Annotated in this window: 91 protein-coding genes, 8 tRNA genes and 3 pseudogenes (1 of these 102 running past the window's edge); 37 read left to right on the top strand and 65 right to left on the bottom strand. The window is 72.1% G+C overall.

Annotated features, from left to right (window positions below; genetic code table 11):
- Both DQ392_RS03315 and DQ392_RS03310 read left to right on the top strand, forming a co-directional pair.
- Positions 1-644, top strand: partial view of a helix-turn-helix domain-containing protein gene (locus DQ392_RS03315; protein ID WP_245981136.1) — the 3' portion only. The gene continues 37 nt to the left of window position 1, outside the view; the window shows 644 of its 681 coding nt (coding positions 38-681); its start codon lies off the left edge, out of view; it ends in the stop codon at positions 642-644.
- Positions 641-2,197 carry a site-specific integrase gene (locus tag DQ392_RS03310; RefSeq protein ID WP_245981135.1) on the top strand — a complete coding sequence of 519 codons (1,557 nt, stop codon included), beginning with the start codon at positions 641-643 and terminating at the stop codon, positions 2,195-2,197. Before DQ392_RS03315 ends, DQ392_RS03310 begins: the two co-directional genes overlap by 4 nt.
- A gap of 164 nt (positions 2,198-2,361) precedes the next feature.
- On the opposite strand, the gene DQ392_RS03305 is transcribed toward DQ392_RS03310, so the two are convergent.
- The 4 genes from DQ392_RS03305 to DQ392_RS03290 all read right to left on the bottom strand — a co-directional run bounded on the left by DQ392_RS03305 (position 2,362) and on the right by DQ392_RS03290 (position 6,453).
- A tRNA-Lys gene (locus DQ392_RS03305) sits at positions 2,362-2,434 on the bottom strand.
- 112 nt (positions 2,435-2,546) lie between these two features.
- Complete coding sequence (locus tag DQ392_RS03300) at positions 2,547-4,730, bottom strand: DEAD/DEAH box helicase (protein WP_114013936.1); 2,184 nt, start codon at positions 4,728-4,730, stop codon at positions 2,547-2,549.
- 399 nt (positions 4,731-5,129) lie between these two features.
- Positions 5,130-5,816 carry a hypothetical protein gene (locus DQ392_RS03295; RefSeq protein WP_147266477.1) on the bottom strand — a complete coding sequence of 229 codons (687 nt, stop codon included), beginning with the start codon at positions 5,814-5,816 and terminating at the stop codon, positions 5,130-5,132.
- Between the two features lie 280 nt (positions 5,817-6,096).
- Positions 6,097-6,453, bottom strand: a complete 357-nt coding sequence (locus DQ392_RS03290; protein ID WP_114013996.1) for a metallopeptidase family protein — start codon at positions 6,451-6,453, stop codon at positions 6,097-6,099.
- A 234-nt stretch (positions 6,454-6,687) separates the two neighbouring features.
- Here DQ392_RS03290 and DQ392_RS03285 point away from each other — a divergent pair, with 234 nt between their 5' ends.
- The 4 genes from DQ392_RS03285 to DQ392_RS36130 all read left to right on the top strand — a co-directional run bounded on the left by DQ392_RS03285 (position 6,688) and on the right by DQ392_RS36130 (position 10,826).
- Positions 6,688-8,346 carry a metallophosphoesterase family protein gene (locus DQ392_RS03285; protein WP_114013934.1) on the top strand — a complete coding sequence of 553 codons (1,659 nt, stop codon included), beginning with the start codon at positions 6,688-6,690 and terminating at the stop codon, positions 8,344-8,346.
- 117 nt (positions 8,347-8,463) lie between these two features.
- Positions 8,464-8,539: transfer RNA gene (locus DQ392_RS03280), tRNA-Glu, on the top strand.
- Between the two features lie 314 nt (positions 8,540-8,853).
- On the top strand, positions 8,854-10,527 hold the full coding sequence (locus DQ392_RS03275; protein WP_181856248.1) for an SWIM zinc finger family protein: 1,674 nt from the start codon (positions 8,854-8,856) through the stop codon (positions 10,525-10,527).
- Between the two features lie 140 nt (positions 10,528-10,667).
- Positions 10,668-10,826 (top strand): type II toxin-antitoxin system Phd/YefM family antitoxin, encoded by a 159-nt coding sequence (locus tag DQ392_RS36130; RefSeq protein ID WP_425470472.1) that lies wholly within the window; start codon positions 10,668-10,670, stop codon positions 10,824-10,826.
- Between the two features lie 170 nt (positions 10,827-10,996).
- Here DQ392_RS36130 and DQ392_RS03265 read toward each other — a convergent pair whose 3' ends face one another.
- From DQ392_RS03265 to DQ392_RS03235, 7 genes are all read right to left on the bottom strand, one after another.
- Positions 10,997-12,682 (bottom strand): DUF885 domain-containing protein, encoded by a 1,686-nt coding sequence (locus tag DQ392_RS03265; protein WP_245981133.1) that lies wholly within the window; start codon positions 12,680-12,682, stop codon positions 10,997-10,999.
- Positions 12,683-12,715: 33 nt separating this feature from the next.
- Positions 12,716-14,431, bottom strand: coding sequence for an amino acid adenylation domain-containing protein (locus tag DQ392_RS03260; RefSeq protein WP_147266476.1), 1,716 nt, complete (start codon positions 14,429-14,431; stop codon positions 12,716-12,718).
- Positions 14,432-14,472: 41 nt separating this feature from the next.
- Complete coding sequence (locus tag DQ392_RS03255) at positions 14,473-18,297, bottom strand: non-ribosomal peptide synthetase (protein ID WP_114013931.1); 3,825 nt, start codon at positions 18,295-18,297, stop codon at positions 14,473-14,475.
- Positions 18,298-18,354: 57 nt separating this feature from the next.
- Positions 18,355-18,624 carry a phosphopantetheine-binding protein gene (locus DQ392_RS03250; protein ID WP_114013930.1) on the bottom strand — a complete coding sequence of 90 codons (270 nt, stop codon included), beginning with the start codon at positions 18,622-18,624 and terminating at the stop codon, positions 18,355-18,357.
- The gene (locus DQ392_RS03245; RefSeq protein WP_181856247.1) at positions 18,621-20,084 is read right to left on the bottom strand and encodes an NAD(P)/FAD-dependent oxidoreductase; all 1,464 of its coding nucleotides are present in this window, start codon (positions 20,082-20,084) and stop codon (positions 18,621-18,623) included. The genes DQ392_RS03250 and DQ392_RS03245 overlap by 4 nt, the downstream gene beginning before the upstream one ends.
- A gap of 718 nt (positions 20,085-20,802) precedes the next feature.
- A complete protein-coding gene (locus DQ392_RS03240; protein ID WP_114013928.1) occupies positions 20,803-22,146 on the bottom strand; it encodes an MFS transporter in 1,344 nt (447 codons plus the stop codon).
- Positions 22,143-23,354 (bottom strand): ATP-grasp domain-containing protein, encoded by a 1,212-nt coding sequence (locus tag DQ392_RS03235; RefSeq protein WP_281272948.1) that lies wholly within the window; start codon positions 23,352-23,354, stop codon positions 22,143-22,145. The genes DQ392_RS03240 and DQ392_RS03235 overlap by 4 nt, the downstream gene beginning before the upstream one ends.
- Before the next feature lie 783 nt (positions 23,355-24,137).
- On the opposite strand from DQ392_RS03235, the gene DQ392_RS03230 reads away from it, so the two are divergent.
- Positions 24,138-24,212, top strand: a tRNA-Asp gene (locus DQ392_RS03230).
- A gap of 60 nt (positions 24,213-24,272) precedes the next feature.
- Positions 24,273-24,346: transfer RNA gene (locus tag DQ392_RS03225), tRNA-Phe, on the top strand.
- Between the two features lie 90 nt (positions 24,347-24,436).
- On the opposite strand, the pseudogene DQ392_RS36370 reads toward DQ392_RS03225, so the two are convergent.
- The 6 genes and pseudogenes from DQ392_RS36370 to DQ392_RS03195 form a co-directional block, all read right to left on the bottom strand.
- Positions 24,437-25,635: pseudogene (locus tag DQ392_RS36370) on the bottom strand (site-specific integrase).
- Positions 25,635-25,831 (bottom strand): annotated as a pseudogene (locus tag DQ392_RS34995) (helix-turn-helix domain-containing protein). The pseudogenes DQ392_RS36370 and DQ392_RS34995 overlap by 1 nt, the downstream one beginning before the upstream one ends.
- Before the next feature lie 358 nt (positions 25,832-26,189).
- Positions 26,190-26,447: a hypothetical protein gene (locus DQ392_RS35955; protein ID WP_342774902.1), complete on the bottom strand. Its 258-nt coding sequence runs from the start codon at positions 26,445-26,447 to the stop codon at positions 26,190-26,192.
- A 751-nt stretch (positions 26,448-27,198) separates the two neighbouring features.
- A complete protein-coding gene (locus tag DQ392_RS03205; protein WP_114013926.1) occupies positions 27,199-27,933 on the bottom strand; it encodes a GntR family transcriptional regulator in 735 nt (244 codons plus the stop codon).
- A gap of 343 nt (positions 27,934-28,276) precedes the next feature.
- On the bottom strand, positions 28,277-29,467 hold the full coding sequence (locus tag DQ392_RS03200) for a helix-turn-helix domain-containing protein (RefSeq protein WP_245981127.1): 1,191 nt from the start codon (positions 29,465-29,467) through the stop codon (positions 28,277-28,279).
- 12 nt (positions 29,468-29,479) lie between these two features.
- A complete protein-coding gene (locus DQ392_RS03195) occupies positions 29,480-30,310 on the bottom strand; it encodes a hypothetical protein (RefSeq protein ID WP_114013925.1) in 831 nt (276 codons plus the stop codon).
- Positions 30,311-30,574: 264 nt separating this feature from the next.
- Here DQ392_RS03195 and DQ392_RS34750 point away from each other — a divergent pair, with 264 nt between their 5' ends.
- Positions 30,575-31,069, top strand: a complete 495-nt coding sequence (locus tag DQ392_RS34750; protein WP_220182586.1) for a hypothetical protein — start codon at positions 30,575-30,577, stop codon at positions 31,067-31,069.
- A 216-nt stretch (positions 31,070-31,285) separates the two neighbouring features.
- Here the strand turns inward: DQ392_RS34750 and DQ392_RS03185 are convergent, their stop codons facing one another.
- A complete protein-coding gene (locus DQ392_RS03185; protein ID WP_114013923.1) occupies positions 31,286-32,281 on the bottom strand; it encodes a helix-turn-helix transcriptional regulator in 996 nt (331 codons plus the stop codon).
- A gap of 102 nt (positions 32,282-32,383) precedes the next feature.
- Between DQ392_RS03185 and DQ392_RS03180 the strand changes: the two genes are divergently transcribed.
- Together DQ392_RS03180 and DQ392_RS03175 are read left to right on the top strand one after the other, a co-directional pair.
- Positions 32,384-32,851 carry a VOC family protein gene (locus tag DQ392_RS03180; protein WP_114013922.1) on the top strand — a complete coding sequence of 156 codons (468 nt, stop codon included), beginning with the start codon at positions 32,384-32,386 and terminating at the stop codon, positions 32,849-32,851.
- 242 nt (positions 32,852-33,093) lie between these two features.
- Positions 33,094-34,323, top strand: coding sequence for a winged helix DNA-binding domain-containing protein (locus DQ392_RS03175; protein ID WP_114013993.1), 1,230 nt, complete (start codon positions 33,094-33,096; stop codon positions 34,321-34,323).
- 103 nt (positions 34,324-34,426) lie between these two features.
- Here DQ392_RS03175 and DQ392_RS03170 read toward each other — a convergent pair whose 3' ends face one another.
- The 5 genes and pseudogenes from DQ392_RS03170 to DQ392_RS03150 form a co-directional block, all read right to left on the bottom strand.
- Entirely contained in the window at positions 34,427-35,539 is a 1,113-nt protein-coding gene (locus DQ392_RS03170; protein ID WP_114013921.1) for an ABC transporter permease, read from the bottom strand.
- Between the two features lie 458 nt (positions 35,540-35,997).
- Positions 35,998-36,822 (bottom strand): annotated as a pseudogene (locus DQ392_RS03165) (cytochrome c biogenesis CcdA family protein); the annotation flags it as partial.
- Positions 36,822-37,673, bottom strand: a complete 852-nt coding sequence (locus DQ392_RS03160) for a DsbA family protein (RefSeq protein ID WP_114013920.1) — start codon at positions 37,671-37,673, stop codon at positions 36,822-36,824. The pseudogene DQ392_RS03165 and the gene DQ392_RS03160, both read right to left, overlap by 1 nt.
- Positions 37,674-37,720: 47 nt before the next feature.
- Positions 37,721-38,263, bottom strand: a complete 543-nt coding sequence (locus DQ392_RS03155; RefSeq protein ID WP_114013919.1) for a hypothetical protein — start codon at positions 38,261-38,263, stop codon at positions 37,721-37,723.
- Between the two features lie 121 nt (positions 38,264-38,384).
- Positions 38,385-38,933 (bottom strand): hypothetical protein, encoded by a 549-nt coding sequence (locus DQ392_RS03150; RefSeq protein WP_114013918.1) that lies wholly within the window; start codon positions 38,931-38,933, stop codon positions 38,385-38,387.
- Between the two features lie 350 nt (positions 38,934-39,283).
- Here DQ392_RS03150 and hrpA point away from each other — a divergent pair, with 350 nt between their 5' ends.
- From hrpA to DQ392_RS34270, 3 genes are all read left to right on the top strand, one after another.
- Complete coding sequence (gene hrpA, locus DQ392_RS03145; RefSeq protein ID WP_245981157.1) at positions 39,284-43,342, top strand: ATP-dependent RNA helicase HrpA; 4,059 nt, start codon at positions 39,284-39,286, stop codon at positions 43,340-43,342.
- A 65-nt stretch (positions 43,343-43,407) separates the two neighbouring features.
- Positions 43,408-43,482, top strand: a tRNA-Asp gene (locus tag DQ392_RS03140).
- Between the two features lie 216 nt (positions 43,483-43,698).
- A complete protein-coding gene (locus DQ392_RS34270; protein ID WP_181856246.1) occupies positions 43,699-43,869 on the top strand; it encodes a DUF6274 family protein in 171 nt (56 codons plus the stop codon).
- Positions 43,870-44,317: 448 nt separating this feature from the next.
- On the opposite strand, the gene bldC is transcribed toward DQ392_RS34270, so the two are convergent.
- Together bldC and DQ392_RS03125 are read right to left on the bottom strand one after the other, a co-directional pair.
- Positions 44,318-44,524, bottom strand: coding sequence for a developmental transcriptional regulator BldC (gene bldC, locus DQ392_RS03130; RefSeq protein ID WP_003949541.1), 207 nt, complete (start codon positions 44,522-44,524; stop codon positions 44,318-44,320).
- Positions 44,525-45,056: 532 nt separating this feature from the next.
- Positions 45,057-45,932 (bottom strand): DUF8083 family protein, encoded by an 876-nt coding sequence (locus DQ392_RS03125; protein ID WP_114013916.1) that lies wholly within the window; start codon positions 45,930-45,932, stop codon positions 45,057-45,059.
- 218 nt (positions 45,933-46,150) lie between these two features.
- Here DQ392_RS03125 and DQ392_RS03120 point away from each other — a divergent pair, with 218 nt between their 5' ends.
- Entirely contained in the window at positions 46,151-47,275 is a 1,125-nt protein-coding gene (locus DQ392_RS03120; RefSeq protein ID WP_114013915.1) for a Leu/Phe/Val dehydrogenase, read from the top strand.
- Positions 47,276-47,579: 304 nt separating this feature from the next.
- Entirely contained in the window at positions 47,580-47,837 is a 258-nt protein-coding gene (locus DQ392_RS03115; RefSeq protein WP_114013914.1) for a DUF3073 domain-containing protein, read from the top strand.
- 78 nt (positions 47,838-47,915) lie between these two features.
- Here DQ392_RS03115 and purM read toward each other — a convergent pair whose 3' ends face one another.
- The 6 genes from purM to purS form a co-directional block, all read right to left on the bottom strand.
- Entirely contained in the window at positions 47,916-48,983 is a 1,068-nt protein-coding gene (gene purM / locus DQ392_RS03110) for a phosphoribosylformylglycinamidine cyclo-ligase (RefSeq protein WP_114013913.1), read from the bottom strand.
- A 206-nt stretch (positions 48,984-49,189) separates the two neighbouring features.
- Complete coding sequence (gene purF, locus DQ392_RS03105; protein ID WP_114013912.1) at positions 49,190-50,740, bottom strand: amidophosphoribosyltransferase; 1,551 nt, start codon at positions 50,738-50,740, stop codon at positions 49,190-49,192.
- A gap of 291 nt (positions 50,741-51,031) precedes the next feature.
- The gene (locus DQ392_RS03100) at positions 51,032-51,934 is read right to left on the bottom strand and encodes a sterol carrier family protein (RefSeq protein WP_114013911.1); all 903 of its coding nucleotides are present in this window, start codon (positions 51,932-51,934) and stop codon (positions 51,032-51,034) included.
- A gap of 154 nt (positions 51,935-52,088) precedes the next feature.
- On the bottom strand, positions 52,089-54,362 hold the full coding sequence (purL, locus tag DQ392_RS03095) for a phosphoribosylformylglycinamidine synthase subunit PurL (protein WP_114013910.1): 2,274 nt from the start codon (positions 54,360-54,362) through the stop codon (positions 52,089-52,091).
- Positions 54,359-55,036, bottom strand: coding sequence for a phosphoribosylformylglycinamidine synthase subunit PurQ (gene purQ / locus DQ392_RS03090; RefSeq protein ID WP_114013909.1), 678 nt, complete (start codon positions 55,034-55,036; stop codon positions 54,359-54,361). The genes purL and purQ overlap by 4 nt, the downstream gene beginning before the upstream one ends.
- Positions 55,033-55,338: a phosphoribosylformylglycinamidine synthase subunit PurS gene (gene purS / locus DQ392_RS03085; RefSeq protein ID WP_114013908.1), complete on the bottom strand. Its 306-nt coding sequence runs from the start codon at positions 55,336-55,338 to the stop codon at positions 55,033-55,035. Before purS ends, purQ begins: the two co-directional genes overlap by 4 nt.
- Positions 55,339-55,795: 457 nt before the next feature.
- Between purS and DQ392_RS03080 the strand changes: the two genes are divergently transcribed.
- The 8 genes from DQ392_RS03080 (at position 55,796) to DQ392_RS03045 (ending at position 62,294) form a co-directional block, all read left to right on the top strand.
- Complete coding sequence (locus tag DQ392_RS03080; protein WP_114013907.1) at positions 55,796-56,113, top strand: histone-like nucleoid-structuring protein Lsr2; 318 nt, start codon at positions 55,796-55,798, stop codon at positions 56,111-56,113.
- A gap of 1,281 nt (positions 56,114-57,394) precedes the next feature.
- Positions 57,395-57,466, top strand: a tRNA-Gly gene (locus tag DQ392_RS03075).
- A 78-nt stretch (positions 57,467-57,544) separates the two neighbouring features.
- A tRNA-Gly gene (locus tag DQ392_RS03070) sits at positions 57,545-57,617 on the top strand.
- A gap of 171 nt (positions 57,618-57,788) precedes the next feature.
- Complete coding sequence (locus DQ392_RS03065; RefSeq protein ID WP_114013906.1) at positions 57,789-58,778, top strand: ABC transporter ATP-binding protein; 990 nt, start codon at positions 57,789-57,791, stop codon at positions 58,776-58,778.
- Positions 58,775-59,599, top strand: coding sequence for an ABC transporter permease (locus DQ392_RS03060; protein ID WP_114013905.1), 825 nt, complete (start codon positions 58,775-58,777; stop codon positions 59,597-59,599). The genes DQ392_RS03065 and DQ392_RS03060 overlap by 4 nt, the downstream gene beginning before the upstream one ends.
- A gap of 158 nt (positions 59,600-59,757) precedes the next feature.
- The gene (locus tag DQ392_RS03055) at positions 59,758-61,491 is read left to right on the top strand and encodes a sensor histidine kinase (protein ID WP_245981125.1); all 1,734 of its coding nucleotides are present in this window, start codon (positions 59,758-59,760) and stop codon (positions 61,489-61,491) included.
- A complete protein-coding gene (locus tag DQ392_RS03050; RefSeq protein WP_114013904.1) occupies positions 61,484-62,125 on the top strand; it encodes a response regulator transcription factor in 642 nt (213 codons plus the stop codon). Before DQ392_RS03055 ends, DQ392_RS03050 begins: the two co-directional genes overlap by 8 nt.
- 96 nt (positions 62,126-62,221) lie before the next feature.
- Positions 62,222-62,294, top strand: a tRNA-Gly gene (locus DQ392_RS03045).
- Between the two features lie 102 nt (positions 62,295-62,396).
- On the opposite strand, the gene DQ392_RS03040 is transcribed toward DQ392_RS03045, so the two are convergent.
- The 4 genes from DQ392_RS03040 to purD form a co-directional block, all read right to left on the bottom strand.
- Complete coding sequence (locus tag DQ392_RS03040; RefSeq protein ID WP_114013903.1) at positions 62,397-63,314, bottom strand: phosphoribosylaminoimidazolesuccinocarboxamide synthase; 918 nt, start codon at positions 63,312-63,314, stop codon at positions 62,397-62,399.
- A gap of 158 nt (positions 63,315-63,472) precedes the next feature.
- A complete protein-coding gene (locus tag DQ392_RS03035; protein ID WP_245981123.1) occupies positions 63,473-65,080 on the bottom strand; it encodes a N,N-dimethylformamidase beta subunit family domain-containing protein in 1,608 nt (535 codons plus the stop codon).
- A 130-nt stretch (positions 65,081-65,210) separates the two neighbouring features.
- Positions 65,211-67,379 (bottom strand): hypothetical protein, encoded by a 2,169-nt coding sequence (locus DQ392_RS03030; protein ID WP_114013990.1) that lies wholly within the window; start codon positions 67,377-67,379, stop codon positions 65,211-65,213.
- Positions 67,380-67,744: 365 nt separating this feature from the next.
- On the bottom strand, positions 67,745-69,022 hold the full coding sequence (gene purD / locus DQ392_RS03025; RefSeq protein ID WP_114013902.1) for a phosphoribosylamine--glycine ligase: 1,278 nt from the start codon (positions 69,020-69,022) through the stop codon (positions 67,745-67,747).
- Between the two features lie 285 nt (positions 69,023-69,307).
- Between purD and DQ392_RS03020 the strand changes: the two genes are divergently transcribed.
- Complete coding sequence (locus DQ392_RS03020) at positions 69,308-70,003, top strand: SLATT domain-containing protein (RefSeq protein WP_114013901.1); 696 nt, start codon at positions 69,308-69,310, stop codon at positions 70,001-70,003.
- Between the two features lie 148 nt (positions 70,004-70,151).
- Here the strand turns inward: DQ392_RS03020 and DQ392_RS03015 are convergent, their stop codons facing one another.
- The 4 genes from DQ392_RS03015 to DQ392_RS34265 form a co-directional block, all read right to left on the bottom strand.
- The gene (locus DQ392_RS03015) at positions 70,152-70,811 is read right to left on the bottom strand and encodes a hypothetical protein (RefSeq protein ID WP_114013900.1); all 660 of its coding nucleotides are present in this window, start codon (positions 70,809-70,811) and stop codon (positions 70,152-70,154) included.
- Positions 70,812-70,942: 131 nt separating this feature from the next.
- A complete protein-coding gene (locus DQ392_RS03010; RefSeq protein ID WP_425470471.1) occupies positions 70,943-71,785 on the bottom strand; it encodes a GntR family transcriptional regulator in 843 nt (280 codons plus the stop codon).
- Entirely contained in the window at positions 71,782-73,209 is a 1,428-nt protein-coding gene (locus tag DQ392_RS03005; RefSeq protein WP_114013899.1) for an aspartate aminotransferase family protein, read from the bottom strand. Before DQ392_RS03005 ends, DQ392_RS03010 begins: the two co-directional genes overlap by 4 nt.
- A 110-nt stretch (positions 73,210-73,319) precedes the next feature.
- Positions 73,320-73,937, bottom strand: coding sequence for a hypothetical protein (locus DQ392_RS34265; RefSeq protein WP_181856245.1), 618 nt, complete (start codon positions 73,935-73,937; stop codon positions 73,320-73,322).
- Positions 73,938-74,067: 130 nt separating this feature from the next.
- Here DQ392_RS34265 and DQ392_RS02995 point away from each other — a divergent pair, with 130 nt between their 5' ends.
- Both DQ392_RS02995 and DQ392_RS02990 read left to right on the top strand, forming a co-directional pair.
- Complete coding sequence (locus tag DQ392_RS02995) at positions 74,068-74,862, top strand: response regulator transcription factor (RefSeq protein WP_245981120.1); 795 nt, start codon at positions 74,068-74,070, stop codon at positions 74,860-74,862.
- The gene (locus DQ392_RS02990) at positions 74,862-76,256 is read left to right on the top strand and encodes a sensor histidine kinase (protein ID WP_114013897.1); all 1,395 of its coding nucleotides are present in this window, start codon (positions 74,862-74,864) and stop codon (positions 76,254-76,256) included. The genes DQ392_RS02995 and DQ392_RS02990 overlap by 1 nt, the downstream gene beginning before the upstream one ends.
- Positions 76,257-76,314: 58 nt before the next feature.
- Here DQ392_RS02990 and DQ392_RS02985 read toward each other — a convergent pair whose 3' ends face one another.
- A complete protein-coding gene (locus DQ392_RS02985) occupies positions 76,315-76,959 on the bottom strand; it encodes a LysE family translocator (RefSeq protein ID WP_114013896.1) in 645 nt (214 codons plus the stop codon).
- A gap of 112 nt (positions 76,960-77,071) precedes the next feature.
- On the opposite strand from DQ392_RS02985, the gene DQ392_RS02980 reads away from it, so the two are divergent.
- Entirely contained in the window at positions 77,072-77,524 is a 453-nt protein-coding gene (locus tag DQ392_RS02980; protein ID WP_114013895.1) for an Lrp/AsnC family transcriptional regulator, read from the top strand.
- A gap of 20 nt (positions 77,525-77,544) precedes the next feature.
- On the opposite strand, the gene DQ392_RS02975 is transcribed toward DQ392_RS02980, so the two are convergent.
- Both DQ392_RS02975 and DQ392_RS02970 read right to left on the bottom strand, forming a co-directional pair.
- Positions 77,545-78,513 (bottom strand): VTC domain-containing protein, encoded by a 969-nt coding sequence (locus tag DQ392_RS02975; RefSeq protein WP_114013894.1) that lies wholly within the window; start codon positions 78,511-78,513, stop codon positions 77,545-77,547.
- A complete protein-coding gene (locus DQ392_RS02970) occupies positions 78,513-79,259 on the bottom strand; it encodes a DUF4956 domain-containing protein (protein WP_114013893.1) in 747 nt (248 codons plus the stop codon). Before DQ392_RS02970 ends, DQ392_RS02975 begins: the two co-directional genes overlap by 1 nt.
- 147 nt (positions 79,260-79,406) lie before the next feature.
- Here DQ392_RS02970 and DQ392_RS02965 point away from each other — a divergent pair, with 147 nt between their 5' ends.
- Both DQ392_RS02965 and DQ392_RS02960 read left to right on the top strand, forming a co-directional pair.
- Positions 79,407-79,991, top strand: coding sequence for a DJ-1/PfpI family protein (locus DQ392_RS02965; protein ID WP_114013892.1), 585 nt, complete (start codon positions 79,407-79,409; stop codon positions 79,989-79,991).
- Positions 79,992-80,271: 280 nt separating this feature from the next.
- Positions 80,272-82,308, top strand: a complete 2,037-nt coding sequence (locus DQ392_RS02960; RefSeq protein WP_114013891.1) for a serine/threonine-protein kinase — start codon at positions 80,272-80,274, stop codon at positions 82,306-82,308.
- A 71-nt stretch (positions 82,309-82,379) separates the two neighbouring features.
- On the opposite strand, the gene DQ392_RS02955 is transcribed toward DQ392_RS02960, so the two are convergent.
- Both DQ392_RS02955 and DQ392_RS02950 read right to left on the bottom strand, forming a co-directional pair.
- A complete protein-coding gene (locus DQ392_RS02955) occupies positions 82,380-84,101 on the bottom strand; it encodes an ABC transporter permease (RefSeq protein ID WP_114013890.1) in 1,722 nt (573 codons plus the stop codon).
- The gene (locus DQ392_RS02950; RefSeq protein ID WP_114013889.1) at positions 84,098-85,201 is read right to left on the bottom strand and encodes an ABC transporter ATP-binding protein; all 1,104 of its coding nucleotides are present in this window, start codon (positions 85,199-85,201) and stop codon (positions 84,098-84,100) included. Before DQ392_RS02950 ends, DQ392_RS02955 begins: the two co-directional genes overlap by 4 nt.
- A 220-nt stretch (positions 85,202-85,421) precedes the next feature.
- Between DQ392_RS02950 and DQ392_RS02945 the strand changes: the two genes are divergently transcribed.
- Entirely contained in the window at positions 85,422-85,886 is a 465-nt protein-coding gene (locus tag DQ392_RS02945) for a GbsR/MarR family transcriptional regulator (RefSeq protein WP_245981153.1), read from the top strand.
- A gap of 58 nt (positions 85,887-85,944) precedes the next feature.
- Here the strand turns inward: DQ392_RS02945 and DQ392_RS02940 are convergent, their stop codons facing one another.
- Positions 85,945-86,892, bottom strand: coding sequence for a diacylglycerol kinase catalytic domain-containing protein (locus tag DQ392_RS02940; protein WP_245981119.1), 948 nt, complete (start codon positions 86,890-86,892; stop codon positions 85,945-85,947).
- 592 nt (positions 86,893-87,484) lie between these two features.
- Here DQ392_RS02940 and DQ392_RS02935 point away from each other — a divergent pair.
- The 3 genes from DQ392_RS02935 (at position 87,485) to DQ392_RS02925 (ending at position 90,189) form a co-directional block, all read left to right on the top strand.
- A complete protein-coding gene (locus DQ392_RS02935) occupies positions 87,485-88,768 on the top strand; it encodes an adenylosuccinate synthase (protein WP_114013887.1) in 1,284 nt (427 codons plus the stop codon).
- A gap of 111 nt (positions 88,769-88,879) precedes the next feature.
- On the top strand, positions 88,880-89,491 hold the full coding sequence (locus DQ392_RS02930) for a Uma2 family endonuclease (protein WP_147266475.1): 612 nt from the start codon (positions 88,880-88,882) through the stop codon (positions 89,489-89,491).
- Between the two features lie 113 nt (positions 89,492-89,604).
- Positions 89,605-90,189, top strand: coding sequence for a Uma2 family endonuclease (locus tag DQ392_RS02925; protein ID WP_114013885.1), 585 nt, complete (start codon positions 89,605-89,607; stop codon positions 90,187-90,189).
- 1,260 nt (positions 90,190-91,449) lie between these two features.
- On the opposite strand, the gene DQ392_RS02915 is transcribed toward DQ392_RS02925, so the two are convergent.
- Complete coding sequence (locus DQ392_RS02915) at positions 91,450-91,992, bottom strand: HXXEE domain-containing protein (RefSeq protein ID WP_114013883.1); 543 nt, start codon at positions 91,990-91,992, stop codon at positions 91,450-91,452.
- Positions 91,993-92,198: 206 nt separating this feature from the next.
- On the opposite strand from DQ392_RS02915, the gene DQ392_RS02910 reads away from it, so the two are divergent.
- Positions 92,199-92,459 (top strand): hypothetical protein, encoded by a 261-nt coding sequence (locus DQ392_RS02910; RefSeq protein WP_114013882.1) that lies wholly within the window; start codon positions 92,199-92,201, stop codon positions 92,457-92,459.
- 321 nt (positions 92,460-92,780) lie between these two features.
- Here the strand turns inward: DQ392_RS02910 and DQ392_RS02905 are convergent, their stop codons facing one another.
- From DQ392_RS02905 to DQ392_RS02845, 13 genes are all read right to left on the bottom strand, one after another.
- On the bottom strand, positions 92,781-93,506 hold the full coding sequence (locus tag DQ392_RS02905; RefSeq protein WP_114013881.1) for an alpha/beta fold hydrolase: 726 nt from the start codon (positions 93,504-93,506) through the stop codon (positions 92,781-92,783).
- Positions 93,503-94,756: a kynureninase gene (gene kynU / locus DQ392_RS02900; RefSeq protein WP_114013880.1), complete on the bottom strand. Its 1,254-nt coding sequence runs from the start codon at positions 94,754-94,756 to the stop codon at positions 93,503-93,505. The genes DQ392_RS02905 and kynU overlap by 4 nt, the downstream gene beginning before the upstream one ends.
- Complete coding sequence (locus tag DQ392_RS02895) at positions 94,749-95,570, bottom strand: tryptophan 2,3-dioxygenase family protein (RefSeq protein ID WP_114013879.1); 822 nt, start codon at positions 95,568-95,570, stop codon at positions 94,749-94,751. The genes kynU and DQ392_RS02895 overlap by 8 nt, the downstream gene beginning before the upstream one ends.
- A gap of 200 nt (positions 95,571-95,770) precedes the next feature.
- Positions 95,771-96,184, bottom strand: coding sequence for a DUF3151 domain-containing protein (locus DQ392_RS02890; protein WP_114013878.1), 414 nt, complete (start codon positions 96,182-96,184; stop codon positions 95,771-95,773).
- Positions 96,185-96,253: 69 nt separating this feature from the next.
- Entirely contained in the window at positions 96,254-97,414 is a 1,161-nt protein-coding gene (locus tag DQ392_RS02885) for a MalY/PatB family protein (RefSeq protein ID WP_114013877.1), read from the bottom strand.
- Entirely contained in the window at positions 97,411-99,078 is a 1,668-nt protein-coding gene (malX, locus tag DQ392_RS02880) for a maltose/glucose-specific PTS transporter subunit IIBC (RefSeq protein ID WP_281272945.1), read from the bottom strand. Before malX ends, DQ392_RS02885 begins: the two co-directional genes overlap by 4 nt.
- A gap of 149 nt (positions 99,079-99,227) precedes the next feature.
- On the bottom strand, positions 99,228-100,259 hold the full coding sequence (gene fbaA, locus DQ392_RS02875; protein WP_114013876.1) for a class II fructose-bisphosphate aldolase: 1,032 nt from the start codon (positions 100,257-100,259) through the stop codon (positions 99,228-99,230).
- A gap of 207 nt (positions 100,260-100,466) precedes the next feature.
- Positions 100,467-101,006, bottom strand: a complete 540-nt coding sequence (locus tag DQ392_RS02870; protein ID WP_114013875.1) for an orotate phosphoribosyltransferase — start codon at positions 101,004-101,006, stop codon at positions 100,467-100,469.
- A gap of 332 nt (positions 101,007-101,338) precedes the next feature.
- On the bottom strand, positions 101,339-102,190 hold the full coding sequence (locus DQ392_RS02865) for an aldose epimerase family protein (protein ID WP_114013874.1): 852 nt from the start codon (positions 102,188-102,190) through the stop codon (positions 101,339-101,341).
- A 22-nt stretch (positions 102,191-102,212) separates the two neighbouring features.
- Positions 102,213-103,271, bottom strand: coding sequence for an SRPBCC family protein (locus tag DQ392_RS02860; protein WP_114013873.1), 1,059 nt, complete (start codon positions 103,269-103,271; stop codon positions 102,213-102,215).
- 126 nt (positions 103,272-103,397) lie between these two features.
- Positions 103,398-104,978: a polyamine aminopropyltransferase gene (locus DQ392_RS02855; RefSeq protein ID WP_114013872.1), complete on the bottom strand. Its 1,581-nt coding sequence runs from the start codon at positions 104,976-104,978 to the stop codon at positions 103,398-103,400.
- A 39-nt stretch (positions 104,979-105,017) separates the two neighbouring features.
- Positions 105,018-105,578 carry a DUF2617 family protein gene (locus DQ392_RS02850; RefSeq protein ID WP_114013871.1) on the bottom strand — a complete coding sequence of 187 codons (561 nt, stop codon included), beginning with the start codon at positions 105,576-105,578 and terminating at the stop codon, positions 105,018-105,020.
- 218 nt (positions 105,579-105,796) lie between these two features.
- The gene (locus tag DQ392_RS02845) at positions 105,797-106,165 is read right to left on the bottom strand and encodes a hypothetical protein (RefSeq protein WP_114013870.1); all 369 of its coding nucleotides are present in this window, start codon (positions 106,163-106,165) and stop codon (positions 105,797-105,799) included.
- Positions 106,166-106,288: 123 nt separating this feature from the next.
- On the opposite strand from DQ392_RS02845, the gene DQ392_RS02840 reads away from it, so the two are divergent.
- Positions 106,289-107,512 (top strand): pyridoxal phosphate-dependent aminotransferase, encoded by a 1,224-nt coding sequence (locus DQ392_RS02840; RefSeq protein ID WP_114013986.1) that lies wholly within the window; start codon positions 106,289-106,291, stop codon positions 107,510-107,512.
- 307 nt (positions 107,513-107,819) lie between these two features.
- On the opposite strand, the gene DQ392_RS02835 is transcribed toward DQ392_RS02840, so the two are convergent.
- On the bottom strand, positions 107,820-108,356 hold the full coding sequence (locus tag DQ392_RS02835) for a type III secretion system chaperone family protein (RefSeq protein WP_114013985.1): 537 nt from the start codon (positions 108,354-108,356) through the stop codon (positions 107,820-107,822).
- A gap of 193 nt (positions 108,357-108,549) precedes the next feature.
- Positions 108,550-111,168, bottom strand: a complete 2,619-nt coding sequence (gene clpB / locus DQ392_RS02830) for an ATP-dependent chaperone ClpB (RefSeq protein WP_114013869.1) — start codon at positions 111,166-111,168, stop codon at positions 108,550-108,552.
- Positions 111,169-111,357: 189 nt separating this feature from the next.
- On the opposite strand from clpB, the gene DQ392_RS02825 reads away from it, so the two are divergent.
- Entirely contained in the window at positions 111,358-112,302 is a 945-nt protein-coding gene (locus DQ392_RS02825) for a D-alanyl-D-alanine carboxypeptidase family protein (protein ID WP_114013868.1), read from the top strand.
- Between the two features lie 129 nt (positions 112,303-112,431).
- Here DQ392_RS02825 and DQ392_RS02820 read toward each other — a convergent pair whose 3' ends face one another.
- The 4 genes from DQ392_RS02820 to DQ392_RS02805 all read right to left on the bottom strand — a co-directional run.
- Positions 112,432-112,920, bottom strand: a complete 489-nt coding sequence (locus DQ392_RS02820; RefSeq protein ID WP_425470468.1) for a heat shock protein transcriptional repressor HspR — start codon at positions 112,918-112,920, stop codon at positions 112,432-112,434.
- 1 nt (position 112,921) lies between these two features.
- Positions 112,922-114,118 carry a molecular chaperone DnaJ gene (gene dnaJ, locus DQ392_RS02815; RefSeq protein WP_114013867.1) on the bottom strand — a complete coding sequence of 399 codons (1,197 nt, stop codon included), beginning with the start codon at positions 114,116-114,118 and terminating at the stop codon, positions 112,922-112,924.
- A 27-nt stretch (positions 114,119-114,145) separates the two neighbouring features.
- On the bottom strand, positions 114,146-114,892 hold the full coding sequence (grpE, locus tag DQ392_RS02810) for a nucleotide exchange factor GrpE (RefSeq protein ID WP_114013866.1): 747 nt from the start codon (positions 114,890-114,892) through the stop codon (positions 114,146-114,148).
- Positions 114,889-115,343: Hsp70 family protein (locus DQ392_RS02805; protein WP_147266474.1), on the bottom strand; the 455-nt coding region annotated here is incomplete at its 5' end. The genes DQ392_RS02805 and grpE, both read right to left, overlap by 4 nt.

The raw sequence follows: 115,343 nt of genomic DNA, 5'->3' as shown, positions 1-115,343 counted from the left end.
TCCCGGAGTGGGTGGACCGGGTCCAAGCCAACGTGGCCGGTGAAGTCCGGCGGAGAAGGAAGGAGATGGGATGGAGCGCGCAGGACCTGGCGGACCGGTGTGAGGAGCTTGGGCATCCCGTCCCACGCAACGTGATCGCCAACATGGAGTCCGGGCGGCGGGCCAGCCTCCCGCTCGTGGACGTCATGGTCCTGGCGGCGGCTCTGGAGACGTACCCGATCTGCCTGATCTTCCCGGTCGGATACGTCGAGGAGACCCAAGAACTCCCCTTCGAGGAACTCGTGCCCACCTGGGAGGCGCTGCGGCACTTCACCGGCGACCAAGAGGTGTTCGGCTACGACGCAGGACTGCTCTCCGAGTTCGAGCGCCATACCAGCCTCGTCCACACCGCCCTCGCCACGCTCGAAGAGGAAGGGCGGGCCGGGTTCGAGGCCAGGATCGCCACCAGCCGCGCCCGGCAGGAAGAGGCCGAGCGCAGGCGCAGCGAGTACGCAGACCAGGCCATCTCCGCCAAGTACAACCTCCGCCACCTCCGCCGGGAAATCTGCGAGGAAGGCGGCGTCCCACCCGATCTGCCACTCGGACTCGAAGACGTGGATCCACCCGAGTCCGCATCCGACCCCGCCCCGGAGGAACGCCTTTGAAGGGTTCTACGCACCGCCGCTGCTACTGCCGCGACGCCGAGACCGGCAAGCCGCTCGGCAAGAAGTGCCCCAAGCTCTCCAGCCGCAAGCATGGCTCGTACTCCGTACGGCAGGAACTCCCGCCCCACCCCGACGGCACCCGCCGCTCCTTCAGCCGCGCCGGCTACGAGAGCCTCAAGGCCGCCCAGGCCGCTCTCGACCACGTCCGCGCGCTCCTCGCCCTCGCCGACTCCGACGACCCCGAGAGCATCGAACTGGTCGCCGCCATGCTGGAGGAGGTCAGCCGGGAGAAGGTACCGCTGCCGAACGTCGAGGAGACCCGTCGGCGCCTCACGTCGGGCCTGAACCTCCGAGGCAGCCTCACGATTGGCGAGTGGCTGGAGAGCTGGCTGGCGGCGAAGAAGCGCCGCAGGACGACGCTCAACGGCTACGCCTCCCACATCCGCGCCCATCTGGGGCCCCACATCGGCCACGTACGACTCGACCGCCTCAACGTCGGCCACCTGGTGGCGATGTTCGACGCCATCGCGGACCAGAACGAGGTGATCGCGGCGGAGAACGAGGCACGCCGCGCCCAGGTCGCCCGCTGCAAGCCCAGCAAGCCGGGACGGCCCGTCGGCGCCGAGCGGGCGCGGCTGGCGGCGGAACGGGCGAAGCTCGCCGAGATGAAGCCGTTCCGCAAGCAGACGGGGCCGGCCACGCGTCAGGCGGTACGCCGTACTCTGCGGGCCGCGCTGAACTCGGCCATCGCCCAGCAGCTCATCACGTTCAACCCGGCCTCCCACGTCGAGCTGGAATCCGGCAAGCGCCCCAAGCCCCTCCTCTGGACGGACGAGCGCGTCCGGCGCTGGCGCGAGACGGCCGAGATCCCCGGCTCGGTCATGGTCTGGACGCCCGCCCAGTTCGGCGCCTTCCTCGACGCGGCCGAGGGCGACCGCCTGTACGCCCTCTTCCACCTGATGGGCACGCGGGGCCTGCGACGTGGCGAGGCGGTGGGCCAGGAGTGGCCGGACATCGACCTCGAAGCCCGCCTCATCACGCCCTCCAAGGAGATCGTGGTCGACGGCTGGGACCCGTACGAGTCCGAGCCCAAGACCGAGGGCAGCTCGAACACGATCGCCCTCGACAGCCTCAACGTGGCCGTCCTGCTGGCCGACATCGCTGCCTGGCTGGAGAATCCTTCCCAGGGCCCCGGCGGCTCCTTTATCGACGGGGAGCACCCATCCGACCCGACGATGGTGTTCACCGTCCTGATGGGCTGGCTCGTCGCGGCCCGCGAGGTGATCACCGAGGAAGACGCAGGCGAGACCGTCGATTGGGTTTCCGACTCTCTTGGAATCGCACACGACGATCTCTTGTACGCGGCAGGTCTCATCGGCCACCCCGACGCGAACCCCAGCGTGACCATCACCCAGTGCCTGGATCACTACGGCGAAGGCGAGAAGGGTGGGCTGGCCTTCGTGCTGTACATGCTGCTGCTGAGCGGAGGCTTGGTCGCCACTGTCGGGGACGGGGATCCCGAGTGGCTTCGCCAGTTCGACCTCAGGACATAGCGGCCGGCTCGTGATCACGCTGTGCACGAGCATCCGCGTGATCGGCTGACGTCCGCTCACGCATCGCTCACGCAGAGCGCCCCGAACATCGAAGTGCCCGGACCGATCATCCCGGTCCGGGCACTTCGTCGCAGGTCAGAGGGGGATTCCCTCCCTGCTGGCAGTAGGCCGTGTGGGACTCGAACCCACAACCAATGGATTAAAAGTCCACTGCTCTGCCAATTGAGCTAACGGCCCGCACCGAGCAGCATAGCCCGGCCGTCCGGCGCGGTTCGAAGGCATTCCCCGTAGCGTGCCCTCGGACCGCGCTCGAACGTGCGTGTGGCAGGCGTCAGCAGGCCACGAGCCGTCAGCTGTTGCGCTTCCAGCGGGGCTTGTCGGCGCGGCGGTCCGGGGTGCGGGGGCCGCCACGGCCCGGGCCGTGGGACGTGGAGCGGTTGTCGCCGCTGCGGCCGTGCGGCCGGCGCTCGTCGCGGCTGTCACGGCGGTAGGGGCGGTCGCCGCCCCGGAAGCCGTCACGGCGGAAGGTGCGGTCGCCGCCGTCACGGCGGTAGCCGCCGCGGGCGCCGCCGTCACGGCTGTCCCCGCCACCGTCCCTGCGGTCGCGGTCACGGTCACGGTTGCCGTACGGGCGCTCGTCGCGGCCCCTGTCGCGGTCGCGGTCGCGGCGGAAACCGCCCCGGTCGGTACCGCGGTCGGAGGAACGCCGGTCGCCGCGCTCGCGGTCGCCGTCGCGGCCGTAGGGACGGTCGCCACGGTCGCGGTTGCCGTACGAGCGGTCACCGCGGTCACGGTCGCGGTTCTTGCGGTCGTAGGACGGGCGGCCGCCGCGGTCACCGCGCTCGCGTTCGCGCTCGGCGCGCTCTCGCTCGCGGCGCTCCGCCTCGGCCTTCGCCTGGCGTGCGGCCTCCGCACGCGCCTCCTCGGCGGCCTGCTCGGCCTCCGCCTCCGTGGCGGCCGCGACAGCGGCGTCCGGGTCCTCACCGCGCTCGCGGGCGGCCCGCGCGATCAGCAGTGTGGCCTCCTCGCGCAGCTCGGCCGCGCGCTGCTGGAGCTTCTCCAGCTGGCGGTTGAGCTTCCTGGCCTCGCGCTCGGCCTGGCGGGCGGTGTTGACGGCCGACTCGGCCTGGACCTCGGTGAGGGAGCGGGCGCCGACGATGCGGGCCACTTCCTCGTCGAAGACGTCACCGCGGCCGATGAGGTGCCGGGAGGCGTCCACCCCGGCGTCCTCCATGAGCCGGAAGATCTGGCGGCGCTGGTGGGGCAGGGCCAGGGAGACGACGGTCCCGGACTCGCCGGCCCGCGCGGTACGGCCCGAGCGGTGCAGGTAGTCCTTGTGGTCGCCCGCCGGGTCGACGTTGAGGACGAGGTCGATGCCGTCGACGTGGATACCGCGGGCCGCGACGTCCGTGGCGACGAGCGTGTTGACCTTGCCGTCCTTGAAGTCCGCCAGCGTGCGGGTGCGGGCGCCCTGCGTCATGCCGCCGTGCAGCGCGTCGGCGCGCACCCCGGCCTCGCACAGCTGTTCGGCAACCCGGTCGGCGCCGAGCTGTGTGCGGACGAAGACGATCGTGCGGCCCTTGCGGCCGGCGATGGCGGCCGTCACCGGCGCCTTGTCGCGCGGCTTCACGATCAGCACGTGGTGCGTCATCGTCGTCACCGCGCCCTGCGCCGCGTCCACCTCGTGCGAGACGGGGTCGACGAGGTAGCGCCGCACCAGGGAGTCGATCTCCTTCTCCATGGTGGCGGAGAACAGCATCCGCTGGCCGCCCTCGGGGACGAGGTCGAGGATCTCGGTCACCTCGGGCAGGAAGCCCAGGTCGGCCATCTGGTCGGCCTCGTCGAGGATGGCCGTCTCGACGTCGTCCAAAGAGCAGGACCCGCGGTTGATCAGGTCACGCAGCCGGCCGGGCGTGGCGACGAGGATGTCGACGCCCCGCTCCAGCGCGGAGATCTGGTTGGCCATGGACGTGCCACCGCACACCACCTTCAGCCTGAGGCCGAGGGTGTCGCCGTACGGCTGGAGCGCGTCGGAGACCTGCATCGCCAGCTCGCGGGTCGGCGTGAGGATGACACCGCGGGGGCGCTTGCGCTCCGTACGGCCGCCCGTCAGGCGGGCCAGCAGCGGCAGCCCGAAGGACAGCGTCTTGCCCGAGCCGGTACGGCCCCGGCCCAGTACGTCCATGCCGGCGAGCGCGTCCGGAATGGTGGCGGCCTGGATCGGGAACGGCGCGGTCACACCGTTCTGGGCGAGCTTGCGGACGACGGCCTCGGGCAGCCCGAGGTCGGCGAACGTGGGAGTGGGCTCGGCGGCCGCCTCCTCCGCCTCCGCGGCGCCGGCCACCGCCGTCTCCGCTGTCGCGGTCGCCGCGTCCGCGGCCTCGGGCGCTGCGACGACGGTCCCGGCGGCCGTTTCCACGGTCTCGACCGTCTCTACGATCTCGACCGTCCCTACGGTCTCGACCGTCTCTACGCCTTCCGCCGCGTCATCCGCGCGGGCGGGCTCAACGGCGTCATGGGTGGTTACAGACATGCGAAATGAGAACCTTCCGGAGTCACTGGCACGCGCCCATAACTCCGTGAATTCGCAAGGAACCGCCTCGATGCGGTCAGCCACGGCAGGGAGAGAACGCGCCACACGGCGCGCTGCGAGATGGCGCCGGGCAAATGGGATCAAACGATCTACCAGCATACGCGGCCGATACGCCGCTGCGCAAACGGGGCCCGGCCGTCCGGCCGCACGGTGGCCGGCGCGGCCGTGGCCGGTACCGCCGTAGCGAGCACAGCCGTGGAGAGCACCGCCGTGGCCCGGCCTGCGCCACGGGGCCCGCCCCGAAGAGTGCACCGGGACCACCCGAAAGCCGGGATCACCCGAAAGCCGGGACCACCCGAAAGGGGCCGGGCCCGCCGACCCGCGCCTCGGCCGCAGGGCTCAGGCGAGGTGGGGCCCGATCTGGCGGGAGTAGGTGTCGGAGCCACTGGGGGAGGCCGTCGTCCGGGTCGGCGACGGGTCCGGGTCTGGCTTGCTCGGGGTGGGGCTGGGCGAGGTCGTCGGAGAGTCCGGATCGTCACCGCCCGGCCCGCCACCGGAGCCCCCCGAACCGCCCGCGCCGCCGGTCGGCTGGGGGCGGGGACGGTTGCGGTCACCGTCGGAGGAGCCGGAGTCGCCGCCGGAGGCGTCGTCGCCGCCCGCGTCACCGCTGTGCGCGCCGCCGGCGTCGGCGGAACGCCCGGCGCCGGCGCCCTTGTCGCGCTCGTCACCTTTTTCCCGCTTGCCGTGCCGACCGCCCGCGGACCGCCCGTGGTCCCCGTCCCGGCCACCGGAGTCGCGGCCGTCCCCGGTCACGCGGCCCTTGCGGTAGCCGGCGCCGTCGAGACCGCCCTCCGGTTCGGCCGCGCCACCGTGGTCGTCGGAGCGGCTTCCGACGGGCGTCGTGCCGCCCTCGCCCACGTCGTCGGCGCCCTGCACCGTCATGCAGCCGCTGAGCGTGGAGACCGCCGCGAGCATGAGCGCGCCGACCGTCGTGGAGCGGGCGGTGCGGCCTGTGGGGTGTGCACCGCCCGTACCCGTGGGGGAAGCGGTATGGCCGGTACGGGCAGCGGGACGGGATCGGCGCACGGTGGGACCTCCTGCGCAGGATTTCGGCGGGTGCCGTGCTCAACTCCCCGTCACCCCAACAGGTCACGCCCCACCGCGCACACGCCGAAGCGCACGCGGCGCGTCATCCGGCGCTCGCACGTCCCGCCCGGCGCCCGACAGGCCCGGGCGGCGCGCGTCACCCCGCCCCGCGCCCCCGGCGGACCAGTGCACCAGCGAGGCCCCGTAGGTCCAGGGAGACCCCGCAGGGCCCCAGACCCCGCGGGCCTTCAGGCCCCGCAGGCCCGCAGGCCCCACACCGTCACCCGTACCCCAGTGCGTGCAGCTTCTCGTCGTCGATGCCGAAGTGGTGGGCGATCTCGTGCACGACGGTGATCTCGACCTCCTCCACGACGCCCTCCCGGCCCCCTCCGCCCTCGCGTTCGACCATCCGCAGGGTGGGCCCCCGGTAGACCGTGATGCGGTCGGGCAGGACGCCCGCGTACCACTCGCCGCGCTCGGTCAGCGGCGTGCCCTCGTACAGCCCGAGCAATTCGGGGTCGTCCGCCGGGGGCTCGTCCTCGACGAACACGGCGACGTTGTCCATCAGCCGCGTCAGCTCGGGCGGTATCCGGTCGAGCGCCTCGGCGACCAGCTCTTCGAACTCCTCACGCGTCATCTCCAGCACACCCCCATTGTCGGCCAGCCGCCCCGCCGACGCCCTCCCCCGGGTGGACTTCCCCGCGCTCCCCGCAGGACGCGCGCGCCTCCCGCCCGAGGGACGCCCCCTCAGGTGGACGCGCGTGGCCCTCCCTCCGGTGGACGCGGGCGCCCCTCCCTCGGCGGGCACCCGCACGCGGCACCGGCGGGCGGAACGGCATACGCGCCCCCCACAAGGGGCATACCGGCCGACATGGCCAGCGTTGCCACCAAGCCGTTGCGCGCCGCGGCGGGCTTGTACAGACAGCTCGCCGCACGCCTGAACGCCCACCTCGCCCGTCGCCGCCCGTCCCCGCACACGCACCAGCACCCCCACCCGCGAACGCACCCGATCCCGCACGCGCGCACCCGCCCGTACCGGCGCGCCGCGGGTCTCGTCGTCGTGACGCTGCTCGGCGGCTGGCTCGGGCTCCTGGTCGTCGGAAACGTCCGCACGCCGGTCGGCCCCGTCGACACGACGATGACCCTGCGGCCCTCCCTCACCGGGGGCACCAAGGTGAACGTCTCACCACTGGGCGCACTGGAGCTGCGCAGCCACGCCGCGCCGCTGCGCCTGGACGTGGACGTCGACCAACTCGACCAGGAACGCTCCGCGGCCCTCGTCAACCATCCGGAGCGGATCGAGGGGCTGGACGACGAGATCGGCGAGGACGTGCAGGCGGGGGCGCTCGACCTCGGGCTGCGCTCGGCCGTCGCGGTGCTGACCGGCTCGTGCGCGCTCGCGCTGGCCGTCTACCGCCGTCCGGGCACCGCGCTGCGCGCGGGCGGACTCTCCCTCGCCCTGCTGGTGGCCTCGGCCGGGACGGCGGCGGCGACGTGGAACCCGAAGTCGGTGCTGGAGCCGCGGTTCTCCGGGCTGCTGGCGAGCGCGCCGCAGGTGGTGGGCAACGCGCGCAGCATCGCGACCGAGTTCGACGTCTACCAGAAGGAGTTGGCCCGTCTGGTGACGAACGTCACCAAGCTCTACGACGTGACGTCCACCCTGCCCGCGTACCAGCCCGACCCCTCGACGACGCGGGTGCTGCACGTCTCCGACATCCACCTCAACCCGGCCGCCTGGCACATCGTGCGTTCCCTGGTCGAGCAGTACGACATCGACGTGATCATCGACAGCGGCGACACCATGGACCACGGCACGACCGCCGAGAACGGTTTCCTCGACCCGATCACCGGCCTCGGAGCCCCCTACGTATGGGTACGCGGCAACCACGACTCCGCCGCCACGCAGAAGGCCATCGAGGCGCTGAACGGCGAGGACGGTGCACAGGTCCACGTGCTCGACTCGGGGAAGCCGGTGAACGTGGCGGGGCTGCGCCTCGCCGGCTGGGGCGATCCGCAGTTCACCCCGGACCGCTCCGTCGCACCCGAGGGCGACCCCGCCGAACGGGCCCGGGGCCGCGAGCTGGCCGCCTCGCTGCGGGCCCAGCGGGCGGCCGGCACCCCGGTCGACATCGCCGTCGGCCACAACCCGGTACTGGCCGAGCAGACCGACGGGCTCGTCCCGCTGGCGCTCGCCGGGCACACGCACCACCGGAAGACCCAGATGCTGCCGCACGACACCCGGCTGATGACCCAGGGCTCGACCGGCGGCAGCGGGCTGCGCGCCGTCGAGGGTGCCGAGCCGGACAAGGTGCAGGCGTCCGTCCTCTACCTGGACCGGGACACCGACCGGCTCCAGGCGTGGGACGCGATCACCCTGGGCGGTCTCGGCCTGTCCAGGGCCGAGGTCTCCCGTCACCTGCCGGAAGAGGTGAAGCCGGGCGCACCCCCGTCGCCCTCCCCCTCCCCCTCGCCGTCGTCACCGTCCCCGCCGTCCTCACCGACCGGCACCGGCACCGCGACCGGCCGCTGAGCGGCGGGACGACGGCGGCCCCTGTGCCGCTCGCCTATGTTTTGGCGAACCGTCCACGCATCCCATATGCTGCCGGAGCCTGCCATGGCGCTGTTCAGGCGCTTGGCGAAGCCACTCGCCCTCATCGTCTAGTGGCCCAGGACGCCGCCCTTTCAAGGCGGTAGCACGGGTTCGAATCCCGTTGGGGGCACCATCACACTCATAACCCCTCTGACCTGCAAGAACGCGGCCTGGGGGGTTTCTCGTGCTGACGCGTCAGCACGGCTGTGCTGACACGCCGCCTCTCCGGCCCCAGCTTTCCGGCGCAGGAGGAGATCCCGCGTCCCGTGATGATCCCGTTGCTGGAACGTGTGCAGCAGGTCCTGGCAGGGTCCTCGGGCCCAGGTGGTGCACCCGGGCACAGGTTGTCCATGAGCGCGCTTTCCGACGAATCGACGGACCGGGCTGAACTGAGGATCTAAGCTCACAGCCGGCACAGGCAGAAGTGGACTCGGTATGGAGCGACCCGTGCACGGACTCAGCGAGAAGAGTCTCAGGGCACTGGCTGGGGCGCGTTCCTTCGAGCGCGGGCTGAGCTATCTCGACGCGGTGTCCGGAGTCGAGGTCGGTGACGCCTGGGTAACCGCGACCGTGCACGGCACGGAGCGGTACGAGGTGAAGCTGGTCCTGGACGGCACGGAGAGTGTGGCCGGGGAGTGCGACTGCCCGTACGGCCTGGAAGGGAACTTCTGCAAGCATCTGGTTGCCCTCGGGCTGACCCTGCTCAGTCAACAGGAGGTCCTGCCGGAGCAACGGAAGGCAGCCCGGGACCGCGCACAGGACCTCGACGCCTGGCTGTCAAGCCTGTCCGAGGAGGACCTGCTCACCCTCGTGCGCGAGCAGATCACCGAGGACCGGCAGCTGCGCCGCCGCCTGGAGCTGCGGGCCGCGAGCGCCCGGGGGGACCTGGCCGGGGTCCGGGCCCGCATCCGTGAGCTGCTCGATATCAGCCCGTTCGCGCAGTACGGGTATGTCACGTATGCCGATGCCCGTGCCTACGCCGACCAGGCCGGGCAGACGGTATCCGCGATCACTGCCCTGACCGCGTCAGGCCGGGCCACCGATGCGGTCGCTCTGGCCAGAGAGGCGATGCGGCTGCTGGCCGACGCGGTGGAGAGCGTCGACGACTCCGACGGCTGGCTCGGGCAACTCGGCGCGGCCCTCGCTGACGCCCACCGCGATGCGTGCCTTGCGGCCCGTCCAGACCCCGTGGAACTCGCGCACTGGCTGGTCGGCCATGTGCTCGGTGACGCCGACGACCTCACCGACATCGATCCGCTCGACTACGAAGACGTGCTCGGCGAGCGGGGCATGGCCGTCCTGCGGGAGCTGGCGGTCGGGGCGTGGCGGGCCAACCGCACGGGCTGGGCCGAAAAATACCTCGTGGAACGCCTGGCCAGGGCGGGCGGCGACGTCGACGCAGTGGTCGCGGTGCACGCGGCCGACCTCGCGCCGAACGGCCGCACCCACCTGGTCATCGCCGGGGAACTGGACACCGCAGGACGCTCCGAGGAGGCCCTGAGCTGGGCGGAGCGCGCCCTGAGGGACGTGAGGGACCTCGCCGACGTCGACACCGCTCTCATCGACTATCTCTGTGACCGCTACACGCGCGCTGGCCGGAGCCGCGAAGTAGTTGTCCTGCGCCGGGACCACTTCGGTGCTCGCCGCACCCTGTTCGCCTACCAGCAACTGCGCGCCGCCGCGCGAGCCGCCCACTGCTGGCAGGACGAGCGTCCGGGGGCGCTGGCCCTGCTGCGCGCCGACGCCGAACGGCCGCAGGGTCGCCGGCACATCGGCCCCGTCCTGGTCGATGTCCTGCTCGACGACAGGGACACCGACACTGCCTGGCGCGCCGCAACGGAAACCGGCGCCGACGAGCGGCAGTGGCTCACCCTCGCCGACCAGGCCCGTGCCGACCGTCCCGCCGACGCGCTCGGCGTCTACCTGCGCCTAGCCGAGCCGCTCACCCGCCAGACCGGCAACACCGTCTACGAACAGCTCGTCAGCCTGCTGCTGAGCATGCGCGACTGCCATCGCCGTCTGGGCACACCGGACGAGTGCACCGCGTACGTCACCGCCTTGCGCACCGCCCACAAGCGCAAGCGCAACCTGATGCGGCTGATGGACGAACACGGCCTGTGAGCCCGTTCCGGGGCGCTGCTCGCACGTGCGCCCGGGTCGCCCCGTCAGACCTTGCCGACGGTGACGCGTTCCCCGCACAGCAGAGCGGGGTCTTTCCGCGTCTGATACGAGTACGGCCCGAGAGTAGGAACACGTACTACATGGAGACCACGGCCCGGGAGTTCAATCGAAAGTCGTCCCAGATCGTCGCAGCGGCGACCCAGGGTGAGACCATCACCGTCACCAAGAACGGTTTCCCGGTCGCTCGCGTGGTGCCCATCGCGGATGGCGTCCCCCCACCCCTCCGATCCCATGGGTGAGATCGACCTTCCCGACCTCGGCCTGCCCGATCTAGCAATGACGAGATCGAGGATGTACTGACGCTGCCTCTGCGGTCCCAGCTTTCCGCCGCCGCAGAAGGATGCCCTCTCCCGTGGCGGCGGCCGGGCTGGCCCCCGTGGCGACGGCCTGGCGCCGCCCGTCCGGGCCCTCACGAAGCGGTGAGGAGTTCCCGCAGGGTGTCCAGGCCGGCGGGACCGCTGCGCAGCGCGTGCATGTGGAACTCCTTGAGGTCGAACGCGCTGCCGCGCCTGGCTCTGAGGTCGTCGCGGATGGACAGCCACAGCCGCTCCCCGACCTTGTACGAGGGGGCCTGGCCCGGCCAGCCGAGGTAGCGGTCGATCTCGTCGAGCGCGCGGGCGCTGTCGAGGAGCACCCTTGTGCGCAGGAACTCCTGGCCCAGCTCCGGGGTCCAGCGCTGCCCCTCGTGGAATCCGGTGCCGGCCGGAATCTCCAGCTCCAGGTGCATGCCGATGTCGACGACCACCCGGGCCGCGCGGAAGAGGCTCTTGTTGAGCATGCCGAGCAGGTAGCCGTCGTCGAGAAAGCCGAACTCCCGCATCAGACGCTCGGCGTAGAGCGCCCAGCCCTCGCCGTGTCCGTCGATGAAGCACAGCAGCCGCTGGAAGCGGTTGAGCGTCGGCGTCGCCACCGCCGTGCCGATCTGGAGGTGATGGCCCGGCACGCCCTCGTGGTAGACGGTGCTGGCCTCGCGCCACGTCGGGATCTCGGCCTTGCCTGTGGGCAGGGACCACCACATGGTGCCCGGCCGGCTGAAGTCGTCGGCCGGGTTGGAGTAGTAGGCGCCCAGCCCGCCGCCTGGCGGGGCGATCCTGCACTCGAGCGTCATCAGTTCGTCCGGTATGTCGAAGTGCCTGCCGCGCAGGTCGGCCAGCGCGCGGTCGGACAGCTCCTGCATCCACGCCCGGAACTCGGCCTGGCTGCCGACGAGGTACCGGGCGTCGGCGTCGAGCGCCTTGGCGGCCCCGGCAGGGCCGGCGCCCGGCGCGATCCGGTCGGCGACCTCGACCAGCTCCGCCTCGGTCAGGGCGAATTCGTCCCACCCCCACTCGTAGACCTCGCGCAGGTCCAGTTCGGCGCCGGTGAACTTGCGCGACCACAGCCCGTAGTACTCCTCGCCGACCGCGTCCTGCTGAGTGGCCCTCGGTGCGAGCGTGTTGTGGAGGAAGGCGCCCAGTTCGGCGTAGCCGGCCGCGGCTGCCCGCGCACCGGCGTCGAGGTCGGCCCGCAGCGCGCCGTCGACGCCCGGCACCGAGTCGGCCGAGGCGGCGAGTGTGGCGAAGAACGAGCCGGCGCCTGACCAGGTCGCGCACTGCTCGCGGGCCCGCCGCACCTGACGGGCGGCCGGGAGGAGGCCGTTGTCCGCCGAGGCCAGCAGCGAGGCCCGGTACCCGGCGAGTGCCTCCGGCACCCGGGCCAGCCGCTTGGCGATCGCCGCCCAGTCGTCGGCGGTTGTGGTGGGCATGAGGTCGAAGACCCACCGGATGTCCTGCGCCGGGCTGGCGATCATGTTCAGCGACGCCGCCGGCAGACCGGCCTCGTGCATCTCGGCCTCGACGCCGATCCGCTCGCGGAAGACGGCCTTGGCGATGCGCCCGGCCTCGTCGGCCGGCTCCGCGCCGGCCATCCCGGCCAGCGCGCCGCGGGCGAGCTCGGCGCGCGCCTGGTGCCCCTCGGGGGACAGGTCGGGCAGCCGGTCGTCGTGGCCGCCTATACCGAACTCGGTCGCTGCCAGGGGATTCAGCCGAGCGTAGCTGTCGACGTACGCGTCGCACAGGGCGTGCACGCCGGTCGCTGCGCCTGAGGTGACGGACACTGTTGACCTCTCCTTCACGAGCGGGGGACCGGGTCACGAGCGGGGGACCGGGTCGGTGAGCGGCAGCACGGCCAGCGCCTTGCGGTCGACCTTGCCTGCGCGGTTGAGGGGTAGTTCGTCCAGCCACACGAAGAAGCGCGGCACCATGTGGCTCGGGATCAGGTCGCCGAGCCGGTCGGCGAGCTCCTTGTCCGGCGACCTTGCGCCGGTGAGGACGGCGACGAGCGCGGGGCCGCCCATGGCGTCGTCGCGGAGGAGCGCCGCGGCGTCCACGACGCCGGGGCACTCGCGCAGGGCGTGCTCGACCTCCCCGATCTCGACGCGGAAGCCCCTGATCTTGACCTGGTCGTCGATCCGGCCGAGGTAGACGTAGTCGCCGTCGGGCTCCAGGCGCACGCGGTCCCCGGTGGCGTACATCCGCGCGCCGGGGGTCTTGGCGAACGGGTCCGGCAGGAAGGCCGCCGCCGTACGGCCCGGCAGCCCCAGGTAGCCCCGGGCCAGGCCGACGCCCGCGAGGAACATCTGGCCCTCGGCCCCGACAGGTACGGGGCGTAACTCCTCGTCGAGCACGTACGTGCGCACACCGCGGACCGGCGTGCCGATCGGCACCCAGCTGGGCGTCTCGCCGGTGCACCGGTACCAGGTGGCGGCCACCGACGCCTCGGTCGGACCGTAGCCGTTGGCCACCACCAGCGGAGCGGCGTCCCCGAGCCCTTGCCCGTCGAGCTGGGAGCCGCCGGTGATGACGAGCCGCACACCCGCCTTCGCCAGCCTCGGCAGGAGCTGCCGTCCATAGGGCCCGAGCACGGCGGCGGGGATCTCCAGCGTCGTCACGCCGAGGTCGCGCACGGCGGCGAGTATCCGGCTCGCGGGCATGTCGTCGCCGTCGGCGATCGCCACGCAGGCACCCGCGCACAGCGGCATCAGGATGTCGTGCATCGAGCTGTCGACCGTGGGCGCGGTCGTCCACAGCGTGACATCGTCCTCCCTGACCAGGTCGAGGTCCTCGACGGAGGCGACGATCAGGTTGACGATCCCTTCGTGCGGCACACCGACGATCTTGGGCCGTCCCGTCGAGCCCGACGTCGTGATCGCGTACGCCAGGTCGAGCGGATGCGGTCGGGGCAGCGCGGAGGTGTCCTCGTCGGCTCGGCCCCGCTGATGGGGGCCGGACTCCTCGAGGCCCGGCTCGTCGATGAGCAGGGCCTCGGGGAACCACTCGGCGGGCGCCGTGGTGAGGAGCTGTGTGCATCCGGCGTCGGCGAGCACCTCCTGGTTGCGCCGGGGCGGGTCACCGGGGGCGAGCGGCAGGCACGCGGCGCCGGAGCGCAGCACGGCGACGAGACCGGTCAGTGCCGCGGCGCTGCGGGGGGCCAGCAGGCCCACGACGGTTCCGGAGCCCGCGCCCCCGCGTCGCAGGCGGCGCGCCAGCCTGGCCGTGGCGCGGTCGAACTCCGCGTACGTCCATACGCGCTCCCGCGTGCGGACGGCCGGGGCGTGCGGCCGGGCGCGGACCTGCTGAGCGAAGAGGTCGACCAAGGTCGGCCTTCCCCCGTCGTGCCGGCCGCGGAGGCCGAGCGGCCGCATGTCGGTCCATGTGCGGTCGATGTGGTCGAGGCACGCCTTACTGCGGCCGGTGAACCCCTCTTCGCGCCAGCCTGCCGGAAGCTCACGGTCGGCGGGCCAGATCGCGTGCTGTTCCTCGTGGTTGACCACGACGCTGAACTCGCACTGCTCGTCGTCGAACATGTCGTACGCCGTCCTCTCGCGCTCACGGTCCGTACCGCTGTTCAGCTCTCCGCGCCCGCGCCCAGGGCCCAGGAGAGCGCCCGCGGGAGCATCGCCTCCCACGCGGCGTAGGTGTGGCCGCCGTCTCCGTACGCGCACTCCACGGTGTGGCCTAGGGACGCCAGTGCCGCTCCCGTGCGCCTGGTGGCGTCCAGTTGGTCGATGCCGCCTTCGAGGATCGTCTCCGCCTCCTCGTGGCTCGCGGAGAGGAAGAACCGGGCGGGTGAGGGGTGGGCGGCGGCCGCGGGGGCGAGGACGTGGTCGGTCAGCGGGCCCGACAGGCCCACGGCCGTGTCGAAGCTCTCCGGGCGGCGCAGCGCGGCGCGCACCGCCGTGACCGCGCCCAGGCTCGCGCCGACCGCCGTGGCCCGTTCGCCCCGCCACCGCCCGCCGAGCCGCTCTCGCAGGTACGGCACCAACTCGTCCGCGAGCAGGTCGACGAACGCCGGGTCGAGCAGCTCCCGGTTGCGCACCGCCCACTCGGTGGGGCTGACGAACAGCGCGGCCGTCACCGGGATCCGGCCCTGAAGGGCGAGCCGTTCCAGGATCGCCGGCAGCCGCATGACGTCGACGAACTCGGAGCCGTCGAGCACGATCAGCGTCCGCTCGACGGCCTCCGTCTCCCCGGCGGGACAAAACAGGTCGAGTCTGCGGGAGCCGGTGAACCGTCGCCCGTGCCACTCCAGTCGACCGAGGCGGTCCTCGCGGTAGGCGGGGCCGTCCTGCGGGGCACTCTCCCGGAGGACGGCGGCGGCGTAGTCGGCGGGTGTGCGGTGCGCCATCATCAGCCGCAGCGGGACCTCGCGGCCGAGCAGCCGCCGGATCGCCGCGGTCGCGCGCGGCACGAGCAGGGAGTGGCCGCCCTGGGCGAAGAAGTCGGCGGTGGCGGGCACCGTCCGGCCGAGCACCTCGGACCATGCCTCGGCCACCCGCGCCTCCAGGCCGGTCGTCGGCGCGGCCTCCGGCTCGGCCGCGGCGACCGGCGGCAGCGCGGCGCGGTCCACCTTGTTGTGGGCCGTGAACGGGATGCGCTCCACCTCGACGACGTGGTCGGGGATCATGTAGGCGGGCAGCGTGGCGCCGAGCCTGCCGCGCAGCGCGGCCACGTCCACGGGCTCGGTCGACACCACGTACGCGACGAGGGCCGGGCCGGTGTCCAGCTCGGTCCGCAGGACGACGCACGAGGTGGTGCCGGGCTCGCGCAGCAGAGCGTGTTCGATCTCGCTCGTCTCGATGCGGAAGCCGCGGACCTTCACCTGCGTGTCGCCGCGGCCGAGGAAGTCGACGGCGCCGCCCGGCAGGTAACGCCCGAGGTCCCCGGTGCGGTACATCCGGGAGCCGGGCGGCCCGAACGGGTCGGGGACGAATTTCTCGGCCGTCGCACCGGGGCGCCCGTGGTAGCCGCGGGCCAGCCCGTCGCCCGCGAGGTAGATCTCGCCCCGCATGCCGACGGCCGCGGGCCGCAGGTTCCGGTCCAGCACGTAGACGCGCGTGTGGGGGATGGCGTATCCGAGGGGCACACGGCCGGCCCACGAGCCGGCGTGGAACACGGTGGCCAGCACCGTGCACTCGGTCGGCCCGTAGGAGGCGGTCACACGGCAGCCCGGCAGCCCCTCGCGGGCCGCGGCGAAGCTCTTCGGGTTGACCACGTCACCGCCGACCACCAGCTGACGCAGCCCGGCGAACGTGCCGATGCCGCGCTCCACGAGCAGGTCGAGCTGCGGAGAGACCAACTTGAGCGTGGTCACACCGTGTTCGCGCACCACCCGTTCCAGGCCGTCGAGCAGGGTCCCGGTGTCGGTGACCACCACGCAGCCACCGTGTGCCAGCGGAGTCCACTCCAGGACGGCGACGTCGAACGTGAGCGGCCCGCATTGCAGAAAGACCGCGCCGGGTCCGATGTCGAGGTAGCCGGGCGCGCCCGCCGTCAGCCTGCTCAGCGCCCGGTGCGGGACCGCCACCGCCTTGGGCGTCCCCGTCGACCCCGACGTCGAGATGAGATAGGCGAGGTTGTCGGGGCCCGCGGCGGGCGGCAGGTTCCCGGAGCCGTAGCCGCTCAGATCCGGCTCCCCGGCGCCGCCCCATACCAGCGTCGGCGCCGCTCCCTGCGGGAGCCGGTCGCGTAGCGCGGGGCTGACGACGGCGAGGACCGCGTCGGCGTCCGCCAGCAGATGGCGCAGCCGGCCGGTCGGGTGGTCCGGGTCGAGCGGGAGGTAGGCGGCGCCGGCCTTGGCGACGGCGAGCAGCACCACGAACCGCTCGACGGTCGTGTCCAGACAGACGGCGACGACCCGTTCGGGCCCTGCGCCGAGCGTGCGCAGGTGCCGGGCCAGCCGGTTCGCCCGCGCGTTGAGCTCCCCGTACGAGAGCACTCCTGTCGCGCCGGCCACGGCCGGGGCCGACGGGTGGGTCGCGGCCTGTGCCTGTACGCGCTCGACGATCGTGGCGTCCGGGGCCGGTGTCGTGTCGTTGCCGCCGTGCAGCAGCTTGCGCTCGCCCTCGTCCACCAGCGTCATCTCGTGCAGCGGGGTACGGGGGTTGGTCACGCCCTGTTCGAGCAGCCGGAGGTAGCCCGCCGCGAGCGCGGCGATCGGCTCCTGGTCGAACAGCGCCGAGCGGTACACGAACGTGGCGCGCAGGCGGCCGTCGACGACCTGCGTGGTGAGCGACAGGTCGAAGCGCGCGGTCACCGGCAGTTCGGGGTACCACCACGTCGGTGCGTTCTCCGACTCGGCGAGGCTCACCCGGTCGCCCGCGTGGTTCATCACGACGTCGAAGACCGGGTTGCGCCCGGCGTCGTGGCCGGTGCCGAGCTGTTCGAAGGGCACGTCCTGGTTGGCGTCGGCCGCCATCCAGGCGTCCCGTGTGCGGATCACGACGTCGCGGAAGGTCGGCGCCCCGGACAGGTCGACGCGCAGCGCCACGGTGTTGACGAAGAAGCCGACCAGATCCTGGAGATCGGGGTGCGGGCGGTCGGAGATGACCGCACCGATGACGACGTCGTCCTGGCCACTGAACGCACCCAGCGCCGCGACCAGTGCCGCCGTCATCACGACCGCCGGGGTCGCGCGGGCCCGCCAGGCCATCGCGGTCATCGCCGCGGTGGCCTCCTGAGACAGTTCCACGACGACGGTGCCGCCCGCCGCGTCGTGCGCCGCCGACCGGGGACGGTCCAGCGGGAGCTCCAGCCGTTCGCTCCCCCGTAGCGCCTGTGTGCCGCGCTCCAGCCGGGTTGTGAGCTCGCCGCTCTCCATCAAGCGGCGCTGCCAGCGCGCGTAGTCGCCGTACTGGACGGCGAGCTGGGGCAGCTGCGGCTCCCGGCCCGCCAGCGCGGCCTCGTACAGCGCGAGAAGATCCCTGGCGAACACGTCCATGGACCAGCGGTCCGTGACGATGTGGTGCATCGCGGTCCAGACGGCGGGTCCGCCGTCCGGCTCCGCCACGACGACCCGGAGCAGTGGCGGGCGCGCGAGGTCGAACGGTTCGAGAACCGCCCGGTCCACCGCGGCCCGCCAGTCCTTCCCCGCCCAGGTGACAGGGGTGTCGAGCTCGTCGGCCACTTCCTGCGCCGTCGTGCCGTCCGGGCGCAGGACGAACCTGGTGCGCAGGATCGCGTGCCTGCGCACCAGTCCAGCCACCGCGGTGGACAGCGCCGCGCGGTCCACCCCGTCCGGGAACCGCCAGCCGCCGGTGATGTGGTACTCGTGCGAGGCGTTCGACTGGTGCAGCCACCACAGGCGTTCCTGCCCCGCCGACAGCGGGGCCTCAGCGGCCGGACTGCGGACCAGTGGAAAGGGGTTCGTCGGGCGCGGCTCGGATGTCGGCATGACGAGCTGTGCATCCCTTCGGGCGGGGAAGGTGGAGCGAGGGCTCCGGGACTCTGGTCAGCTCGCGGCCGGCACGTCCTTCAGCGCCGCGTCGACGGCCGCGGTGATGGACTCGACCGTGCGGAACGTCGATTCCCTGAGGACCTCCTCCGGCAGCTCGACGTCGAAGGAGTCCTCGATGCTCAACATGAGCCCGAGGCACGTCAGCGACGTCATGCCCAGGTCCCACAGGTTGTCGTCGTCCTTCAGCTGGAGGCCGTGGGCCGCGAAGTTGAGCTGCTGGTCGATCAGCTTCCTGACGATGCTCGGGGTGGACGAGTCGGTCATCGCGCGTCACCGCTCCCGACCTGCACCGACTGCGGTTGTGGCGCGCTGTTTCCCCGGTGTTTGCGCAGGTAGCGTGAGACCCTGCGGGCGCCGCGCAGGCTGCCTTGGGCGTACCAGAGGATGTCCGGGCCGAGCGCGTAGTCGATGTTGAGCTGGTCGTACAGCTGGACGCACCTGGTGCGGTAGTACTCCGCGATCTGCGGAGTCGTCATCTGCGGGGCGGCCTCCGCCCCCGTCTCGAACCACGCGGCGAGGTTGTGCTCGACGTACTCACTGATCGACCACTCGACCGTGCGGGTGGCGATCGGCGCCCGCGTCGGCGAGAACATGGGGTCGATGATGCCCGGTTTGCCCTGCAACTCGTTCGCCACGTGCTCGGCGAGCAGCGGCGCACAGTGGAAGCCGTCGCGGTAGGTGCCGGTCATCAGGTAGAGCCCGGCGGGCGGCAGCCAGCCGATCATCGGGAAGCCGTCGAGGGTCACCGGGCGGTTCCCGGAGAGCCACTGCACGACCTCGTGGCTCGCGGCCCGCTCGTCGAGCTGCTGCATCGAGTACTGGGCGAGGAAGCGGACGTCCGCCATCCATGTGACGCCGGAGACGCTGTCCACGAGACGGTTGGTGGCGCCGTAGTACTCCAGCCCGCCGCCCTGCGGCACGACATGCAGCCCGCAGGCGAATCCGCGGTTCGGGGTCCTCACGACGCTGCGGAACGGGTCGCCGCCGGAGCGCCGTGCGATCATCGCGAAGCCGAGGCCGGGGAACGTGGGGACCAGGTCGATGTCCTCGGTCACGGTCCGCACCAGAGCCTCGCTCTGGATGCCGGCGGCCACGACGACGTTCCCGCCCTCGATGACGTGGCCGTCGTCCAGCTCGACCCCGGTGACGACGTTGTCGCTGCTCACCAGCTTGTTCACGGTCGCGTCCACGAAGTGCACACCTGCGGCGCGCAGCTTGCGCTCCAGCGCTTCCAGCACGCCCCGGGCGTCCACGGCGCCTTCGGCCGGCAGGTGTATGGCGCTGAGCGACCTGGTGTCGAGGCGGGGGTTGAACCCGGGGATGTCGTGCGGGTCCACCTCCTCCCACGGCTTCTCGTACTCGTCGAGCGCGGCGCGTATCGCCTGGTAGTTGACGGTGTCGAGCTCGGCACCGATCGAGTTGAGCACGACGTGGGTGTCGGGGGCGCTCAGCAGCGGCCGGCCCGTTAGCGAGAACTCCTCCAGGCCCTCGAGCACGGCAGGCCACCGGTCGTGCGCGGCGACGCCGAGTTCGAACCGCGTACGGGAGGCGTCGGTGCGTAACGACTCCGTTGTCGTCTCACCGAAACAGCCGAGCATCGCTCCGGCGGCCTGGCTGGCCCCCGTCTCACTGCTGCTCGGGCCGATGACGGCGACGGAGCCCGCACCCCGTTCTGTCAGCTCGTGGGCCAGGAAGAGGCCCAGTGCACCGTTTCCGACGATCACGAGATCGACTTGCTGTAGCCTTTCGGCACTTGCGGATATCATTGCGCGAGAAACCCCCCATTGGTTCGGGTGGCAGCCCGGATGTGCGCACGGCGGTAACGTGTCTACGCGCCCCGCAAAAGAATCCCCAGAAAATAGGGGCCGGACTGCGGAAAAGAAGCGCAATTCTCCTCGAGGTCACGCCAAGGTGATGGAGAAGCGCTGATGTTCCACATTGAGAGAAGTGGAACCTGTGATCGATCGCTGATTGAAACAGAGCCTGATCTTTACTTGTCCCCCCGCTTCGGATCGCAAAACTCGTCCGATGTTTCAGCGCGCGCAGGGAAGAGTGCACAAGGATACGATCCACCGCCCCCGCAACGGCGAGAATCGTACCCATCCGGCTCCGGGATTTGCAAGCAAGTAGGGCCAGGAATGCTTCAAGCGGATTCAACACGTCCACAACAGCGGTTATAGGAGGCCGATATTCCGCGATCATGCGGATCGTGGCGCAGGGTTTCGGCCATTCGTATTGATCGAATACTCCGCCGTGGTGGCCGAATATCGGCATCGCCATTCTCGCGATTTCATGATCTCGCAGTGAGGCGAAAGCGTGCGCCGCTGGTCATGAGCCTCGACCGCCCAACGCGGCATCGGCATACGGACGGCTGGTACTCGTGCCGAGCGCCAGCCGTCCGTGCCGTCCCTGCTGCCGTCCCTGCCGTCGCGAGAGAGTGCCCTACGGGGGGCCGGGGCGCGCCTCCTCGTCCGCCGTGCCGGCTGTGTCCGCCGCCTCGGAGGCCGAGGGCTTGGCAGCGCCCGCCGGGCCCTGGGGCTGCTTGGGCAGGGCCGGGGCGCGCCGGCTCGGCAGGCAGAGCTGCGCCGAGATCAGCCCGGCGACGCCCACGGTCGCCCACAGTGCCCACTCGTTGAAGGCGTAGACCGCGCCGCCCACGAGCGGGCCGACGCCGGTGCCGAACGTGAAGGCGGCGCCGTACAGCCCCTGGTAGCGGCCGACCATGTGGGGCGGGGACATTCCGCCGAGGTGGGCGTTGGCCACGGACGAATACATCATCTCACCGAGCGACCAGAGCACCACGGTGGCGCACAGCAGGACCATGTTCGTGGCGAAGCCGGTCAGCGCGAGGCCGATACCGGTGAACAGGTTGCCCACCGCCAGGACGTACACGGCCCTGCGCTTCACGACGAGGCCGGCGACGGGCAGCTCGAAAAGCAGCACGAGCGCGCCGTTGAGACCGATCAGCAGCCCGAGGTCGGACGCCGTCAGCCCGCTGGAGGTGACGTGCAGCGGCAGGCCGACCGTCGACTGGATGTAGACGAACTCGGCGATCACCGTCATGACCAGGAACCGGCGCAGTCTGCGGTCCGCGAGCGCCTGCCGGTAGCTCACTCCCTCCACCGGCGCGGCTGATCCGGCACTCTCCTCCCGGCCCTCGCCGGATCCGGCGGGCGGCACGTCGCGAAGGAGCAGCAGCCCGAGCACGCCGAAGAGCAGGCAGGCGGCGGCGTTGCCGAGGAACAGCTCCGTGTACGAGTTGGTCGCCAGCCAGCCGCCGACGAAGCCGCCGACGGCGGCACCGATGTTCATGGCGAACCGGAAGACCGCGAAGGCGGCCACCCGCTGTTGGTTGGTCGTCACGGCGTCCACCAGCAGGGCGGAGGCCGCCGGCCGGTAGATCTGCGACGCCACCCCCACGAGGCCGACCACCACGATGTTCAACAACAGCGTGCTCAGCGCCGGGACGAGGGCCGTCAGCACAGCGGAGGTGAGGCCCGAGAGCACGATGGTCCAGCGTCTGCCGAGCCTGTCGGCGAGGTATCCGCCGACGGCGTTGCCGAGCACGTTGCCCACCCCGGCGGCGCCGAGCACCAGCCCGGCGAGGCCCGGCGAGTAGCCCTGGCTGCTGGTCAGGTACAGGACGATGAAGACCGGCAGGAAGTTGCCGCATCGGTTGACGAGGATGCCGAGGCTGACGATCCACACCCGCGCCGGCAGCTCGCGCAGGGTGTGGTGGAACGGCGGGTCCTCGCCCTCCGGCTGCTCGGTGGCCGCGGTGCTCACGTGACCGGCTCCACATGGATCCGCACCGCCGCGAGCAGCCGCTCGCAGTGGGCGATCGCCTCCTCGGCGGTCCCGCCTTTGGCGATGACGTGACCGGCCCGGCTGTCGCTCCAAGAGAGCGGCGGAATCTCGTCCCCGGGCCGGACCGAGACGACCAGGTCGTACAGCGCGGGGTCGTCGGCCACTTCCTCGACGCCGGTCACTTCCGTCACCCGCCCCGGCGGCGGAGTGAGGAAGCGGATCGCCGAGCCCGCCACCGGGGCCGGGGAGCGGCGGAGCGGCTCGAGCAGGCCGAAGGGGGCGGCGAGCGCGTAGCGGTCCATGTCGATGCCGTAGGCGATCTCGGTCAGGTCGCTGATCCGGTCGCCTCCTACGCGGTTGTGCGACTCGATGATCGCCGGGCCCCGGCAGGTCAGCTTGACCTCGGTATGCGCAGGGCCGTGGCGCAGCCCCACCACGTCGAGGAACTCCACGACCAGCTCCTCCACCTCGCGCAGCAGCGGCTCCGGGTGACGGCTCGGCTGGGAGTGGCCGGTCTCGATGAAACCCGCCTCGGTGCTGACCTTGTCGGTCGTTGCGACGAGGACGTGACGCCCCTCGAAGCTCAGCGTCTCGACGCTGAGCTCGGGTCCTTCCAGGTACTCCTCCATCAGGAACCGGTCGAGATCCCCGGCCAGGTCCTTCGCGTCGAGCTGCTTGCCCAGAGCGTGGAAGCGCTCCACGACCGGCGCCACGTCCGACTCGTCGCGCACCGCGAAGACGCCGATGCTGCCGGCCTCGTCGATCGGCTTCACCACCACCGGCAGCCCGTTGGCCGCCACGAACGCCCGCAGATCCTCCTCGGTCCTGCCCACCTCGGCGGCGACCGGGCTGACGCCCCTGGCGTTGAGATGCCGGCGCATGCGCGACTTGTCCAGCAGCATCTCCACCGTCTCCAGCGAGTTCCCGCCGAGCCCGAGTTCGTTGTCGATCTTCGCTGCGGGCAGGAGTCCGAGTTCCCACAGCGAGATGACCGCCTGGAACGGAAAGCTCTGGTGCAGCGACCGCACCATCGGCAGGACGCGTTCGGTGTCGGCGTAGTCGACGAGCAGCGCCTGGTCGACATACGGCCAGTGGGCCCGGTCGTACTCGTCCGGGTTCTGGATGTACACCACGCTCAGCCCGAGCTCGTGCGCTTTCTGGGTAATCTTGGGCTTCCCCCCGACCACGGCGATTGTCGGTCGCCCGTCGGCCGGGCCCTGTTCTGCGGTCGGAGGTCCGGCAGGCTTGCAGTCAGGTAACACGTAGAACCCCTCTCACAATGCGGTGATGGTGCGGGGACGACAGCCGGGGGTGTCAGTGCAGGGGTGAGAGCCGAAGGTGATCACGGGGCCCAGGACAATGTCCGGGGAATCGTGGCGCCACCGCGATAACCGCCCTGTGGAATATGAGATTCCAGGTGTGCTGTGTGCCCACTGTCGACCGGGCACTTCACGGCCCCCCACACACACCGAATCCCCTCCCCGACTACGAATGTACTCCGACGCGGGTCGAGCGGGTAGGGCCAATCACCCGGGGGGTAGGGTATGAAAAAGGCCCCCGTGAAGCCATCAGGCGGGGCCCGCGAGAATCGATTGACGCCTTCCGGAAGGAAACCGTCAACCTTTCCGGTGTGCTTCCCGACGGCCTCTGACGACGTCCGGCCGCCATGAGGCAACGCGGACCGGCGTGGTGCCCGCCCCGCCCGCCACAAAGAGCCAGCGCGGAAGCCCCCATCGCGCCCCGCGAAGGTCTGGCGGGTCATGGCCCACGGAAGGACCGCTCAAGGTTGCTTGAGCAAACAACCCCGGGCTCCCCGATCCCCCAGGGACGGCGTTGGTACGGCGCGACCCCTCGGGTCTGTTACTCTTTTCCGGCGACGTCACCCCTGGTGGGAAGCGCCCGTGAAGCCGGGGAAAGCCGGTTGGGAGCACTCGTCGCACTGTGCGAGACTGGAACTCGCACGAACGCTTGGTCCTGTGGAGCAGTTTGGAGTGCTCGCCACCCTGTCAAGGTGGAGGCCGCGGGTTCAAATCCCGTCAGGACCGCTGTCTTCGGGCTGCACGTCGGCCTGAAGGCTCCCACCGGGGCTGCGCCCCCGGACCCTTGGCTGGGTAGCTCAGTTGGTACGAGCGTCCGCCTGAAAAGCGGAAGGTCGCCGGTTCGACCCCGGCCCCAGCCACCGCGGCCCTACCAGGGCAAAGACCCCCTCCGAGGTCCTTCGGAGGGGGTCTTTTCATGAACGCTTACGCCCACCGGTACGCCAACGGCGTCAGGACAGCGCCTCCCCGAGCTTGCCCAGGGCCTTCCGCTGTTCGTCCAGCGAGGCGTGGGCGTAGATCTTCATGGTCACACCGATGTCGCTGTGCCCGACGATCTGCCGGACGATGTGCGGCGGCACCCCCAGGTCGAGCAGCAGCGTGACGGCGGAGTACCGCAGGTCGTGGAAGCGGGTGTGCAGCCCGAGCCGCTCCCGGAGCGGGTGCCAGCTCCGGCGCAGGTTGTCCGGCTCCAGCGGCGTCCCGATGCGGGAGGCGAAGACCAGCTCGCGTTCCTTCCACTCCATGCGCCGCTTCCCGCTCCTGCGCCTGGCGCTCCCGGTGCGCTGTGAGCGCGGCCACAACGGCGGGCGGGAGCGGGACGGTGCGCACCGACGCGAGGGTCTTGGGCCGGACCAACGCCAGCTCGCCGCTCACCCGCTGAAGAGACCGCTCCACGGTGAGGGTCCGCCGGTCGAAGTCGATCGCGTCCCAGCGCAACCCGAGCAACTCCCCGCGGCGCATACCCATGACGAGCGCGAGCACGTACAGCGCGTGCAGCCGGTCGTCAGCGGACTCGCAGCAGCAGCCGGGCTGCGGCCACGCTGAGTCCCTTCCCGGTGTCGTACGCCGGGGTCGGGATCTGCACGAGGGTGGCGATGTTCCGCACGATCAGCTCCTCACGGACCGCGTTCTGGAGGGCGTTGCGCAGTACGGCGTGGATCGACTGGACCATGCGGCGGGACAGCACCGTTTGGCAGCACGCTTCCACCGCGCAGCACTGCGGCTCGCGACGCTGCCTGTCCCAACCGTGCTTGCAGCACTGGCACTCGGACGCGACGCGGCCGAGCCAGGTGCGAACCTCGGCTGTGCGAAGAGTGCGGATCTTCTTGCGCCCCAGGCCGGGCATGAGGTGGACGCGCACTACGCTCTCGTACCCCTGGTACGTCTTCGGACGACGGTTGACCTTGACGACCTTGGCCAGCCAGTACGCCAGGTACTCGTCCAGCTTCGTGTTCGTGTCGGGAACGGGCATGCCCTGGTTCTCCTGTGCCTGGAGCTGGGTGACCTTCTCGCGGACTTCGTCGCGCGTCTTGCCGTAGACGAAGACGCGCTTGCGGATGCCCAAGGTGGTCGTGACGTAGGCGCGGCCCTCGTACGTCCCGTTCGGACGCCGGGTGATGCTGCCGTCGCCGTTGGCGCGCTTCGCCATCAGGCGGCCTCCTCGATCTGGTTCTGGATGAAGGTGTGGAGCGCGTCGGCCAGCACGCGGCGGGACCGGCCGACGTGAAGCTCTTGAGCTGCTTGGTGCGGATCAGGTCGTAGACCTTGAAGCGGCTGAGGCGCAGGGCCCTCATGACCTCGGGAACGGTCAGGGCCTCGTGGGATGTGGGCAGGGTGAAGCTCATCGGGATGCCTCCTGGGCGTCGATGGCTCGGGCCTTCCGCAGAAGTCCGCTACATCCGCTACGTCAGCTATCGCGCAGGTCAGAGCCTGTTTCGCGTAGCAGAAGTGCGATGCAGCGGACCGGTGCCGCTACGCGGCGGGTGAGGGCGTAGCGGATTCGTCGGGTGTGTAGCGGATGGGCTGCTCCTCATCCGCTACCGGCGCGACCACGCTGAGCTGCTGCGTAGCGGATGTAGCGGACTTCTCAGGGGGCGGTAGGCAGTAGCGTGCACCTTCTCTCCAGTTGTCGAAGGAACGGGGAGACAGACCGGCCGCGATGTCTTGGCGAGAGGGCGGCCAGTCCGGTACGGAGAACGGTGGTCAGGCGAGGTGCGCCCCAGCCGCGTTCAGGAACTCGTCGTGCAGGGTCAGCGCCCTACGCCGCGCGGCCTGGAGGGCATCCGGGCTCTCCGCGAAGCGCAGGACGTACGTGGCTCCCGTGGCGTCCAGCGCGGCCCCGCGCACGGCCCCGTCAGAGATCAGCAACCGCAACCGAACGGCCGGGTCGGTGATCTCGCTGCGGGTGCGATGCGACTCGTCGCGCAGCTCGCGCATGCGCTCGTCGGCCTCGCGGGTCAACACGGCGTCCCCGGGCCATGTACATGGCCCGGCGATGGTCGCTGAGCGCGACGGCGAGCGCGGTGACCGCGTTGAGCCGGTCACGACGGAGCTGTTCGGATCGGGCGTCGGCGCGGTCGGTACGGGCCGCACGGTGCTGAAGGAGTCCGGAGACCAGCGCGCCGGCCAGGGTGCCGAGAACAGCGAGAAGGCTCGCCCACATGACAGTGTCTCCTGTCTGCTCAGCGCCCGCTCTTGGCCCGGGCGTTGTCCTCGCTGCGCTTGGTCGCCTCCGCGGCCTTCCGCGCCAGTTCGGCACGTTCGCCCTCTGTCAGACTGGTGATCACAGGTGACCTCCTACGTAGGTGCCTGTACGCGCCGTCCGGAGCTGCAACTCCGGACGGCGCACTTCGTGTTGACCCCTCGTCCGAGGAGCCACAGCCCCTGACACCGCTAAGCGGTGCCGGGGACTGTGTGCGCTCGGTACAGGGCGTCTCCTTCGGGAACACGGGCTCCCGTTTCAGGCATATGGAGACGTGGCCTTTCGGCCTAAGCCCTCCGGACTGCCAAGGGGTCCGGGTCCCTCGCCCCCGCGTCTGCGCACGGGGCCTCATGACCCCCCGAAGGGGCCCTCAAGGAGCTCCGTGAAGCTCCCTAGGGGTATTGAGACAGAGTTCCCTAGGGATGCCAACGAGGTCGGCACGACAGAGCTTTGAGCAGCAAAAAAGGGAGCCCACCGAGTGGTGGACTCCCTTGAGTGCGGCGGGACTTGCTAGCTGTCGAGGTGGTACCGCATGACGTACACCCCGGCGTTCAGCAGCATCTGGTTGACCTCGACAGGCCGGCCGTCAGCCGTGAAGGCGGTGCGGCAGATGTCGACCACGGGCGTACCCGCAGACACGGCGAGGAGGGTCGACTCCTCCTGGCTCGGCATGCGGGCCCGCAGCTCCTCCGTGAAGTGGACCGGCTCCAGCCCGAGATCCGCGAGCCGCCGGTAGATGCCGCCCTCGCCGGGGTCCGGCTGGGCGATGGGCGAGTCTCGCACATGCTTGGCGGGGAGATAGGAGATGGCCTGCTGAACGGGCTCACCCTCTACGACGTAGCGACGGCTCCGGACGATGACCAACTCGTCCTCGTTCAGCTCCAGCAGCCGGGCGATGTGCCGCGGGGCCCCGGACTCGTAGACCTCAAGGTCGGTCACGGTGAACTCCCGGTCACCCAGGTCGGCACCCCAGATGGACTTGCCGGCGCCCCAGCCCTCCTTGGCCAGCCGCTTGTTCGCCACGCGCGGGATCGGGCGGAACTCCCGTACGTACGTCCCGCTCCCCCGACGACGCACGGCCAGCCCCTCGTCCACGAGCAGCGTCAGCGCACGCCGGGCCGTCTCCTTGGCCACGCCGTAGTCCCTGACGAGCGCCGGTTCGCCGGGCAGGCGGTCACCCGGCATCAGGTCGTCGGAGATGCGCGCTCGCAGATCGTCGGCGATCTGCCTAGCCGTCTCTGCCATCGAAGATCCTCACTTCCCTAGGGTGGCACCCTCCAACAGTGACATAGACGGAACGGGAGTGGCGCACTCGGCCGCTGTGGAACCTTGCTGCTAACACCCGCGAGTGGCCGCGGCCCGCGGGGCAGGAAAGTAATCCTGCAATATCGCCCTGCGCGTGAGCGGTGCCCCAAGTGCACCGCCGCTCGACGTGATGGAAGGCGGTTACGAACGCATTCTCGGTTAGGTGATGTTTCGGCCCAGCTTCGCATGGGAAACCGCTGGCTCCCCTACGGGGAAAGGGGGATTCTTTTTAACGTTAGCCCGAATCCGTACGCCACATCCAGGAAATGATCAAGCCCGGAACCTAAGTCCCGGACTCAACAATTTTGCCTCGAAATAGAGGGATTACCCTGTCCAGGTTTTCCATTTCTCGCCGCTCAAGGAATAGATCCTCACCCATAGGATATCTGGCCGTCACTGTTCGAAAAATCCCTGGAGTCACCCTAGCTTCTTTAGCCAACGAGATTTCATCGATCCCTACACCCGAAAGAATTTCCACCGCCTTTGGGTATAGTGACGGTTGCTCCACGGCAGGCATCTCACCCGGCTCTCGGCGACGCCACCCCTTCGAGGACAAATAAGCAATTGCATTGCGATATGTTACGTCACTCATCACACTCAACGCCCTGGACCGGTACAACAGAGCCTGAAGGCTTACGCCGTAGCTTTCCTTCAGTCCCGCGAGAATTCTCCAGTCTGCCTTGCTGGGCAAAAGATCGCGCAACTCTTCTTCTGGAAGCAGGAGTTCGGCGGCAAATCGATGAGCCTGATTCTCGATCACCTTGCTTCCTGGTTCGGCATCCACATGCATTACGAGGTGGCCGATTTCATGGGCAACATCGAAACGCTGTCGGTAGTAATCCTCCTTGGCAGGATTCAAAACCACCGTTGGCCTATAACCGTTGTCAAAGGAATAGGCGTCCACCGCAGCGGTTTGCGTGGGGCTGAACACCACTACAACGCCGTGATTTTCTGCCAGCCTTACCAGGTGTCCGACCGGACCAGTGTCGATTTCCCAGTGCTTACGAAGGAGATTCGCCGCCTCTTCAGGGAGAGTACTAGACTCGTCTTCCACATCGACGCTTAGCCGAGGAAGGTTGGGTTCGGGGAACTCGACATGCCGTTCAAGAGCCGCGCCAACATCCCCGGAGATCACACCATAAGCAAAAGCTTGATCTCGCGCCAATTGCGTAGTCGAACGCAATGACCGAAAGTGAGGTACCGAATCCCTAGCTGTCGACTGATGAGGACCGGGGAGAAAAAAGCCCGGATCCACGCCAAGCGTCAAACACAGCTGAGCAACCGTTGCAGGAGCCGGGCGTTTCGTGTTGTTTTCGTACGCCGCGACAGCGGTTGGGCTTTTATTGATCTTCACCGCGAGGGCGTTCTTCCTCAGACCAACCAACTGCCGCGCAAGCGTCAAACGTTGTCCATCGAAAAGGCGAGAGGCGTCACCAACCTGCACATCTGTGCGGCGTGAGGAATTCATGACCATCCACTCGTTTCATTACTTGTCGTTCTCTCCCGACGCCTGGTGCTCTCCGCCTCCTTCCGACGATTGGCGACGAAGGCGGACGGGCGCGTCCTGGATGCTCGGCAATCCGGGTCGAGGGCCAGGCGAAGCGGGAATCGGTTCCATAGCGGGAGTTCCCAGACTGGTAGCAAGTAGATCATGCTTCCAGTACCAGGCATCGCCACCCCCACGGTTCAAACGAGAGCGCCCCAAGTAGAGTTCTCTGATGTTCAGCTCTCGTTCAATACTGTGGGCGATGATGAGCGTTGTGGCGTTGGGTTCTTCCTCCTCTTCTCTCAGCGCCTGAATGGCGGCAACGAGAGAATCGGGGTCGTTGTCGAACAGGGTGGGCTGAGGGTCCAGCCATCCCACAGGCTTTCCCTGAGACGCAACGCGCTGCTTGGTGGAACTCTTCTGTGGCCACGGGATGCGGTTGCTCTCTCCGTAGACGAACGAGGTGAGCAGAAAACGCCAATCCCCACACCTCCATCCCGGCGACTGGTTGAGGTCAGACCAGACGACCACACCCGGAGTGATGAGCGGCATCTTGCGGTGCTCGCCAGGAGCCAGCCCGGCTGCCACGAGGTCCAGGCCTGCGGATGCGGATTCCGGCGAATCCACACGGTGCCGGCCCGTGGAAAACGCTCGGTGCAGTCGGTCGACGAAGAGCCTGTGGGCAGTGGAGCCCACCCAGCCCTGATCATGCCCCGTGTCGGGGTCGTAGTCCTCCATGGTGCGTCGATAGGCCGACGCATTGGCCCATGCCAGGGCCGCGAGAACACCACTGGACTCAAGGTCCTCAAGCGCATCCTGCTGTTCGCTCATGCCACATGACTATACCCCATCCCAGTAAGCAATGCGTGAAAATAAACCAGGCGCAGGCACTGACGCACCCAAGTGGACCGAACATATGAGCTATTCCGAATTCGAACCTACCTCCTCGCCGGCTGACCTACCAGTACCTCGCCCCCGCTCGCGCTGACGCTCTGCCGGCGGACGGGCCTAGCCAAGGCTTCGGGGGACCCGTTGTCGCTTCTGGCACGCCTGGCGCCGAGCGTGGAGTGAGACTCGATGGGCACGATGCCCGTCATGGGAATGGATGACGATCGCGAGGCAGCGCAACGCCTCGCAAAACAGACCCCCGAGTTAGGGCGTGCCTACAAGCGCGAACCGTTGCGCAAGATGCTGCGTCGCCTCAGTGGAGGGCGCCTCGGTCAGAGCCGGGGCTGGCCTGATGCACCGCAGTTGAACACGCCTTGGCAAGACACGATTTCGCCTACCCGCCACGGGTGGCGGGAACGTGCCGCGAACCTGCACGGTGAGAACGTGTTCGGCGTCGATTACCAGGTATGCCGCCGGTGCAGAGTCGCCTGGGTTGAAGAACCACATACCGACCCGGAGTATCAGGGCTGCGGTCTCGCGAGAGCTGGGCTGGCCGCGCTGCGAGCCGAGTATCCCGACGTGTCGTGGCACACGCTCGGTGGTCACCTCAGCGACTCTGTCGCCTTCTGGAAAGCGGTGGCCGTCGGAGTGCCTGGAGGGTACGAGCAGCGCGACTTGTGCACACACGGCACTCAGTACTGAGGTAGGGGTGAAGTACGCCAACCCGTACGCCAACACCAGTGCACACCCCCGCACAGCACCCACCCCCAGCGGCCCGCCCCCAGCACCCCCACCCACCCCACCCCCGGCCTGAAAAGCGGAAGGTCGCCGGTTCGACCCCGGCCCCAGCCACCGCGGCCCTGAACAGGGCGAAAGGGCCCCGTCGAAGACCTTCGACGGGGCCCTTTCCCGTGTCGGTCACGAGGGCGGTGTGCCGGTTGCCGTCGCCGCGTTGCGGGCCGCGAGTGCGGCGAACGCTTCGGTGAGTTGCGGTGGGCCGACGACCGTGACGGCGGCGTCGAAGCGGTTGAGAGAGGCGGCCAGAGCGATCCAGGACCACGATCCGGCGGTGTAGCGGCATCGGTGGGGGCCGAGGTCGTCCACGAGGGCGTCGCCGGCGAACGGGAGGACGGCGCCCGCGGGCAGCTCCAGGATGACGGTGCCCATGCAGGGCCAGGCGTCGCCCCGGCCGGAGTCGGACCCTTTGAAGCGTGCCGAGACGTAGTCCTCGGCGCTGCCGCCCGGGATCTCCCGTGGCGCGAAGCGGGGCCCGGTCGGGGTGCGCGGGGAGATGCGGTCGGCGCGGAAGAGGCGCCAGTCGTCGTGCCCGAGGTCCCACGCCACCAGGTACCAGCGGCCGTGGGACGTCACCAGGTGGTGGGGTTCTACGCGACGCGGTGGCCCGGACCGGTCGCCGTCCGGCCGGTCGGAGGCGTAGTCGAAGCGGAGCACCTCGCGGGCGCGGACGGCGGCGGAGAGGGTGACGAGCACATCGGGGGAGACGGGGGCGGCGGGCCCGTCGCCGGGGCGGGGGACGGCGGTGAAGGCCAGCTGGTCGGCACGGTGACGCAGGCGGGCGGGCATGACCTGGCGGACGGTGGTCAGTGCCCGCAGGGCAGCGTCCTCGACACCCGCTCCGGTCACGGCGGCCGCTTGCAGAGCGACGGTGAGGGCGATCACCTGCTCGTCGTCGAACAGCAGAGGGGGCGCTTCCGTGCCGGCGTCGAGCCGGTAGCCGCCGCCCGGGCCCATGGTCGTCCGGATGCGGTAGCCCATCTCGCGCAGCCGGTCGATGTCCCGCCGCACCGTGCGGTGGCTGACGTCCAGCCGTTCGGCCAGCACGGTGCCCGGCCAGTCGCGCCTGGCTTGCAGCAGCGAGAGCAGACCGAGCAGCCGGGAAGTGGTGGTCGCCATTTTTCGACGGTAACCCGGGTCCAGGACAGGACCTGACCTCTACGGCTGCGAGGGTCTGCGGTGTCGGGGCAAGCCCGAACACCGTGTGCACAAGGAGTAGTTGTGAGCATCCAGACGACCCCCCACCTCAACTTCCGCGGCGAGGCCCGCGAGGCCCTGGAGTTCTACCGGAGCGTTTTCGGCGGAGAGGTCACCCTCGCCACGTACGGCGACCTCGGCATGGACAAGGACCTCCCGGGCGCTGACGGAGTGGTCTTCGGCCAGGTCGAGACCGCCGAGGGGTTCCGCGTCATGGCCTATGACATCCCCGGCCCCTTCAGCGGCCCGGCCGGCGAGCCGGGCTCGACCCGCCGGGAGAACGGCACCACGGTCACCACCCAGCCGTTCTTCGTCTCGGTGCGCGGGGAGACGTTCGAGGAGGTCGAGGCGTACTGGGAGAAGCTGTCCGCCGGCTCCTCGATCGTCGAGCCCCTGGCCGCCTCGGCCTGGAGCGCGGGCTTCGGCATGCTCACCGACCGCTTCGGCGTCACCTGGACCCTGGACGTCGCCGCCGCCCACCAGGCGCGGTAAGCCGCCTCACCGTCGTGGCGCGGGCCGGCGTCGGAGCCCGCGCCCGGGTCCCGGCCCGAGCCCGACTTCTGAGTCCGAGCCCGGGTCCTGTGCCCGGGGCCGGGGCCTGTGCCCCGGTCCTGGCCCGGGCCCGGGCCCGGGCGGCCTCCCGTCGCCGCCCGACGGGCGGGCCCCGTGCCAGGGCGCCCGCCCCGCGGAGCGCCGGCGCGCCGGCACCCGTGTCCGCAGCGAAGGAGAAGACCGTGCGCCACGTTCCCGACAGTGAGCGACGCGCGCGCCTGGCGATCCGGCACGCGCTCGCCCCGGAAACCCGGGCCCAGAGGCCCGAAGACGCCGCCCGCGCGGTGGTCGCCCTGCACGCCACCGACGCCCCCTCGGTCCACCTGTCCGCGTGGGCACGCACGGAGAGCACCACGCCCGCCGCCATCGACCGGGCGCTCTACGACGACCGCTCGCTCGTCAAACAGCTGGCGATGCGCCGCACCCTTTTCACCTTCCCCCGCGATCTGATCCCCGCCGTCATGTCCAGTGCCGCGGCGCGCACTGCTGCCATCGAGCGCACCCGGATGATCCGGGACGTCGAGCGCGCCGGCCTCGCCACCGACGGGGCGGCCTGGCTCGCGAAGGCACGGGACGACGTCGAAGCAGCGCTCGAGCGAAGCTTTGGAGCCCTGTCCGCGTCGCAGCTGCGCAAGGCAGTGGCACACATCGACACGGTCGTCCCCGGCACGTCCGGCGAGCAGTGGTCCGCGCCGCGCGTCCTCACCCTCCTGGGGGCTCAGGGCGTGATCGTGCGCGGCCCGTGCACGGGACGCTTCCCGACGGCACGTCCGCTGTGGACCCTGCCCTCTCGCTGGCTCGGGGGCCCCGTCCCCGCCATGGAGGCCGCTGACGGCTACCGCGAACTCGTCCGACGCTGGCTCCACGCCTTCGGCCCAGGAACCGAGGAGGACATCGTGTGGTGGCTGGGTGCCACCAAGAAGACCGTCCGCGCCGCCCTTGCCGAGCTCGGGGCCGTCGAAGTGTCGCTGGACGGCCCGGCCCCCGGGTGGCTGCTCCCCGACGACCTCGACGTCGTGCCCGCCCCCGGACCGTGGACCGCGCTTCTGCCGCCCCTGGACCCCACCGTCATGGGCTGGAAGCACCGCGGCTTCTACCTCGGCCCCCACCACCGGGCCCTCTTCGACGGGCGGGGCAACGCCGGGACGACCGCGTGGGCCGGTGGACGGGTCGTCGGCTGCTGGGTCCAGGACTCCGACGCGAGCGTGCGGGTGCACCTGCTCGAGCCGGTCTCCGGCGGACAGCGTGCCTCGCTGGACGCCCAGGCCGGCCTCCTCACCGCCTGGCTCGACGGTGCCCGCAGCCCCACCGGCTACCGGTCGCCGGCCATGCGCGGTCGTCCTGCCGCGGAGCGAAGCGCGGGCCAGGACGCGCCCGCGCCCGCACTGCCGCTCCCACCGCCCCGATCGTGAGCGCGCCCCGCGCCCCGCTGTCGACTCGGGGTCCGGCGGCACCGGCGAGCCCCCGCCGAGTCACCCCCGGCCCGCGAGTCGGAAGGTCGCTTGTCCAGCCGGTTCAGCCCGGGGCGGCGGCGTGGGCCGCGGTGCGGTCGCGGCCGCCGGGGTGGCGGTGGCGCCAAGTCCAGAAGACGGCGCAGGAGACCAGGGCCCAGACGGCGAGCACCAGGTACGGCTGGAGCAGCTGGTGGTCGGGGAAGTAGACGGCCGTGTGCTGGGCGTTCACGGAGGCGCCGGGCGGGAGCCAGCGGCCGATCTCGCCGAGCACGGAGGGCAGCAGCGGCCAGGAGACGGCACCGCCCGACGAGGGGTTGCCCAGCAGCACCATCACGCCCCAGGTGGGCAGCATGGCCCAGCGGCCGATGAGGGTGTTGAACATGGTGAAGACCATGCCGCTGGTGAACATCGTCAGGGCCAGGATCAGCCACGAGTGGACGAAGGGGAGCGCGAGCGCGCCGAGCCCCCAGTCGACGACGGCGGCGATGACGAAGCCGCCCAGGAGGGCGTAGGCGACGGTGTAGGCGATGCGTTCGGGAGGGTTGAGGCGGCGGGCGTGGACGCTGAGCTGGATGGCGCCGACGAAGCCGATGATCACGGCGGCCAGCGAGATGTAGAAGATCGCCAGGCCGCGCGGGTCGCCCTTGTTCAGCGGCTTGAGGTCACGCACCTGAACGGGGACGCCGATCTTCTTGCCGACCTTCGGCCCCGCCTGCTGGAACAGCTGTGCGACGGAGGCTCCCGACGCACTGGAGACGTCCAGCTCCACCCCCTCGGGCCGCTCCACCCGCATGACCGCGAACACCTTCTGCGCCTCGATGGCGTGGCGCGCGTTCTGCTGCGTACGGAAGTGCCGCAGCTCCAGCGAGGAGCCGAGCGCCTTCTCCATTCCGGCGGCGAACGCACTGCGGTCCTTCGCGCTTTCCGCTTTGCCGACGACGGCGACCGGCACATCGTGCGGAGTGGGGTTCGCCATCGCGTACGTGTACGAACCGGCGAAGAGGCCCGCGCCCGCGGCGAGGATCAGCACCAGGACGGTCGCCGGGAGGAACGGCGAGTCCTTGAAGTCCTGCCACAGGTCCCAGGGGCCGCGCCGGGTGCCGTGCCGGCCGTGGGCAGGGGACGGCGGTGTCGGGTCCGCGCGGTGCTCGGACCACTCGGGTTCCTCGCTCATACCTGTCAGACTATGCGGACATACGCCGCATAAGAGGCAGACAATCCGCGGCGACCCCCGCTCCGGCCGAGTCACGACGCCCGGACGACCCCCGCTCCGGCCGAGTTACGACGCCCGGACGACCGCCGCCCCGGCCGGATGCGACGCACCGGACGACCGCCGTCCGTCCCGGCCGGGTTCGACGCACCGAGGGACGAGCACCTGGGGGGCGGAGTCCGGGGTCAGGTGCCCGCGCGGGTGTCCGGGGTCACGTCCGCGTCGGCGGACGCGTCCGGAGGACCCACGCCGGGACCGGAACCGCACCCCGAAGCCGACCCCGAGCCTGGGCCAGAACCCGGCTCCGGGGCGGACCCCGAAGCCGGCCCCGGGGCGGACCCCGGCCCGGGCTTCGGATCCGGGGCTTGGGCCGGGGACCGGGCCGAAGCCGTGGTCGGGTCAGGGGCCGGGGTCCCGCGATCCCGGTTCTGTCGGCGTCCGCGCAGGACGCCGACGAGCGCGGCGGCGCACGCCCCCGCGGCCAGCACGGCGAGCAGCACCGCGTCCGGCACCGCGTCACCCACTCGCCGGGCCCAGTTCTCCGCCGCGAACGCGCCGTCCACGTCGGTCAGCCCGGGGAGCCCGGCCGCCCCGTCGAAGGCGAGGAAGAGGACGCCCAGCAGGATGAAGAAGAGGCCGGAGAGCAGCGAGGTGGTGTGCAGGCGGAACCGGCCGCCGAGGGCGATCTCCCGCCCGCGCAGCCACCGCCGCCGCCCCAACTCGAAGCGGTCCCACAGCAGCGCGAGGAGGAACAGGGGGACGGCCATGCCCAGCGCGTACACCGCCAGCAGCATCCCGCCGTAGACGGGGTTGCCGCTCACGGCGGCGACCGTCAGCACGCTGCCGAGGATCGGCCCGGCGCAGAATCCGGCCAGGCCGTAGACCGCGCCGAGGGCGTAGACGGACAGCGCGGTGGTGGGCCGGATGCGGCCCGAGGCTTCCGCGAGGCGGCGCGGGGCGAATCCGAGCCCCACGAGCTGGGCGACGCCGAGCGCGATGATCAGCCAGCCGCCCGTCGAGACCAGCAGGTCGCGGTGGCCGTAGAAGAGCCGTCCCGCGTACGAGCCCGCGGCGCCCAGTGGCACCAGCGTGGTGGCGAGGCCCAGGTAGAAGATGCCGGTGCGGGCGAGCAGCCTGCCCTTCGAGTCGATCGAGTAGGCGAAGAAAGCGGGCAGCAGCAGGGCGCTGCACGGGCTGAGCAGGGCGAGGAGGCCGCCGAGGAAGGCGGCCAGGTATCCGACGTCCATCAGTCCCGCTCCGCCTCCTTGCCCGCGCCGTCCTTCTTCGCCGCGGCCGCGGCGCGCTCGATGGCGTCGGTGAACACCTCGTCGGGCTGGGCGCCCGCGATGGGCTGTCCGTTGACGAGGAAGGCGGGGGTGGCGCTCGCGCCGAGCGAGTACGCCTCGGTGCGGTCCTTGTCGAGCAGCTTCTCGGCGGCCTCGCCGGCGCGGTCGCGGTCGAAGCGGTCGAGGTCCTCGACGCCCGCCTGCTCGGCGATCTCGTGCAGGTGCGCGTCGGTGAAGTCGTTCTTCTCGTTGCCCTTGTCGGCGTAGACGGCGTCGTAGAACTGCCAGAACCGGCCCTGCTCGCCCGCCGCGTAGCTCGCGAGGGCGGCCCGTTCGGAGCCCTTGCCGAAGACGGGGAAGTTGCGCCACTCGATGCGCAGCAGCCCCTTCTCGACGTACCTGTCCACCAGCTTCGGCTCGGTGTCGCGGGCGAACTTCCCGCAGAACGAGCAGCCGAAGTCGGCGTACTCGATCATCACGACGGGGGCGTCGGCGTCGCCGCGTGCGAAGGGGTCGTCGGCGTCCCGGCGCGCGAGCTTCATCAGTGCGGGGTCTCCGGCGGCCGTGTTGTCGGTCCTGCCTTTGTCGACGGCGGCGCTGCTCTTCTCGGAGCCGCCCCCGCCCGATCCCGCGGGTCCGTCGCCGGTCACGTACTGCGACAGCCACCCGGCCAGCAGCGCGGCGACGGCGACCAGGGCGCCGATGACGACGCCCTTGCGGGAACGGGCGGCGGAGGGGGCCGAAGAGCCCGAGGAGGAGGACTTGGCGGAGGGCTTGGGGGCGGGCTTGGACGGGGGCTTCGGGGAAGGCATACGGATCTCCTGGAGGGGAGGCTGAGGAAGGGGCGGAAGGGGGGCGCTCAGGCGGCGGGCGCGACCGGGCAGGCGGTCTCGCCCGCCAGCCGCCGTACCGTCGCCACGGCGAGCAGCGTCAACGACGCGAGGGCCAGCACCGGTTGCAGCGGCTGCCAGACGGTGAGCGCGCCGGAGGTCCCGAGCGCGAGCAGCACCAGCTTGTTGCAGACGGGGCAGCCGACGGCGAAGAAGCTCAGCGCCCCGCCGACCGTGCCGAGGCGGGTGGAGGACCGCCGGTCGGGGTCCTCCACAGCGGAGGACCCCGCTGTGGTGTTTGCGGAGGTCGAGGCCGTGGTGGGCCGGTCGTCGTCGTCCGCCGGGTCCGCCGCGCGGACGTACGTCGCCAGCAGCAGCCCCGCGAGCAGGGCGGTCAGCGCCAGCGTCGGCCAGGCCCACCACGGCGTGGCGACGGCGCGGCCGAACAGCGGGGTCGGGATGACGGCCGTGGGCACTCCCACGGCGAGCGCGGTCAGCGCGGCGGCGGCGGCCGCCACACCCCAGCGTCGCGCGGGCCAGGACGCGGCCGCGCGCAGAGCGAGCGGAACCATCGAAACGTCTCCTGTCGGTTACGCGGAGTGACACATGGAGTGGCACAGGGGCGCGTGCGGGCCGACGGAGCGCTCCTCGCGGAGGTGTCCGGGTACGGGCGCTCGGCGTCGGCCGGCGCCTCTACACGCGCAGGACGGAGAGTTCGACGGGGGTGGGAGGTGGTGCGGGAGCGGGACCGCGCACGGGGGGCCGCTCGTGCGCCGCCCCGATGGCGGCGTGCGACTCGGGGGTGGGGCAGACGGGGAGCGCGAGCGGAAGCGTCTGTTGCGCGGCCGCCGAGGGCGCGGCCGGAAGCCCGCCGCCCTCGCCCCGCGACTTGTGGCAGCGCGAGGAGCCCGCGTCGTCCGCGACGAGGTGCTCGTCGGGACCCGCGGCGCGGCGCGGGGGGTCGTGGTCGTAGGAGACCGGCCCGGAGCGCGGCGTCACAACGGAAGCGGAAGCCGGGGCCGAAGGCGGAGCCGGAACGGCGGATGCGGTCGAGCCCGGGATCGGGGTCGAGGGGGTCGAGGGGGTCGAGGACGACGCCGAAGCCGGCGTGGGCGCCGCACCGGTCGACGCGGAGGCGGGCCCGCACAGTCCGAGCAGCAGTCCGGCCATCAGCACGAGCAGTGGGCCGCCGAGCACGGCGGCGACCCGCCGCGCCCGTGCTGTCTGCCCGCCACCGCTCATGCCGCCACCCTAACGGTGCCGCTCCCCCGCGGGTCCGTACCGGCCCGGTGCGTCACCGGCGCGGTGCGTCACCGGCGCGGTGCGTCACCGGCGCGCGGCGCCTGCCGGGGCCCGCGCGCCGCTACCCGCCGTCCCCGCGCCCGTGCCGCGGGCAAACTGTTCGCCATACCGTCCCTGGGGGTGAGATCCTGGAGCACGGTATGTCGACTCCCACTCCCTCCCCGCACGAGCCGGCGGCACGGCAGCAGGCGGCACCGCAGCAGACGGCACGCCGGCCGGCGGCGTCGCGGCCAGCAGCACCGCAGCAGGCGGCGACGCCGGACGCGCTGACGGCTCGCCTCCCCGCTCTCATGCTCGGCGACCAGCACCGGCTGGCCCGCCGGCTGGCGGGTGCCCGGAAGATCCGCAAGGGGGAGGCCCGCGCGGCCGTCCTCGCGGAGATCTCCGCCGCGATGGACGCCTCCGAGCTGCGGGTGGCCGCCCGCCGCGAGGCGGTCCCGCGCATCACCTATCCCGAGCAGCTGCCGGTCAGCCAGAAGAAGGACGCGATCCTCGAGGCCGTCCGCGACCACCAGGTGGTGATCGTGGCGGGCGAGACGGGCTCGGGCAAGACGACGCAGATCCCGAAGATCTGCATGGAGCTGGGCCGCGGCATCCACGGGGTGATCGGTCATACGCAGCCGCGCCGGATCGCGGCGCGTACGGTCGCCGAGCGGGTGGCCGAGGAGCTGGGGTCGCAGCTGGGCGAGGCCGTCGGCTGGAAGGTGCGCTTCACCGACCAGGTGAGGGACCACACGCTGGTCAAGCTGATGACGGACGGCATCCTGCTGGCGGAGATCCAGCAGGACCGCGAGCTGCGCCAGTACGACACGATCATCATCGACGAGGCGCACGAGCGCTCGCTCAACATCGACTTCCTGCTGGGGTACCTGGCGCAGCTGCTGCCCAAGCGGCCCGATCTGAAGGTCGTCATCACGTCGGCGACGATCGATCCCGAGCGGTTTTCCCGGCACTTCGGGGACGCGCCGATCGTGGAGGTCAGCGGCCGTACGTATCCGGTGGAGGTGCGTTACCGGCCGCTTCTGGAGGAGGATTCCGAGGCCCCGGACCGCGACCAGGTCACCGCGATCTCGGACGCGGTGGACGAGCTGCACGCCGAGGGCCCTGGCGACATCCTGGTGTTCCTGTCGGGGGAGCGGGAGATCCGCGACACGGCGGACGCGCTGGAGAAGAAGTTCAGACGGGCCCAGGGCCATCAGCCGGGCCGCGCCGACGTGGAGATCCTGCCGCTGTACGCGCGGTTGTCGCACCAGGAGCAGCACCGGGTCTTCCAGACGCACTCCGGCCGCCGCGTGGTGCTGGCCACCAACGTGGCGGAGACGTCGCTGACGGTGCCCGGCATCAAGTACGTCATCGACCCGGGGACCGCCCGCATCTCGCGCTACAGCCACCGTACGAAGGTGCAGCGGCTGCCGATCGAGCCGGTCAGCCAGGCGAGCGCCAACCAGCGCAAGGGGCGTTCGGGCCGTACGTCCGAGGGCATCTGCATCCGGCTGTACTCGGAGGAGGACTTCGTCTCGCGGCCGGAGTTCACCGATCCGGAGATCCTGCGCACCAACCTGGCCTCGGTCATTCTCCAGATGACGGCCGCCGGGCTCGGGGACATCGAGAGGTTCCCCTTCATCGACCCTCCGGACCACCGCTCCATCAAGGCGGGCGTGCAGCTGCTGGAGGAGCTGGGCGCGCTGGAGGCCCGCCAGACGACGCAGCAGACACAGCAAGCGCAGCAGACACAGCAGTCGCAGGTGCGGAAGCTGACGTCGACGGGCCGCAGCCTCGCCCAGCTGCCCGTCGACCCGCGGCTGGCCCGCATGGTGCTGGAGGCCGACCGGAACGGCTGTGCGCACGAGGTCATGGTGATCGCGGCGGCGCTCTCCATCCAGGACCCGCGCGAACGCCCCGCCGACAAGCAGCAGCAGGCCGACCAGCAGCACGCCCGCTTCAAGGACGAGACGAGCGACTTCCTCGCGTATCTGAACCTGTGGCGCTATGTGCGGGAGCAGCAGCGGGAGCTGTCCTCGTCCGCCTTCCGCCGCCTTTGCAAGTCCGAGTTCCTCAACTACCTGCGCATACGCGAGTGGCAGGACATCTACAGTCAGCTGCGGCAGGTCGCGAGAACGATGAAGATCCGGCCGGCCGAGCCGGGCGGCCGCAGCGACTCGGGCGGCTCGGACGGCAGCGAGCCGTCGCCGGACGCCGTGCACCAGTCGCTGCTGGCCGGCCTGTTGTCGCACATCGGCCTCAAGGACACCGAGAAGAACGAATATCTGGGCGCACGCAGCGCCAAGTTCGCGGTCTTCCCCGGTTCCGCGCTGTTCAAGAAGCCGCCGCGCTGGGTGATGTCGGCCGAGCTGGTGGAGACGTCGCGGCTGTGGGCGCGGGTCAACGCGAGGATCGACCCCGAGTGGATCGAGCCGCTGGCCCAGCACCTGGTGAAGCGCACGTACAGCGAGCCGCACTGGGAGCAGAAGCAGGCGGCGGTGGTGGCCTACGAGCGGGTGACGCTGTACGGGGTGCCGGTCGTCGCACAGCGGAAGGTCAACTACGGCCGGATCGACCCGGAGACCTCGCGGGACCTGTTCTTGCGCAACGCGCTGGTGGAGGGCGACTGGCGCACCCACCACCAGTTCTTCCACGACAACCGCAAGCTGCTCGACGAGGTGGAGGAGCTGGAGCACCGGGCGCGGCGCCGGGGCATCCTCGTCGACGACGAGACGCTGTACGACTTCTACGACCAGCGTGTGCCCGAACACGTCGTCTCGGGCGCGCACTTCGACGCGTGGTGGAAGAAGAAGCGGCGCTCCGAGCCGGACCTGCTCAACTTCGAGAAGTCGATGCTCATCAGCGACCGCGCCGAGGAGATCTCCGCCTCCGACTACCCGGACGTGTGGCGGCAGGGCGGCCTGGCGCTCCCGGTGACGTACCAGTTCGAGCCGGGCGCGGACGCCGACGGTGTGACCGTCCACGTGCCGCTCCAGGTGCTCAACCAGGTCACCGCGGAGGGTTTCGACTGGCAGATCCCGGGGCTGCGCGAGGACCTGGTCACCGAGCTGATCCGGTCGCTGCCCAAGGCCGTCCGCCGCCACTACGTGCCCGCGCCGAACTTCGCCAAGGAGTTCCTGCGCCGGGCAGTGCCGGGGCAGGAGCCGCTCACGTACACGCTGGCGCGGGAGCTCAAGCGAATGGTCGGGGTGCCGGTCGCGGCCCAGGACTTCGACTGGTCGAAGGTCCCCGACCACCTGAAGATCACCTTCCGGGTGACGGACGAGCGGCGCCGCAAGCTGGCGGAGAGCAAGGACGTCGAACGGCTCCAGACCCAGCTCAGGGCGCAGACGCAGACAGCGATCTCCAAGGCGTTCGACTCCTCGGCGCGGGCGGCGCACAAGAAGGCCCGTAAGGCCGCTCAGGGCGCCGGGGGGACGCCGGAGGGCCCGGAGTCCGGCGCGGACGCGGCAGCCGCCGCACCGGCCCCCGCCTTCCAGCGCTCGGGGCTGACGAGTTGGACGGTCGGCAGCCTGCCGCGCACGTTCGAGACGCGGCGCGCGGGCCAGCCTGTCAAGGCGTATCCGGCGCTCGCGGACGAGGGCGCCTCGGTCGGGGTGCGGCTGTACGACACGGAGGCGGAGCAGCGGACCGCCATGTGGCGCGGCACCAGGCGCCTCATCCTGCTCAACCTCCCCTCCGATCCGGCGAAGTTCGCGCAGTCGAAGCTGGACAACCGGCAGAAGCTGGCGCTCTCCCGCTCCCCCCACGGCAGCGTGCAGGCCCTGTTCGAGGACTGTGTCGCGGCGACCGTCGACCAGCTGGTCGCCGGGCGCGGCGGCCCCGCCTGGGACGAGGAGTCCTTCCGCAAGCTGTTCGACGCCGTACGGGCCGACCTGGTCGACGCCACGCTGCGGACGGTCCGCCAGGTGCAGGAGGTGCTGGCGGCCTGGCACTCGTGCGAGGGGCGGCTGCGGGCGACGACCAGCCCGGTGCTGGCCGACTCGGTCGCCGACGTGCGCGGGCACCTCGCCGACCTGGTCAAACCCGGTTTCGTGACCGAGCACGGCGCCGGGCGGCTGCCGGATCTGATGCGCTACCTCGTCGCCGCCGACCGGCGCCTCCAGCAGCTTCCGCACCACGTCGAACGGGACCGCACCCGGATGGCCAAGGTGCACGAGATGCGGGACGAGTACCTGTGGCTGCTGGAGCAGTTCCCGCCGGGGCGCCCTGTGCCGCAGGCCGCGCGGGACATCCGCTGGATGCTCGAGGAGCTGCGCGTCAGCTACTTCGCCCACGCCCTCGGCACCGCCTATCCCGTCTCGGACAAGCGGATCGTGAAGGCGGTGGACGCCGCCGCTCCGTGAGCAGTTGTACGCAGTGAGTGAGTTCGCTTCGCGGCCCCGGCCTGCTGTAGAGTTCCATCTCGCGAGGTCCTGTGGAGCAGTTTGGAGTGCTCGCCACCCTGTCAAGGTGGAGGCCGCGGGTTCAAATCCCGTCAGGACCGCACTACTGGAGGGCCCGGGTAACGGTGGTTACCCGGGCCCTTTCTCATGCTCCGCGCCCCGCGCCCCGCCACCTCCTGCTCCGCGCCCGCCAGGAGGCCCGGTGGCGCCACCCGGTCAGGAGCCCGGGGGGCCATGGAATCGTCCGTAGCCGAACGAGTCATCCGTGTTGACGGCCACCTGCTCCGTGGGTACTCCTAGCCATGGAGGTGACGGTCATGACTGCGGGGTTCGGCGACGCGGTCCGGCGCGAGGCGCGCGCGCTCCTGCGGACACATCTGGCCGGTGCGCGGCGCCGGCGGCACGCGACCCGGCACTGCCCGCACTGCCACCGGCTGCTGCGCCTGGCGCTGACACCTCCGCGCACGGTCCACCGCGGTGGCAAGTGACGGCCCCCGCCCTCCTGTTGGCGCAATATCGCACCGGCACCGATCATCTCAAGACCCGCTCGATGTGGCGGGTGTCACTCAACTCGACCGTACTCGTCGGGAACATGAGGCACCCTCAGACGACCTCAATTTAATATGTGCAATTGCACCGTCTTCTCACCCGTGAGCGGTTCGCCGCCCCGGAAGCCCTCGCGGGCGGCCTCGCCGGCGCTCGCCCAGGTGGTCCCAAAACCGCTCAGCAGCGCGCATCAACCCCCAGCGGGAGCGCGTGCGGTGACACAAAAAAGATCGCGCTGGACCCGGCGGAGTCCAGCGCGATCGACGGCGAAGCGCTGTTGGGGCAGCGGCCTGGCCTGATGTGCCTGGTGGTGCTGATGGGCGCTGCTTCGGGGAGGGGGCCCCGAAAAATGCCCTTATTTGGTGCTGTCGCGCCTGGTCAGAAGCCTGATCAGGCCTCGCTGCGCTGCTGCGGGATACCCGCCAGCAGGGCGCGAACCTCCGCCTCGCGGTAGCGGCGGTGTCCTCCGAGCGTGCGGATGGACGTGAGCTTGCCCGCCTTTGCCCAGCGCGTGACCGTCTTGGGGTCCACGCGGAACATCGTGGCAACCTCAGCCGGGGTCAACAGCGGCTCGGCATCAGGGGTGCGAGCGGTCATGAGCGGCCTCCTCGGGAGAACCGAACCATCACGGTTCTTTCCTCTAAATTCTGCACCTTGACCCGCGTTGCCCGATATGGCGGACGCGAGCCGAGTCGGTTATAGGACGAACGGCTTGTCCTCGGCACTACAACTACACCATCTGTCCAGCCACGTCGGCCAAACCGATGGAATTGCCCTCTCAGGTGTTCAACCTCGGCGGAAGCCGATGGACCGTCCCATAGCGGACAGTCATCCCACCATGACATTCAGTCACAATGGGAGCAGGGGTCACCAGACCCACCAAGGAGCGCAATACCGATGTATCCACCCATAGTTGGGCGGAAGGAGTCCCGTGCGAACTCCTTGTCCTATTTTGACACGAGGGATAGCTCTGAGAGCAAGACCCGTTTAAGTGCAATCCATCACGCTTGAGGCAAAGACCCGGTTCGGGACGTAGGTCCCACTCCTCCCCGCCTGAGCGGGCCCCGGCCGGCGCCGGGAGAGCGCCCGCGGTGACAGCCCTCCCCCTGTACGGCGGGTGGGTGGTGCCTCAGTTCGCGTACTGGAGCTGCCGGACCGCCCTCCAGCGCTCCGTCAGCCGTTCGTACGCCGCGCTCGCCCGCTCGCCGTCGCCGGCGCGCAGTGCGGTCAGGCCCTCCGCGACGTCGGCGGCGGAGTGGTCTCCCGCGAGCTGCTCCTCGGGGATCGCGTGGGCCAGCCCGCCGTAGTCCAGTTCGACGAGGGACCGCGGATGGAACTCCTCCAGCCAGCGGCCCACGTCGATCAGTCCGTCGATGAGCGGCCCCTCCTCCAGCTCTTCGCGGAGCACCTTCAGGCCGCGGGCGAGGCGACGCCTCGCCTCCACCATGGGAGTGCGATAGCGGAGAACGAACTGCTGTCCGCTCTCCTGACCCGATTCCGGCTTCGCAAACTCCCTTTCTTCGTCGACGAAAAGAACGAACCACCGCACCGGCACGTGCCACAGCGCGGTGCGGATCCAGGGGCGGGCGTCCGGGTTGCCCTCCCGCCACTGTTCGTAGTCGGCCACGGCCTGCCGGCGCACGACCGGCGGCAGCGCCGCGTCCAGCACCGTCTGCGGCAGGTCGAGTTCGCGGTTGCCCGCGGCCTGGGTCAGGGCGCTGAGCGCCTGCCAGCCGCGCAGCCGGGTGCGCCAGGGGCACACACAGGTCACGCCGTCCACGTCCGTCACGAACGCCTCGGCGCTCTCCCGCACCGGCACCACGACGGGCGGCACCGGCACCAAGTCGGCCAGGGCGCGGCGGATTTCGTCCTGCGCGGTGGGAAAGCGCTCCTCCTTCGCATACGCGATCCAGTGCGAGCGCTCCGGCTCGGGAAAGGCTGCCAGCGGTTCATAGACCCGCAGGTACGCCGCGTACGGGACGATGACCGGGGCTTTCTCAGCCACGCACTGCCTCCAAGCTCTGGCGAACCGTCCGCCCCTGGTGAGCGGCCCGGATCCGTTGTGGGACGAACCTGGAAGACAGTTGACTACCCCGATCGTGCGACCGCAACGTGCCCGGGGCGCGGGGGTCGTACGCTGCTTGCGGACCGGCCCCGCAGGGCGCCCACCGCCACAAGCGGCCCCCGTGCGAGGGCTACGACGCGATTCCAGGAGTCACTACCGTGATCGAGGTATCACCTTCTGCAAGCGTTCCGGCCGGCCTCCCCGCGGGGAACCCGGTCACCGCCACCCTCTTCCACTCCGACCAGGGCGGCCACGAGCAGGTTCTGCTCTGCCAGGACCGCCCCAGCGGCCTCAAGGCCGTCATCGCGCTGCACTCCACCGCGCTCGGCCCCGCCCTGGGCGGCACCCGCTTCCACGCCTACGCGGCCTCGGCGGATCCCGAGCAGTCCGCGGTGCTCGACGCGCTCAACCTCGCGCGCGGCATGTCCTACAAGAACGCGCTGGCCGGGCTCGACCACGGCGGCGGCAAGGCCGTGATCATCGGCGACCCCGAGCAGCTCAAGAGCGAGGCGCTGCTGCGCGCCTACGGACGCTTCGTCGCCTCACTGGGCGGCCGCTACGTCACGGCGTGCGACGTGGGCACCTACGTGCAGGACATGGACGTGGTGGCCCAGGAGTGCCGCTGGACCACCGGACGCTCCCCGGAGAACGGGGGCGCGGGCGACTCCTCCGTCCTCACCGCTTTCGGCGTCTTCCAGGGGATGCGGGCCAGCGCCCAGCACCTGTGGGGCGCCCCCACGCTGCGCGGCAGGCTCGTCGGCGTCGCCGGCGTCGGCAAGGTCGGCAAACACCTGGTCGACCACCTGCTGCAGGACGGCGCCCGGGTCGTGGTCACGGACGTGCGCGAGGAGTCCGTGCGCGCGGTGCTGGCGGCCCACCCCGGTGCGCCTCTGACCGCCGTCGCGGACACCTGGACCCTGCTGCGCACCGAGGGTCTGGACCTGTATGCGCCCTGTGCCCTCGGCGGCGCGCTGGACGACGAGACCGTCGCGGCGCTGACCGCCAGGATCGTCTGCGGGGCCGCCAACAACCAGCTCGCCCACCCCGGGGTGGAGAAGGACCTGGCCGACCAGGGCATCCTCTACGCCCCCGACTACGTGGTGAACGCGGGCGGCGTGATCCAGGTCGCCGACGAGTTCAACGGCTTCGACTTCACACGCGCGAAGGCAAAGGCGGCGCAGATCCTCGACACCACGACGTCGATCTTCGAGCGCGCGGCGGCGGACGGCGTGCCGCCGGCGGCTGCCGCCGACCGGCTCGCCGAGCAGCGCATGGGGCTGTGACAGCTCGGTAAGCGCCCCATCGGCACCGTGTGAACAGCGGCGGAGAGATCCGTGACAGTGGTCTCACCACCCCGCGGCGGGTCTCTCCGCTACAGGAAGGTAAAATCAGCACTGACCAGCACCAGGACGGTCAACGGGCGCGTCGGACGGCGGCCGTGTCGTGCGGGCGACGTACCGTACGGCGGCGGAAGCAGGTACCGTTGAAGCCCTGAGCACCGGTCTCTCCCTCGAGAGGCCGCTATGAAACATGAACGCGTGTCAAGACTCTGGGGCCGTCGAGCCCCGTCGTTGAGGGGGTCGAGCCATGGGGCGCGGCCGGGCCAAGGCCAAGCAGACGAAGGTCGCCCGCCAGCTGAAGTACAACACTGGCGGGACAGACCTCTCGCGCCTGGCCGAGGAGCTGGGCGCATCGACATCGAACGAGTCGCCGAACGGCGACCCTTTCGAAGACGATGAGCAGGACCCGTACGCACGGTACGCGGATCTGTACGACGACCAGGAGGAGGACGACAACGGCTCGCCCGAGTCGTCCGACCACCAGTCGAAGCGCCGCGGCGCCTGACGTTCAGCCTGACGTTCATCACCGGTACAGACCCGGTCCGGCTTCCGCCGGACCGGGTTCTGACGTGCCGCGCCGACGTCAGCGCGCATAGTCACCCGTCAGTGTGACGGCCTCCTCGCGGTCACCCCGCTCGGAGATCTCGCCGGCGACCCACGCGTCCACACCGCGGCCGCCCAGCGTCGCCAGCGTCGCGTCGACGGACCCCTGCGGTACGACGGCGATCATGCCGACGCCCATGTTCAGCGTCTTCTCCAGCTCGGCCCGCGCGACCTTCCCCGCGCCGCCGACCACGTCGAAGACAGCCCCGGGCGCCCACGTCGCCCTGTCCACCCGCGCGTGCAGCTCCCCAGGCACCACGCGGGCCAGGTTGCTGGCCAGCCCGCCGCCCGTCACGTGTGAGAACGCGTGCACCTCACTCGTCCGGGACAGCTCCAGGCAGTCCAGCGAGTAGATCTTCGTGGGCTCCAGCAGCTCCTCGCCGAGCGTGCGGCCGAACTCCGGCACCTCCCGCTCCAGCGTCCAGCCAGCCCGGTCGAACACCACGTGCCGCACCAGCGAGTACCCGTTCGAGTGAAGGCCCGAGGACGCCATCGCCACCACCGCGTCCCCCGAACGGATACGATCCGGGCCCAGCACGGCGTCCGCCTCCACCACGCCCGTCCCGGCGCCCGCCACGTCGTACTCGTCGGGGGCGAGCAGCCCCGGGTGCTCCGCCGTCTCGCCGCCCACCAGCGAGCAGCCGGCCAGCACGCACCCCTCGGCGATCCCCTTCACGATCTGCGCCACCCGCTCGGGAACGACCTTGCCCACGCAGATGTAGTCCGTCATGAACAGCGGTTCGGCGCCGCAGACCACCAGGTCGTCCACGACCATCGCCACCAGGTCGTGCCCGATCGTGTCGTGCACGTCCATCCGCTGCGCCAGCGCCACCTTGGTGCCCACCCCGTCCGTGGCCGAGGCCAGCAGCGGGCGGGCGTACTCCTTGAGCCGCGTCGCGTCGAAGAGGCCGGCGAAGCCGCCCAGCGAGCCGACCGACTCGGGCCGCTGGGTCCTGGCGACCCACTCCTTCATCAGCGTCACCGCGCGGTCGCCCGCCTCGATGTCGACCCCGGCGTCGGCGTAGCTGGCGCCTTCAGTGTTTGTCATCGGTACGTGTACGTCCTTTACGTGCGTGGGAGCCGGCGTGGGTCCGTTCGCCCCCGGCCCCTTCCCCGGCCTTCGGCCGGGAGGTGCCCCCAGCCGACCGCGGACGAGCGAAGCGGCTTCGGGGACGCCGGGCGCCCCCGAGCAGAAACGGTGAGGGTGGTCCCTCCCCCGACGAGGGCTGGGAGGGACAGGGGGAGGCCCAACAGCTACGGGCGCTTGAGGGCGTCCGCCGCGCCCACGCCGGAGGCCAGCGTGCCGACCCCGTCGACGTCGGCCGACGCCTCGGCCTCCAGCAGGTGCTTCCCGAGCAGCCCGGGCTCGGGAAGCTCCATCGGATACTCCCCGTCGAAACAGGCCCGGCACAGCTCCCGCTTGGGGATCGTCGTCGCGTCGGTCATGCCGTCGATCGAGATGTAGGCGAGCGAGTCGGCACCCAGTGACGTGCCGATCTCCTCGGTCGACAGCCCGTTGGCGATCAGCTCGGCCCTGGTCGCGAAGTCGATGCCGAAGAAGCACGGCCACTTGATCGGCGGCGAGGAGATCCGCACGTGCACCTCGGCCGCCCCGGCCTCGCGCAGCATCCGCACGAGCGCGCGCTGGGTGTTGCCGCGCACGATCGAGTCGTCCACGACGACCAGCCGCTTGCCGCGGATGACCTCCTTGAGCGGGTTCAGCTTGAGCCGGATACCCAGCTGCCGGATGGTCTGCGAGGGCTGGATGAAGGTGCGGCCCACGTAGGAGTTCTTGACCAGCCCCGAGCCGTACGGAATCCCGCTCGCCTCGGCGTAGCCGACCGCCGCGGGCGTGCCCGACTCCGGGGTCGCTATCACCAGATCGGCGTCCGCCGGGGCCTCGGCCGCCAGCTTGCGGCCCATCTCGACGCGCGACAGGTAGACGTTGCGGCCCGCGATGTCCGTGTCGGGGCGTGCCAGGTAGACGTACTCGAAAACACAGCCCCGCGGCTTCGCTTCAGCAAAACGTGAACTGCGCAGCCCGTCCGCGTCGATGGCGACGAGCTCGCCCGGCTCGATCTCCCGGATGAAGCTGGCGCCGACGATGTCGAGCGCCGAGGTCTCACTCGCCACGACCCAGCCGCGCTCCAGCCGGCCCAGCACCAGCGGCCTGACCCCCTGCGGGTCCCGCGCCGCGTACAGCGTGTTCTCGTCCATGAAGACCATCGAGAACGCGCCCCGCACCTGGGGCAGCACGAGCGGTGCCGCCTCCTCGACGGTCAGCGGCCTGCCCCCGTCGTCGGTCTGGCCCGCCAACAGGGCCGTGACCAGGTCGGTGTCGTTGGTCGCCGCGACCTGCGTGGCGCGCCCGTTGCCCGCCGAGGCCTGCTTGGCGACCAGCTCCGCCAGCTGGGCGGTGTTGACCAGGTTGCCGTTGTGACCCAGGGCGATCGAGCCGTGAGCGGTGGCGCGGAAGGTCGGCTGGGCGTTCTCCCACACCGAGGCGCCGGTCGTCGAGTAGCGCGCGTGACCCACGGCGATGTGGCCGCGCAAAGAACCTAGGGAAGTTTCGTCGAAGACCTGTGAGACCAGGCCCATGTCCTTGAAGACCAGGATCTGGGAGCCGTTGCTCACCGCGATGCCCGCGGACTCCTGACCGCGGTGTTGCAGGGCGTACAGGCCGAAATACGTGAGCTTCGCGACCTCTTCACCGGGCGCCCAGACACCGAAGACGCCGCAGGCGTCCTGGGGGCCCTTCTCACCGGGGAGGAGGTCGTGGCTGAGCTTTCCGTCACCACGTGGCACGTCTTCGAGTCTAGGCCAGCACCCGGACTCCGCCGAACCGGGGAACGCCCCGCGGAACGGCAGGGGTCTTGACGCCGGAGGCGCGGACCGTCTCGCACGCGCCGCCGACCGCCCCGACGGAGACGTACGGTAGCCGCCGCGCCGCTTCCCGTAGCCGCGCACGCGCCTCCAGCGCCCTCCCGTACCGCTCCCCGGGCGTTCGGGACCCCGCACCCGTCCCCGGATGCGACCGCACGCTGGTGAGATACCCCACTGCGCCCTTTCTCCCGCTCCGCCCCGACCGTGCGCAGGTCACCCCAGTACGGGGAGCACCCCCGACAGGTCGGACCGCTCGCCACCGGCCCGCAGCCGGCCGCCCTCCAACGCCTCGCCCCAGGCCAGCCGGCCCGTCGCCAGCCGGATCCAGGACAACGGGTCGGTCTCCACCACGCTCGGCGGGGTACCGCGGGTGTGCCGGGGGCCCTCCACCGCCTGCACGACGGCGAAGGGCGGCACCCGCACCTCGACGGCGCCGCCCGGCGCCTTGGCGGCCAGCGCGTCGGCGAGCACCCGGACGGTGGCCGCCGTCGCCTGCCGGTCCAGCGCGACGCGGACTCCGGTGGCGCGCGCCAGATCGTCGCTGTGCACCACCAGCTCGACCAGCCGGGACACCGTGAAATCCAGCATCCGCATCGGCCCGGCCTCCAGCGGGACCAGCAGGTCCTCCCGCACCGCCGATTCGATGACCGGCTCCAGATCGGCGACGGCCTGGTCCACCCGGGCGGGACCGTCCACGACCACCGCCGCCTCCTGGCGGGTCACCGCGTCCAACCGCTCGGCGTGGGTCGCCGTGGACAGGGCCCACCGCGACAGCGACACCTGCGGGGCCTGCGATGCCTGCGGGGCCCGTGGACTCTGCGGCGCCCGTGGGGTCTGCGCGGCGCGTGGGCTCCGCGGCGCCCGCGCGGGCGGTGGCTCGGTGGAGACGTCCGTCTCCGGCCTGCCCAGCTGCCGGGGGATCGCGTCGATCTGCTGGGCGATGTGCACCAGGAGGTGGTGCACATCCCATCCGGGCAGCCCGGACGGGAGGACGAGCTGAGCCGGAGTCAGGCGGTGTGCGGCGTCCGTGACGGCCTCCACCTGCTGGATGAGGGCCCTGCGGGTGCGGTTCGGGTCGTATGTACGCCGGTCTCTTCCGGAGGGGGTGGGCGGCATGTTCGGGAGACTAGCCGCCCCGGCCCCGCCGCGTGGGCAGCCCCTCCGGACGAGGGGGCTTGTCCGGTGCCCCACGCACGGGGGCTCCAGCCCGCACGCCCTGGGCCCGCCGGCCCGGTGGAGGTGCGGGGCGGAGCCCCGTGGAGAGGACCTGTCAGGCGAACAGCTCCGGGAGGGTGCTCTCGTGGGCGCTGCGCAGCTCGGCCAGCGGAAGCACGAACTGGCCCTGCACCTCCAGCGCTTCACCGTCGACGACACCCACCCGCGCCGCGGGCAGCCCGCGCACCGCGCACATGTCGGCGAAGCGGAGCTCCTCGCTGCGCGGGACAGCCACCAGCGCCCGCCCCTGCGACTCGGAGAAGAGGAAGACGAAGGGGTCGAGCCCGTCGGGCACGACGACGCGGGCCCCCTTCCCGCCCTTGAGGCAGGACTCGGCGAGGGCCTGGACGACGCCGCCGTCGGAGACGTCGTGGGCGGCGTCCACCATGCCGTCGCGGGACGCGGAGACGAGGATGTCCGCCAGGAGCCGCTCCCGTTCCAGATCGACCCGGGGCGGGCGTCCGCCCAGGTGGCCGTGGGCGACCTGGGACCACGCCGAACCGCCCAGCTCCTCGCGGGTCTCGCCGAGCAGGTAGATCAGGTGGCCCTCCTCGCGGAACGCCATGGGAGTGCGGCGTGCGACGTCGTCGATGACGCCGAGGACACCGACGACCGGCGTGGGGTGGATCGCGGCCTCGCCCGTCTGGTTGTAGAGCGAGACGTTGCCGCCGGTCACCGGCGTGCCCAGCTCCAGGCAGGCGTCGGCGAGGCCACGGGTGGCCTCCGCGAACTGCCACATGGCGGCCGGGTCCTCGGGGGAGCCGAAGTTGAGGCAGTCGGTGACGGCGAGCGGCTGTGCCCCGGTGGCGGCCACGTTGCGGTACGACTCGGCCAGCGCGAGCCGCGCTCCCTCGTAGGGGTCGAGTTTGGCGTAGCGGCCGTTGCCGTCGGTGGAGACGGCGACGCCGAGGCCGGTCCCGGCGTCGATGCGGATCATGCCGCTGTCCTCGGGCTGTGCGAGGACGGTGTCCCCGAGCACGTACCGGTCGTACTGGTCGGTGACCCAGGACTTGGCGGCCTGGTTCGGGGAGGAGACCAGCGCGAGCGCCGCGGCGCGCAGTGCGTCACCGTCCGCGGGGCGGGGCAGCCTGGCCGGGTCGTCGGCCTGCAACGCGTCCTGCCAGTCGGGACGGGCGTAGGGGCGCTCGTAGACGGGTCCCTCGTGGGCGACGGTCTTGGGGTCGACGTCGACGATCTTTTCGCCGTGCCAGAAGATCTCCAGCCGGTCGCCGTCGGTGACCTCACCGACGACGGTGGCCGTGACCTCCCACTTCTCGCAGATCGCGAGGAAGCCGTCCACGTTGCCGGGCTCGACCACGGCGCACATGCGCTCCTGCGACTCGCTCATCAGGATCTCCTCGGGCGAGAGCGAGGAGTCGCGCAGCGGCACGTCGTCCAGCTCGACGCGCATGCCGCCGGAGCCGTTGGAGGCCAGCTCGCTGGTCGCGCACGACAGACCGGCCGCACCCAGATCCTGGATACCGACGACGAGACCGGCGTGGAAGGCCTCCAGGGTGCACTCGATGAGCAGCTTCTCCTGGAAGGGGTCGCCGACCTGCACGGCGGGCCGCTTGGCGGGCTTGCCGTCAGTGTCCTCGAAGGTCTCGGACGCCAGGATGGAGGCGCCGCCGATGCCGTCGCCGCCCGTGCGGGCGCCGTAGAGGATCACCTTGTTGCCGGTGCCCGCGGCCTTCGCCAGGTGGATGTCCTCGTGCTTCATCACCCCCACGCACAGGGCGTTGACCAGCGGGTTCCCCTGGTAGCAGGCGTCGAAGACGACCTCGCCGCCGATGTTGGGCAGCCCCAGGCAGTTGCCGTAGCCGCCGATGCCCGCGACGACGCCCGGCAGGACGCGCTTGGTGTCCGGGTGGTCGGCCGCGCCGAAGCGCAGCGGGTCCATGACGGCGACCGGGCGGGCACCCATGGCGATGATGTCGCGGACGATGCCGCCGATACCGGTGGCCGCGCCCTGGTACGGCTCGACGTACGAGGGATGGTTGTGCGACTCGACCTTGAAGGTGACCGCGTAGCCCTGGCCGACGTCCACCACGCCGGCCTGCTCACCGATACCGACGAGCATGGCCTCCGCGCCGGGACCCTCCGTCGGCGCCTTCTCGCCGAACTGCCGCAGGTGGACCTTGCTGCTCTTGTAGGAGCAGTGCTCGGACCACATCACCGAGTACATCGCCAGTTCGGCGCCGGTGGGACGGCGGCCGAGGATGTCCCGGATGCGGGCGTACTCGTCCTCCTTGAGGCCGAGTTCCGCCCAGGGAAGACCGGTCTCGGGGGTCTCTGCCGCGTGCTTGACGGTGTCCAGGGGGGCGCTCATGAGGTGACCAGCTTCTTGACGGCCGAGGTGAAGAACCCGAGCCCGTCGGTCGTCGGCCCCGTCAGGGCCTCGACGGCGTGCTCGGGGTGCGGCATGAGACCGACCACGTTCCCGGCCTCGTTGGTGATTCCGGCGATGTCGCGGCGCGAGCCGTTCGGGTTGCCGTCCAGATAACGGAAGACCACGCGGCCTTCGGCCTCCAGTTCGTCCAGGGTGCGCTCGTCGGCGACGTAGCCGCCCTCACCGTTCTTGAGCGGAACGGTGATCTCCTGGCCGCGCTCGTAGTCCGACGTCCACGCGGTGTCCGCGCTCTCGACGCGCAGACGCTGGTCACGGCAGACGAAGTGCAGGTGGTCGTTGCGTGTCAACGCCCCCGGGAGCAGGTGGGATTCACACAGGACCTGGAAACCGTTGCAGATGCCGAGCACCGGCATTCCGGCCTTCGCCTGTTCGATCACCGTCGCCATGACGGGCGAGAAGCGGGCAATTGCGCCGCACCGCAGATAGTCGCCGTAACTGAATCCGCCGGGCAGCACCACGGCGTCGACCTGGTGCAGGTCCTTGTCACGGTGCCACAGCGCGACGGGGTCACCGCCCGCGAGGCCGATCGCGCGGCGCGCGTCGCTGTCGTCGAGGGAACCCGGAAAGGTGACGACGCCGATACGGGTGGTCACGCCGGGGCTCCTTCGGACGGGATGTCCGTGCCGGCGACGGCGCGCTCGGTGCCGTCGGTCTCCCTGACCTTCACCGTGAAGTCCTCGATCACGGTGTTGGCCAGGAACGTCTCGGCCAGTTCACGGATGCGGGCGAGGGCGCTCCCGTCGACGGGGCCCTCCACTTCGAGCTCGAAGCGCTTGCCCTGGCGGACATCGGAGATCCCCTCGAAGCCCAGGCGAGGCAGTGCACGCTGCACCGCCTGTCCCTGGGGGTCGAGAATCTCCGGCTTCAGCATGACGTCGACGACGACGCGAGCCACAGGTACTCCTAGTGCTTAGCGGGGCGCTGCGCTGGCCAGCGTACCCGGCACGAGAATCTACGCGCGTTGATATGCAGGGAGTTCGCCCGGGAGTCCGAACGGAGACCCCGGCTTCTTCCCCGGTTCTTGCCCCGTCCTTGACCGGTTCTTGCCGAAGATCCACGTGACGATCCTGGCAGGACTTCGCGAAGCACTGTAAAAACCGAGCGGAAATAAGTAGGGTCCCGATTGCGGCCGGAACCCGATCCGAATTCCGGGCCATAATGTTTGTGTGCCGGCCGCGACCTTTGTGCGCACACTCGTCGCCGAGCGCCGGCGCACAGCCTCCAGCTGAATAAGAACCCGTCTCCTATCCGGGCTCGCCCCCACACCCGCCGCACGGCGGGGCCCCGGTCGCCAACCGCCCGGGGAAAGCGGGGCGACCCCTTTCGCGATCCTGAGGGAAGGACCGATATCCGTGGCACAACGCGTAGTGGTGATGCTGTCCGATGACATCGACGGCGGAGAAGCGGCGGAGACGGTCACCTTCGGACTCGACGGCAAAACCTACGAGATCGACCTGAACCCCGACAATGCGAAGCGGCTCCGCACCGAGCTCGCCCCCTTCGTCGAGGCAGGACGCAAGCGGGCGAAGTCCGGCAAGGCGTACCGGCGCACCTCCATCGACCCCGACCCGCGCGCGGTCCGCGCCTGGGCCGAGTCGAACGGCTTCGACGTGCCGGCGCGGGGCCGCATCCCCAAGAAGGTGTACGAGGCGTTCCACGCCGCGCGGTGACGGCGCCATCTGGTGAGGGTTCCGTGCGGTGAGGGTGTCGCTTGGTGACAGTGCCGCCTGGTGAGGTGCCTCGGTGAGGGCGCCGCCTGATGACGGTGCCTCGGTGAGGGTGCCGCTTCGTGACGGTGCCGTCTGGTGACAGTGCCGCTCGGTGACGGTGCCGTCTGGTGACAGTGCCGTGCGGTGAGGGTGTCGCTTGGTGGCAGTGCCATGTGGTTACGGCGCCGTGCGGTGAGAGCGCCGCGCGGTGACAGCGCCGTGTGGATGCGGCGCCGTGGGATACGGCGCCGTCGGTGGCGCAGGTCACGGGTCGGCCGTCGGAGGACGGTCGGCCCTTACGCGTTGGGGGCGCCTCGGGATCGGCGCTCCCCCGACCATGGTCGCGCCCTTGGGACAGCCGATCCGACAGGACGGAGCGACACCTCAGAGGCCGGGTGTCCACACACGGTGCCGTATCCCGGTGGGCAGCCGACGCGACGCGCGACCCCACGCACGGAGGCGCGCCACCCCACGCGCGGAGGGGTAACGCCTCGGGAGACCTGCGCGCTCCTTCGCCCGCGGTCGCTTGTGCCTCCGGTCGCGCCCCAGGGGCAACCGGCCTGACACTTCGGAGCGCGCCTCACCCGACAGGTGCGGCTCTCCAGCGGGGCCGCCCGATGGGGCTTCCCACCGGCTGCCTCGAAGCCACCCCTGCCCCCTCCCTCCCCCGGGGCTGACGGCCACGCCGTGCGTGACCGGCGCGTCCCCACGCCGCCGGCGCGTCCTCCGGGCCTTCCCCACGCTCCTGGGCATCGGCAAGAGACAGCCGGCCCCCCTCACAGGCCCCTTCTCCAAGGGGGACCCTCTCGGGGGCAGGAAGAGCATGCGTGGAGCTCCGTCGGGATGGGCGGCTCCGTGCCGTTGCGGGTCTTCCCGTAGCGCCCGGCGCCCACACGCGTGGCGGCTCCCTTCCCCGCACCCCTCGTTTCCGGCCCGCCCAGCGGCAGGACCCCCTGATACGGGCGTGCCCGGTCGGCTGGCGCGGCGGGGAGCCGGTCCGGTCCGCAGGAGGGGACGTCGGAGAGGGGACGTCGGAGAGGGGACGTCTGGTGGCGGGCGAGGCGAGGCGGTGGCGACCGGTCCGAACACGTGCCCTCGGCCCGGCTCGTGGGCGGGGCGGTGTGGGGCGGGGCGGGAGTCAGGTGGCGGCTGGAGTGGGCGACTTGCCAGAGGGGGCGGGTGATCGGATAGAGTCAAGGCACGCCGCGAGGGGAACCCCGAAAGGGGGGAACCGGCAAGCGTGCGGGTGTAGCTCAGTAGTAGAGCGCCCTCTTTCCAAGAGGGAGGCGCAGTGTGCGATTCCTGTCACCCGCTCTCCATTACGGACCGCCGGTCGGAAACGATCAGGTAGAGTAGTGGTCGCGCCGCTCGGTGAAAGCCGGGTGGAGGCATGCGGACGTAGCTCAGTTGGTAGAGCGCAACCTTGCCAAGGTTGAGGTCGCGAGTTCGAGCCTCGTCGTCCGCTCAGCGCAGAAAGGGCCCCGGTCTTCGGACCGGGGCTCTTTCGCATGGTGGCGCTTCGCATGGTGGCGCTTTCACACGGCTTCGCGCGCCGTCGGCTCCGGATGACATTCGTCATCAGCACCCATGACGGCCCGCACTCGATTCCGGCCGGTCCCGGCGGGAGTCTGAGGATATGGACGCGATAGAGGTCGAAGGGCTGAGGCGCCGCTACGGGGCGGCGGACGGAGGCACGTCGGGCAGCGGGTTCGAGGCTGTGCGTGGCGTGTCGTTCTCTGTACGCGAGGGGGAGATATTCGCGCTGCTGGGCACCAACGGGGCGGGAAAGACGTCCACGGTGGAGGTGCTGGAGGGGCTGGCGAGGCCGACGGCGGGCACGGTGCGGGTGCTGGGGTTCGACCCGTTCACGCAGCGGGCGTACGTGCGGCCGCGCACCGGGGTCATGTTGCAGGAGGGCGGGTTCCCCTCTGAGCTGACGGTCGTCGAGACGGCGACGATGTGGGCGGGGGTCACCAGTGAGGCCCGGCCGCCGCGTGAGGTGCTCGAACTGGTCGGTCTCGGCACGCGGTGCGACGTCCGCGTCAAGCAGCTGTCGGGTGGTGAACGGCGGCGGCTGGACCTGGCGTTGGCGCTGATCGGGCGGCCCGAGGTGCTCTTCCTGGACGAGCCGACGACCGGCATGGACCCTGAAGGGCGCCGGGACATGGCCGCGTTGGTGCGCGAGCTGCGCGCCGAGGGTACGACGGTGCTGCTGACGACGCACTACCTGGAAGAGGCCGAGCAGTTGGCCGACCGGCTGGCGATCATGCAGGCCGGGCAGGTCGTGGCGGCGGGGACGACGGAGCAGGTGGTGGCGGATCGTCCGTCGCGGATCTCGTTCCGGTTGCCGGCGGACATGCACGCCAGAGAGCTTCCGCTGAGTGTTCCGGCGGCCGTGGAGGGGCGCAGGGTCTCGATACGGACGCACGAGCTCCAGCCGGTGCTGACGGAACTGCTGCTGTGGGCCCGGGAGGCGGGTGTGCGCCTGGAGGGCCTACAGGCGCGGTCCGCGTCGCTGGAGGAGGCGTTCTTGGAGATAGCCCAGGCGGGCAACCGGCCGGAGGACGGCAGCGGCGGCACGAGCACGTACATGAGCACGGGCACGGTGACGGGGGTAGGGGCATGAGTACGACGAGCGCGACGACGACCAATCCGCTGAAGCCGGCCGGCGGCGGCCGGGCGAGGACGCTCTCCCCGCGCCGTATACGGGCGCTGGCGCGCGCGGAGCTGACACTGCTGGTGCGCAACAGGTCGTCGCTCTTCGTGGCGCTGCTGCTGCCGCTCGTTCTGACGTTCTCCACCAAGACGGCCGCCGAGCAGGCCGATCTGTCCGGCACGGGGCTCTCGGTGGGGACGACCGTGCTGCCGGGCTCCGTGGGGATGGTGCTGCTGTTCGCCGTCTACAGCAACCTCATAGGCGTCTATGTCGCCCGCCGTGAGGAGCTGGTGCTCAAGCGGCTGCGCACGGGTGAGGCCAACGATGTGGAGATCCTCGGCGCCGCCGCGCTGCCCTCCGTGGTCATCGGGCTCATACAGTCGGCCGTGCTGCTGATCGGCGGTGCGCTGCTTCTCGACGTGGGGGTGCCGTCCCGTCCCGATCTGCTGGTGGCCGGGCTGCTCCTGGGCACGCTGATGATGGTGACGTTGGCCGCCGCTTCGGCCGCCGTCACCCGTACCGCTGAGCTGGCCCAGCTCACGCCGATGCCGCTGATGCTGGCGACGTTCGCCGGTTCGGGGCTCTTCGTGCCGCTCGAGGTCTTTCCCGACACGCTCGCTGAGGTGTGCCGGTGGCTTCCGATGACCCCGGTGACGGATCTGCTGCGGGGCGCCTGGACGGAGCAGCTGAGCGGTCTGGAGACGCTGCGGGCGCTGGCGGTCGCCGCCGGCTGGACGGCGCTCGCCGGCTACGCGCTGCGCAAGCGCTTCCGCTGGGAGCCACGGCGCTGAGCCCGCTGGTCCGTGGTGATCGGGGCAGGAGGTTCACGGTTCCGGGCGTCGGCGCTGACGGGGGCGCGGCCGGACAGGGCGCCGGGGACTGTCGCGGCACGTACCGTGTGAGGACCGTAGGCGAGGCGGGACAGGACGGGGACAGGAGGCGGTCGTCGATGCTCCGCTGGGGCCGGCAGAAGCGGCACAACTGGGAGAAGCGCAGCAGACTGGCGCAGGTCGAGGTGTCGACGCGATGGCTGCTGCTGTTGACGCCGGCCATCTACTACCTGGGGGGCATGCCCGGGTTCTTCGCCGACATCACCCGCGACCGGCTGCCGATGTCGCTCGGCGCCACGGTGGCCGTGCTGGCGTTCGTGCAGGGCGGTCTGAGCGTGCGCGGGCTGCGGGTCGCCATGGAGTGCTATCTGGGCAGGGCCGAGGTGCCGCGCCGTCTGCTGGCCGCCGGGCTGGCCGTGTTCGCCCTGGAGACGGCTGTTCTCGTCGTGATGATCGTCCGCGGCTGGGCGGGAGATGCGGCCGGTCCCGCGTTGGCGCTGTTCGCGGTCGTACCGACCCTTTCGGGGGTGTACGCACTGACGGTATCGCGGCGGCGTTCGGTGGCCGTCCCGCTGGTGGTCAGCGCCCTGGTGCTGGCCGCCTTCGCGCTGGCGGGCATGGCGTGGCCGAGCTTGGTGGGCACGTTCATCGTGCTCGTTTTCGGTAGCTTGTGCGGGGCGTTCTCGCTGCGCGGCACCGCCTGGTACCTGGCCGTGATGCGGGAGCTCGACGAGGCCAGGGAGGCGCAGTCGCGGCTCGCTGTCGCGGAGGAGCGGCTGCGTTTCAGCCGCGACCTGCACGACGTGATGGGCCGCAACCTGTCGGTCATCGCGCTCAAGAGCGAGCTGGCCACCCAGCTCGCACGGCGGGGCGCCGACTCGGCCATCGAGCAGATGCTTCAGGTACAGCGGCTGGCCAGGGAGTCGCAGACCGAGGTGCGGGAGGTCGTGCGCGGCTACCGCGAGGCCGGGTTGGAGACCGAGCTCGCCGGTGCGCGCGGGGTCCTGCGGGCCGCCGGGGTGGACTGCCGTGTCGAGTCCACGGCGCCGGAGATGGACCGCGGTGTGCAGTCCGCGCTGGGCTGGGTCGTCCGGGAAGGCGCCACCAACGTCCTGCGGCACGCGGACGCCGCCCGCTGCCTGATCCGGCTGACGACGGGCGCCCCGGGCACGGTGGCGCTGCTGATGGAGAACGACGGCGCCGAGCCGGGCGCTGCCGACCGCGGTGCGGGCCTCACCGGCCTCGCCGAGCGCCTCGCCGCCCTCGGCGGCACCCTGGTTCGGACCGGCGCGGACGCCGAGGGGGTCTTCCGGCTACAGGTCGAGATCCCCCCGCATCCCGAGACTCCCGGGGCGCCCTCCGCTCAGCCCCCCGCCTCCGACGAGCACCCCCCACGGGGGGACGGGGACTCCGGCCTCACGGACGGGGACGACGCGTCCGGCCCCACCCACGCGGACAACGGCTCCGGTGCCGCACGCGGGGGCGGGCAGGCGTCGGGTGCGGCGGCACGGTCGGAGGCGGGCGGAGAGGGACGGTCCGGTCGAGGCAGCCGCTTGGCTGCCGCAGCCCCTGGCCTGAGCTCGGGCAAGGACACGAGCGCGAACACAGGCCCCGGCACGGGCGCTGACACGGGCACGAGCCCCGGCACGGGCCCGGGCAGGCACCCGGCCACCGCCGAGGGACAGGTACAGGAACAGGCACGGGGGCAAAGACCAGGGCAGAGACCCGGGCCGGGACAGGAACCCGGGCCAGGACAAGGACCCGGGCCGGGACAGGTGGACAGACCGGGTGGGCTGCTGCGGCGTGCGCTCGCCCGTGGCGGCGTGACGTCCGGAGGAGGACCACGTGGCTGAGGAGGCCGAGGCACCGGAGGGCGGCCGCCCCATCCGGGTGCTGCTGGCGGACGACGAGCACCTGATCCGTGGGGCGCTGGCGGCGCTGCTGGCGTTGGAGGACGACCTGGCGATCGTCGCCGAGGCGGCGTCGGGCACCGAGGCGGTGGCCATGGCCACCGCGCACCGCCCGGATGTGGCGGTGCTCGATCTGCAGATGCCGGGCGCGGACGGGGTGCGGGTCGCGGCGACGCTGCGTGAGTCGGTGCCCGGGTGCCGGACGATGATCGTGACGAGTCACGGCAGGCCGGGGCACCTCAAACGGGCGCTGGCCGCGGGCGTGCGCGGCTTCGTGCCGAAGACCGCGTCCGCCGAACAGCTCGCGGAGATCATCCGTACCGTGCACGGCGGCAACCGCTACGTGGATCCGCAGCTGGCGGCGGACGCCATCAGCGCGGGGGACTCTCCCCTGTCGGCGCGGGAGGCCGAGCTGCTGGAGCTGGCCGCGGACGGTGCGCCGGTGGCGGACATCGCCACGCGGGCGTCGCTGACCCAGGGCACAGTGCGCAACTACCTGTCGGCGGCCGTGGCGAAACTGGGCGCGGAGAACCGGCACGCGGCGGTCCGCATGGCCCGCGAGCGGGGGTGGATCTGAGGGGGCGTGCGGAGGCACCGCGGGCCCGGAAAAGTACGGCTATACTGGGCCGCGCACCACGGAGGTCCGGCCCGGTCCGGGCCGAGGGTGGGGCACGCGGACGTAGCTCAGTTGGTAGAGCGCAACCTTGCCAAGGTTGAGGTCGCGAGTTCGAGCCTCGTCGTCCGCTCAGCGCGGTGGGTGCCGTGAGCGGCACGGAGTAACCGAAGAAGGCCCCGGTCGTCTCGACCGGGGCCTTCGCCGTGTGACACCGTCCACCGCACTGCCCTGGTCAGCTCCAGGGCACGCCGGTGAGACGTTCGTAGGCCTCGATGTAGCGGGCGCGAGTGGCCTCGACGACCTCGTCGGGGAGGGCGGGCGGGGGCTGCTCGCCGTTGCGGTCCCAGCCGGAGGCGGGCGAGGTGAGCCAGTCGCGGACGTACTGCTTGTCGAAGGACGGCTGCGCGCGGCCCGGCTGCCAGGTGTCGGCGGGCCAGAAGCGGGACGAGTCGGGGGTGAGCACCTCGTCCGCGAGGGTGAGCACGGGCTCGCTGCCGGCCTCACCCGTCTCGTCCCAGCCGAACTCGAACTTGGTGTCGGCCAGGATGATGCCGCGTTCGCGGGCGATGTCGCGGGCACGGTCGTAGGCGGCGAGGGTGCACTGGCGCAGCGTCGTCGCGGTCTCGGGGCCGACCTGGCGGGCCATCTCCTCGTAGCTGACGTTCTCGTCGTGCTCCCCCACCTCGGCCTTGGTGGCGGGGGTGAAGACGGAGCCGGGCAGCTCGGAGCCGTTCTCCAGGCCGGGCGGCAGGGCGAGGCCGCAGACGGTCTGGTCCTGCTCGTACTCGGCCAGTCCCGATCCGGCGAGGTAGCCGCGGGCCACGCACTCGACGGGGATCATGCGCAGGGGGCGGCACACCATCGTGCGGCCCTCCCAGTCGGCGGGGGCTCCGGCGGGCACGTCGGTGCTGAGCACGTGGTTGGGCAGGTCTTCGAGCTGTTCGAACCACCACAGGGAGAGCCGGGTGAGGACGCGGCCCTTGTCGGGGATCGCGGTGGGCAGCACCCAGTCGAACGCGGAGATCCGGTCGCTGGCGACCATCACCAGATCGCCGTCCTCGTTCCGGTAGAGGTCGCGCACCTTGCCCGTGTGCAGGTGCACCAGGCCGGGTACCTGGGCGGGCTCGGGTTTTTCGACGAATCCCGTCACGTTCTTTCCTCCCTGGGGGCAGCCGACACGACACGGCGAGTGCCCTGATTCTCCCCTGCCACCCGGACGGGGTGCCTGTCGGGCCGACCGGAGGGGTGCTGCCGTGGGGTTGCCGGCGGAGGGTGCTGCCCGGAGGGATGCTCACGAAGGCGACGGGGTCAGTCGCGCTTGCAGATGCGGTCGAGCAGGTTGCTGGTGGCGCGCTGGACACGTGCGTCCACGTAGCCGGGCCGGTCCAGGGCGGGCGACCAGGCGAAGGTGCCGGAGGAGAAGACGAGGGCGCCGGAGGGGGCGCGGTAGAGGGAGGTCTCCTGGTGGCGGGGGGTCCCGGCGCGGTCGCGGTAGGGGGAGTGGGCGAGGAGGATGCGGTCGGTGTGCTCGGGCAGCACGGTGCGCGGGAAGTAGCGGTCGGCCTCCCCGGCGACCAGCCCGGGCAGTTCGTCGCCCTCCGCCGCGTCGGTGGCCTCCCACAGCCAGTGTTCGGCGTTGCGGACGATGAGCGGGTAGGGCTCGGCGACCTGGCCGGCGTACTGGATGCCCAGCAGCGCCTGCTCCGGGTCGCCCTGCTCGCGCCAGAGCGCGGGGCGCCCGGGGCCGCGCCGTTTGCGGCAGGTCAGCAGGCGGTCGGGGGCCCCGGAGGGCAGCGCGTCGAGTTCGACCTGCCAGTACATGGTGTTGGCGGAGAGGAAGACCAGCGCGGTGCCGCTGTCGCGTGCCCGTTCGGCGGCGCGGCGCATCGGCACCGTCCAGTACTCGTCGTGTCCGGGGAAGACCAGGCCGCGGTAGCGCGTGGGGTCGACGCGCCCCGCGTGCAGGTCGCGGGTGTCGGCGTACGCCAGGTCGTAGCCGTACCGCTCGGCCCAGCGGATGAAGTCGTAGGCGTGGCCGACGTGCAGCGGCAGGCCCGAGCCCGCGTAGGGGCGGTCGAACGAGACGGTCATCGCCGCCTCGCTCTCGCCCAGCAGCCGTCCGTCGTCGTCCCACGCGTGGTACAGGCTGGCGCCGGTGCGGCCGTCCTCGGGGAAGAGGTTGTACGCCTGCCAGGTGACGTCCGGCATCAGCAGCAGCAGGTCTCCCGGGTCACGGTCGCGAACGGTGAAGGGGATGTGGGAGCGGTGCCCGTCAGCGGTGGTCAGGACGGCGACGTAGGCGCCGGTGGACCAGTGCTCGGGGATCTGCAACCGCCAGGACAGCCACCAGTGGTGGCAGGAGACGGTGCGGTCGGCGGCCATCGGCGCGGGCTGCATGATGCCGGACAGCCGCGGACTCGTGGTGATCTTGGTGGCGCCCACGCCGCCGTAGTGGCCGATGCGGTAGACGTCGACGCTGAAGTCCTGCGGCGGGTTGACGGTGATGCGGAAGTCGATGGACTCCCCCGGCGGCGTGCCGCCCGCCACGGAGGCGAACCCCTTGATCTGGCAGCGCACGTCGTCCGCGGTGGGCGGAGCGCTGCTGGACAGGCCGCGCGTACGGGGCTTGGGGACGGTCTGCTCACCGCCCGCCAGTTCGCGGACGAGTTCGGGGGTGCGGGAGGTCTGGCCGGGTGCCTGGTCGACGCAGTCGATGTACCAGGGCACGAGGCGGCCGTTCTCGAAGTAGTTCTCACTCACCCGCAGCCAGGGCAGCGGACCCTGGCCGAAGGGGTCGGTCACCGCGTGGGCGAGCGCCCCCGACTCCCACCGCCTCAGCTGCTGCGGTCCGGCCGCACCCGCGGGGTGTGCGATCGGTGCGGTCCGCTCGACCTGCTCGATCCGCTCGGTCCCCATGTGCTGCTCCCTCCCCGTCGCCTCGCTCCGCCTCCGCTGTGCCGCTGTGCCGCGTGGGTGACGGCGAACAGCACATCACATTACGCAAGGGTGTGGTCACCCTTCGTCGCTAAATGGCTGGAGATGATCTTCAGACGAGTCGCACGGGCTTCTCAGGGCGCACCCCGACTCTCACCAGCCAGTCCCGCAGCCCCTCCGCCTCCCCGTCCTCGACGAGCGCCAGCACCAGCCCGGCGAGCTCACCCGCGCGCTCGCCGTCCACGAACAGCGCAGGCCCGTCGAGCCAGTCCAGCCCCGGAGTGGCGCCCGCCGTGTCGACCGCGGCGCAGCAGACGGCCGCGGTGACGTGGTCGGCCAGCAACTCCCTGCCGCTGCGGGGAGACTGGAGGGGCAGGCCCATGGGCGCCGGCGGCACCGGGGGCGCGGGACGCGGGTCCACGGCGCCGGCCGTCAGCTGAGCGCCGGGGCTCGCACCGACGCTCCCAGGGGCGCGGGCAGCCTCCGCACGCGCCACCTGAGCGGTCAGACGCGCGGCCAGCGCGTCCGTCCCCCCGGGCGCCGTGAAGCGGTCCAGCACCCGCGCGAGCGTCGGCACCGCCAACTGGGCGCTCGCAGGGCCCTCCCCGGACTCGTGCTCCGGTCCGCCGGGACCTCTCGGGGCCACCGCCGCCGGGCTGACGGTCACCGGGCGCTGCCCGGGCGAGGCCGTTCCCGCGGGCTGCGCGACGGGGGCGTACGGCGGGGGCGCGCCCTGCGTCCGTCCGTCCTCGGCCGGTGCCGCGGGGTCGAGCGCTTCGAGGGCGTCGAAGAGGCGGGACGCCTCCGCGCGCCAGATGCGGTCGACGACCTCCTCGGGGTAGGCCGACCACTCCACCGGCGTCCATTCGGGCACGCTCGGGCCCTCGTGCGCGGCGCCGGCCGAACCGGCGCCACCTCGACAGGAACCGGCACCGGAACCGGAACCGGTGGGCTCGCCGTCCGGGGGCAGGGGCGGGTGCGGCCCCAGGAAGAGGCGGGCCGCGAGGAGGGAGACGGCACCGTCCACGCTGCCCGGCTCCACCAGCAGATCGCACGCCGGGCGCTCCCCCAGGCGGGAAGTGAAGCCTTCGGCGAGCCGGTCGCGGTGGGAGAGCTCCGTCAGCGCGGAGACCACCCCCGCGTCCAGCCGGGTGGGCCACAGCCCCAGCCGCCAGGCCGGCAGTGCGACCCGGGTGAGCAGCCGGTCCCATCCGGCGTACGCGAGACCGACCTGCTCCTGAGCGGCCACCCGCAGCCCGTAGTCGACGGCGTGCGCCCGCTCGGCGGCCGCGGCGGCGACCCCGCGCTCCATCTCGGCGGCGTGCGGGCCCACCGAGCGCAGCAGCCGGCGTGCGAGGCGCGCCACCAGGCGGTGCACGGTCCGGCGCAGCACCGCGGGCACCGGCACCCCGGCGCTGCGGCCCGGCGGTCCAGGGCCGCCCTCGCCCGCGGGGCCGTTCCCCCACTGACCCGGGTGGCCGGGCAGCGGGGCGTGCTCACTTCCGGCGACCGCGGCGTCCAGGCCGCGAACGAAGCGGCGGGCGGCGGCTATGTCCGGATGCGCGGAAGGGCCCGTGCCGGCGACGACGGGGGCCAGCAGGGCCCGGAGTTCCGCCACCCGCATCCACCACAGGAAGGGGGAGCCGATGACCAGGACGGGGGCCGTGCCGGCGCCGCGCCCCGAGCCGCCGTACGCGCCGGAGCCGCTTCTCGCCGCGCCGCGGACCGCCCCGGCGGCGTTCGGGCCGTGGCGCGCGTCGCCGTGCGCGCCCGGGTGCGCACCACCGTTCGCAGACTCGTGCGTACCACCGCGCGCACCTTCGCGCGTAGCGCCGCTCGCCCCCTCGTGCGGACCTTTGTGTGCGCCCGGCGCGCCGTCGCGTCCGTCGCCCTCGGCGCTGTGCGTGCCGGCGGGTGGCCCGTCGTGGGTGCGGTCCTCCAGCCAGCTGTCGCAGTCCGGGGTCAGCGCGATCGCGGAGGGTGCCGGGACTTCGAGCCGTTCGGCGAGATCCCGGACCAGGGCGTGCAGGTCGGGCGCCGCGCGCTCGTCGAGCGGAACCGTGGGGGAGACGGCGGGGCGGCCCCGCGCGATCACCAGCCCTGCGACCGCGGCGCAGCCGAGCGCCAGCACGGCCAGGGCCGTCACCGTCCAGCGCGCGGCGTCCCAGCCGGGCGAGGGGCCGAGGCCGAACTGGCCTGTCGAACGCCCCACCCACAAGATCACCGCGGCGGCGGCGGGGAGCAGGGCGAGGGCGAGCGCCGTGCTGCGCACCCGGAGCACGGCCAGGGCATGGTCGCGCGCCGAGCGCGCGACGGCGCGCCGGCCGGGACCGCCGGCGAAGCTCACGCCACCGGAAGAGCTCACGTCTCACCCCCGCTCCGTTCGGGACCGCTGGGGACCGCAGCCGGAATCTCCGGCTTCCACCCACTGTGTCACCGCGTTCTGACACCGCAATGTGCGCTGAGCCAGTCGACGGACCTCGCCCGCCCGCGGCCGCGAGGTGCCAGGTGACCGCGTCACGGCACTTGTGCGGCACCCTAGTTGGGGCCCTCGCGGCCGTCAGCCGTACAAGGCCCTCGTCACTCGATGGAATGGCTTTGGGTAGAGCTCTTGCCCCGGAGGCCCCAGGGGTATATGCGGGCCCGTCAGTCCCCGGCGGCGGCGCGCTCGGCGGCGCGCTCGGCGATGTCCGAGCGGTGGTGCGAGCCCTCCAGCCTGACGCGGCCGACCGCCGTGTAGGCACGGTCGCGCGCCTCGCTCAGGTCCACGCCCGTCGCGGTCACCGACAGGACGCGGCCGCCCGCGCTGCGCACGGTGCCGTCGGCGTCCGCCTTCGTGCCCGCGTGCAGGACGTAGGTCTCGGGGCCGTCCTCGCGCGCGACCTCGGCCAGGCCCTCGACGACGTCACCCTTACGGGGTGCCGCGGGGTAGCCCTCCGCCGCGACCACCACGGTCACGGCGGCGCCGTCGCTCCAGCGCAGCGCGGGGAAGTCGGCGAGTGATCCGGTCGCCGCCGCGTACAGCAGCCCGCCCAGAGGCGTACGGAGCCGCGCGAGGACGGCCTGCGTCTCCGGGTCGCCGAACCGGGCGTTGAACTCGATGACGCGCAGCCCGCGCGAGGTGAGGGCCAGACCGGCGTACAGCAGCCCGGAGAAGGGGGTGCCGCGCCGGTGCAGTTCGCGGACGGTGGGCTCCAGGACCGACGTCGTGATCTCGTCGACGAGCTTCGGGTCGGCCCACGGCAGCGGCGAGTAGGCGCCCATGCCGCCGGTGTTGGGGCCCTCGTCGCCGTCGAGGGCGCGCTTGAAGTCCTGCGCGGGCTGGAGGGGGACGACTGTACGGCCGTCGGTCACCGCGAAGAGGGAGACCTCCGGGCCGTCCAGGAACTCCTCGATGACGACGGCGCCGCCGCAGGCTCGCGCGTGGGCGCGCGCCTGTGCGAGGTCGTCGGTCACCACGACGCCCTTGCCCGCGGCCAGTCCGTCGTCCTTGACGACGTACGGCGGGCCGAACGCGGCCAGCGCGGAGTCCGCCTCCTCGGGCGTCGTGCACACGTAGCTGCGTGCCGTCGGCACCCCCGCGTGCGCCATGACCTCCTTGGCGAACGCCTTGGAGCCCTCCAGCACGGCCGCCTGTGCCGACGGACCGAAGACGGGGACACCGTGCGCGCGTACCGCGTCCGCGACGCCCGCCACCAGCGGTGCCTCGGGACCGACGACGACGAGGTCGGCCGCGACCTGCTCCGAGGCGGCCAGCGCGGCGACGGCCTCGCCGTCCAGCACATCCACCGCGTGCTGGGTGGCCACTTCGCCGATCCCGGCGTTACCCGGCGCGCAGTGCACGGCGTCGACCTCGGGGTCGAGGGAGAGCGAGCGACAGATTGCGTGTTCGCGGGCACCGCCGCCAATGACCAGAATCCTCACGCCGCCACCCTAACGGCAGCGCCGACGGCGCCCGCCGAGGCCGCGGGAGCGGCCCGTTCGCCCGCGCCACGGGCGCGCCACCCGCACCGGAGGGCGGTCGCCTCCCGGGCCGGGCAGTCCGTACGGGTGACGGGCCGGTGTCTTATACCCGACCGTGCGCCACTTCTGGGGGGATTTCGGCGCGGATCGTCGGCGTGGTCCCACTTCTGGCGGTAGGAAGAGCGGACCGGGCCTCGGGAACACGGGGTCGCCGGAGACGCCGACAAGGCAGCCGAGGGAGTGCGCGTGAAGCGGGTGAAGCAGCCGGATCTGCTGGGGAGGGGGTTCCCGTCCGGAGACTGGGACGAGCCCGCCGAACGCCTGGAGGAGCTCTACCGCTGGGTGGAGCAGGAGGCGATGCGCGTCGTCGACTGGTACCTCGCGGACCGGACACGCAAGCGCAGGTGGGCGCGGGCGCTGCGGGGCGGCGTGGTGGTCGGCACGGGGCTCGGGGCACTGCTGCCGCTCGCCGACCTGGCGGGGCTGCCCTTACCGCACGGGGGCGCCGGATACCTGGGCTACGTGGCGCTGCTGTTCGCCGCGGGGTGCGCCCTCGCCGACCGGTGGCTGGGCATGACCTCGGGGTGGATGCGGGACATGGCCGCCGCGCTGGCCGTGCACCGCAGGCTGGAGACGCTGCGCTACGAGTGGGCGGCGGAGAACGTACGGGAGGTCCTCGGGCCCGCCGAGGGGACGGCGGGTGAGGCCGCCGAGCGCTCCTTGGCCGTCCTCCGCCGCTTCTCGGACGACGTCAACGAGACGCTGCGCGCCGAGACGACCGACTGGATGGTCGCCTTCCGCACCACGGGGTCGCCCCTGGCCATGAACGCCTCAGGCGGCTCCCCCGCTCCGTGGCGCACCCCGCCGCGCCGCCTTCCCCCGGCGGGCCCCGGGGGAGGCGGCTGGGCCACCATGCCGCGCCAGCGGCCGCCGGCCGGGTGACCGCCGGGCCGGCCAGGCCCCGGCAGGGACCGCCCGAGCCGCCCGGGTCGGCCGGCCACCGGCCGGGGCCGTCCAGGCCCTTCCGGCTCGGCCGGAGCCGGCCGGTACACGCCACCAAGCCGGCCGGGCAGGGCGGGCAGGCCGGGGGTCAGCCGAAGACGATCATGGATCCCTGGGCGAGGCTGCGGGTCGCGGCGGCGTGCAGGCCGAGCCATACGTGGCGCTCCCGGCCGAAGGAGGTGCCGTCCTCGTAGCCGATGGCGGCGGAGGCGGCCGGCTCGTCCAGTTCCGTGGGGCGCAGCGGTGCCGCGGGCGCGGGGGGCGGGTTGTCGGGGTCGATGCCCAGGTGCGGTGCCACCAGGTGCAGTTCGCGCAACAGGCCGTGGCTGGAGCCCAGCGGGCCGCCTCCCTCCAGCAGTTCGTCGTCGCACAGGGGGGCGGGGAAGTCCACCGGGATGTAGGTGCCGGCGTGGTCGTAGTGCCACACCAGGTGCGACTGCTGCGCCGTCTGCTCGAACATCTCCAGCAGTTGCTCGTAGTCGCTGCCCAACTCGCCCACGGGCGTGACCTCCAGTCCGGCGGCCAGCAGCAGGTAGGCGCGGCGCAGGTAGTGCAGTGCCTCGTAGTCGAACCCGGCGGCGGGGGCGACGTCGCCGGAGAGCCCCGGCATGTAGCCGAAGACGGGGACCGTGGGCAGTCCGGCTTCGGTGAGCACCCTGTCGTAGGTGGCGATCTCTTCGGAGAAGGGGTTGTCGGGACTGTGGCAGAGCACGTCGACGAGGGGTACCAGCCAGAGGTCACAGGCCAAGGGGCGCTCCTATACCGTCAGGGACTGCGCACAGCGTAGTGCTCCCCGCAGCACCGCGCCCTGCCTCTGCCGAGGCGGGATACCCGCGCCGGGCCGCCCTCAGTCGGGCGGGCGCGGGGAGGGTGTGGTGTTCATGCCGGTTCTTCGGCGTCCGTGACGCCCACCTGCGCCAGCGCGTGCTGGTTGTAGGTGGCCAGCACGTCGCGGGCGGCACGCGCGTCGCCGCGCTCGACGGCGTCGAGCAGGGCGTTGTGGCCCGACCACAGGCGGCCGCGCAGGGTGGCCTGCGCGCGCAGGACGGGGACGGCGAAGACCCAGCACTGGACACGGAGCCTGTCGAGGAAGTCGCAGACGTAGGGGTTGCTGAGCAGTCCGCTCAGCTCCCGCCAGAAGCGCAGGTCGTAGGCGATGAGTACGTCGAGGTCACCGGCGCGTGCGGCGCGTTCCGCGGCGTCCGCGCGGCGGCGTATGGACGCGAGGACCTCGGGCCGCAGCCCGCCCAGCGCGCGGCGGGCCGCGGCCGACCCGGCGGTGACCGGGCCCCCGGTGACCGGGCCCGGGGCGGCCCCCGCCCCGGGGGTCGCCGGTCCGGCGTAGGGGCCGTCGCCGGCATGGACGTCGGCATCCGCGTCAGCGCCCGTGTCGGCACCCGTGTCGGCGGGGCCTGGGCCGGGCGGGCGGGTGGCGGGGGCGCGGTGGAAGAGGCCGTCCACGACCAGCTGCCGTGCCTCGCACATCGCGCGGTAGTCGGCGAGCGTGAACTCGTGGACGCGGAAGCCGCGGTGCTGTTCGACGTCGAGCAGACCCTGCGCCGCGAGATCGACCAGCGCCTCGCGTACGGGTGTCGCGGAGACGCCGTACTGCTCGGCGATCTCCTTGACCGTGAAGTCGCGGCCCGTGGCGAGCCGTCCGGCCAGGATCTCGTCGCGCAGCGCGGCGGCGATCTGCGAGCGCAGGGTGCTGCGTCGTATCACGCGCCCGCGCCCCCGAGGGCGGCGGTGGTGTGGGCGTCGGCCGCGGTCAGGGCCTCGTCCAGCACCTCGAGGCCCTCCTTGAGTTCGGCCTCGGTGATGGTGCACGGCGGCACGACGTGGGTGCGGTTCATGTTGACGAAGGGCCACAGCCCGTTGCGCTTGGCGGCGGCGGCGAAGTCGGCCATGGGGGCGTTGTCGGGCCCGGTGGCGTTGTAGGGGACCAGCGGCTCGCGGGTCTCCCGGTCGCGCACCAGGTCGAGCGCCCAGAACACGCCGGTGCCGCGCACCTCGCCGATGGAGGGGTGGCGCTCGGCCATGTCGCGCAGCGCGGGGCCGATGACGTGCTCGCCGAGGTGGGCGGCGTGCTCGACGATGCCCTCCTCGGCCATCACCTGGAGGGTGGCGACGGCGGCGCCGCAGGCGAGCGGGTGCCCCGAGTAGGTGAGGCCGCCGGGGTAGGGGCGGTCCTCGAACGTCGCGGCGATCTTCTCGGAGATGGCGACGCCGCCGAGCGGAACGTAGCCGGAGTTGACGCCCTTGGCGAAGGTCATCAGGTCGGGTACGGCGTCGTAGAGGTCGGCGGCGAACCAGGTGCCGGTACGGCCGAATCCGGCCATCACCTCGTCGAGGACGAAGACGAGGCCGTACTTGTCGCAGAGCGCGCGGACACCGGCCAGGTAGCCGGGCGGCGGCATCATGATCCCGGCGGTGCCGGGGATGGTCTCCAGGATGACGGCGGCGACGGTGTGCGGGCCCTCGTAGACGAGCGTCTGCTCCAGGTGGGCCAGCGCGCGCTCGCACTCCTCTTCCTCGGTCTGCGCGTAGAACTGCGTGCGGTACAGGTGCGGGGCGTGGAAGTGGACGACCCCGGCGGTGCCGGTGTCGGACGCCCAGCGGCGCGGGTCACCGGTGAGGTTGATCGCCTGCTCGGTGCCCCCGTGGTAGGAGCGGTAGGCGGACAGCACCTTGGGCCTGCCGGTGTGGACGCGGGCCATGCGGATCGCGTGCTCGACGGCGTCGGCGCCGCCGTTGGTGAAGAAGATCTTGTCGAGGTCGCCGGGCGTCCGCTCGGCGATCAGCCGGGCCGCCTCCGCACGCGCCTCGATCGCGAAGGCCGGTGCGAAGGTGCACATCTTCGCCGCCTGCTCCTGGATCGCGGCGACGACCTTGGGGTGCGCGTAGCCGATGTTGGTGAAGACGAGCCCGCTGGTGAAGTCGAGGTACCGCTTCCCCTCGTAGTCCCAGAAGGAGGAGCCCTCCGCGCCCGCGACCGCCGGCGGGTCGATCTTCCCCTGCGCCGACCAGGAGTGGAACACGTGTGCCCGGTCGGTGGCGTGCACGGCCCGGCCCGCCGCCGGGTCGGGCCGTGCGGGGACGGCGGCGCCGCCGGAGGTGGCTGCGGAGGAGGAGTGGTGCGTCGTCACGTCGGTACCTCGGTTCGCTCGCGTGTTGCGGGAGGACCCCCCATGAGGGTGACAGCCAGCGTAGTGTCGCCCGCCCCGCCTGCGCGCGGGCGGTCGGCGGCGGGACGACGTCAGTCGTCGTCCTCGTCGTCCGCTTCCTTCCTGACCGTGGCGTGGGGTCTCCCCTCGGCGCAGCGGAGGCTGACGACGAGGTCGCTCGCCTCGTCGTCGGCGGGTTCGAGCTCGACGGTGGCCGTCCTGGCAGGTCCCGGCTCGACGTCGTCGGCGCTGTAGCCCTCGGCGGGGGTCCAGCTCAGCAGCTCGACGGTGCGCGCGTCGGCGCGGCACAGGGCGAGCGCGGTGCCGAGGCCGCCGGGGAAGCGCACGGTGCGGGTGGCGGGGGACGCGGAGCGGGAGGGCGACGCGGTCGGGCCGTGGTGGTGCGAGGGCGGGGCAGGGGAAGGGGTGGCGGACGAGGACGGGGGTTTGGGGTCCGGTGTGGCGGAGCCGGCCCCCCGCTGGGCCTGGGTCAGCTCGTGCCGCACACCGTCGTCGGTGAGCGGGTCGGGGCGGCTGTACTGGCCGCCGGGGTCGGCGTGCGAGAAGGACCACGCCCCGAGCAGGAAGGCCGCGGCGACCGCGCACAGCCACCCGGCCGCGGCCAGGCGGCGGCGACGCCTCTCGCTCCGGGTGTCGGTGGGCGTGCGGGTCCGGGGCGGGGCCGGGTCCCGCCGCTGCTCGTCGTTCACCCTCGCAGTCTGCGCTTCCCTTTCCTAACGCCGCGTTAAGGAATGGACAATCCGGCTCGGGCCCAGTACAAGCCGTACGGGCACCGGCACCCGCCGGGGCCGTCCCGATCCCGGTGGCTAATGTTCGTGTATGTCACATCTACTCGTCGTCGAGGACGACCCCCAGCTCCGTGCGGCCCTCGTCAGGGCGCTGCGCGACCGCGGGCACGCCGTCGCGACGGCCTCTTCCGGCATGGCCGGGCTCGACGCGGCCGTCACGCACCGGCCCGACCTGGTCGTGCTGGACCTGGGGCTGCCGGACGTCGACGGCGGCCAGGTCCTGCGGATGCTGCGCTCCGTCAGTGACGTGCCGGTCATCGTCGCCACGGCGCGCGACGACGAACCCGAGATCGTCGCGGCGCTGGAGGACGGCGCCGACGACTACCTCGTCAAACCGTTCGGCTCCGGGCAGCTGGAAGCCCGCATCAAGGCCGTGCTGCGGCGGCTCGGCAGCGGCGGCCCCGACGAGCCCGAGCCGCCCGTCGAGGTCGGTGGGCTGCGGGTCGCGCCGTCCGCCCGCGAGGTGACGCTGGACGGCGAACCGCTGGAGCTGACACCGCGCGAGTTCGATCTGCTGTGCTACCTGGCACGGCGGCAGGGCCAGGTGATATCGCGGCGCGAGCTGCTGGCCGAGGTGTGGCAGCAGCCGCTGGGCGGAGCCGACAAGACGGTGGACGTCCACCTGTCCTGGCTGCGCAGAAAGCTGGGGGAGACCGCGCACAGCCCCCGCTATCTGCACACCGTACGGACGGTGGGGGTGAAGCTCGCCGCACCCGACGGCGCGGGAACCTTCGAAGGCGCCGCGAGCCCGGGCGGCGCCCAGGGCCAGGACGCCACCCCGGCCTCGAACGACGACGGAGCCGACGGGGCCGGGGACCGCGGCTGATGCGCCGACAGCTCCTCGCCCTCATCGGCACGACCACGGCCGTCGTCCTCGCCGTCCTGCTCGTCCCCCTCGCCCTGCTCGTCCGCAGCCACGCCGAGGACCGGGCCATGACGGACGCGACCGAGCGGGCGCAGTCCGTGGCGGCGGTGGTCGGGGGCTCGCTGGGCAGAGGCGGCCGCAGCGGCCGCGAGGTCGTCGCCGGGGTGCTCGACGGGCTCAACGGCGAGGAACAGCCGCGCACCAGTGTCGTCCTCGCGGACGACACGGTGCTCGGGCCACGGCCCGTCGGGGTCAGCGACGACGCGCTGGCCCTCGCCCGGCACGGCCGCGCCTTCACCTACGCGCCCGGGCAGGCGCGAGGGGGCGGCCGGGTCGTGCTGGTGCCGGTGCTCGGCGCACAGGGCGGGGGAACAGGGGCGGCATCCGGTCCTGGCAAGGGGGCGGACGCCGAGGGCCGCTCCGCGACCGTCGTCCAGGTCGCCGTCGGCGAGGACCGGCTGCACGCGGGCGTCCTGCCCTCGTGGCTCGCCGTCTTCGGGCTCGGCGTCGCGCTGATGCTCCTCGGGCTCGCCTTCGCCGACCGGCTCGCCGCGCGCATCGTCCGCGCCACCCGGCAGCTCGCCGCCGTCTCCGACCGGCTGGCCGCCGGGGAGCTGACCGCCCGCGCCGAACCGGCGGGACCCCGCGAACTGCGCCAGCTCGCCGGCCGCCTCAACGAGCTGGGCGAGCGCATCGACGGCTTGGTCACCGCCGAACGCGAACGCGGCGCCGACCTCGCGCACCGCCTGCGCACGCCCGTCGCCGCGCTGCGGCTCGACGCGGAAGGGCTGCGCGACACGGACGAGGCCGCCCGGATCGGCGACTCGGTCGCCGCCCTGGAGCGCAGTGTCGACAGCGTCATCCGCACGGCCAGGCGGGCCGGTGCCGCTCCCGGCAGCCGGCGGTGCGATCTGGCCGAACTCGTACGGGAGCGCGCCGCGTTCTGGGTGCCGCTCGCCGAGGACCAGTCGCGTGCGGTCACCGTCCTCGCGCCCCACCCGGCTCTGGTGCGGGTGTCGGCGGAGGATCTGACCGCCGTCCTGGACACGCTGATCGGCAACGTCCTCGACCACACCCCCGAGGGCACCGGGCTGTGGCTCACGGTCTCGGCCGGTGGCGACGGCGCCTTCGGCGTCCTCACCGTCGAGGACGACGGCCCGGGGTTCGCCGACGGCGGCGAGGGCGCCGCCGGCGTCGGCGCGCGCGGTACGAGCGGGGCGGGCTCGACGGGCCTGGGTCTCGACATCGCCCGCACGACGGCGGAGGACTCGGGCGGCGGCGTCACGCTGGGAACCTCACCCGACCACGGCGGGGCCTCGGTGACCTGCCGCTTCGGCGCGGCGACCCGGCCGTGAACCGGGGCGGCACGGGGGCGCGGCTCAGCACGGGATGCGGCTCAGCGCCGCATCCGGCTCAGTGCGGGATCTGCTCCACCAGCAGCACGCCGCCGAGCACGATCATCGCGGCCCCGGAGAGCCGGGTGATCAGCCGGGCCGCCCTCGGCCGTGCCCGCAGCACCGTACGGGCGAGCGAGCCGACGCCGAGGTAGACGGCCCCGGCCGTGCACATGTGCAGCAGCCCCAGCAGCCCGATCTGCAACGCGAGCGGCCAGTTGCCGTGCTGGTCGGCGAACTGGGGCAGGAGCGCGACGTACAGCAGCAGCGCCTTGGGGTTGAGGCCGCTGACTCCGGCGCCCTTGAGGACGCGCGAGCGCGCCTGGGGGCCGGTGGGATCGTCGGCGCCCGCAGCGCCGTCGCCCGCGCCCGGGGTCCCGGCGTCCTTCGCCCCGGTCAGCGTCGTCACCCCGAGCCAGACGAGGTAGGCGGCGCCCAGCAGGGTCAGCGCGGTCAGCACCCCGGGGGTCTGCGCCACCACCGCGGCCACACCCGCCACGACGACGGCCGTGAGCCCCACGTACCCCAGCATCAGCCCGCCGACCGCGGGGACCACGGACCGGTCGCGCAGACCTGAGGTGATCGCGTACGCCCAGTCGGCTCCCGGAACCAGGACCAGGAGGAAGGAGACGGCGGCGAAGGCGGCTATGGAGCTGGTAGCCATGGGGACGGTTCTTCCTCTCGAACGGGTTCGGAGAGAAAGAATACGAAGAAATGCCCCAAAGGTGTTCCCTCACCGAGTCGCTCAGCCGCCGCTCCGTGGAAGAATCTTCCCCATGGACGACATGGACCGGCAGATTCTTGCCGAGCTACAGGCCGACGGCCGCCTGACCGTGACGGAGCTGGCGGCGCGGGTCGGGCTGAGCCTCTCCCCGTGCCACCGCAGGCTGCGCGAGCTGGAGCGCGGCGGGGCGATCCGCGGCTACCGCGCCGTGGTCGACGCCACGGCGGTCGGCCTCACCTTCGACGCCCTCGTCTTCGTCACGATGCGCCAGGAGGACCGCACCACCATCTCTTCCTTCGAACAGGCGCTCTTCGACCTCCCCCAGGTCATCCAGGCCCAGCGCCTCTTCGGCGACCCCGACTACCTCCTGCGCGTCGTCACCGCCGACCTCGCCGCCTTCCAGCGCCTCTACGACGAGAAACTCGCCACGCTTCCCGGCGTGCAGCGCCTGAGCTCGACCCTCGTGATGAAGCACGTCGTCCACGAACGCCCGCTGCCCGCCTGAGAGCCCCGCCGCCCGCCGCGTCACACCGCCGGCCCTGCCTCTGTCGCCGTCGCCCGCGCTTGCGCCTGCGCCTGCGCCGTCGCCTGCGCGGAGAGCGTCTCCCCCGGGAAGGTCCCACTCTCGAACGTCTCCCGCGGGAACGTCTCCTTGAGCGAACGCAGCCACCGGTTGGCCGGGAGGGCCGGGTCCAGGGCCGCCAGGGAGGCGTACTTGGTGAAGTCCGCGGCGCGCAGGCCGTGCTCGTGCAGGAGCAGGTCGGCCTCCGTGAGGTGGCCGTGGGACTTGGTCTCGACGAGGAGCAGGTCGCGGGCGCCGTGCACCTCGTTGCCGCCGGCGTCGCGGCAGACCAGGGCCGCGTCGGCGGTGATGCGCTGCCCGTCGGCCACGAACGTGGCGCGGGTGTAGTCGGTGACCAGGCTGGGCGTCAGCTTTGAGGGGATCTCGAAGTCGGAGCCGTAGGCGTCCTGGAGCGTCCGGGCGAGGAAGGTGCGGGAGGCGTCCTCCAGCGCGGAGGCGCGCTCGGCGAGGCGGCGGCGGTACTTGAGCGTCTGGCCACGCCCGCCCTTGACCTTGATCTCGAACTGCCGCTCGCCGGTGTCCTGGTACAGCCGCTCGCGGATCTTGCAGCGCCGGCGGCGGCCCTGCCGGTGGTCGTGGTAGGCGCGCAGGCCGGGCGTGTCGTAGTAGACCGAGTGGTAGCGGAACCAGCGCCGGCCGCCGATGGACAGGGCGCGGAAGGGCTCGTCGCGGTGCGGGTCGGTCAGGTGCGCCGCGATGTCGCGGAAGGTGGCGGCCCGCACGAGGTAGCAGCGGTCGTACCTGTCCAGCAGCCGGGCGCGCTCGTTGACGGCGTCGAGGCCGATGGGGTGTGCGGCCAGCGCGGCGCGGGCGAGCGCGCGGACGGACGGGGCGAGGCGGGCGCGGCCCGAGCAGGCCGGGGCCGCGGCGTGGGGCGCGTGGGGTCCTGCGGGGGTGGTAAGCGCGGACATCAGGCGGTCTCCCTGGGATGAGCGGCAGTGGCAGGCGTGTGCGGGAACGTCGCAGGGGTGTCGCTGTCGCCGACGGCTCCCGGCGCCGGGGCGCTCGCGTGGTCGCCACGCGTGCGGGCCTCGCCGGGGTCGCCGCCGCGGCATCGAGCAGGAGCCGTCGTCCGTCCCCGTTCCCGCCTCGCGGAGGCGGCAACCTCGCGGTACCGCACGTCCAGGACGGTCAGGTCGCGTACGTAGTCGACCTCGCTGACCTTCCACGCCAGCGGTTCGCCCAGCCGTGCGCGGACGTGGGCGCGGACGCCGTCGGGGTCGGTGACGGCCGCGTCGAGGGTGACGACGGTGCGCCGCGTACGGGCGAACAGCCGGGGGTGGTCGACGGCGTACAGGACGGCCACCGGCAGCAGGCACAGGACGACGGCGAGGCCGAACGGCAGGTGCGGCAGACCCGCGACGAGGCCGATGACGAGCGTGGTGAAGTAGTAGGCCACCTCTTCGTGCCGGATGGACTCCGAGCGCAGCCGGATCATCGACAGCACCCCGAAGAGCCCGAAGCCCAGCGCCATGCCGCCGTCGCCCCCGACCCGGGCGAGCGCCGCGACGACGGCGAAGAGGGCGACGTTGAGCGCGAGATAGGCGGGGAGCAGATCCCGCCGCCGGTGCCTGGGGAAGTACACCGCGAACGTCAAGACCAGCACCGCCGCGAGGTCGAGCGCGAGGTGGCCGAGGAACTGGCTGAGCGAATCCATGCCGGTGAACGTAGGGACGCGCGGGTTAAAGCGGCTTCCTTGTGACGTTAAGGATCAGGAGTCCGCCCGTCACGGCGGACACGTGACAGCATGCCGACGCGTGGAAAGGGTGCTGTCATCCCCTACGGAGCGCCCGCGGAGGCCCCCATGACCGTCCACCTCGCCGTGTACGACACCCTCGCCGACTGGGAGTACGGTCACGCCGTCGCCCACCTCCCGGGCGACGTGCGCACCGTCGCCCTCGACAGCGCTCCCGTGGTGACCAGGGGCGGGCTGCGCGTGCAGCCCGACATGACCCTGGACACCCTGCGCGCCGCCGACAGCCGGCTGCTGATCCTGCCGGGCGCCGACGGCTGGAGCGGCGGCGAGCTGGCCGACTTCGCCTACACGGCGCGGGAGTTCCTGCACGAGGGCGTGCCCGTCGCCGCGATCTGCTCAGCGGTCCTCGGGCTCGCCGACGAAGGGCTGCTCGACGAGCGGGCGCACACCAGCGCGGCCCCCGAGTTCCTCCAGGCGGCCAACGGCTACCGGGGCGCGGCCCACTACCGCGACGCCGACGCCGTCACCGACGGCGACCTGATCACCGCGGGGCCGACCGAGCCCGTCGCCTTCGCCCGGGAGATCCTCACCCGCCTGGGCACCTTCGACGCGCCCGTCGTGGACGCCTTCTTCCGGCTGTACCGGCACTCGGACCCCGAGGCGTACGCCACCTTCGCGGCGGCACAGACCTGAGCGACGGAACGGGCGTGAGCGAGGCCCCCGGCGGCGAGGCCGAGTCCGCCCGCGTCGCCGAGGTGCTGCGGCGGCTCTCCGAGGCGAGGGAAACCCCGCCTGTGAGACGGTGAGCCCGCAGGGCTCGACGGGGGCCCGCACGTGGCCGCCACATCGAAGCGAAGCCCATCGGCAGCCCGGCCGTGACCTTCGTGGGTGAGAGTGAAGTCGGAGACGACCAGCCACGGACGGACGGCCACCGGTCACGGACGACCTATCAGTTACAGGGGGCGGGCGGCGTATGACGGACCTGTTGCCACAGGACCCGGTCGGCATCGGCGGTTATCGGCTGCTGAGAAGACTGGGTGCGGGCGGCATGGGCCGGGTGTACCTGGGGCGCTCGTCCGGAGGCCGCACCGTGGCCGTCAAACTGGTGAAGTCCGAACTGGCGGCCGACCCCGCGTTCCGCACCAGGTTCCGCATGGAGGTCGAGGCCGCGCGGCGGGTCGGTGCCCGGTGGACGGCGCCCGTGCTGGACGCCGACACCGAGGCGGACACCCCCTGGGTGGCGACCGGCTACATCGCCGGGCCCGGCCTCGACCAGGTGGTCTCCGCCGGAGCACAGGGAGGCTCGGCGGAGCCGGCCCGGCAGGGGCACGGGCCGCTGCCGCCCGGGTCCGTCCGCGTCCTCGCCTACGGGCTGGCCTCCGCGCTGCTCGACATCCACGGCGTGGGCATCGTCCACCGCGACCTGAAACCGTCGAACGTACTGCTGACGATCGACGGCCCCCGGGTGATCGACTTCGGGATCGCGCGCGCCCTGGACGAGGTGCCGGAGTCGACTTTGACCAGCACCGGCATGGTCGTCGGCTCCCCCAGCTTCATGTCGCCCGAGCAGATCACCGGCGGTCGGCTGAGCCCGGCCGGCGACGTGTTCTGCCTGGGCGCCGTGCTGGCGTACGCGGCGACGGGCCGCCCGCCCTTCGGTCCGAGCGGCGGCGCGGGCGGGGTGCACGCGGTGATGTTCCGTATCGCCTCCGAGGAGCCCGACCTGGCGGGCCTGGGCGAGGACGGCGGCCCGGACGGGGGCCCGGCGGGTGACGGGGCGCGGCTCAGGGAGCTGATCGCCGACTGCCTCGCCAAGGACCCCGCCGACCGGCCGGCGCCTGAGGAGGTCGTCTCCCGGGTGCAGCCGGTGGCGGTCGGCGCCTCGGAACCACCGTGGCTGCCCGCCGGACTGCTGGCCGAACTGGGCCGGGAGGCCGTGCGGCTGCTGGACACGGACACGCCGCCGTCCGGCTCGGACAGGCACGGCGGGGGCGCGCAGGACCCGGCGCCGCTGTCAGGTCCTGAGGGGCCGGATGCGGGCGCCCCGGGCCCCGGCACCGAACCGGTCACAGGAACGGACGCGGTGACGCGGCCCGCGGCAGCGGGGGAGCGGGCGGCTGAGCCGGCGACGTCCGCGCTCTCGCAGCCGGGTCGCACGGACGAGGACGCGCCGCCCCGCCGCGTGCGCCGCGGTCGCCGCGTGCTGCTCGCCGCCGCCGCGGCTCTCGTTCTGGCGGGGGCGGGGATCGCCGCCGCGGGCGCCGGGCTCGGATCCTCCGACAGCGGCGGCCGCGGCAACAGCGACCGGGCGGCCTCCGCCGTTCCCGACGCCTACCTCGGCACCTGGGTCGGCCCCGTCGAACGGGACGGGGAGCCCAACGGCCAGCACCGCCGCTTCCACATCACCCAGGGCCAGGAAGGCGAGGTCGTCGCCAACAGCATCAGCCTGGGCACCGACTACGAGTGCAAGAGCGACGGCAAACTCGCCAAGGCGCCCTCCTCGCAGGGCGACGCCGACGGCGGTGGGAAGACGGGCATGCGGCTGGACACCAGGGTGGTCAAGAGCGTTCCCGAGGGGCGCTGTTCGGCGATCGGCGTGCACACGCTGAAGGCCGCGCCCGACGGCACCCTGCGATGGCGGGCCGCGGGCCGTACCGCGACGCTGCACAAGGTCGCCACCCCCGAGCGGGTCCCCGAAGCGCTGGTCGGCGAGTGGCGCAGGCCGCTGTCCGACGGCGGCACCCAGACGCTGTCCATCGGCGCCGGCGACTCCGAGGACCGCGGCCTGGGCATGGTCTCCGACGGCTCGGAGCACTGCGAGGCGAGAGTGGACCTCTTCGCCATGGGAGACGAGCGGGGGCCCACCCGCATCGGGCCGCCCGACGTCGACCGTTCCGCGTCGCGCGGCACCTGCGAGGCCGGCGACTCCTCCACCCTGCGCGTCGAAGGCGGCTCCCTGATCCGCGAGTTCCCCGGCGGCGCGATCCTGCGCTACCAACGCCAGGGCTGAGCGGCCCCGCCGCCCGGCGCGCGACGCCACCCGGTGCGGCGCCGGGCCCGGGTGGCGCGCGCCAAAAGGGGCTACTTCGTGTCGAGGTCGCGGCGGCGGAAGCCCGCCAGGCCCGCGGTGACCAACGCCGCGGCCACCAGGGTCAGCAGCACGACGGGGGTCCAGCGCATGTCGGCGGACGGCAGTTGCGGGACGTGCCCGAAGGGGGAGAGGTCGTTCAGCCAGCCCGGCAGGTCGAGGAGCTTGCCGAGATAGCCGACGACGAAACCGTAGGCCGGTACGGCCCAGGCCAGCGGCGCCGCCCGCGGTACCCAGCCGAAGAGGAGGACGGCGACACCGCCGGTGACCCACAGCGCGGGCGCGTAGGCGAGCCCGGCGCCCAGCAGCCGCGGGATCAGGCCGCTGTCCCCCGCGGAGGCGCTCCCCGCGAGGCCGAGACCGAGGGAGCCGGCCAGCAGCACCACGGTGCCGCCTCCGAGCGCGAGGACCAGGTGGGATCCGAGCCAGCGGGTACGGGCCGGTCCGGTGGCCAGAAGCGGCTCGGCGCGGCCCGCCGTCTCCTCCGCGCGGGGCCGCAGTGCGGCCATCACCACGTGCAGGGAGGCGACGACGGCGACCACCAGCACGATCGTGGACGCGAAGGGCTCGACGAGGGAGCCGCCCTCCCCCGGCCTCCGGCCGGGAGGCGCCCCCCTGGCGATGGCCTCCCTGATGCCGTCCAGGTCCTTCAGCATGTCGTCGACGCCGCCGAACAGGGAGCCGTACATGGCGCCGAGCAGCAGCAGCGCGGCGCAGAATCCGGCCAGCAGCCCGCGGTGCAGCCGCAGGGCGAGGCCGAGGGGCCGGGCGAGCGCGGCGGAGGCGGTCGGCGGGCCCGGCCGGGCCGCCAGCACGCCGGCCCCCACGTCGCGCCGGGTGGAGAGCGCGTAGCCCGCGGCGGCCGTGGCGAGGGCCAGCGCGAGCGCGGGCAGCAGCGGCCACCAGCGGTCGTCGACGAACGGGTAGGTGCGCTGGGCCCAGCCGATCGGCGACAGCCACGAGACGGGTCCCGAGCCCACGTCCCCCGCCGCGCGCAGCGCGTACGCGGCGCCCAGGACGGCGAGCGCCATGCCGCCGGCGGCCCTGGCGTGCGCGGACAGCTGCACGGTGACGGCGGCGACCCCGGCGAAGACCAGCCCGACGGCCGCGTGCGCGGCCCCGTACAGCAGCGCGCCGCCGCCGGTGACGCCGGCAGGGCCCGCGAGGGGGAGCACGAGGGCGAACAGCGCGCCCAGCGCCACATTGGCCACGGCCGCCGCGGCGAGGGCCGCGCTGAGAGTGGCGTGCCGTCCCACGACGCCGGAGCGCAGCAGCTCGGCGATGCCCCTCTCCTCGTCGGCGCGGGTGTGCCGCACGACGGTGAGCACGCTCATCAGCCCGACGAGGAGCGCCCCGTAGCCGATCATCAGCATGCTGAGCACCGAGGCGGGGGTGACGTGGGTCAGGTAGTGCTCGGGCCCGGTCATGGCGAGCATGGCGGGCCCGCGCAGCGTCTCGATCATGCCGGCGGACTCCGGGGGCACCGCCCGCCCGGAGGCCGGGGCGTCCGGCGCCAGATCGCCGGCCTTCTGGACGCCCGACAGGGTCACCAGGAGGACGGCCAGGACCCAGGCGGGGAGGCGGAGCCGGTCGCGGCGGAGCGCGAAGCGGAAGAGGACGCCGGTGCCCGCGAGCGCGCTGCCGCCGGCCGCCCCGCCCGCCTCCCGGCGGCTGAGCCCGCCGTCGCGCGGGGCGGCGTCGGTGACGGTACTCATCGCGAGCCACCCTCCGTGCCGGCGTCCGAAGCGGCGGCGTCCGGTGAGCTGTCCGTCCGGAAGGCGTTGGGGGCGGCGTCCGAGGAGACGTCCATGCGGGCGGCGTCCGGGGCGGTGGTGCGGCCCGTGCCGGTGCCCGTGCCGTGTCCGGTGGCCGCCAGTTCGTCGCCGTAGTGGCGCAGCATCAGCTCCTCCAGCGTCGGCGGATGGCTGACGAGGCTGCGGACGCCGAGGCCGCCGAGGTGGCGCACGGCCGCCTCGAGGTGTGCGCCGTCCACGGAGAAGTGCACGCGGGCGCCCTCCGTCCGCAGATCGTGGACGCCGGGCAGACCGGCCAGCCCGGACGCAGGGGTCGCATCCCCTTCCGCGTACCGGGCCGGATCGATCTCGGCCTCGATGGTCGTACGGGTCAGATGCCGCATCTCGCCGAGCGTCCCGGACTGGACGACCCTGCCGAGCCGGACGATGCTCACCCGGTCGCACAGCTTCTCCACCTGGGACAGGATGTGGCTGGAGAGCAGGACGGTGCGCCCCTCGTTCTTGGCCCGGAGGACGACGTCCTGGAAGACGACCTCCATCAGCGGGTCGAGGCCCGCCGTCGGCTCGTCGAGCAGCAGCAGCTCCGCGTCGGAGGCGAGCGCGGCGATGAGGGCGACCTTCTGCCGGTTGCCCTTGGAGTAGGTGCGGCCCTTCTTGGTCGGGTCGAGGTCGAAGCGCTCGACCAGCTCGGCGCGCCTGGCCGCGTCGATACCGCCGCGCAGCCGCGCCAGCAGGTCGATGGCCTCGCCGCCGGTGAGGTTGGGCCACAGCTCGACGTCGCCGGGGACGTAGGCGAGCCGCTGGTGGAGGGCGACGGCGTCGTCCCAGGGGTCCGCGCCCAGCAGGCGGGCGGTTCCGGTGTCGGCGCGCAGCAGGCCCAGCAGGATGCGCAGGGTCGTCGACTTCCCCGCGCCGTTCGGGCCGAGGAAGCCGTGCACCTCGCCGGTGGCGACATGGAGGTCGAGCCCGTCGAGGGCGCGGGTCGCGCCGAAGGTCTTGACGAGCCCGGACACGGAGATCGCCGTGGTGGCGGGCGCTGTCGTGGTGGTAGCGGCGGTCATGTTTCGGAAACTACGCTAGCTTCACAAATTTGTGAAGTTAAGGAAGCGTTAGGGTCTTCGAGGGAACCGCTGAGCAGGGCAGACAAGCAGCTGGGCACGCTGGAGGGAGAAGCCGACCGACGTGGCTGACGACGCGAGGGACGAGACCCGGGCGCAGGAGGCCGGCAAGGCCGGTACCCGGGAGGCCGGCAAGGCCGGTACCGAGGAGACCGGCCCCCGGCTGCGGGAGTACGAGGAGCGGGCCTCCGCGTTCGTCGAGCGGTTCGCCGCCGACCTCACCGAGGCGGGCATGCAGCGCATGGCCTCCCGCGCCTTCGCCTGCCTCCTCGCCTCCGAGGAGGGCGCTCTCACCTCCGCCGAACTGGGCCGACGGCTCCAGGCCAGCCCGGCCGCCATCTCCGGCGCCGTGCGCTACCTCTCCCAGGTGGGGCTCGTCAGCCGGCAGCGCGACCCCGGCTCGCGCCGCGAGCGCTACCTGCTGCACCACGACGTCTGGTACACGAGCCTGCTCAGCCGCGACAACATCCTCAACCGCTGGCAGGCCACCCTCACCACCGGCGCCGACGCCCTCGGCGGCGACTCCCCCGGCGCCCGCCGCCTGCGGGAGAGCGCCGAGTTCCTCCGGTTCATGCAGCGGGAGCTGGAGGAGATGCTGAAGCGCTGGCACGAGCGGCAGCAGGGCTGACGCTCCCCCGAGCTCCGGCGGCCGGCGGCCCCGCCCCCGCCGGCCGCCGCCAGGGCCGTCAGTCCGCCGGCAGGACCAGGTGCCAGGCACCGGGGCTGAGCGTCCAGGTGCGGACGGGGACCGGCGCGCTCGGCGGCTGGGTGTCGGGGCGGTAGCGGAAGCCCTCGCCGCCGGACGCCGCCACCGTGACGGTGCGCGCCCGCGCCCGCGCGGGCACCTCCGCGTGGGCGGGCTGGACGACGACCTCCGCCCACCCGGTGCCCTGCGCCGTACGCACCGCCAGCTCCGTCACCGGCCGGTCGGGGCCGGTCAGCACCGTCTCGTCGGCCACCACGCGCAGCCGCTGGGGGAGGGGCACCGCGCTCGGCTCGTCCGCCGCCTGGTGCGGCCCGCCACCGGCGCGGGCGCCCCCGGCAAGGACCGTGCGCGCCAGGGAGTGGCACAGCCGCCGCCAGGGCGGCGGAAGGGACGCCGTCCCCTCCGGGGGCGCCGTCGTGGCGGCGGGCGCGGACGGCGCGGCGGGCGCGGCGTCCCGCTCCAGGCGCAGCCCTCCGAGAACGACCTCCCCCTCGTCGTCCACCAGGAGATCCAGCGGCCGCGCGGTCCCGCGCAGCACCGTCCGTGCGGCCGAGACCGCGTCGAGCGGCAGCCCCAGACTCCGGGCGAGGGCGATCGAGGGGCCGTTGCCGACCGGCACCACCGACAGCGCCGTGTGCTCCAGCGTCCGCTCGTGGTGCAGGAGCCGCACGGCGCGCAGCAGGGCGCGGTCGTTGCCGACCAGGACGGGTCTGCGCCCGCCGCGCCGGGCCAGGGCCCGGGCCACCGCGTCGGGCCCTTCGGGCAGGCTCAGCTTCATGCCGGGGCTTCCTGCCCGCAGCACGTCGCGGGCGATCCGGACGGACTCGCCGTCCGTGCTGCGGGCGACGGGGTCGACGACCACGAGCAGCGGAACGGCCGCCGCCCCCTCCGCCCGCGGGGCGGCGCGCCCGTCCACATGCCCGGTCACACGCCTGTCGCCACGCCCGTCCGGACGCCTGTCGTCTCGCCCGGCCGCACGCCCGCCGGCCCGCGGGTCTCCCGGCGCCGGGCCTCCGGCCGTCGGGCTCGCCCCCGTGTCCTGCGCCTCCGGGCTCGTCGCCGGGCCTCTCGCCTGGCGACGCTCAGCCGAGGGGGCGGGCGGGCGTGCCGAGGGCCGTCCGGGCGGTCTGAGGCCGGGTTGCGCGGGGGACGGCGACGGGGCGCGGGGATGCGCCGGAGGCCTCGCGGGATCTGGAGCCGACACCACGATCCTTCCTCGTGAATCCGTGCGTACGGGCAAGTCCGTGCGTTCTTGAGACCGGCCCGGGACCGGGGGACCGACCCCGGTTCCCGGAAGCTGCCGGCGTGTGCTGAGGTGGTACGCGTTCGTACGTCCGTCCGAGTCGGTGCACTCCCCTGTTCGTCACCCGGGAGAATTGTTCGGTAATCTCTCGGTGCAAGAGCCCCTGTCGCTGTTGCGCCAGGGGCTTCCTCTATCCGGGGTACCGACCTGCGGCTGACGCGATGGCGATACGCGCCACGCACGTGGGACATGCCCCACCCGAAAGGGGTGTACGCCTGTGCCCGCACTTGTGCTGCTCGGTGCTCAGTGGGGTGACGAGGGCAAGGGAAAGGCCACCGACCTGCTCGGCGGCTCCGTGGACTACGTGGTGCGCTACCAGGGCGGCAACAACGCCGGCCACACGGTCGTCGTCGGCGACCAGAAGTACGCGCTGCACCTGCTCCCGTCCGGGATCCTCTCCCCCGGCTGCACCCCCGTCATCGGCAACGGCGTCGTCGTCGACCCCTCGGTCCTGCTCTCCGAGCTGAGCGGACTGAACGAGCGCGGCGTCGACACCTCCAAGCTGCTGGTCAGCGGTAACGCCCACCTGATCACGCCGTACCACGAGACGCTCGACAAGACGACCGAGCGGTTCCTGGGCAAGCGGCGCATCGGCACCACGGGGCGCGGCATCGGCCCGAGCTACGCCGACAAGATCAACCGCGTCGGCATCCGGGTCCAGGACCTCTTCGACGAGTCGATCCTGCTGCAGAAGGTCGAGGCCGCGCTCGACTTCAAGAACCAGGTGCTGGCCAAGCTCTACAACCGCCGCGCGATCTCCGCGCAGCAGGTCGTCGAGGAGCTGCTGGGCTACGCCGAGCAGCTCAAGGGCTTCGTCGCCGACACCACGCTGGTCCTCAACGACGCGATCGACGAGGGCAAGGTCGTCCTCTTCGAGGGCGGCCAGGGCACCCTGCTGGACGTCGACCACGGCACGTACCCGTTCGTCACCTCCTCCAACCCGACGGCGGGCGGCGCCTGCACCGGGGCGGGTGTCGGCCCGACGAGGATCAACCGGGTCATCGGCATCCTCAAGGCGTACACGACCCGCGTCGGTGCGGGCCCCTTCCCCACCGAGCTGTTCGACGACGACGGCGAGGCGCTGCGCACCATCGGCGGCGAGTTCGGCGTCACCACGGGCCGCAACCGGCGCTGCGGCTGGTTCGACGCGGTCATCGCCCGCTACGCCACCCGCGTCAACGGGCTCACCGACTTCTTCCTCACCAAGCTGGACGTGCTCACGGGCTGGGAGCAGATCCCCGTCTGCGTCGCCTACGACATCGAGGGCGAGCGCACCACGGAACTGCCCTACAACCAGAGCGACTTCCACCACGCCGAGCCGGTCTACGAGTACCTGCCCGGCTGGAGCGAGGACATCACCAAGGCCAAGACCTTCGCCGACCTGCCGAAGAACGCGCAGGCGTATGTGAAGACCCTGGAGGAGATGTCGGGCGCCCCGATCTCCGCCATCGGCGTCGGCCCGGGCCGCGACGAGACGATCCAGGTCAACTCCTTCCTCTGAGCCCCCGACCTCCCCGGGCCCCGCCCGCCCGTAGCCGCACGGTCCGTCCGACCGTGCGGCTACGCTGGTTCCGTAGGCAGCGCGGGTCCGTCGAAAGGGACGGTGGAGAGCGTGGAGAAGATCGAGGGGGACCTGGAGCTGATCCGGAGCCTCATGGAGAAGGCGGAATCCCTGGAGGGCGTCGAGGTCGTGCCGGCGGACGGCTTCGTCATGATGTCCCCCGTTTCGCTGGAGCACGTTCGTACCTTCCGCCGTATGACGGCGATTCTGGACGAGCGCAGCGACGCCTCTCACGGCGGTCTGGAGGCAGTGGGCGACATCGAGTTCCACCACCCCGAGTGGGACACCGGCCTCAGCCCGGACGTGGTGCTGTGGCATCCGGAAAGCGAGACGCCTCCGCGCAGCGCCGAGCTGATCGAGCTGGCGTTGGAGATCGTTTCACGATCCAGCGTCGAGAACGACTACATCACCAAGACGGATGCTTACGCCGCAGCGGACATTCCCGTCTACCTGATTCTCGACCCCTACACGCGTCGAGCGACCTGCTACAGCCGCCCCGAGGAGGGGGCGTACCTCGTCCGGGAGGCATGTCCCTACGGGGAGACGCTCACTCTGCCCCTGCCCTCCGGCCCACTGCCGGTCGACACCTCCTCTCTGCCTTGCGCTCCTCCCGCCGCTCGCCGCACCTCCTGGCCTCGCCACCGCGTCACGCCTGTCGGCTGAGCCCGCAGAGTCCGCCGCCGTCCACCTCTTCGAAGGAGCTCCGCCCTCCACCGGCCCCCGCCGCCCCGCCGCCCCGCGGCCGACAGTGGCTTTCGCCTGGAAGGAGGGGCAGCATGACGGTTATGGCCGAGCGCACGTCTCACATGTCGGTGGAGGACTTCGAGCAGATCGCGTCCTCCACTCCCGAGACCGTCACGTTGGAGTTCATCGGCGGACGGATCGGAGAGAAGGTCGTGGCGGACGGGGATCACGAGACGATCACCATGTGGCTGCTCAGGCAGTGCATGCAGGCGCGCCCGGATCTCGACCTGCACCCCACGCAAGGGCTGAAGGCCGGCGCCAACCGCAAGGGAAGAGTGCGTCCGGACGGCTCGCTCGCGCCCATCGCCCACTTCGCCGGCCAGGGCGAGTGGGCCGAACCCGACGGCGTACTGATGACCGCCGAAGTCACCTCGTACGACTCGGACACCAACCAGCGCGACCGGCAGGAGAAACCGGCCGCCCACGCCGCTGTCGGCATCCCCGTCTATCTCCTGGTCGACCGGGGCGCGGGCGAGGTCGTCGTGCACACGAACCCCGATCCGCACACCGGGCGCTACCGCGACCTGCACACCGCCTCGTTCGGTGAACAGGTCGCGCTTCCCGAGCCCGTCGGCATCCGTCTGGACACCGAGGTTTTGAAGAACTACGTACGCTGAGCCGCCATGCACGCAACCGTGGACGGCACCGTCGTCATATCCGTCGTCCTGGCGCTCGCCCTCGCGGTCCGGGACCGGCGACCGCGACCGCCGCTCGGATCCGGGGCGGTGGGGCGCGGGCTGCCGGGGCCGCTCGCATGGCTGGGGGTGGTGACCGGTCTCGTGCTGGTCAACCAGGTGGCCGTCGTGGTGTACGTGGAGCGCGTCCGGGGCGGCGACCCCGCCTTCGTGGCCCGCTATCTGCCTCCCGGCTGGTTCGACCTGCCGGACGGTGGCGGCCCGTTGGGGTGGCTCGTCACCCACTGGCCCTGGCCGCACGCCCTCGCCGTGAGCGTGCTGCGCGTCCAGGCGGCACTGGAACTGCCGCTGGTGCTGCTGGCGTTCGCCGTGGTGCTGCGCTGGCTCGACCCGCTGCTCTGCCGCCGGGTGCTGCGCTCACCGCTGCTGGTGGTGGCCGCGCTCGCCCACACCGCCGTCTTCTGCGCGGTCGAAGGGGACCTGCACAACCCCTACACCCTCGACGACCTGGCCGTGCGCTGCGCCTCCGCGCTGGTGACCCCGCCCGCGCTGGCGGCCCTGGCCCGCCGGTGGGAGCCCACCCGGGCCGCGCCGCACACGGCACCGCCGCCGCTGCCGGCGGTACGGCTGCTGCTGTTCCTCGGCTCCCTCGCCGCCTTCGGCGGACTCGTCCTGCTCGCCTACGACACGCTGCTGCTCTACAACCTGGGCCGGCTGGACGACCGGCTGCCGCTCGCCGCCGCCTGCGCGGCGGTGCTCGCCGCGTGCCGACTGGGCGACCGGCGGTGGACGGCCCGCACCCACCCCGGACCCGGGTCACCCACCGGCCGCGGGCCCGGGGCCCGCGCGAGACCCGGCCACGCCGTCGCCTTCCTCGGCCACGCCCTGCGCCGGTTCCTCGTCCTCTTCTTCGCTCCCGCGCTCGCCGTCCGCTACGGCGTCACCTTCGGCACCCCGGCGCTGGCCGGAGCCGCGGGGCCGGCCCTCGGCACGGTGGCGGCCGGACTCGCGCTGCGCGACACCCTGGCCGGGGGAGGCACGGGTGCGGGACCGCTGCTCTCGGTGCTGGGCTGCGCCGTGCTGGGCGGTGCGGCCACCGGGTACGCGGCGGCGCGGGTGGCGAGCGGCGGCTACTACGAGACGGCGCTGCTGGCGGGCGCGGCGGCGTTCCTCGCCGTGGCGGTCGGTCTCTGCGCGCTGGGGGACCGGCTGCGCGCCGGCTCCCGGTGGTCCCCGCTGCCGTCAGCGCCGCCGCACGAGCAGGTGGGCGACACCGTGGGAGACCGCCAGCGCCGCGACGGCCCCGAGGGCACCGGCGGCGATGTCGCGCGGCCTCGTCGGCCGGAGGATCCCCTGCTCGCGCAGCCTCCCGCGGGCCCAGGCGGTGAAGGGGATGACCACCAGCGGTGAGGTCAGCGCCCCCGGGGTGAGGCTGCGGGTGGCGGCGGCCTGCGCGAGGTGCACGACGCCGTGCGCGCCGAAGGCGCCCAGCGCCGTCTGGTAGGTGGCGCTCCGTCCGCCCGTACGGTGCCCTTCCGCGGCGGCCGCTCCCACGAGGACGGCCATCACGCCGACGGCCGCCGCGAACCGCCGCCCGTCCGTCGCCTCCAGCCGCGTCCACACCGCCTCCGGCACGCGCGGCGCCGACTTCCGCAACTCGGGAACGTGCGTGCGGAGCCAGCGCGGCATCATGGCCGTCTCCTCCGCGTCGTGCAGGGCCCACGCCGCGAACAGGCCGAGGGTGACCCCGGCCGGGACCGTGCCGGTCCGCTGCTGTTCTTCCATACCGAAAGGGACGCCCCACACGGGCCGCGAGGTTCACGCGGCCCCCGTCGAAGCCTACGGTCCGCCCCGTCGGGAAGCGCCCGTGCGGCGTACACCACCGGCACGTGCGGATTAATGATGATCGTTTTGCTGCGGCGTGTGGAAGAGGTCTCGCGCACAGGGCACACCCCGCGCGAGACCCCGCGCCCCGACCGCAAGGAGCACCCATGCGCATCCGCACCGCGACCGCCGCCGCCGTCCTGGCGACCGCCGCCGTCCTCGGCTCGGCGGGCACCGCCTTCGCCGGCGACAACCACAACTGGACCTCGTCCGCCTACGACTTCAGCGACCACGTCCTGAGCAAGTACGAGAACAACAGCGACAACGACACCAACGTCGTCAAGCAGTTCAAGTACACGAACATCTCGGACAACGAGGTCAACAACTACGACACCGGCGCCCACATCGGCGAGCTCGAGCTGGACTGACGCCGAGCGCCGCCGCGGCCCGGCCGGACGCCGCGCCCGCCTTCGGCCCCGCCACGCGCGGGGCCGAAGGCGCTTTCGACGACCGGACGCACGCCGGAGGGGCGATCCCCTGGGGAGTGTCTTCAAAGTAGCGGCGTCCGCCCGCAGGGCGGGCCTGGCGGTGTCTGGTGCGTGCGCTCGCAAGGCGGAGGAGGGAGTCCCTGCGTGGGGGCACCTCCCGGGGCGAGCGAAGCCGAGCCCTGGGGGAAGCGGCGACCGACGACAACGCCGCGAGCGTGCGTGCCAGACACCGCCAGGCAGGCGGGACTTTGAAGACACGACCTAGCGCAGCGACCGCACCACCACGTCGAAGGCCGGTGTGCGCGGAGTGACCGGCGCGTAGTGCCCGACGCCGGGCATCAGGTGCAGCCGCCCGCCCCAGTTGTTCGCGTACCGCCGCGACAGTTCGATCGGCACCTCCTCGTCGGCGGTACCGTGCAGCACCTCCACCGGGATGCGCGGCAGCAGCCGCATCGGATCGGCGTCCTCCAGCGCGCTCTCGGTCTCGCTTACTGCCGCGTCCTCGCCGCCGAGGAAGGACGCCACCGCGCCGTCATCGAGACGCAGCTCGTGGGCGCGCGCGAGGTCGGCCAGCGGGGCGGCCACGACGACACGGGCCGCGGCCCGCTGACGCCTGGCCGCGGCCCACAGCGCCAACTGGCCGCCCGCGGAGTGCCCGAACAGGACACTGGGCGGGGCGCCCAGGTGATCGAGGGCCGCGTCGACGTCCTCGGCCGTGGCGGGCCAGCCGCCGCCACCGCCGACCCTGCGGTACTCCACCAGGGCCACCGACATCCCCTGTCCCGCCAGCGCGGCGGCGAACGGCGACAGATGGGTGCGGTCCCACTCCTCGCGCCAGAACCCGCCGTGCAGCAGGACGACGCGGGGCCCCGAGGCGCCCTGCCCGTAGAGGTCGACGACCTGGGAGGGGTGCTCCCCGTAGCGCACCTGGCGCTCGGGCGGCGCCGGCGCGAGTGCCAGCAGTGCCTTGTACTCGTCCTGGCTCATCGTGGTCCCCCGATCACCTCGCCCAGGACGCGCGCGGCACGCTCGACGTCCTGGAACGCAGTGTAGAGCGGGGTGAACCCGAAGCGCAGGACACCGGGGCGCCGGAAGTCACCGACGACGCCGCGCCCGATCAGCTCGGCCATCACCCCCTCGGCCCGCTCCGCCGGGTCGCACAGCAGCGCGACCTGGCTGCCGCGCCGCGCGTGCTCGGCGGGCGTCAGCGACCGCACCGCGACCTCGGCGCCCGCACCCGTGTACGCCGCCACGCAGCGCAGGAAGAAGTCGGTGAGCGCCAGCGACTTGGCCCGCACGTCCTCGATCCGCACCCCGTCCCAGACCGTCAGCGCCTCCTCCAGCGCGGCCATCGACAGGATGTCCGGCGTGCCGACCCGGCCGCGCGCCGCGCCCGCGGCCGGCGCGTACGCGGGGTCCATGGCGAACGGGTCGGCGTGCGAGGCCCAGCCGGGCAGCGGCGAGTCGAACCGCTCCTGGAGTGCGGAGCGCACGTACAAGAACGCGGGGGAGCCCGGCCCCCCGTTGAGGAACTTGTAGGTGCACCCCACCGCGAGGTCCACCCCGTGCGCGTCCAGCCCCACCGGCAACGCGCCCGCGCTGTGGCACAGGTCCCAGACGCCGACGGCGCCCGCCTCACGGACGGCCGCCGTCAGCGCGGGCAGGTCGTTGAGGGTGCCGGTGCGGTAGTCGACGTGGTTGAGCAGCACCGCGGCGGTCCGCGGCCCCACGGCCTCGGGCACCCGGGCGGCGGCGACGGGACGCAGCGCGCACCCCGTCAGCCGCGCCGCGGACTCGGCGATGTAGCCGTCCGTCGGGAACGTCGCCTCGTCGAGAAGGAGTTCGTCCCGCCCGGAAGGACGCCCCGCAGCGCGCTCCCGCGCGATCCGCACGGCACCGACCACGGCCTTGAGCACGTTCACGCTCGTCGAGTCGCCCACGACGACCTGGCCAGGTCCCGCACCGACCAGCGGGGCGATCAGCTCACCGACCCGCTGCGGCATCTCCCACCAGCCCGACTCCGTCCACGACCTGATGCCCAGCTGCCCCCACTCCCGGGAGACCACCTCGGCCAGCCGCTTTGGCACCCGGGCGGGGAGGGCGCCGAGCGAGTTGCCGTCGAGGTAGACGGTGCCGTCGTCGAGCACGAACAGCTCACGCAGCGGCGCGAGGGGGTCGGCCGCGTCGAGGGAGGCGGCCACCTGGTCCTGCGCCGCGTCCGCGGCGAGGTCAGACATGGCTGCGCGCCGTCCACAGCTCGGGGAACACCTGCTTGGCGGCCCGCTTCTCCAGCCAGGCCACACCGGCGGAGCCGCCCGTCCCCGTCTTGGCTCCCATGGCCCGCCGCGTGGCGACGAGGTGGTCGTTGCGCCAGCGCCACACCAGTTCGGCGACCTCGGTCAGGGCCTCACCCAGCCGGTGCGCCACCGATCCGGCGCCGTCCCGGTAGACGCGCACCCACACGGCCTCGACGCCCGGGTCGGCCTCGTACCTTCGCGTGAGGTCGCGCTGGAGCACCGCTTCGGGGACGTCCTCGCCGCGGCGGGCGAGGAACCGCAGCGCCTCGTCGTAGAGGCTCGGTTCGTGCAGGGCCTTCTCCAGCTCGGCGTGCACGCGCGGCGACCCGCGGTGCGGCACGAGCATGGAGGAGGACTTCTCGCCCAGCAGGAACTCCACCCGCCGGTACATCGCGGACTGGAAACCCGACCCGTCACCGAGCGCGGAGCGGTAGGAGTTGAACTGGGCGGGGGTCAGATGGGCCAGCGGCTCCCAGGAGGCGTTGAGCGACGCCATCTCGTACGTCGAGCGCGTCAGGGCGGCCGCGGCGGCCTCCAGGTCGTCCTCGCGCAGCTTGCGCGCCGCCGTCTGCCACTCGTGCACCAGCACGGTGAACCACAGCTCCATCACCTGCGTGGTGACCAGGAACGCCATCTCGCCCGGGTCGTCGGAGAGCGGGTGCTGGAGGTGGGTGAGGACGTCCGCTTGGACGTAGTCCTCGTACGGCGTGGTGCCACCGAACTCAAGGACCGGGGCATCGGGGTCGTGTGACATCGCTGTCTCCACTCGCTGTGCTTCCGGGTAGCGGTCCGCCCCTTCCGGATAGACGTCGGAGCCCCGGTCCCCTCGGGCCTCAGGCGGCCCACCACGCATCATGCGCGCGATGCGGCGGCGGCGGCAAGGTCACCGCCGCCGTCCGCACACCGGCGCAGCTCAGGCACGCCCCATCACGGGCCGCGTCCCACCGGCCGCGCTCAGCCCAGGGTGGAGGCCGCCGTGGGCGAGCTCTCCTTCAAAAAGGAGCTGCACCGCTCGTACTCCTCCTGCTCACCGATCGTCTGCGCGGCCCGCGCGAGGGCGTGCAGCGCCCGCAGGAAGCCCCGGTTCGGCTCGTGCTCGAACGGCACGGGCCCGTGCCCCTTCCAGCCGTTGCGGCGCAGCGCGTCCAGGCCCCGGTGGTAGCCGGTGCGCGCGTACGCGTACGACGCGACGACGTTGCCCGCCTCGAACGCGTCGTCGGCGAGCTGCGCCCACGCCAGCGACGACGTCGGGTGCTGCGCGGCGACCTCGGCGGGCGCCGTCCCGGCGGCGAGCAGCTCGCGGGGCTCGGGATCATCGGGCAGATGGGTCGGGGGAGGACCCCCGAGCAGGTTCTCGTGAATGGCCATGAGCCCCAGTGTCCCCCACCCGGGACCCGTCCAGCGCTGGCCTGTCCGTACCCCGGGTTCCGCCGGCCCTCAGCACACCCGGCGCAGCGCCGCGACCAACGCGTCGATGCCCGCCTCGGCCTTGGAGCGGGGGCAGCCGACGTTCAGCCGGACGAAACCGGGAGCGCCGTACGCCGTCCCCGGCATGACGGCGACCTTCTCGTTCTCGATCAGTTCACGTTGCAGCGCCGCGTCGTCGAAGGGCGCCGTGCCCAGGCCGCGCAGGTCGATCCAGGCCAGGTAGCCGGCCTCGGGCGGCTCCCAGCCCAGGGCGGGGAAGGCGGCCGCCAGCCGCTCGGCGACCATGCGCAGGTTGCCGTGCACGTAGTCCCGCAGCTCCGCCAGCCACCGCTCGCCCTCGCGGTAGGCGGCGATGTGCCCGACGAGGGAGAGCACGGCAGGTGAGGAGAGCCCGTCCGCCTCCTTGAGCGCCCGCAGATAGCCCTCCCGCGACGCCTCGTCCCGCACGATGCCGTAGCTCCCGGTGAGCGCCGGGATGTTGAACGACTTCGAGGCGGAGTTCAGCACCGCCCAGCGGCCCGTGCCGTGGCGGACCCAGGGCCTGTGGCGGTGCGGCGGATGGGCGAGGTCCGCGTGGATTTCGTCGCTGATCACGGCCACGTCGTGGCGGGCGCACAGCCGCGCCATGTGCGCCAGCTCCCCTTCCGTCCACACCCGGCCCGTGGGGTTGTGCGGGGAGCACAGCAGCAGCACCCGGGTGTCGGGCAGCGCCAGCAGCCGCTCCAGTGCCGCGGCGTCCCCGACGGGGCAGCCGCGCAACTCCCGCTCGTGCGCGGCCAGCACCTTGGGGAAGGCGTCGTAGCAAGGGGTGTGCACGACGACGCCGTCACCGGGCCCGGACCACAGCCGCAGCAGCTGCGAGACCTGGTAGATCACCGACGGCCCGTAGACCACCCAGTCGGGGTCGACGGCGGTCTCGTACCGCCGCGCGTACCAGTCGGTGACGGCGGACAGGAAGTCGCCCTGCCGCCAGCGCGAGTAGCCCAGCACCCCGTGGTCGAGCCGCCGCCGCAGCGCCTCCAGCACCTCGGGGGCCGTCTCGAAGTCCATGTCGGAGATCGTGAACGGCAGCAGCCCCGGCACCCCGAAGCGGTCCTGCACGTAGTCCCACTGGGTGCACCAGGTGCCGTGCCGCTCGACGACCCGGTCGAAGTCGTAGGCCGCGCTCACGCGCTCCTCCTGCCGGGAAGCAGCCCCTCGATGGCGTCCTTGACCGACTGCACCTGCGGACCGATGACGACCTGCACGGTGTGCGGATCGAGGGTGACCACGCCGACGGCGCCGAGCTTCTTCAGCCGCGCCTCGTCGAGGCGTGCGGCGTCCTCGACGGTCATCCTCAGCCGGGTGATGCAGTTGTCCAGGGTGCGTATGTTGTCCGGGCCGCCGATCGCGTCCAGCAGCGCCGCGGGGTCGTACCGGCCGGCGACCAGCTTCGGCGCGGCCGGCTCCGCCTTAGCGGCCCCCTCCGACACGGCAGCGCCCTCGTCCTCGCTCGCTTCCTCCTCCTCGTCCGGGGCCTCCCGCCCAGGGGTCCTGAGGTCGAAGCGCCGGATCGCCCAGCGGAAGAGGAAGTAGTACACCGCGAACCACACCGCCGCGATCACCGGCACCAGGTACCACCGGGTGGTCGTGCCCTGGAGCACCCCGAAGACGAACCAGTCGATGACGTTGCCGTCGGTGTTGCCGATGAAGACGCCCAGCACGGCCGACGTCAAGAAGCCCAGCCCCACCAGCACCGCGTGCAGGAGGTACAGCCACGGCGCGATGAACAGGAACAGGAACTCCAGCGGCTCGGTGATCCCGCCGACCACGCAGGCCACCACACCGGAGATCAGCAGCGCCTTGATCTCGGGGCGCATGGCGCGCCGCGCACAGTGGTACATGGCGAGCGCCGCGCCGGGCAGTCCGCCCAGGTAGGCGGGCATCTTGCCCTGCGAGAGGAAGTGGGTCGCGGAGGTGACGTCACCGTTCGCCGCGGCGTCGCAGTTCAGTTGCGCGTAGAAGAGGTTGAGCGCGCCGCTGACGTGCTCGCCGCAGACGGTGCCCGCGCCGCCCACGTCGGTGAAGCGGAACATCGCCACCAGGATGTGGTGCAGCCCCACCGGGCGCAGCAGCACCTCACCCGCGCCGAAGAAGAACGGCCCGAACACCCCTGTGTGCCCGATGGCCTCGCCCAGGTCCCTGATCCACCCGTTGAACGTCGGCCACACCAGCGGCACGAGCAGCCCGGCCACGCTCAGCACCAGCGTCGAGACGATCGGCACGAAGCGCAGCCCGCCGAAGAACGCCAGCGCGTCCGGCATCCGCTGGGTCCGGAAGCGGCGGTGCAGCACCGAGACGACGATGCCGACCACGACGGCCCCCAGCAGCCCGGTGTCGATCGACTGGATGCCCAGGACGTCGGCGATGCCGTAGTGCGCGATCGCGTCCTTGTCCTCCAGGTCGACGCCCTTGGCGGTGAGGAAGAAGTTGACCGCCAGGTTCATCGCCACGTACCCGACGAACCCGGAGAACGCGGCGACCCCCTTGTCCTCGCGGGCCAGGCCCAGCGGAATGGCCATGGCGAACAGCACGGGCAGGAACGTGAAGGCCGTCTGCCCCGTGTTGGCCATCCAGGTGAAGACGAGATGGAAACCCTCGCCCTGGAGGAAGGTCAGGTTGCCGGTGACGGCGTCGCTGGAGAGCGACGAGCCGACGCCGAGGATGATGCCGCAGAACGCCAGCAGGGCGACCGGCAGCATGAACGTCTTGCCGAGCCCCTGGAGAAACTCCCAGGCGGCGGCCTTACTCTTGCGCAGTGCGGACTTGCCCGTCCGCAGTGATGTGCTGTCCACCGGCCCAGTCTGCGGGGCGGCACAGGGGCGAACACAATGGTCAGCGGGTTACGGATGCATAGCGAAAGGCCCGGGCCCACCCCTCGGAGGGGGCGGACCCGGGCCGAAGACCTCCCGCGGCGCCGGGCACGCGCTCGCTCAAAGGCGCGTCACTTCAGGCGGGTGCCGGTGGAGCGCAGGTTGGCGCAGGCGGTCTGCACGCGCTCGGCCATGCCCTTCTCGGCGGCCTTGCCCCAGCTGCGCGGGTCGTAGACCTTCTTGTTGCCGACCTCGCCGTCCACCTTCAGCACACCGTCGTAGTTCGCGAACATGTGCGCGGCGACAGGGCGGGTGAAGGCGTACTGGGTGTCGGTGTCGAGGTTCATCTTCACAACGCCGTTCTGCAGCGCGGTGGCGATCTCCTCCTCCGTGGAGCCGGAGCCCCCGTGGAAGACGAAGTCGAACGGGCGGCTGCCCGCCGGCTTCTGGAACTTCTCGGCGACCCCCGTCTGGAGGTCCTTGAGCAGCTCGGGACGGAGCACCACGTTGCCCGGCTTGTAGACGCCGTGCACGTTGCCGAACGAGGCGGCCAGCAGGTAGCGGCCCTTCTCGCCCAGGCCCAGCGCCTCGGCCGTGCGCACCGCGTCCTCGACCGTGGTGTACAGCTCGTCGTTGATCTCGTGGGTGACGCCGTCCTCCTCGCCACCTGTCGGGGTGATCTCGACCTCAAGGATGATCTTCGCGGCGGCGGCCTCGGCCAGCAGCTCCTGGCCGATCTCCAGGTTGTCCTTGAGGGTCTCGGCCGAGCCGTCCCACATGTGCGACTGGAACAGCGGGTTCTCACCGCGCTGGACGCGCTCCCGGGAGACCGCGATCAGCGGACGGACGTAGCCGTCGAGCTTGTCCTTGGGGCAGTGGTCGGTGTGCAGGGCGACGTTGACCGGGTACTTCTTCGCGACGATGTGGGCGAACTCGGCGAGCGCCACCGCGCCGCTGACCATGTCCTTGCTGTACTGGCCGCCCAGGAACTCGGCCCCGCCCGTCGAGATCTGCACGATGCCGTCGCTCTCCGCCTCGGCGAAGCCGCGCAGCGCGGCGTGCAGCGTCTGCGTCGAGGTGACGTTGATGGCGGGGTAGGCGAACTTGCCTTCCTTCGCCCGATCGAGCATCTCGTTGTAGACGTCGGGGGTTGCGATGGGCATCAGACCGCTCCTCGGGGTGTGCGTGGTATCCGGCTGCGGATCAACGGAACGTCAACGGCGACTTCATCGTCGGGCCCATCCTCCCAGACGGGCCCGAGTGCTCCGGACGCGGGTGTTCACGAGTTCACTAAGCCGTTGCTCCAAGGGAGTGACGCGCGGCCTGGGCGGTGGCGCGGTTCCACGTGAAACATCGGCCCACGAGAGACGTCAGCCGAGCGCCAGATCCTGCAAATCGAACGCGTATACGTACGGGACCCCCGCGCGCTCCATGGCCGCGGCAGCGCCCCGCTCCACGATGGTCGCCACCGCGACCACCTCCGCGCCCGCCTGGCGCGCCGCCTCCACCGCGGTCAGCGGCGAGTTCCCCGTCGTCGACGTGTCCTCGACGATCAGCACCCGCCGGCCCGCCACGTCCGGGCCCTCGATCCGGCGCTGGAGACCGTGCTGCTTGCCCGCCTTGCGGACGACGAACGCGTCCAGCCGCCGGCCGCGAGCCGCCGCCGCGTGCATCATCGCCGACGCGACCGGGTCGGCGCCCAGCGTCAGACCCCCCACGGCGTCGTAGTCCAGCTCCGCCGTCGCGTCCAGCATGACCTGACCCGCCAGCGGTGCGGACTCGCCGTCCAGGGTGATGCGGCGCAGATCGACGTAGAAGTCGGCCTCCGCACCCGAGGAGAGCGTCACCCTGCCGTGCACCACGGCCTTGTCCTTGATCTGCCGCAGCAGCGCGTCCCGCGTCTCATCCATGAGACCTCAGCCTATGTTCCCCGGAACCGGCCTCAGCGACAGCCCCACCGGTGGCCCCCCCACACCCCGCACCCGACGAGAGCCCCTACACGCAAGCGCTGCGCCGCCTCTCACACAAGAGGGTGCCCCTTGATACCCAGGGGGGCTCCTAGGGGGGCGGAGCCCCCGTAGCGGGGGGCCGTTGGGGGGCGGAGCCGCCCCAACGCCCGGCCGGCGAGGCCAAGGGGGTCTGGGGGCGGAGCCCCCACCACGGCCGAGAGCACCCTCACGAAAGAAGGGGAAGACCACATCCGGCAGAGGCAGGGGGCGCAGCCCCACTCAGCGGGAGCTCGTCACAAACGGGTAAAGGACCACGTCGTGGTGAGCTCCAGCGGATCGATCGGCGTCACCTGCCGAGGGTGGGAGTTCAACCCGTTCGGCGGCCCACTCTGCGGCTCCACGCACACATAGTCGTCGGGCTCGTCGAAGACGACGACGTACTCGGCGCGGGAAGAGATCGCCAGCTCCAGCTCACCGGGCCAGGTGAGCCGGACGTCGACCCCGCCGGGCATCCCGAAGCAGTCGTCCCACGGCCCGGGGCGCGGCTCGACGCGTTTGCCGGTGGGGATGTGGTCGTCGCCGCGCTCCTCCTGCCACTCGGGAGAGAAGTCGAGCCGCACGTCCTCCCCGCCCTGGCCGAGGTTGCGCAGGAACCAGGGGTGCCATCCGGCCTGGGCGGGGAAGGAGACGTCGAAGGTCTCGACGGCGAGTTTCAGCGTGAGCGCGGCGCCGTCGTCGCTGAGCTCGACGACCTGGGTGGCGCGCCCTTCCCAGGGCCAGGGGTCGGTCAGGTCGTAGGTGAAGGCGGCCTTCGTCCCGGTGGCGCCGGGTGCCTGCTGCCACGCGGCGTCCCGCACGGTGCCGTGAATGGCGTGCGGGCCTCCCCCGGCCTCCGGCCGGGAGGTGCCCGCGTTGACGGGGAGTTGGAACATCTCTCCGCCGTTGCGGAAACGCCCCTGGGCGGTGCGTCCGCACCAGGGCGCCATGACGAAGGAGCCGTATTCCGGCCCTTGGCGCAGGAGTTCCGTGCCGCCCACCCGGAGGGAGGCGAGCCGGCACCCGCGCTGGGGTTCGATCGTCACCTCGGTCCCATGGGCGCTGAGCACGACGGTCGTGGCTTCTGCGGGGGTGGGCAGATCAGTCATAACAGCGACCATAACGGCGCCTTCAACGGCGCCGCCGCAAGACCCGGCCGATGACCACGGCGCCGGCGACCGCGACAGCGGCCGCGGGCGCCGCCCAGCGGAGGGTCTCGGTGGCGGAGTTCGGCTCCGGAGCGGGTACGGGCGCGTACCGTCCGCGCGGTGGGGCGTGATCGACCTCCTCCGCGCTGCGTCCGATCATCGTGCGCCGGGCGTGCGCCGCTTCGGCGCCGAGCGCGCTCGGATCGGAGGGGGCGCCGTCACCCGGGGCCCGTGCGGCCTCGTCCTCGTCGTCGCGGCCGAGCGAGGACGGCGGGATCTCCGTCTCGAACAGCGGGGTGGACTCCGGCTCGTCCTCGCGATCACCCTCGGTACGGCCGGACGCGCGATCCCCCTCGGTGCGGCCGGACGCGCGGTCGGGTTCGGCCTCGGGTTCCGGGATGCCGGGGATGGCGCGCTCGTTGTCGTCGGGTGCCCCGATACCGCCCGCGACGGGGCGGACGTCCTCCTCCGCGCCCCCACCGGGCACCTCGCCGCCGGCGGGCGCGCCGCCCGCCGCTTCGGCCTCGGGGCTGCCCGGCGGCGGCTCGTCGCGGATGCTCTCGCCGAGCGCGGCGGCGAAACGGTCCAGCATCCTGACGCCCGCCGACGAGGCGGTCTTCTCCTCGATCCCGGCCAGCCGCCCGGTGCCGGTGACGGTGCCGACGCACACCAGCGCCGTGCCCTCGCCGTCGTCGGCCACCCGCGGTTCGACGCTCAGCGCGAGTTCGACGGTGCCCTCGCCCCGCGCCTCGCCGCCGCTGCCCTCCACCTCCAGCCGCTCCAGCCCGTCGTGCGCCGCGGTGGTGCCGGTGAGGCCGTGCGGGGTGAGCGAGACAGAGCCGCGGTAGGTGATGGTCGAGCCGCCGATCCGCACCTTCAGCCGGCCCGCCAACCGCTGGGCGGCGCCCTCGCCCGTGGACGACCCGGCGTCCGCGGGGCGTTCTGGCTGCCACCCGGGGACGCAGCGGGCGACGCGCGCGCTGTCGGCGAGTGCGGCCCGTACAGAGCCGACGGAAAACGGAACGTACACCTCGTGCTCCATGGGGCGGAGCCTATTACCCCTCGGTCCGCCGCACATATGACTGCGCCGGATCTTTCCCCTGTTCGCTCCCCCGCCCGGGGTCTTCGGTCCTGCGGGCGCGCCCCGCGGTCCGCCCAGGTGCGCGGCTCACCCCGGGTAGCGGGGGTGCATCAGCGTGGAGGGCGGCAGTTCTTGGACGTCGGCGCGTCCGGCGAGCCGCGCCCCGGCGGTGAAGCGCCCCACTGGCGCGCCGCACCGCCGGGGCGCGGCTGCGGACGCGGCCCCGGACGCGCCCCCGGCCCGCCGGGCCAGCAGGAAGCCGCGGTCCTCGGCCTCGCGCGCGTAGGGGCACGTCGTCAGCCCGGCGGCGCGGAGCGTGGCATCGACGGTCCAGAACGCGTGCGGGTCCGCGTCGGGCGAGCCGGCCCGGACGGCGAGACGGCCGTCGGCGGACAGCGCGCGGGCGGCCAGCCCGTAGAACTCCTGCGAGTACAGCTTGCTGGTGGCGGCGTCGGAGGGGGCGGGGACCGCGGCGACGATCACGTCGTAGCGGGGCCTGCCGGATGCGGCACGCTCGCGCAGCCAGTCGAAGCCGTCGGCGGTCACCACGCGGACCCGCGGGTCGTCCAGCGCCCCGTCGTTGAGGGCCAGCAGTCCGGGATCGCGCCGGGCGAGCCGGACGAGTCCGGGGTCGGGCTCGACCACGGTGACCCGCTTGACGCCAGGCCGGCGCAGCACCTCCCGCGCGCTGAGCCCGTCGCCGCCGCCCAGGACCAGCACCCGCCCGTGCGGTCCGCTCTCCATGGCGGGGCCCACGAGTGCCTCATGGCGCTCGTGGGCGCGGGGCCCGCGTACAGCCAGCCGGCCGTCCCTGAAGAGCCGCAGTTCGCCCGCGTCGGGCCATGCGGCGGGGGTGGCGCCGCCGGTCAGCACGAGTTCCTGTGCGCCGGAGCGGACGGCGACCCGCACGTCACCGCCGTAGACGGCCTGCCGCGCGGCGCGTTCGAAGGGCGCGACGAACGCCGCGCCGCACAACAGCAGCACCAGGACGCAGCCGTTGGCGCCCAGCAGCCGCCACCGCACCCTGGTGGGCAGGTCGTGGCGGAAGAGCCACTGGACGACCAGGCCGCCGGCCAGCACGTTGACGACGCCGGTGAGCAGCGCGCCGGTCAACTGCCCGAAGAGCGGCAGCAGCAGGAAGGGGAAGGTGAGTCCGCCGACGAGCGCCCCCACGTAGTCGGCGGCGAACAGGTCGGCGAGCGCGCCGCCCGCGTCCTGCTGGCGGATGCGCTGGATGAGCGTCATCAGCAGCGGCATCTCGGCGCCGATCAGCACCCCGATGGTGAAGGAGATGGCGACGAGCGCGATGCGGGCCTCACCCAGCCAGGAGAAGCAGGCGTACAGCGCCATCGCCGAGCCGCCGCCGGCGAGCGCGAGCAGCGCCTCCACGTAGCCGAAGCCGGCGGCGGCGTGGCAGGGCAGCCGCTTGGCGAGCAGTGAGCCGACGCCCATCGCGAAGACCATGACGGACAGCACGACGGAGGCCTGGGTGACCGAGTCCCCGACCAGCGAGGAGGCCACGGCGACCAGTTCGAGCTCGTAGACGAGCCCGCAGGCCGCGCAGACGAAGACCGAGGCGAGGACGAGTCCGCGTCCGAGTCCGGCGGGGACGGGCAGCCGCGCGCTGCTCGCGGTGGTCCGGGCGCCGGGCGGGGAACGGTCGATCATGGAGGCACGTTACGTCACACACCGAACACCATCCGTCACTCACATGGGTGCTTCCACGGCGTTCAATCCCGAACACCCCACCCTTCTCGGAGAGATCTCGCTGGTGGCCACACGGGTGCGGGTGGCCACCAGCGACCCCTCCTGCGGGTAGGCGTGCCAGGTCCGCCAGCGGATCTGCCCCTCGTGGCGCTGGACGAGCAGCGCGGTGAACGCGCACGGGTCGCCGGGGAAGGTGCCCGCCAGCCCGTGCGGGTGTTCGGCGACCAGCGCGAGCAACTCCTGCGCTCGCCCCGCGAACGAGCCGGGCGAGAGCCGTTCGACCCGCGCCGCGAACTCGTACTCCCACGCACCGAAGCGCTTGGAGACCCCCAGCGGGAGGGGGGCGGTGCTGCCGGGCAGGCAGGCCACCGTCTCGGAAAAGCTGCCGTACTCCTCGTCAAGCAGCACCTGGTGAGAGGCCCCGAGGAGCCTCAACTGCACGTGGACTCCGCTCAGTTCGACGTCCATGCAGGCGAGCGCGGGCAGCGGCTCGCGGCCCAGCGCCCAGGCGAGTTCGTGTGCCCGGGTATCGGAAAAGGCGGTCTTCAGGGTGGTGAGCATGCGTCGGCTCCGCAAACACGCAGGGAGGGTGGGCCGGCCCACCCCTCGATCACCCGAAACCACCGGGCACGACAGCCCGGAAGCGTTCGGGGACGACAGTTCACGATTCACCGAATCACGAAATGCGCTGCGTCCTCAGCGGTTTTACCCATGTTCTCCAGATTTCCATCCCATAGGTATGGAAGAGGTCAAGTGTTCCCTTCTTGCCCCCCCGACGGTCAGCTGCCGCCCCCGCCGCCTCCGCAGCCGCCCCCTCCGCCGCAGGAGGCCCCACCACCGCACGACGAGCCCCCACCGCACGACGAAGTCCCGCCGCACGACGAGCCCCCGCCGCCGGAGGAGTCCCCGCCGCCCGCCCCGCCGCCCGCCCCGCCGTCGCCCACGGCGGCAGCGCCGCAGGAGCTGCCCGAACCCGCCGCCCGCCGCGGGTCGCGCGCGCCTCGGTCCCCGGCCCACCACGAGCGGGCCGCCACCCTCCGGCGCCAACGCCGCTCGGCGGCACGGTTGAACCGGGCGAGCACGCCGAGGCCCACGACGAGCAGCAGAACGAGAAAGACGCCGGTGAAGAGTGCGTCCCCGATGTCCATGCGCGTATCCCCCTTACGTCACACGTTGTGTGCGCCCATGGGGCGCACGGCATCTCCTGCCCTGAGGGGGACGGAGGCAAAGCGGAGTTGAGGAAGACCAGAGCTTGCCGGAGGATGGCGGCCATGACTGCTGGCCACGCTGCTGCCCCGGGCGGCCGTCCGCTGCTCAACCGCCGCCTCGCCGAGTTCGGCACCACGATCTTCGCCGAGATGTCCGCGCTCGCCGTGAGGACCGGCGCGATCAATCTCGGCCAGGGCTTCCCCGACACCGACGGCCCCGAGTCCGTCCGGGAGGCCGCGGTGCGCGCCGTACGGGACGGGCGAGGCAACCAGTACCCACCGGGCCCCGGCATCCCCGAGCTGCGCCGGGCCGTTGCCGAACACCAGCTCCGCTTCTACGGACTGCGCTACGACCCCGAGACCGAGGTGCTGGTCACCGCGGGTGCGACGGAGGCCATCGCGGCCTCGCTGCTCGCCCTCGTCGAACCCGGTGACGAGGTGATCGCGCTGGAGCCGTACTACGACTCCTACGCCGCCTCCATCGCCATGGCGTCCGGCACCCGGGTGCCGGTCACCCTGCGCCCCGACGCCGCCTCGGGGACGTACCGCCTCGACCTGGACGAGCTGCGCGACGCGGTCACGGACCGCACCCGCCTCATCCTCCTCAACACCCCGCACAACCCCACCGGCACCGTCCTGACCCGCGACGAGCTGGCCGCCGTCGCCGAGCTGTGCGTCGAACGCGACCTGCTCGCCGTCACCGACGAGGTGTACGAACACCTCGTCTTCGACGGCACCCACCACCCGCTGGCGGCCTTCCCCGGCATGCGCGAGCGCACGGTGACGATCTCCTCGAGCGGGAAGTCGTTCTCGCTGACGGGGTGGAAGGTGGGCTGGGTCACCGGCACCCGGGCACTGGTGACCGCCGTGCGCTCGGCCAAGCAGTACCTGACGTACGTGTCCGCCGGGCCCTTCCAGTACGCCGTAGCCGAGGCCCTGGCCCTGCCCGACGCCTACTACTTGGGCCTGCGGGACGGCCTGCGCGCCCGCCGCGACCTGCTGGCGGCCGGGCTGCGCGAAGCCGGATTCGGCGTCTTCGCCCCGGCCGGCACCTACTTCATCACCACCGACATCCGCCCCCTCGGCGCCACCGACGGCATCGACTTCTGCCTGTCCCTCCCCGAACGGGTGGGCGTGGTCGCGGTGCCCACCCAGGTCTTCTACGACCACGAACCCGCCGGCGCGCCCTACGTGCGCTTCGCCTTCTGCAAGGCAGAGGACGTCCTGACCGAAGCGGTCAGGCGGCTCCACGAGCTCTCCGGGCTCTCCGGGCTCTCCGGGAACTGAGCGGGACGGAGAAGGAAGGGACGGAACGGGGAGGGGCGGAACGAGGAGGGCGGCCGTCCCCCGTCGGCCGGCCGCCCTCCCCCGTCGGCCGGTCCCCCGTGGCCCGGCCGTCTTCCCCGTGTGCGCGGTGGTCGTCCGCGCTGATGACACCGAGTCTTCCCGGAGAGGCGGTCCCGCGGTACCTGACAGATGTCAGGGGTGGCACAGGACGGCGAGAAAGCACACAGCCGCACGAGGGCCGGGGCGCGCGCCGTGCGGGCGTGCGGCCCCGGCCCTCGTACGCGGCCGTGGTGGGACGGCTGCCGGGCTAGGAACCCTCGCCGTCGCCCTCGCCCTCGGAGGAGTCGATCTCCTTCTCCAGGCCGAACTGCTCCACCAGCCACTTGTCGAACTCGATGGAGGCCCGCACCCAGCTGACGGTGCTGGAGACGAAGTGCTCCAGCGAGACGCCCGTGCCGATCAGCATCTGTGCCTCGCCGATCAGGCGGACACTGCCGTCGTCGTGGGTGTGGCTGTAGACCTTCGGCCACAGCGTGCGGCGGTTCCAGTCGTCGATGGCCTCGAGGAGCTTGGGCTTGTCCTCGATGGAGTGCTGCCGGTCGTAGAACGTACGGACCGAGAACACCTGCTGCTCCGCCTCGCCGCGGAACATGAAGTAGGTGCGGAACTCCTCCCACGGCGCCGCGAGGTCTCCCTCGTCGTCGACGACGTACTTCAGCTCCATCTGGTCCAGGAGCTGCTTGACGAGGTCCTGGTCGGGGAGGATCGGACCGGTGGGACCTGATCCCTCCGGCTCCTCGGGCTGGCCCCCGAAGTTCGGAATCGAGGACGGGTCGATGCTCACGTGGGTGTTTCCCTTCATACGGCTGCGGCCATCCTCCCGCACGGGCCCCCCGCGATGACAACCCTGGAGGGTTGACCCCCTGTTTGGCCCCGGCCCCACCCCTTCACCGTTTCCTGGAAGCTTCGCCCCCAGACCCCCGCTCCTCAAACGCCGGAGGGGCTGATTCCAGCCCTCCGGCGTTTGAGGAAGGGACCTAGCCGGCGGAGCCGACCGCCAAGCCGTCCCAGCCTTCGACGTGGTCCACCCGGACCACGTCACCGTCGCGGACGTCCCCCGCGAGGATCTCCCTCGCGAGCTGGTCGCCGATGGCGGTCTGGACGAGGCGGCGCAGGGGCCGGGCCCCGTAGGCGGGGTCGTTGCCTTCCAGTGCCAGCCAGTCGAGCGCGGCGGGGGTGACCTCCAGCGTCAGGCGCCGCTCGGCCAGCCGGGCCTGCAACGCGTCGACCTGGAGCTGGGCGATGCGCCGCAGCTCGTGTCCGGCGAGGGCGGAGAAGACGACCAGGTCGTCGAGGCGGTTGAGGAACTCGGGGCGGAAGGAGGCCCTGACGGCGGCGAGCACCTGTTCCCGCTTCTCCTCCTCCTTCTCCAGGGGATCCATCAGGTGCTGGCTGCCCAGGTTGGAGGTGAGGATGAGGATCGTGTTGCGGAAGTCGACCGTGCGGCCCTGGCCGTCGGTGAGCCGCCCGTCGTCGAGCACCTGGAGCAGCACGTCGAAGACGTCGTGGTGCGCCTTCTCGACCTCGTCCAGCAGCACGACGCTGTAGGGGCGCCGTCGTACCGCCTCGGTGAGCTGGCCGCCCTCCTCGTAGCCGACGTAGCCGGGGGGCGCGCCGACGAGGCGGGCCACCGAGTGCTTCTCGCCGTACTCGCTCATGTCGATGCGGACCATGGCCCGCTCGTCGTCGAAGAGGAAGTCGGCGAGCGCCTTGGCCAGCTCCGTCTTGCCGACGCCCGTGGGGCCGAGGAAGAGGAAGGAGCCCGTGGGGCGGTTGGGGTCGGCGATACCGGCGCGGGTGCGGCGCACGGCGTCGGAGACGGCGCGCACCGCCTCGCTCTGGCCGATCAGCCGCTTGCCCAGCTCGTCCTCCATGCGCAGCAGCTTCTGCGTCTCGCCCTCCAGCAGGCGTCCCGCGGGGATGCCGGTCCAGGAGGCGACGACGTCGGCGATGTCGTCCGAGCCGACCTCCTCCTTGACCATCTTGTCCCGCTTGTCGGCCTGCCCGGCCGCGGCTTCCTTCTTGGCCTCCTCCTCCTCGGTGGCGGCCGCCAGCTCCCGCTCGGTCGCGGGAATCTCCCCGTACAGCAGCTTGGAGGCCGCGTCGAAGTCGCCGTCGCGCTGGGCGCGCTCGGCCTGCCCGCGCAGCTCGTCGAGCTTCTCCTTCAGCTCACCGACCCGGTTGAGGCCCTGCTTCTCCTTCTCCCAGCGCGCCGTCAGACCGCGCAGCTCCTCCTCCTTGTCGGCCAGCTCGCGGCGCAGCCGCTCCAGGCGTTCGACGGAGGCGGGGTCGGTCTCCTTGTCCAGGGCCAGCTCCTCCATCTTGAGCCGGTCGACAGAGCGCTGGAGCTCGTCGATCTCGACGGGCGAGGAGTCGATCTCCATCCGGAGCCGCGAGGCCGCCTCGTCGACCAGGTCGATGGCCTTGTCGGGCAGGAAGCGCGAGGTGATGTAGCGGTCCGAGAGGGAGGCGGCGGCGACCAGCGCGCTGTCGGAGATCTGCACCTTGTGGTGCGCCTCGTAGCGCCCCTTGAGGCCGCGCAGGATGGCGATGGAGTCCTCCACCGTCGGCTCGGCGACCAGCACCTGCTGGAAGCGCCGCTCCAGCGCCGGGTCCTTCTCGATCCGCTCGCGGTACTCGTCCAGCGTGGTGGCGCCCACCATGCGCAGCTCGCCGCGGGCCAGCATCGGCTTGAGCATGTTGCCCGCGTCCATCGCCGAGTCCCCGCCCGCGCCCGCACCGACGACGGTGTGCAGCTCGTCGATGAAGGTGATGATCTGCCCGTCGCTCTCCTTGATCTCCGCGAGGACGGTCTTGAGGCGCTCCTCGAACTCGCCGCGGTACTTCGCACCCGCCACCATGGCGCCCAGGTCGAGGGCCACCAAGCGCTTGTTCCGCAGCGACTCGGGCACGTCGCCCTTGATCACGCGCTGGGCCAGGCCCTCGACGACGGCGGTCTTGCCGACGCCGGGCTCGCCGATCAGGACGGGGTTGTTCTTGGTGCGGCGCGAGAGCACCTGCACCACGCGGCGGATCTCGTGGTCCCGGCCGATGACCGGGTCCAGCCTGCCCTCGCGGGCCGCGGCCGTCAGGTCGGTGCCGAACTTCTCCAGCGCCTTGTAGGTCCCCTCGGGGTCGGGGCCCGTGACCCGGCGGCTGCCGCGCTGCTCCTGGAAGGCGGCCAGCAGCTTCTTGTCACTGGCGCCCTGCTCCGCCAGCAGGTCGCCCGTCGCTCCGCCCTTGGCGGCCAGGCCGATCAGCAGGTGCTCGGTGGAGACGTAGCTGTCGCCCAGCTCCTTGGCCCGCTGGGCGGCGTCGGCGATGACGGCGAGCAGGTCGCGGTCGGCCTGCGGCCTGCTGACCGTCGAGCCCTGGACGGTGGGCAGCGCCGAGAGCCGGCTCTCGGCGGCCGAACGCAGTGCCGCCTGATCCGCCTCGACGGCGGCGATGAGGTCCTGGATGTTCTCGTTCTCCTCGCCCGTGAGCAGGGCGAGGAGCAGGTGGGCAGGGGTGATGTCGGGGTGGCCGCCGGCCACCGCGCGGTCGTTGGCCGCGCTGATCGCTTCCCGGCTCTTGTTCGTCAGCTCCGCGTCCACTGTCGTGCGCTCCTCCTCCGGTGCCGCCTCGGGCGCCCTGCCTCCGGCGCTTGCTATCTACAGCATGCAACAAGTTGAGTCTATTCCACTCAAGCTGCCAAACGGACTACTATCCGACTTAGTTCCCGGCTGTTCCCGGCCGCGGATCCCGCCCAACCCGCCGCCTGAGGGCGGCACTTGGAGCTGACAGTGAAACTCGGCATCGCCGGCACCCGTCGTGTCGCCACGGTCGTCCTCACCTCGGGGGCCGTGCTGACGACCGGCATCATCACCGCCCCCGCCCAGGCCACGACGCCCGCACGGGCGACCGCCGGCGCCCCGGCACAGGCGCAGGACCTGGCCGCCGCGGCGAAGAAGCCGTCCGTCACCGCCAAGGGCGGTTACGTGATGAACAGCGGCACGGGCAAGAGCCTCTACACCAAGGCCGCCGACACCCGGCGGTCCACCGGATCCACCACCAAGATCATGACGGCTCGCGTGGTGCTGGCCCAGAAGAACCTGAACCTGAACCGCAAGGTCACCATCCAGAAGGCCTACAGCGACTACATCGTCCGCAACACCGCCTCCTCGGCGCGATTGATCGTCGGCGACAAGGTCACCGTCCGCCAGCTCCTGTACGGGATGATGCTGCCCTCAGGATGCGACGCCGCCTACGCGCTGGCCGACACCTTCGGCAGCGGCTCCACGCGCGCCGCCCGGGTGAAGTCCTTCATCGGCAAGATGAACGCCTCGGCCAAGAGCCTCGGCCTGAAGAACACGCACTTCGACTCGTTCGACGGCATCGGCAAGGGCAGCAACTACTCCACCCCGCGCGACCTGACGAAGCTCGCCCGCGACGCCATGGACAACACCACCTTCCGCTCGATCGTGAAGACCCGCTCCACCAAGCAGAAGACGGTCACCAGCTCCGGCGGCTACCGCTCCATGAACTGGACCAACACCAATCCGCTGCTGGGCGGCTACTCCGGCGCGCTCGGAGTCAAGACCGGCTCGGGCCCCGAGGCCAAGTACTGCCTTGTCTTCGCCGCGCAGCGCGACGGCAAGACCGTGATCGGTACCGTCCTGGCCTCCACCTCGTCCGCCAACCGGACCAAGGACGCCAAGAAGCTGCTGAGCTACGGCTTCGCCGGGTAATTCCCCGGCCCCACTCCGCCGCGCTCCCTCGCGTGGAGGCGCCCGCACCCCGTGTCCCGGCCCCCGGGGTGCGGGGCGGGCGCCCGGCCCGCACCCGCGGCGGCCGGCCACGGGCTCCGAAAGCGCGGACTACTTACGGGGCGTGGGGCGCCAGACCACCAGCGCGCTGGACTGCCGCACGTCCTCGTACGGCACGAGGTCGCGCCGGTAGGAGGCGTGCACCTGCGCCTCCCGCTGCCGCATCGCGGCCGCCGCGCCCTCGACCGCCGCCGACAGCTCGGCGACCCGCGACTGGAGCGCCGTGACCTGGTTCTCCAGCTCGATGATGCGTTTGATCCCGGCGAGGTTGATGCCCTCGTCCTGACTGAGCCGCTGCACCTCGCGCAGCAGCTCGATGTCGCGGGCCGAGTAGCGGCGCCCCCGCCCGGCCGTGCGGTCGGGCGAGACCAGGCCGAGACGGTCGTACTGCCGCAGAGTCTGCGGATGCAGGCCGGAGAGCTGCGCGGCGACCGAGATGACGTAGACCGGGGTTTCGTCAGTCAGCTCGTACGCCGCGGCACGCGAGGCGCGCGCTCCACCCGCGGCGAATGTCCGTCTGCGTGCGTCCCGGCCGTCCACCTCAGTCTCCCTTCGCCGCCTTGAACAACGCCGCCCGCGGATCCTCGTCCGCGAGGGCGTCCTGGAAGGTCTCCAGCGCGTCCCGCGCCTTGTCGTCCAGCTCCGTGGGCACCGTGACCTCCACCGTCACCAGCAGATCGCCCCGGGTGCCGTCCTTGCGGACCGCGCCCTTGCCGCGCGCCCGCATCGTGCGCCCCGACGGGGTGCCCGCCGGGACCTTGAGGGTGACGGGCGGGCCGCCGAGCGTGGGCACCTTCACCTCGCCGCCGAGCGCGGCCTCCACGAAGGTGACCGGCACGGTGACCGTCAGGTTGTCGCCCTTGCGCCCGAACACCGGATGCTTGTCCACGTGCACGACGACGTACAGGTCGCCGCCCGGTCCGCCCCGCTCGCCCGGCGCTCCCTTGCCGCGCAGCCGGATGCGCTGCCCGTCGCTGACGCCCGCGGGGATGCGGACCTGCATCGTGCGCGAGCTGGTGGCACGCCCCGAGCCCTTGCAGGTGTCGCAGGCGTCCTGCGCGATCAGCCCGCGCCCCTTGCAGTCCACGCACGGGTCGGTCAGCGAGAAGCCGCCGCCCGCGCCGCGCGAGACCTGCCCGGTGCCCACACACGTGGGGCACACGCGCGGGGTGCCGTTCTTGTCGCCCGTACCGGCGCAGTCCTTGCACGCCGCGGAGGAGGACATCCGCAGCGGGACCGTGGCCCCGTCGACCGCCTCGGTGAAGCTGAGCGTCACCTCGGACTCGATGTCCTGCCCGCGCCGCGGCTGCGTGCGGGTACCGGCGCCGCCGCGGTTGAACAGCCCGCCGAAGACGTCGCCGAGGCCGCCGCCGAAGCCGCCGGGGCCTGACGCGCCGCCGCCGGGGCCCTGGCCACCGCCGCCGAACAGGTCGCCCAGGTCGAAGTTGAACGAGCCCGCGCCGCCCTGGCCGCCGGCGCCGCCGGGCCGGAACCCGCCGTTGCCGAAGAGGGTGCGCGCCTCGTCGTACTCCTTGCGCCGCTTGGGATCACCGAGGACGTCGTACGCCTCCGAGGCGTCCTTGAAGCGCTCCTCGGCCTTGGGATCGCCGGCGTTGGCGTCCGGGTGGTTCTCCCGCGCCAGCTTGCGGTACGCCTTCTTGATCTCGGCTTCGGTGGCGTCCTTGGGGACGCCGAGGACCTTGTAGTAGTCCTTCTCGATGAAGTCCTTGGTACTCATCCTCGACGTCCCTCCTCCCGATGGCGGTCAGCCCTCTTCCGGGCCACCGGTCTCCTCTTCTGCTGCCGAGCCGTCGGATCCGCCCTCGCTCTTGCCGCCTCCGGCACCCGGCTGCGGCTCTGCGACGCCGACCCGCGCGGGACGGATGGTCCGCTCGCCGATCCGATACCCGGGCTGGAGGATCTGCACGCACGTCGTCTCCGTGACATCCGGAGAGTAGGAGTGCATCAGCGCCTCGTGGACCGTCGGGTCGAAGGGCTCGCCCTCCTTGCCGAACTGCATGAGGCCCATCTTGGCCGCGACCATCTCCAGCGACTCGGCGACCGACTTGAAGCCGCCGACCAGCTCGCCGTGGTCCCTCGCCCGGCCGATGTCGTCGAGCACCGGCAGCAGCTCGGTCAGCAGGTTCGCGACGGCGATCTCCTTGACCGCGGCCCGGTCCCGCTCGACCCTGCGGCGGTAGTTCTGGAACTCCGCCTGGAGCCGCTGGAGATCCTGGGTGCGCTCGCCCAGCGCCGTGCGGGCCGCCTCCAGCTCGCTGCCGCCGCCCTCGGTGGCGCCTTCCGCGCCCTGCTCCTCGGTGGCGTCCTCGGCCTTGGACATGTCCTGCGCGCTCACATCGCCCTCTGCGTTCTCAAGGGTCTGGGCGTCCCCGGCCGCCGGCCCGGGGGCCGCCTCCTGCTCGGAGACGGCCCCGGCTGCTGCCTGCTCGCCGGCGTCGGCGGGGACGTCGGGCGTCGGCTTCTTGCCGGCGCCCGCGGTCTCCTCCGTCACGCCGCACCGTCCTTGGGCTTCTGCTCGTCGTCCACGATCTCGGCGTCCACGACGTCATCCTCGGCGCCGCCCTCGGGCTTGCCCGCGTCCGCCGCGCCGGCACCCGCCTCGGCACCGCCGGCCTGGGCCTGCTGCGCGTCGGCGTACAGCGCCTGGCCCAGCTTCTGGCTGGTGGCCGCGACCTTCTCGGACGCCTCGCGGATGGCCGCCGTGTCCTCGCCCTTGAGCTTCTCCTTCAGGTCGGTGAGGGAGGTCTCGACCTCCGACTTGGTGTCGGCGGGGACCTTCTCCTCGTTGTCCTGGAGGAACTTCTCGGTGGTGTAGACCAGCTGCTCGGCCTGGTTGCGGGTCTCGGCGGCCTCGCGGCGCTTGTGGTCCTCCTCCGCGTACTGCTCGGCCTCGCGCATCATGCGCTCGATGTCGTCCTTCGGCAGGCTGGACCCGCCGGTGA

It is taken from the genome of Streptomyces reniochalinae (genome assembly GCF_003323735.1).
GTDB classification, from domain to species: Bacteria; Actinomycetota; Actinomycetes; order Streptomycetales; family Streptomycetaceae; genus Streptomyces; species Streptomyces reniochalinae.
Note: the sequence above shows the minus strand (reverse complement) of the source record. Positions and strands in the feature narration are given on the sequence as shown.

Coding starts and splice junctions, on each gene's coding strand:
- DQ392_RS02960 (WP_114013891.1), top strand. CDS start 80,272: ATGACGGACCTGTTGCCACAGGACCCGGTCGGCATCGGCGGTTATCGG.
- DQ392_RS03250 (WP_114013930.1), bottom strand. CDS start 18,624: ATGACCGACTCGTCCACCCCGAGCATCGTCAGGAAGCTGATCGACCAG.
- DQ392_RS03115 (WP_114013914.1), top strand. CDS start 47,580: ATGGGGCGCGGCCGGGCCAAGGCCAAGCAGACGAAGGTCGCCCGCCAG.
- fbaA (WP_114013876.1), bottom strand. CDS start 100,259: ATGCCCATCGCAACCCCCGACGTCTACAACGAGATGCTCGATCGGGCG.
- purM (WP_114013913.1), bottom strand. CDS start 48,983: ATGACAAACACTGAAGGCGCCAGCTACGCCGACGCCGGGGTCGACATC.
- DQ392_RS02870 (WP_114013875.1), bottom strand. CDS start 101,006: ATGGATGAGACGCGGGACGCGCTGCTGCGGCAGATCAAGGACAAGGCC.
- DQ392_RS03260 (WP_147266476.1), bottom strand. CDS start 14,431: ATGTTCGACGACGAGCAGTGCGAGTTCAGCGTCGTGGTCAACCACGAG.
- DQ392_RS02850 (WP_114013871.1), bottom strand. CDS start 105,578: ATGCTCACCACCCTGAAGACCGCCTTTTCCGATACCCGGGCACACGAA.
- DQ392_RS02905 (WP_114013881.1), bottom strand. CDS start 93,506: ATGAGCCAGGACGAGTACAAGGCACTGCTGGCACTCGCGCCGGCGCCG.
- DQ392_RS03100 (WP_114013911.1), bottom strand. CDS start 51,934: ATGCCGCCCACCCCCTCCGGAAGAGACCGGCGTACATACGACCCGAAC.
- DQ392_RS03185 (WP_114013923.1), bottom strand. CDS start 32,281: ATGGCGACCACCACTTCCCGGCTGCTCGGTCTGCTCTCGCTGCTGCAA.
- DQ392_RS03060 (WP_114013905.1), top strand. CDS start 58,775: ATGAGTACGACGAGCGCGACGACGACCAATCCGCTGAAGCCGGCCGGC.
- DQ392_RS02840 (WP_114013986.1), top strand. CDS start 106,289: ATGACTGCTGGCCACGCTGCTGCCCCGGGCGGCCGTCCGCTGCTCAAC.
- DQ392_RS03150 (WP_114013918.1), bottom strand. CDS start 38,933: ATGAGCGGTGGCGGGCAGACAGCACGGGCGCGGCGGGTCGCCGCCGTG.
- DQ392_RS02985 (WP_114013896.1), bottom strand. CDS start 76,959: ATGGCTACCAGCTCCATAGCCGCCTTCGCCGCCGTCTCCTTCCTCCTG.
- DQ392_RS03055 (WP_245981125.1), top strand. CDS start 59,758: ATGCTCCGCTGGGGCCGGCAGAAGCGGCACAACTGGGAGAAGCGCAGC.
- dnaJ (WP_114013867.1), bottom strand. CDS start 114,118: ATGAGTACCAAGGACTTCATCGAGAAGGACTACTACAAGGTCCTCGGC.
- DQ392_RS02865 (WP_114013874.1), bottom strand. CDS start 102,190: ATGACTGATCTGCCCACCCCCGCAGAAGCCACGACCGTCGTGCTCAGC.
- DQ392_RS02995 (WP_245981120.1), top strand. CDS start 74,068: ATGTCACATCTACTCGTCGTCGAGGACGACCCCCAGCTCCGTGCGGCC.
- DQ392_RS02980 (WP_114013895.1), top strand. CDS start 77,072: ATGGACGACATGGACCGGCAGATTCTTGCCGAGCTACAGGCCGACGGC.
- hrpA (WP_245981157.1), top strand. CDS start 39,284: ATGCTCGGCGACCAGCACCGGCTGGCCCGCCGGCTGGCGGGTGCCCGG.
- DQ392_RS03065 (WP_114013906.1), top strand. CDS start 57,789: ATGGACGCGATAGAGGTCGAAGGGCTGAGGCGCCGCTACGGGGCGGCG.
- DQ392_RS02975 (WP_114013894.1), bottom strand. CDS start 78,513: ATGTCCGCGCTTACCACCCCCGCAGGACCCCACGCGCCCCACGCCGCG.
- DQ392_RS34750 (WP_220182586.1), top strand. CDS start 30,575: ATGGGAATGGATGACGATCGCGAGGCAGCGCAACGCCTCGCAAAACAG.
- DQ392_RS03035 (WP_245981123.1), bottom strand. CDS start 65,080: ATGGGGACCGAGCGGATCGAGCAGGTCGAGCGGACCGCACCGATCGCA.
- DQ392_RS03200 (WP_245981127.1), bottom strand. CDS start 29,467: ATGGTCATGAATTCCTCACGCCGCACAGATGTGCAGGTTGGTGACGCC.
- DQ392_RS02965 (WP_114013892.1), top strand. CDS start 79,407: ATGACCGTCCACCTCGCCGTGTACGACACCCTCGCCGACTGGGAGTAC.
- DQ392_RS02845 (WP_114013870.1), bottom strand. CDS start 106,165: ATGGACATCGGGGACGCACTCTTCACCGGCGTCTTTCTCGTTCTGCTG.
- bldC (WP_003949541.1), bottom strand. CDS start 44,524: ATGACCGCTCGCACCCCTGATGCCGAGCCGCTGTTGACCCCGGCTGAG.
- DQ392_RS02955 (WP_114013890.1), bottom strand. CDS start 84,101: ATGAGTACCGTCACCGACGCCGCCCCGCGCGACGGCGGGCTCAGCCGC.
- DQ392_RS34270 (WP_181856246.1), top strand. CDS start 43,699: ATGACTGCGGGGTTCGGCGACGCGGTCCGGCGCGAGGCGCGCGCGCTC.
- DQ392_RS03195 (WP_114013925.1), bottom strand. CDS start 30,310: ATGAGCGAACAGCAGGATGCGCTTGAGGACCTTGAGTCCAGTGGTGTT.
- DQ392_RS02890 (WP_114013878.1), bottom strand. CDS start 96,184: ATGGCCATTCACGAGAACCTGCTCGGGGGTCCTCCCCCGACCCATCTG.
- DQ392_RS02910 (WP_114013882.1), top strand. CDS start 92,199: ATGCGCATCCGCACCGCGACCGCCGCCGCCGTCCTGGCGACCGCCGCC.
- DQ392_RS03285 (WP_114013934.1), top strand. CDS start 6,688: ATGGCCAGCGTTGCCACCAAGCCGTTGCGCGCCGCGGCGGGCTTGTAC.
- DQ392_RS02860 (WP_114013873.1), bottom strand. CDS start 103,271: ATGGAGCACGAGGTGTACGTTCCGTTTTCCGTCGGCTCTGTACGGGCC.
- DQ392_RS02990 (WP_114013897.1), top strand. CDS start 74,862: ATGCGCCGACAGCTCCTCGCCCTCATCGGCACGACCACGGCCGTCGTC.
- DQ392_RS02915 (WP_114013883.1), bottom strand. CDS start 91,992: ATGGAAGAACAGCAGCGGACCGGCACGGTCCCGGCCGGGGTCACCCTC.
- kynU (WP_114013880.1), bottom strand. CDS start 94,756: ATGTCTGACCTCGCCGCGGACGCGGCGCAGGACCAGGTGGCCGCCTCC.
- DQ392_RS02925 (WP_114013885.1), top strand. CDS start 89,605: ATGACGGTTATGGCCGAGCGCACGTCTCACATGTCGGTGGAGGACTTC.
- purL (WP_114013910.1), bottom strand. CDS start 54,362: ATGAGCGCCCCCCTGGACACCGTCAAGCACGCGGCAGAGACCCCCGAG.
- DQ392_RS03290 (WP_114013996.1), bottom strand. CDS start 6,453: ATGACGCGTGAGGAGTTCGAAGAGCTGGTCGCCGAGGCGCTCGACCGG.
- DQ392_RS02950 (WP_114013889.1), bottom strand. CDS start 85,201: ATGACCGCCGCTACCACCACGACAGCGCCCGCCACCACGGCGATCTCC.
- DQ392_RS36130 (WP_425470472.1), top strand. CDS start 10,668: ATGGAGACCACGGCCCGGGAGTTCAATCGAAAGTCGTCCCAGATCGTC.
- DQ392_RS03155 (WP_114013919.1), bottom strand. CDS start 38,263: ATGGTTCCGCTCGCTCTGCGCGCGGCCGCGTCCTGGCCCGCGCGACGC.
- DQ392_RS02970 (WP_114013893.1), bottom strand. CDS start 79,259: ATGGATTCGCTCAGCCAGTTCCTCGGCCACCTCGCGCTCGACCTCGCG.
- DQ392_RS03300 (WP_114013936.1), bottom strand. CDS start 4,730: ATGTCTGTAACCACCCATGACGCCGTTGAGCCCGCCCGCGCGGATGAC.
- DQ392_RS03170 (WP_114013921.1), bottom strand. CDS start 35,539: ATGAGCGAGGAACCCGAGTGGTCCGAGCACCGCGCGGACCCGACACCG.
- DQ392_RS02855 (WP_114013872.1), bottom strand. CDS start 104,978: ATGATCGACCGTTCCCCGCCCGGCGCCCGGACCACCGCGAGCAGCGCG.
- DQ392_RS02895 (WP_114013879.1), bottom strand. CDS start 95,570: ATGTCACACGACCCCGATGCCCCGGTCCTTGAGTTCGGTGGCACCACG.
- DQ392_RS03255 (WP_114013931.1), bottom strand. CDS start 18,297: ATGCCGACATCCGAGCCGCGCCCGACGAACCCCTTTCCACTGGTCCGC.
- DQ392_RS03205 (WP_114013926.1), bottom strand. CDS start 27,933: ATGGCAGAGACGGCTAGGCAGATCGCCGACGATCTGCGAGCGCGCATC.
- DQ392_RS03160 (WP_114013920.1), bottom strand. CDS start 37,673: ATGCCTTCCCCGAAGCCCCCGTCCAAGCCCGCCCCCAAGCCCTCCGCC.